At 41.4% G+C, this 115,343-nt stretch carries 104 protein-coding genes, 1 tRNA gene and 1 pseudogene (2 of these 106 cut by a window edge); 42 read left to right on the top strand and 64 right to left on the bottom strand.

Going from position 1 to position 115,343, the window contains the following annotated elements:
- The 3 genes from pelF to OIZ54_RS06350 all read left to right on the top strand — a co-directional run.
- Positions 1-1,256, top strand: partial view of a GT4 family glycosyltransferase PelF gene (gene pelF, locus OIZ54_RS06340; protein ID WP_264390001.1) — the 3' portion only. Its footprint begins 262 nt before the window's first position; 1,256 of the gene's 1,518 nt are visible here — the last part of the coding sequence; its start codon lies beyond the left edge, outside the window; it ends in the stop codon at positions 1,254-1,256.
- Positions 1,244-2,608 carry an exopolysaccharide Pel transporter PelG gene (gene pelG, locus OIZ54_RS06345; protein WP_264390002.1) on the top strand — a complete coding sequence of 455 codons (1,365 nt, stop codon included), beginning with the start codon at positions 1,244-1,246 and terminating at the stop codon, positions 2,606-2,608. Before pelF ends, pelG begins: the two co-directional genes overlap by 13 nt.
- A 68-nt stretch (positions 2,609-2,676) precedes the next feature.
- Positions 2,677-2,994 (top strand): hypothetical protein, encoded by a 318-nt coding sequence (locus tag OIZ54_RS06350; protein WP_064385240.1) that lies wholly within the window; start codon positions 2,677-2,679, stop codon positions 2,992-2,994.
- 155 nt (positions 2,995-3,149) lie between these two features.
- Here OIZ54_RS06350 and OIZ54_RS06355 read toward each other — a convergent pair whose 3' ends face one another.
- The 3 genes from OIZ54_RS06355 to OIZ54_RS06365 all read right to left on the bottom strand — a co-directional run bounded on the left by OIZ54_RS06355 (position 3,150) and on the right by OIZ54_RS06365 (position 6,672).
- Positions 3,150-4,151, bottom strand: a complete 1,002-nt coding sequence (locus OIZ54_RS06355; RefSeq protein ID WP_096739208.1) for a D-Ala-D-Ala carboxypeptidase family metallohydrolase — start codon at positions 4,149-4,151, stop codon at positions 3,150-3,152.
- A 15-nt stretch (positions 4,152-4,166) separates the two neighbouring features.
- The gene (locus OIZ54_RS06360) at positions 4,167-5,483 is read right to left on the bottom strand and encodes a L,D-transpeptidase family protein (protein ID WP_096739207.1); all 1,317 of its coding nucleotides are present in this window, start codon (positions 5,481-5,483) and stop codon (positions 4,167-4,169) included.
- Between the two features lie 211 nt (positions 5,484-5,694).
- Positions 5,695-6,672 (bottom strand): DNA topoisomerase IB, encoded by a 978-nt coding sequence (locus OIZ54_RS06365; protein ID WP_264390003.1) that lies wholly within the window; start codon positions 6,670-6,672, stop codon positions 5,695-5,697.
- A gap of 343 nt (positions 6,673-7,015) precedes the next feature.
- Between OIZ54_RS06365 and OIZ54_RS06370 the strand changes: the two genes are divergently transcribed.
- Positions 7,016-8,902: a hypothetical protein gene (locus OIZ54_RS06370; protein WP_264390004.1), complete on the top strand. Its 1,887-nt coding sequence runs from the start codon at positions 7,016-7,018 to the stop codon at positions 8,900-8,902.
- A gap of 297 nt (positions 8,903-9,199) precedes the next feature.
- Positions 9,200-10,030, top strand: coding sequence for a formyltetrahydrofolate deformylase (gene purU / locus OIZ54_RS06375; RefSeq protein WP_264390005.1), 831 nt, complete (start codon positions 9,200-9,202; stop codon positions 10,028-10,030).
- 308 nt (positions 10,031-10,338) lie between these two features.
- On the opposite strand, the gene OIZ54_RS06380 is transcribed toward purU, so the two are convergent.
- The 3 genes from OIZ54_RS06380 to acs all read right to left on the bottom strand — a co-directional run bounded on the left by OIZ54_RS06380 (position 10,339) and on the right by acs (position 14,904).
- Positions 10,339-11,934, bottom strand: a complete 1,596-nt coding sequence (locus OIZ54_RS06380; protein WP_264390006.1) for an AbgT family transporter — start codon at positions 11,932-11,934, stop codon at positions 10,339-10,341.
- Between the two features lie 274 nt (positions 11,935-12,208).
- Positions 12,209-12,859: a response regulator transcription factor gene (locus OIZ54_RS06385; protein ID WP_264390007.1), complete on the bottom strand. Its 651-nt coding sequence runs from the start codon at positions 12,857-12,859 to the stop codon at positions 12,209-12,211.
- A 104-nt stretch (positions 12,860-12,963) separates the two neighbouring features.
- The gene (acs, locus tag OIZ54_RS06390) at positions 12,964-14,904 is read right to left on the bottom strand and encodes an acetate--CoA ligase (RefSeq protein WP_264390008.1); all 1,941 of its coding nucleotides are present in this window, start codon (positions 14,902-14,904) and stop codon (positions 12,964-12,966) included.
- A 420-nt stretch (positions 14,905-15,324) separates the two neighbouring features.
- Between acs and OIZ54_RS06395 the strand changes: the two genes are divergently transcribed.
- Together OIZ54_RS06395 and OIZ54_RS06400 are read left to right on the top strand one after the other, a co-directional pair.
- Positions 15,325-16,494, top strand: a complete 1,170-nt coding sequence (locus OIZ54_RS06395) for a DcaP family trimeric outer membrane transporter (protein WP_004586195.1) — start codon at positions 15,325-15,327, stop codon at positions 16,492-16,494.
- A 405-nt stretch (positions 16,495-16,899) separates the two neighbouring features.
- Positions 16,900-19,026 carry a TonB-dependent siderophore receptor gene (locus tag OIZ54_RS06400; protein WP_264390009.1) on the top strand — a complete coding sequence of 709 codons (2,127 nt, stop codon included), beginning with the start codon at positions 16,900-16,902 and terminating at the stop codon, positions 19,024-19,026.
- A gap of 334 nt (positions 19,027-19,360) precedes the next feature.
- On the opposite strand, the gene recA is transcribed toward OIZ54_RS06400, so the two are convergent.
- Together recA and OIZ54_RS06410 are read right to left on the bottom strand one after the other, a co-directional pair.
- The gene (gene recA / locus OIZ54_RS06405; protein WP_096739200.1) at positions 19,361-20,404 is read right to left on the bottom strand and encodes a recombinase RecA; all 1,044 of its coding nucleotides are present in this window, start codon (positions 20,402-20,404) and stop codon (positions 19,361-19,363) included.
- Positions 20,405-20,469: 65 nt separating this feature from the next.
- Entirely contained in the window at positions 20,470-20,961 is a 492-nt protein-coding gene (locus OIZ54_RS06410) for a CinA family protein (RefSeq protein WP_064385255.1), read from the bottom strand.
- Positions 20,962-20,982: 21 nt separating this feature from the next.
- Between OIZ54_RS06410 and mutS the strand changes: the two genes are divergently transcribed.
- Positions 20,983-23,568 (top strand): DNA mismatch repair protein MutS, encoded by a 2,586-nt coding sequence (gene mutS / locus OIZ54_RS06415; protein ID WP_096041263.1) that lies wholly within the window; start codon positions 20,983-20,985, stop codon positions 23,566-23,568.
- Between the two features lie 132 nt (positions 23,569-23,700).
- Here the strand turns inward: mutS and rpoS are convergent, their stop codons facing one another.
- The 11 genes from rpoS to OIZ54_RS06470 form a co-directional block, all read right to left on the bottom strand.
- On the bottom strand, positions 23,701-24,675 hold the full coding sequence (gene rpoS, locus OIZ54_RS06420; RefSeq protein WP_024033114.1) for an RNA polymerase sigma factor RpoS: 975 nt from the start codon (positions 24,673-24,675) through the stop codon (positions 23,701-23,703).
- Between the two features lie 35 nt (positions 24,676-24,710).
- A complete protein-coding gene (locus tag OIZ54_RS06425) occupies positions 24,711-25,535 on the bottom strand; it encodes a peptidoglycan DD-metalloendopeptidase family protein (RefSeq protein WP_096739198.1) in 825 nt (274 codons plus the stop codon).
- 41 nt (positions 25,536-25,576) lie between these two features.
- Positions 25,577-26,155, bottom strand: coding sequence for a YqaA family protein (locus tag OIZ54_RS06430; RefSeq protein ID WP_004586188.1), 579 nt, complete (start codon positions 26,153-26,155; stop codon positions 25,577-25,579).
- Positions 26,156-26,164: 9 nt separating this feature from the next.
- On the bottom strand, positions 26,165-26,803 hold the full coding sequence (locus tag OIZ54_RS06435; protein WP_004586187.1) for a protein-L-isoaspartate(D-aspartate) O-methyltransferase: 639 nt from the start codon (positions 26,801-26,803) through the stop codon (positions 26,165-26,167).
- Positions 26,793-27,557, bottom strand: coding sequence for a 5'/3'-nucleotidase SurE (gene surE, locus OIZ54_RS06440; RefSeq protein ID WP_096739197.1), 765 nt, complete (start codon positions 27,555-27,557; stop codon positions 26,793-26,795). Before surE ends, OIZ54_RS06435 begins: the two co-directional genes overlap by 11 nt.
- On the bottom strand, positions 27,538-28,587 hold the full coding sequence (gene truD, locus OIZ54_RS06445) for a tRNA pseudouridine(13) synthase TruD (protein WP_096739196.1): 1,050 nt from the start codon (positions 28,585-28,587) through the stop codon (positions 27,538-27,540). Before truD ends, surE begins: the two co-directional genes overlap by 20 nt.
- Positions 28,584-29,081 carry a 2-C-methyl-D-erythritol 2,4-cyclodiphosphate synthase gene (gene ispF, locus OIZ54_RS06450; protein WP_264390010.1) on the bottom strand — a complete coding sequence of 166 codons (498 nt, stop codon included), beginning with the start codon at positions 29,079-29,081 and terminating at the stop codon, positions 28,584-28,586. Before ispF ends, truD begins: the two co-directional genes overlap by 4 nt.
- Positions 29,078-29,779 (bottom strand): 2-C-methyl-D-erythritol 4-phosphate cytidylyltransferase, encoded by a 702-nt coding sequence (ispD, locus tag OIZ54_RS06455; protein ID WP_248452033.1) that lies wholly within the window; start codon positions 29,777-29,779, stop codon positions 29,078-29,080. The genes ispF and ispD overlap by 4 nt, the downstream gene beginning before the upstream one ends.
- Positions 29,769-30,056 (bottom strand): cell division protein FtsB, encoded by a 288-nt coding sequence (gene ftsB / locus OIZ54_RS06460; protein ID WP_004586182.1) that lies wholly within the window; start codon positions 30,054-30,056, stop codon positions 29,769-29,771. The genes ispD and ftsB overlap by 11 nt, the downstream gene beginning before the upstream one ends.
- A 30-nt stretch (positions 30,057-30,086) precedes the next feature.
- Complete coding sequence (locus tag OIZ54_RS06465) at positions 30,087-30,716, bottom strand: hypothetical protein (RefSeq protein WP_096739193.1); 630 nt, start codon at positions 30,714-30,716, stop codon at positions 30,087-30,089.
- Positions 30,717-30,791: 75 nt separating this feature from the next.
- Complete coding sequence (locus OIZ54_RS06470; RefSeq protein ID WP_024033120.1) at positions 30,792-31,271, bottom strand: DUF2947 domain-containing protein; 480 nt, start codon at positions 31,269-31,271, stop codon at positions 30,792-30,794.
- Between the two features lie 60 nt (positions 31,272-31,331).
- On the opposite strand from OIZ54_RS06470, the gene OIZ54_RS06475 reads away from it, so the two are divergent.
- From OIZ54_RS06475 to OIZ54_RS06485, 3 genes are read left to right on the top strand one after another with little or no spacing between them, the layout of a single operon-like run.
- Positions 31,332-31,571 (top strand): DUF1653 domain-containing protein, encoded by a 240-nt coding sequence (locus OIZ54_RS06475; RefSeq protein WP_096739192.1) that lies wholly within the window; start codon positions 31,332-31,334, stop codon positions 31,569-31,571.
- A 52-nt stretch (positions 31,572-31,623) separates the two neighbouring features.
- Positions 31,624-32,472: an AAA family ATPase gene (locus OIZ54_RS06480; RefSeq protein WP_004586178.1), complete on the top strand. Its 849-nt coding sequence runs from the start codon at positions 31,624-31,626 to the stop codon at positions 32,470-32,472.
- 1 nt (position 32,473) lies between these two features.
- Positions 32,474-33,661, top strand: coding sequence for a vWA domain-containing protein (locus tag OIZ54_RS06485; RefSeq protein ID WP_096739191.1), 1,188 nt, complete (start codon positions 32,474-32,476; stop codon positions 33,659-33,661).
- Positions 33,662-33,698: 37 nt separating this feature from the next.
- On the opposite strand, the gene OIZ54_RS06490 is transcribed toward OIZ54_RS06485, so the two are convergent.
- Positions 33,699-35,894: a YfaP family protein gene (locus OIZ54_RS06490; protein ID WP_096739190.1), complete on the bottom strand. Its 2,196-nt coding sequence runs from the start codon at positions 35,892-35,894 to the stop codon at positions 33,699-33,701.
- 182 nt (positions 35,895-36,076) lie between these two features.
- Between OIZ54_RS06490 and OIZ54_RS06495 the strand changes: the two are divergent.
- Positions 36,077-36,465 (top strand): annotated as a pseudogene (locus OIZ54_RS06495) (hypothetical protein); the annotation flags it as partial.
- Positions 36,466-36,677: 212 nt separating this feature from the next.
- Here the strand turns inward: OIZ54_RS06495 and OIZ54_RS06500 are convergent.
- The 6 genes from OIZ54_RS06500 to tkt form a co-directional block, all read right to left on the bottom strand.
- A complete protein-coding gene (locus OIZ54_RS06500; protein ID WP_096739189.1) occupies positions 36,678-37,094 on the bottom strand; it encodes a GNAT family N-acetyltransferase in 417 nt (138 codons plus the stop codon).
- Between the two features lie 17 nt (positions 37,095-37,111).
- Positions 37,112-37,567, bottom strand: a complete 456-nt coding sequence (locus tag OIZ54_RS06505; protein ID WP_138578998.1) for a GNAT family N-acetyltransferase — start codon at positions 37,565-37,567, stop codon at positions 37,112-37,114.
- 70 nt (positions 37,568-37,637) lie between these two features.
- The gene (locus OIZ54_RS06510; protein ID WP_138579953.1) at positions 37,638-38,873 is read right to left on the bottom strand and encodes an NRAMP family divalent metal transporter; all 1,236 of its coding nucleotides are present in this window, start codon (positions 38,871-38,873) and stop codon (positions 37,638-37,640) included.
- Positions 38,874-39,015: 142 nt separating this feature from the next.
- Positions 39,016-39,372, bottom strand: coding sequence for a ribosome hibernation-promoting factor, HPF/YfiA family (hpf, locus tag OIZ54_RS06515; RefSeq protein ID WP_024033129.1), 357 nt, complete (start codon positions 39,370-39,372; stop codon positions 39,016-39,018).
- 178 nt (positions 39,373-39,550) lie between these two features.
- Positions 39,551-39,865 carry a pyrimidine/purine nucleoside phosphorylase gene (locus tag OIZ54_RS06520; RefSeq protein ID WP_024033130.1) on the bottom strand — a complete coding sequence of 105 codons (315 nt, stop codon included), beginning with the start codon at positions 39,863-39,865 and terminating at the stop codon, positions 39,551-39,553.
- 257 nt (positions 39,866-40,122) lie between these two features.
- Entirely contained in the window at positions 40,123-42,114 is a 1,992-nt protein-coding gene (tkt, locus tag OIZ54_RS06525) for a transketolase (RefSeq protein WP_264390011.1), read from the bottom strand.
- A 304-nt stretch (positions 42,115-42,418) separates the two neighbouring features.
- On the opposite strand from tkt, the gene metK reads away from it, so the two are divergent.
- The 5 genes from metK to serA all read left to right on the top strand — a co-directional run bounded on the left by metK (position 42,419) and on the right by serA (position 46,967).
- Positions 42,419-43,570 (top strand): methionine adenosyltransferase, encoded by a 1,152-nt coding sequence (gene metK, locus OIZ54_RS06530; RefSeq protein WP_004586168.1) that lies wholly within the window; start codon positions 42,419-42,421, stop codon positions 43,568-43,570.
- 308 nt (positions 43,571-43,878) lie between these two features.
- Positions 43,879-44,421, top strand: a complete 543-nt coding sequence (locus OIZ54_RS06535) for a hypothetical protein (protein ID WP_029774274.1) — start codon at positions 43,879-43,881, stop codon at positions 44,419-44,421.
- Between the two features lie 19 nt (positions 44,422-44,440).
- On the top strand, positions 44,441-45,037 hold the full coding sequence (locus OIZ54_RS06540; RefSeq protein ID WP_264390012.1) for a 5-formyltetrahydrofolate cyclo-ligase: 597 nt from the start codon (positions 44,441-44,443) through the stop codon (positions 45,035-45,037).
- 37 nt (positions 45,038-45,074) lie between these two features.
- Positions 45,075-45,728, top strand: coding sequence for a ribose-5-phosphate isomerase RpiA (gene rpiA / locus OIZ54_RS06545; RefSeq protein WP_264390013.1), 654 nt, complete (start codon positions 45,075-45,077; stop codon positions 45,726-45,728).
- 9 nt (positions 45,729-45,737) lie between these two features.
- On the top strand, positions 45,738-46,967 hold the full coding sequence (gene serA, locus OIZ54_RS06550; RefSeq protein ID WP_004586164.1) for a phosphoglycerate dehydrogenase: 1,230 nt from the start codon (positions 45,738-45,740) through the stop codon (positions 46,965-46,967).
- Between the two features lie 86 nt (positions 46,968-47,053).
- On the opposite strand, the gene OIZ54_RS06555 is transcribed toward serA, so the two are convergent.
- Together OIZ54_RS06555 and radA are read right to left on the bottom strand one after the other, a co-directional pair.
- Entirely contained in the window at positions 47,054-47,986 is a 933-nt protein-coding gene (locus tag OIZ54_RS06555; RefSeq protein ID WP_029774278.1) for a hypothetical protein, read from the bottom strand.
- A gap of 75 nt (positions 47,987-48,061) precedes the next feature.
- Positions 48,062-49,447 (bottom strand): DNA repair protein RadA, encoded by a 1,386-nt coding sequence (gene radA, locus OIZ54_RS06560; RefSeq protein ID WP_004586161.1) that lies wholly within the window; start codon positions 49,445-49,447, stop codon positions 48,062-48,064.
- Between the two features lie 359 nt (positions 49,448-49,806).
- On the opposite strand from radA, the gene OIZ54_RS06565 reads away from it, so the two are divergent.
- On the top strand, positions 49,807-52,284 hold the full coding sequence (locus OIZ54_RS06565) for a PilZ domain-containing protein (protein ID WP_264390014.1): 2,478 nt from the start codon (positions 49,807-49,809) through the stop codon (positions 52,282-52,284).
- 187 nt (positions 52,285-52,471) lie between these two features.
- Here OIZ54_RS06565 and serB read toward each other — a convergent pair whose 3' ends face one another.
- On the bottom strand, positions 52,472-53,488 hold the full coding sequence (serB, locus tag OIZ54_RS06570) for a phosphoserine phosphatase SerB (protein WP_264390015.1): 1,017 nt from the start codon (positions 53,486-53,488) through the stop codon (positions 52,472-52,474).
- Positions 53,489-53,639: 151 nt separating this feature from the next.
- Between serB and OIZ54_RS06575 the strand changes: the two genes are divergently transcribed.
- Positions 53,640-54,260 (top strand): AhpA/YtjB family protein, encoded by a 621-nt coding sequence (locus tag OIZ54_RS06575; RefSeq protein ID WP_004586158.1) that lies wholly within the window; start codon positions 53,640-53,642, stop codon positions 54,258-54,260.
- On the opposite strand, the gene OIZ54_RS06580 is transcribed toward OIZ54_RS06575, so the two are convergent.
- The 7 genes from OIZ54_RS06580 to OIZ54_RS06610 all read right to left on the bottom strand — a co-directional run bounded on the left by OIZ54_RS06580 (position 54,227) and on the right by OIZ54_RS06610 (position 63,820).
- On the bottom strand, positions 54,227-54,994 hold the full coding sequence (locus OIZ54_RS06580) for a TatD family hydrolase (protein WP_248530643.1): 768 nt from the start codon (positions 54,992-54,994) through the stop codon (positions 54,227-54,229). The genes OIZ54_RS06575 and OIZ54_RS06580 overlap by 34 nt on opposite strands.
- 12 nt (positions 54,995-55,006) lie before the next feature.
- Positions 55,007-55,645 (bottom strand): pyridoxamine 5'-phosphate oxidase, encoded by a 639-nt coding sequence (pdxH, locus tag OIZ54_RS06585; RefSeq protein WP_248530642.1) that lies wholly within the window; start codon positions 55,643-55,645, stop codon positions 55,007-55,009.
- A 379-nt stretch (positions 55,646-56,024) separates the two neighbouring features.
- Positions 56,025-57,767, bottom strand: a complete 1,743-nt coding sequence (gene argS / locus OIZ54_RS06590) for an arginine--tRNA ligase (RefSeq protein WP_264390016.1) — start codon at positions 57,765-57,767, stop codon at positions 56,025-56,027.
- Between the two features lie 62 nt (positions 57,768-57,829).
- Entirely contained in the window at positions 57,830-59,419 is a 1,590-nt protein-coding gene (gene prfC / locus OIZ54_RS06595) for a peptide chain release factor 3 (RefSeq protein WP_004586154.1), read from the bottom strand.
- A gap of 289 nt (positions 59,420-59,708) precedes the next feature.
- Positions 59,709-60,743, bottom strand: coding sequence for an HlyD family secretion protein (locus tag OIZ54_RS06600; protein ID WP_064385284.1), 1,035 nt, complete (start codon positions 60,741-60,743; stop codon positions 59,709-59,711).
- A 24-nt stretch (positions 60,744-60,767) separates the two neighbouring features.
- On the bottom strand, positions 60,768-62,312 hold the full coding sequence (locus tag OIZ54_RS06605) for an MFS transporter (RefSeq protein WP_264390017.1): 1,545 nt from the start codon (positions 62,310-62,312) through the stop codon (positions 60,768-60,770).
- Positions 62,312-63,820: an efflux transporter outer membrane subunit gene (locus OIZ54_RS06610; protein ID WP_264390018.1), complete on the bottom strand. Its 1,509-nt coding sequence runs from the start codon at positions 63,818-63,820 to the stop codon at positions 62,312-62,314. The genes OIZ54_RS06605 and OIZ54_RS06610 overlap by 1 nt, the downstream gene beginning before the upstream one ends.
- A gap of 239 nt (positions 63,821-64,059) precedes the next feature.
- On the opposite strand from OIZ54_RS06610, the gene OIZ54_RS06615 reads away from it, so the two are divergent.
- Both OIZ54_RS06615 and OIZ54_RS06620 read left to right on the top strand, forming a co-directional pair.
- Positions 64,060-64,728 carry a TetR/AcrR family transcriptional regulator gene (locus tag OIZ54_RS06615; protein ID WP_064385289.1) on the top strand — a complete coding sequence of 223 codons (669 nt, stop codon included), beginning with the start codon at positions 64,060-64,062 and terminating at the stop codon, positions 64,726-64,728.
- 428 nt (positions 64,729-65,156) lie between these two features.
- Positions 65,157-67,829, top strand: coding sequence for an ATP-binding protein (locus OIZ54_RS06620; protein WP_096041250.1), 2,673 nt, complete (start codon positions 65,157-65,159; stop codon positions 67,827-67,829).
- 48 nt (positions 67,830-67,877) lie between these two features.
- Here the strand turns inward: OIZ54_RS06620 and rimI are convergent, their stop codons facing one another.
- The 3 genes from rimI to OIZ54_RS06635 form a co-directional block, all read right to left on the bottom strand.
- Positions 67,878-68,345 carry a ribosomal protein S18-alanine N-acetyltransferase gene (rimI, locus tag OIZ54_RS06625; RefSeq protein WP_029772791.1) on the bottom strand — a complete coding sequence of 156 codons (468 nt, stop codon included), beginning with the start codon at positions 68,343-68,345 and terminating at the stop codon, positions 67,878-67,880.
- A complete protein-coding gene (locus tag OIZ54_RS06630; protein WP_064385293.1) occupies positions 68,332-68,637 on the bottom strand; it encodes a hypothetical protein in 306 nt (101 codons plus the stop codon). Before OIZ54_RS06630 ends, rimI begins: the two co-directional genes overlap by 14 nt.
- A 64-nt stretch (positions 68,638-68,701) precedes the next feature.
- A tRNA-Trp gene (locus tag OIZ54_RS06635) sits at positions 68,702-68,778 on the bottom strand.
- A gap of 703 nt (positions 68,779-69,481) precedes the next feature.
- Between OIZ54_RS06635 and OIZ54_RS06640 the strand changes: the two genes are divergently transcribed.
- Positions 69,482-71,080 carry a BCCT family transporter gene (locus tag OIZ54_RS06640; RefSeq protein WP_055252828.1) on the top strand — a complete coding sequence of 533 codons (1,599 nt, stop codon included), beginning with the start codon at positions 69,482-69,484 and terminating at the stop codon, positions 71,078-71,080.
- Between the two features lie 153 nt (positions 71,081-71,233).
- Here the strand turns inward: OIZ54_RS06640 and guaA are convergent, their stop codons facing one another.
- Together guaA and guaB are read right to left on the bottom strand one after the other, a co-directional pair.
- Entirely contained in the window at positions 71,234-72,811 is a 1,578-nt protein-coding gene (guaA, locus tag OIZ54_RS06645) for a glutamine-hydrolyzing GMP synthase (RefSeq protein WP_024033152.1), read from the bottom strand.
- 96 nt (positions 72,812-72,907) lie between these two features.
- On the bottom strand, positions 72,908-74,377 hold the full coding sequence (gene guaB / locus OIZ54_RS06650; RefSeq protein ID WP_004586134.1) for an IMP dehydrogenase: 1,470 nt from the start codon (positions 74,375-74,377) through the stop codon (positions 72,908-72,910).
- A gap of 146 nt (positions 74,378-74,523) precedes the next feature.
- Between guaB and xseA the strand changes: the two genes are divergently transcribed.
- Positions 74,524-75,855 carry an exodeoxyribonuclease VII large subunit gene (xseA, locus tag OIZ54_RS06655; protein ID WP_064385295.1) on the top strand — a complete coding sequence of 444 codons (1,332 nt, stop codon included), beginning with the start codon at positions 74,524-74,526 and terminating at the stop codon, positions 75,853-75,855.
- A gap of 11 nt (positions 75,856-75,866) precedes the next feature.
- On the opposite strand, the gene OIZ54_RS06660 is transcribed toward xseA, so the two are convergent.
- From OIZ54_RS06660 to OIZ54_RS06670, 3 genes are all read right to left on the bottom strand, one after another.
- Positions 75,867-76,550, bottom strand: a complete 684-nt coding sequence (locus OIZ54_RS06660; RefSeq protein ID WP_264390019.1) for a hypothetical protein — start codon at positions 76,548-76,550, stop codon at positions 75,867-75,869.
- A 42-nt stretch (positions 76,551-76,592) separates the two neighbouring features.
- A complete protein-coding gene (gene cysE, locus OIZ54_RS06665; protein WP_004586131.1) occupies positions 76,593-77,411 on the bottom strand; it encodes a serine O-acetyltransferase in 819 nt (272 codons plus the stop codon).
- A gap of 124 nt (positions 77,412-77,535) precedes the next feature.
- Positions 77,536-78,465, bottom strand: coding sequence for a diguanylate cyclase (locus tag OIZ54_RS06670; protein ID WP_264390020.1), 930 nt, complete (start codon positions 78,463-78,465; stop codon positions 77,536-77,538).
- 297 nt (positions 78,466-78,762) lie between these two features.
- On the opposite strand from OIZ54_RS06670, the gene OIZ54_RS06675 reads away from it, so the two are divergent.
- On the top strand, positions 78,763-79,170 hold the full coding sequence (locus tag OIZ54_RS06675) for a hypothetical protein (RefSeq protein WP_054982749.1): 408 nt from the start codon (positions 78,763-78,765) through the stop codon (positions 79,168-79,170).
- A 1-nt stretch (position 79,171) separates the two neighbouring features.
- Positions 79,172-79,486: a helix-turn-helix transcriptional regulator gene (locus OIZ54_RS06680; protein WP_024033157.1), complete on the top strand. Its 315-nt coding sequence runs from the start codon at positions 79,172-79,174 to the stop codon at positions 79,484-79,486.
- A gap of 87 nt (positions 79,487-79,573) precedes the next feature.
- On the opposite strand, the gene OIZ54_RS06685 is transcribed toward OIZ54_RS06680, so the two are convergent.
- Complete coding sequence (locus OIZ54_RS06685) at positions 79,574-82,453, bottom strand: M16 family metallopeptidase (RefSeq protein WP_264390021.1); 2,880 nt, start codon at positions 82,451-82,453, stop codon at positions 79,574-79,576.
- Between the two features lie 259 nt (positions 82,454-82,712).
- Here OIZ54_RS06685 and OIZ54_RS06690 point away from each other — a divergent pair, with 259 nt between their 5' ends.
- Positions 82,713-83,669 (top strand): methylenetetrahydrofolate reductase, encoded by a 957-nt coding sequence (locus OIZ54_RS06690; RefSeq protein WP_024033159.1) that lies wholly within the window; start codon positions 82,713-82,715, stop codon positions 83,667-83,669.
- Between the two features lie 77 nt (positions 83,670-83,746).
- Here OIZ54_RS06690 and OIZ54_RS06695 read toward each other — a convergent pair whose 3' ends face one another.
- The 3 genes from OIZ54_RS06695 to OIZ54_RS06705 form a co-directional block, all read right to left on the bottom strand.
- On the bottom strand, positions 83,747-84,724 hold the full coding sequence (locus OIZ54_RS06695) for a sensor domain-containing diguanylate cyclase (protein WP_024033160.1): 978 nt from the start codon (positions 84,722-84,724) through the stop codon (positions 83,747-83,749).
- A gap of 55 nt (positions 84,725-84,779) precedes the next feature.
- Positions 84,780-86,030 (bottom strand): DEAD/DEAH box helicase, encoded by a 1,251-nt coding sequence (locus OIZ54_RS06700; RefSeq protein ID WP_004586123.1) that lies wholly within the window; start codon positions 86,028-86,030, stop codon positions 84,780-84,782.
- Between the two features lie 325 nt (positions 86,031-86,355).
- A complete protein-coding gene (locus OIZ54_RS06705; protein ID WP_055252813.1) occupies positions 86,356-87,057 on the bottom strand; it encodes a DUF3581 domain-containing protein in 702 nt (233 codons plus the stop codon).
- 167 nt (positions 87,058-87,224) lie between these two features.
- Here OIZ54_RS06705 and OIZ54_RS06710 point away from each other — a divergent pair, with 167 nt between their 5' ends.
- Positions 87,225-87,617 carry a hypothetical protein gene (locus OIZ54_RS06710; protein WP_264390022.1) on the top strand — a complete coding sequence of 131 codons (393 nt, stop codon included), beginning with the start codon at positions 87,225-87,227 and terminating at the stop codon, positions 87,615-87,617.
- Between the two features lie 4 nt (positions 87,618-87,621).
- On the opposite strand, the gene OIZ54_RS06715 is transcribed toward OIZ54_RS06710, so the two are convergent.
- The 5 genes from OIZ54_RS06715 to proB form a co-directional block, all read right to left on the bottom strand.
- Positions 87,622-87,921 carry a hypothetical protein gene (locus OIZ54_RS06715; protein ID WP_024033163.1) on the bottom strand — a complete coding sequence of 100 codons (300 nt, stop codon included), beginning with the start codon at positions 87,919-87,921 and terminating at the stop codon, positions 87,622-87,624.
- A 161-nt stretch (positions 87,922-88,082) separates the two neighbouring features.
- A complete protein-coding gene (gltX, locus tag OIZ54_RS06720) occupies positions 88,083-89,567 on the bottom strand; it encodes a glutamate--tRNA ligase (RefSeq protein WP_024033164.1) in 1,485 nt (494 codons plus the stop codon).
- A 45-nt stretch (positions 89,568-89,612) separates the two neighbouring features.
- On the bottom strand, positions 89,613-89,972 hold the full coding sequence (locus OIZ54_RS06725; protein WP_264390023.1) for a glutathione S-transferase N-terminal domain-containing protein: 360 nt from the start codon (positions 89,970-89,972) through the stop codon (positions 89,613-89,615).
- A 55-nt stretch (positions 89,973-90,027) separates the two neighbouring features.
- Positions 90,028-91,002, bottom strand: a complete 975-nt coding sequence (locus tag OIZ54_RS06730; RefSeq protein WP_264390024.1) for a GGDEF domain-containing protein — start codon at positions 91,000-91,002, stop codon at positions 90,028-90,030.
- Positions 91,003-91,357: 355 nt separating this feature from the next.
- Positions 91,358-92,461, bottom strand: coding sequence for a glutamate 5-kinase (gene proB / locus OIZ54_RS06735; RefSeq protein ID WP_024033166.1), 1,104 nt, complete (start codon positions 92,459-92,461; stop codon positions 91,358-91,360).
- 116 nt (positions 92,462-92,577) lie between these two features.
- Between proB and OIZ54_RS06740 the strand changes: the two genes are divergently transcribed.
- Positions 92,578-93,543, top strand: a complete 966-nt coding sequence (locus tag OIZ54_RS06740) for a DMT family transporter (protein ID WP_264390025.1) — start codon at positions 92,578-92,580, stop codon at positions 93,541-93,543.
- Here OIZ54_RS06740 and OIZ54_RS06745 read toward each other — a convergent pair.
- From OIZ54_RS06745 to pdsO, 3 genes are read right to left on the bottom strand one after another with little or no spacing between them, the layout of a single operon-like run.
- Entirely contained in the window at positions 93,432-94,031 is a 600-nt protein-coding gene (locus OIZ54_RS06745; protein ID WP_264390026.1) for a class GN sortase, read from the bottom strand. The genes OIZ54_RS06740 and OIZ54_RS06745 overlap by 112 nt on opposite strands.
- A complete protein-coding gene (locus OIZ54_RS06750) occupies positions 94,028-96,010 on the bottom strand; it encodes a marine proteobacterial sortase target protein (protein WP_264390027.1) in 1,983 nt (660 codons plus the stop codon). The genes OIZ54_RS06745 and OIZ54_RS06750 overlap by 4 nt, the downstream gene beginning before the upstream one ends.
- Before the next feature lie 46 nt (positions 96,011-96,056).
- Positions 96,057-96,788: a sortase-associated OmpA-like protein PdsO gene (pdsO, locus tag OIZ54_RS06755; protein WP_264390028.1), complete on the bottom strand. Its 732-nt coding sequence runs from the start codon at positions 96,786-96,788 to the stop codon at positions 96,057-96,059.
- A gap of 200 nt (positions 96,789-96,988) precedes the next feature.
- Here pdsO and pdsR point away from each other — a divergent pair, with 200 nt between their 5' ends.
- The 3 genes from pdsR (at position 96,989) to OIZ54_RS06770 (ending at position 100,119) form a co-directional block, all read left to right on the top strand.
- On the top strand, positions 96,989-97,678 hold the full coding sequence (gene pdsR, locus OIZ54_RS06760; RefSeq protein ID WP_054982760.1) for a proteobacterial dedicated sortase system response regulator: 690 nt from the start codon (positions 96,989-96,991) through the stop codon (positions 97,676-97,678).
- Positions 97,678-99,813, top strand: coding sequence for a proteobacterial dedicated sortase system histidine kinase (gene pdsS, locus OIZ54_RS06765; RefSeq protein ID WP_138611217.1), 2,136 nt, complete (start codon positions 97,678-97,680; stop codon positions 99,811-99,813). The genes pdsR and pdsS overlap by 1 nt, the downstream gene beginning before the upstream one ends.
- 141 nt (positions 99,814-99,954) lie before the next feature.
- Positions 99,955-100,119, top strand: coding sequence for a hypothetical protein (locus OIZ54_RS06770; protein WP_024033174.1), 165 nt, complete (start codon positions 99,955-99,957; stop codon positions 100,117-100,119).
- 8 nt (positions 100,120-100,127) lie between these two features.
- Here the strand turns inward: OIZ54_RS06770 and OIZ54_RS06775 are convergent, their stop codons facing one another.
- Positions 100,128-101,378: a multifunctional CCA addition/repair protein gene (locus OIZ54_RS06775; RefSeq protein WP_256845418.1), complete on the bottom strand. Its 1,251-nt coding sequence runs from the start codon at positions 101,376-101,378 to the stop codon at positions 100,128-100,130.
- Positions 101,379-101,503: 125 nt separating this feature from the next.
- On the opposite strand from OIZ54_RS06775, the gene OIZ54_RS06780 reads away from it, so the two are divergent.
- Positions 101,504-101,731, top strand: coding sequence for a hypothetical protein (locus OIZ54_RS06780; protein ID WP_004586108.1), 228 nt, complete (start codon positions 101,504-101,506; stop codon positions 101,729-101,731).
- 8 nt (positions 101,732-101,739) lie between these two features.
- Here OIZ54_RS06780 and OIZ54_RS06785 read toward each other — a convergent pair whose 3' ends face one another.
- Genes OIZ54_RS06785 through OIZ54_RS06800 form a run of 4 tightly spaced genes read right to left on the bottom strand, consistent with a single transcriptional unit; the run spans position 101,740 to position 105,590 of the window.
- Positions 101,740-102,240 (bottom strand): DUF1543 domain-containing protein, encoded by a 501-nt coding sequence (locus tag OIZ54_RS06785; RefSeq protein WP_264390029.1) that lies wholly within the window; start codon positions 102,238-102,240, stop codon positions 101,740-101,742.
- 20 nt (positions 102,241-102,260) lie between these two features.
- Positions 102,261-103,610: a sigma 54-interacting transcriptional regulator gene (locus OIZ54_RS06790; protein ID WP_064385318.1), complete on the bottom strand. Its 1,350-nt coding sequence runs from the start codon at positions 103,608-103,610 to the stop codon at positions 102,261-102,263.
- A 2-nt stretch (positions 103,611-103,612) separates the two neighbouring features.
- Positions 103,613-104,134: a hypothetical protein gene (locus OIZ54_RS06795; RefSeq protein ID WP_264390030.1), complete on the bottom strand. Its 522-nt coding sequence runs from the start codon at positions 104,132-104,134 to the stop codon at positions 103,613-103,615.
- A 4-nt stretch (positions 104,135-104,138) separates the two neighbouring features.
- Positions 104,139-105,590: a sensor histidine kinase gene (locus tag OIZ54_RS06800; RefSeq protein WP_138684485.1), complete on the bottom strand. Its 1,452-nt coding sequence runs from the start codon at positions 105,588-105,590 to the stop codon at positions 104,139-104,141.
- A 301-nt stretch (positions 105,591-105,891) separates the two neighbouring features.
- Between OIZ54_RS06800 and OIZ54_RS06805 the strand changes: the two genes are divergently transcribed.
- The 6 genes from OIZ54_RS06805 (at position 105,892) to OIZ54_RS06830 (ending at position 109,733) form a co-directional block, all read left to right on the top strand.
- The gene (locus tag OIZ54_RS06805; RefSeq protein WP_004586103.1) at positions 105,892-106,125 is read left to right on the top strand and encodes a calcium dependent protein; all 234 of its coding nucleotides are present in this window, start codon (positions 105,892-105,894) and stop codon (positions 106,123-106,125) included.
- A 25-nt stretch (positions 106,126-106,150) separates the two neighbouring features.
- Positions 106,151-106,378 (top strand): hypothetical protein, encoded by a 228-nt coding sequence (locus OIZ54_RS06810; protein WP_004586102.1) that lies wholly within the window; start codon positions 106,151-106,153, stop codon positions 106,376-106,378.
- A gap of 288 nt (positions 106,379-106,666) precedes the next feature.
- Positions 106,667-106,903, top strand: a complete 237-nt coding sequence (locus tag OIZ54_RS06815) for a calcium dependent protein (RefSeq protein ID WP_024033183.1) — start codon at positions 106,667-106,669, stop codon at positions 106,901-106,903.
- Between the two features lie 8 nt (positions 106,904-106,911).
- Positions 106,912-107,148 carry an EF-hand domain-containing protein gene (locus OIZ54_RS06820; RefSeq protein ID WP_264390031.1) on the top strand — a complete coding sequence of 79 codons (237 nt, stop codon included), beginning with the start codon at positions 106,912-106,914 and terminating at the stop codon, positions 107,146-107,148.
- A gap of 131 nt (positions 107,149-107,279) precedes the next feature.
- Positions 107,280-108,935, top strand: a complete 1,656-nt coding sequence (locus OIZ54_RS06825) for an amidohydrolase (RefSeq protein ID WP_264390032.1) — start codon at positions 107,280-107,282, stop codon at positions 108,933-108,935.
- 120 nt (positions 108,936-109,055) lie between these two features.
- On the top strand, positions 109,056-109,733 hold the full coding sequence (locus OIZ54_RS06830; protein ID WP_264390033.1) for a FlgO family outer membrane protein: 678 nt from the start codon (positions 109,056-109,058) through the stop codon (positions 109,731-109,733).
- A 50-nt stretch (positions 109,734-109,783) separates the two neighbouring features.
- Here OIZ54_RS06830 and OIZ54_RS06835 read toward each other — a convergent pair whose 3' ends face one another.
- Positions 109,784-110,014, bottom strand: a complete 231-nt coding sequence (locus OIZ54_RS06835) for a YgjV family protein (RefSeq protein ID WP_004586097.1) — start codon at positions 110,012-110,014, stop codon at positions 109,784-109,786.
- A 486-nt stretch (positions 110,015-110,500) separates the two neighbouring features.
- Between OIZ54_RS06835 and OIZ54_RS06840 the strand changes: the two genes are divergently transcribed.
- A complete protein-coding gene (locus tag OIZ54_RS06840; RefSeq protein ID WP_004586096.1) occupies positions 110,501-111,157 on the top strand; it encodes a Crp/Fnr family transcriptional regulator in 657 nt (218 codons plus the stop codon).
- Between the two features lie 142 nt (positions 111,158-111,299).
- On the opposite strand, the gene OIZ54_RS06845 is transcribed toward OIZ54_RS06840, so the two are convergent.
- Entirely contained in the window at positions 111,300-111,866 is a 567-nt protein-coding gene (locus tag OIZ54_RS06845) for a phosphoribosyltransferase (RefSeq protein WP_004586095.1), read from the bottom strand.
- Positions 111,867-112,048: 182 nt separating this feature from the next.
- Complete coding sequence (pepB, locus tag OIZ54_RS06850) at positions 112,049-113,344, bottom strand: aminopeptidase PepB (protein WP_054982768.1); 1,296 nt, start codon at positions 113,342-113,344, stop codon at positions 112,049-112,051.
- Positions 113,345-113,464: 120 nt separating this feature from the next.
- Here pepB and sfsA point away from each other — a divergent pair, with 120 nt between their 5' ends.
- The 3 genes from sfsA to gluQRS all read left to right on the top strand — a co-directional run.
- Complete coding sequence (gene sfsA / locus OIZ54_RS06855; protein ID WP_256851166.1) at positions 113,465-114,181, top strand: DNA/RNA nuclease SfsA; 717 nt, start codon at positions 113,465-113,467, stop codon at positions 114,179-114,181.
- 225 nt (positions 114,182-114,406) lie between these two features.
- The gene (dksA, locus tag OIZ54_RS06860; RefSeq protein ID WP_004586092.1) at positions 114,407-114,850 is read left to right on the top strand and encodes an RNA polymerase-binding protein DksA; all 444 of its coding nucleotides are present in this window, start codon (positions 114,407-114,409) and stop codon (positions 114,848-114,850) included.
- A 16-nt stretch (positions 114,851-114,866) separates the two neighbouring features.
- Positions 114,867-115,343, top strand: the 5' portion of a protein-coding gene (gene gluQRS / locus OIZ54_RS06865) for a tRNA glutamyl-Q(34) synthetase GluQRS (RefSeq protein WP_264390034.1). It continues 468 nt past the right edge of the window; 477 of the gene's 945 nt are visible here — the first part of the coding sequence; the start codon lies at positions 114,867-114,869; its stop codon lies off the right edge, out of view.

Raw genomic sequence — 115,343 nt, forward strand, 5'->3', positions numbered from 1 at the left:
AAGAACTGTTTGATTTTTGGCAGCAATTGCAAGGGTATTTCCGTGACTGTAAAGACCCAATACCGACGGAGTTGGTAAAGTTTGCCTTTGAAAATCTAGCTAGAAAAGACGGTATCAACGAAGCCGATTTTTTATACAGCGAGTCGTCGTGGCAGGTGCTGGCAAACTATTATTTAACTTATTGCGATGAATCGTCATTTATCGACTTTTTTTGGTCGTACAGAAATTTGTATAAGCCACTGTTTCAAATAGCCGAAATAGCCCGTTCACTCCCCGATGTTAAACTTATTCATTCGATTTCGACAGGCTATGCTGGCATATTGGGCGCAGGTGCAAGCGTTATACACAACACGCCATTTTTGCTTACCGAGCACGGTATTTACACTAAAGAGCGTAAAATAGATTTAATACAGGCAAGTTGGATAAAAGAGTCTGAACAAAGCCTAGGTAAAAACCTAAATACTGAAATGGGCTTTATTCGCCGAATGTGGATCAGCTTTTTTGAGCAAATTGGCCGTACTACTTATCATCAAGCCGACAAAATCATCTCGCTTTATGAAGGGAATAGACAAAGGCAAATTAAAGATGGTGCCAGCGAAAGTAAAGCCTCGGTAGTGCCTAATGGTATAAAAACAAAACGCTTTGCTGATGCGCTTGACGCGAGACCTAAACCGGTCCCTATGGTGGTTGGGTTAATTGGCCGTGTAGTGCCAATTAAAGATATTAAAACCTTTATTCGTGCCATTAAAGAGGTCCAAGCCGAACTGCCAGACATCGAAGGCTGGATCATAGGCCCTTTTGAGGAAGACCCACAGTATTATAAAGAGTGCCAGCTACTAGTAAGCAGCCTAGATTTAGACAAAAACATTACGTTTACCGGCATGAAAAGCATCGTCGAAATACTCCCAAAGCTAGGTATTGTTGCGTTGACTTCAATTTCTGAAGCTCAACCATTAGTGCTGCTTGAAGCAATGGCAGCAGGCGTACCTGTACTTGCAAGTGACGTGGGCTCGTGCCGAGAAATAATAGAAGGGGCAAGCGAGGAAGATAGGGCCCTTGGTAAAGCTGGCGAAGTAGTTTCTATTGCCTCACCCAGCGAGACCGCACAGCAAATAATCACCCTATTGGAAAATGAGAAAACATGGTATCAGTACCAACAAAACGGCCTCAACCGTGTTAAAACATACTACGACGAGAGCCATATGTTTGCCCGCTACGATAAACTTTACAAGGATACAATCGCATGGCCGGAATAGGTTTTGAGATACGTAAAATTCTCAAAAAAAACACCCTACTCTCTGTTTTTGAAGCATACGGTTATGCGGGATTAATAGGCTCAGGCCCTTGGCTGCTTTCTATCATTGCGCTCATGCTAATTGGTATTTTAAGCCTAGGTGTCGTGCTGCCAAAAGTATTAATTATTCAGTTTTTAACGCTTATTACGTATATGATGGCAGCGTCCCTTATATTAACCGGCGGTCTGCAGCTATTATTAACGCGTTTTGTTGCCGATCTGTTTTTTCAAAAAAAGGACGAGCAGGTACTGCCTAATTTACTTGGCGCGCAGCTTGTTACCACCCTTGCCGCATTACTGATTGGCTTAGCTGTATGGCCAATACTACCGCTATCTGTTGTGACTAAAATAATAATATTAGGGGCGTTTGTAAGCTTATGTAACCAATGGCTTGGCGCTATATTTTTGTCGGGAATGAAGGAGTACCGGCTTATTTTAGTAACCATGTTAAGCGGTTACAGCTTTATGGTGTTACTGGCATTTTTACTGCGCGACTGGCAAATAGACGGGTTGTTTTTTGCTTTTTTTGCCGGTGAAGCGCTGCTCTTTTTTAGCTTTTTGTTTATGATTATTCGTCGCTACCCTGGCGGTAAACTCATTAGTTTTGATTTTTTAAACAACAAAAAAGTGTATTACAGCCTATTTTTTTGTGGGCTTTTTTACAACATAGGCGTGTGGGCCGATAAAATTATTTTTTGGTACTCCCCCGCTACCTCTATTCAAATTATAGGCACATTAAGAGCAAGCCCTATTTACGACTTGCCTATATTTTTAGCCTATTTAACCATTATTCCTGGAATGGCGGTATTTTTAGTCAGAATGGAAACCGACTTTGTAGAACAATACGACCGTTTTTATACCGCCATTAGAGGTGGCTCATCGCTTGAAGAAATTTTTTACCTAAAAGATAAAATGGTGCAAACAGCGCAAGGCGGCCTTTACGATATATTTAAAATCCAAGGTATAACCGTTGCGTGCTTATTACTGTGGGGTGAGCAAATACTGACCTTTATAGGCATAGACCCTAACTATAAAACACTGCTGTTTATTGATGTGGTGGGTGTAGGTGTACAGGTTATATTTTTGTCTATCTTAAATATTTTATTTTACTTAGATAAGCGTGCCACCGTATTATTTTTATCTGGTCTGTTTTTGTTTATCAATATCGTATTTACGATTGCCTCAATTGCATTAGGGCCACAGTTTTATGGTTACGGTTTTGCGCTCTCGACCATAATTACATCTGTAATTGGTCTTTATTGGCTATCAAAACAATTTGAAGAGCTTGAGTACGAAACTTTTATGCTGCAGTAGAACCGCCGTACCATTAATGGTAACTTACAAAAGTAAAGCTAACTTTAATTAAAAAGGACTTATCTTTAATGAAAAAAGGAATTACCACGCGCTTTAATATCTTTGCAACCATAGCTTTGTGGGCTATTAGCTTGTTGTATACGTTAATGACGTTTGATGTAGGGAATACATATCAAAGGAATAGCCTTATTGATATTTATATACAAACATTCACAGTAAAAATGGTGCTACTGCTAGCAATGTGGATTATAAGCGCCTGTATTTTGTCGGCACTATTTAAAGAAGTTTGGAACCGTTTAATTTCAGACATCTTCAACCTTCGCTTAATTGGTTTGAACGAGTCTTATACCTTATGTGTTTTAATAACATGGCTGTTATTGAGTTAAATCTTTGCACTTAAATTTTGAGTAAAAGGTAAAAGGTAAAAGGTAAAAGGTAAAAGGTAAAAGGTAATCAATATTTAACAATGACCTGCTTAGTATTGGCAAAAAAATTGCCAATACTTTTTATGCTAACGTGATTACTAACCATGAAACATATATTACTTACTCACCCAGCGCGCTTTAAAACCACGCGTATCAACATGTATAAATGCACCGCGATGTGATTTTGGCCCGTAAACACCTAAACCGCCAAGTAAGCCTTTAAATGACTCTCGCTTAGCGAGCGACTCCACTATACCAGCCATAGCTTGTGCATCGCCAATAGAGTGCTTGCCGTCGTTGTTTATATCATCCATACGGTAGTCGCCATCGTTATCTATAAATATATCGGCAGCGTCGCCAAACACATGGCGGCTAAGCTTTACGTTACCAATGGCTTTGTTGTAATAAGGGGTGCGGTAACCGCTCATTACCACCATATTTTTAACCGGTATGTTTTCTAAAATCAGCTCTTTGCGTATTTTTTCAAGTTTAAGTAACAACTTGTTTTGTAAGAATAAGTATTTAGGGTGCTTACTTCGTTGCTTACTCACAAATTCTTTAAGAGAAAAATGCGGTGATATTTTTATATTTTCGTTCTCTGGGGTCACCTTTACAAAACCATCGGGCACTATGTAATGCTTACTATCTTTAATTTGTGAGGGCGTTGGGTAATGGCCAATGTGGTAATATTTAAGCTTTCCACCTTGTACTTCATCTGCAGGTACTTTAACAAACACATTAATTGTCATACGTTGCTTTTTGTCGGGGGATTCAATAATTACCCGTGTTAAGCCAGGCTTTTTAGGCGCCTGCCACTGCCAGCGGTTTGTATCAGTTAAGGTGGCGTTGCTATGGTTATTAAGTAATGAATAGGGTCGTTTTGATTGTGCGTAAAGCACTTCAAACTCAACTGCCTCATTAGGCATCACAAATACAGAAAACACCGAATACGGCATTACTATGTCGTTAATTTTTAGGCTAAACTCTGCATCTTCAAAATTTGCTTTATTTTGAATATCAACGCTTGGGTGTGCTTTTTTCACGGGCTCGGCGGCATAACTACCTACGCTTACGCAAAGCGCTAATATGCAGCCTAAAATACGTGGTATAAACGGCATAAATCCTCTCATAGTCTATTTTATCAATGCAGCAATGACTGACTGATCTTCGTTTTTAAGTAATGCTTTTGCGTCATGTTGATAAATATCGTCTCTAAAATTAACGAGCATGTCTTCATCAACCCACGCCGTCCAATACACCAAATGAATAGGTAAGGGCTCATTTAAATAAAAAGTTTGAGTGGTATCGGTATCTCTGGCTTTATCCACTTGCTTAAGAGTGCGCTCTTCACCTTGGTGCTTAATTATTTCACGCGCCAATGAAAATGGCTCTTCAACCCTTATACAGCCATGTGATAGCGCACGCTGCGCTTGGTTAAAACGCTGCTTTGCTGGAGTATCGTGAACATAAATGGCTTCAGGATTTGGAAACAGATATTTCACTTCGCCAAGTGGGTTTTTATCCCCTGCACGCTTAACTAAAAAGTGATCAAACTGATAGGGCTTAATAGACTGCCAATCAATATTACTGGGGTTAACTGTTTTAGAATCTAGGTAGCTGTTTTTTCTAATTTCGATATTATTTTTAGCAAGGTACTGAGGATCTTTTGCCACCTTTGGTGCTATTTCTTTGGTTGCAATAGAGGTTGGTATACGCCACTCAGGGTTTACTACAAATTTTTCGATTTCGTCACTAAAGGCAGGTGTTTCCCAGCTCGGCTTACCCACAATAACGTTATTTTGTAGTTTTACTTCGCCTGCTTTTACATAGCGCAATGTGTACTCAGGTATGTTTACGTACACATACTGCGAATCACTTGAGCCTGCGAAGTTAGTTATGCGGTAAAAATTAAGCTTTAATTTAGCCAATTTTTTCTTAGCGGGTACATTAAGCTTAGCTAAGGTGCGCTTTCCTACTCGCCCATCAACCTTTAAACCGTGGCGACGCTGAAACTGTTGCACAGCCTGCTCAATGGTTTTATCAAATGTGCACATTGCGGTGTCACATACATTGCTGGTTAAGTCACGCTCTTGATACAAACGCAGCGCCAACTGACTCACCGCTTTACTAGTGCTGCCAAGTTCAAGCAACTCATTAGTGTATAAAGGGGTAAACCCGCCACTGTTAACTATTTCTGTGTACCAGTTAATTGCTTTTTCGGTGCGCGCGATTAACTGTGCTGCATTTTGATCAAAATAATAATCGCCATTTTGCAATTGTTGTTGCGAGTTGTAAGTGGTTAATGAAGAGTTGGCAAGTGCCACACTTTCAAGATCTGCACTGCCTAGCGCTTGCCCTGTTAGCATGGCGCTAACGCAGCCTGCAAGCGTAGCGTGTAACGTAATGTGCTTTACCTTTGTAGACAATGCCTTTGAAAATAACCCCTTCACTTTGTACCTCCTCGCTAAATATCATTGATAAATGCTTTTGTACTTACTGCTTAACAGTAATTTGAAGGTGCAATGCAGGTGCCAAAATAAAATAAAAATACAACACACTGAAATTTAATAACTTTTTAAAATTTTACATGGTAATTAAAAAACACTTCAACTACGCAATTATGTAATTTGGTTGCTGTAGTGTGTAAAGTTGCTATAGCAATTAGTCTTTTAAAAAGGCCAAAAAGCCACGCTCATAACGACTCAAGTATTTTGTTTTTCGCGGTAAAGAAAGCGACTCTCGCCACGCTGTTTGGGTTTGTTCATCCTCTTTACACAAGGCAATTAAATCCGGGTGAACATACGATTTACGGGCAATAGCGGGCGTATTACCTAGCTGCTCAGACACGCTCTCGAGCATACTTTTTAAACTAAGTGCGCCTTTTGCTTTTACAAGTTGCTTAAAGGCAATAACACTGGCTCGCCAGGTTCTAAAGTGCTTAGCGCTAAAGTCCTCACCCATTATTTGTTGAATATAATGGTTAATTTCACTAGAGGTTACGTTTGTGCGCTCTCCATCGCTTATATATTGAAACAAATGCTGACCGGGTAAATCTTGTAGGTCTTTAATTACATGGCTAAGCACTCTGTCGGTTATGTTTACCTCGCGCTCTTTGCCCGATTTAGCCCGATACCGTAGCTGTATATTTTTACCCGTAAGCTTAGCATGGCGATTGCGCAGGGTTGTGGCGCCAAAACTTTTGTTTTGCTTTACATTTCGCTCGTTACCTACCCGCAATGCACCTAAGTCCATAAGCCTAACTACCGCAGCTAATGTGCGCTCTACGCTGAGCTCATTCCCTTGTAAATCGTTTTCTAAACGGGCACGCAGTAATGGCAGCTTATTGCCAAACACCCCACAGGCTTGGTATTTTTTCGCCTCTTGTTGAGCTCTAAAATCTTCATGGTAACGGTATTGCTTACGGCCTTTACTATCTATCCCGGTTACTAAAATATGGCCATTTTCTTCAGGGCAAAACCAAGCATTTTTGTAGGCGGGCGGAAACGCTAACGCATTTAAACGATCAATCACTTTTTGATCGGTGATTTGCTTTCCTATTGGGTCAAAGTACAGCCACGTTTTGTTTTTACGCTTACGGGTTATACCGGGTAAATTATCATCGACGTAGATTAGTTTCATTTATGCTCCTAGCAACTTAAACCATCATCAATAAAGGTATCACTGTAAAATAACCTTAAACTGAACAACGTTATTGATATATAATCAAAAATTGAACAATAATATAAAAATCCGTTTAGTTTAATTACCTGCTTAAGTATATAAACTGCACCTTTTGGTACCGTTTAGCTATGCTCATTTTGGCCAAAATATACACGGATAATAATACCAACTCGCTTAATTAATTAGTCTATTTGAGCCCGGAAAAACATAGCTAACACTAGGTTTGCCCTCGCAAATGATTAAGTATTATTGCAAAACTGGTAACCCCCTTAAATAATGTGCTGTTTACAAGGAGCATACAATGGCATTTGATTATGGTTCTATTGATCTTGGGTTAAAAAACCCCTTTAAGTTGGAAGGTAAAGTAACCGCGCTAAGAGGTATTATTGAGTCGGTAGCAGGCGTAAGTTTACTTGTTATAGCTGCAAGCTCGGTGAAAGAAAGTACCACCGCAGGCTGGATTTTAATGTTATTTGGCATGTTTATTTTAGCGCTTGGTATTCGCTCTTTATCGTCAGGTATTTATGCCACCTTAAAATACTTTGTAGGCAGAAACCACCCTACATCGCTTGCGTATAATTTTAGTAAGTCTGAGAGCTCTACCGCGCAAGAAGAAAAAAAAGAAGTAGCCTATAACGCCCAATCACTCGAAGAAATGCTGGTTGGTCGTAAAAACAGTACCTTTAAAGAGCCTAACGGGTTTTTATCTCGTTTGTTACACAGCTTAATTCCCAAACTGTTATTTTTACCTTACCCAATTCGAAATGTTGCGCAGCGATTATTTGGCTCATGGGTGAGCACGCTTGTTGCTTTAGTTGCTTATGGGCTAGTTGCGTTTGTTTCGCTGTCGGGCTTTACTGGGGAAGCCGGCGAATTAGCCTTTCCGGTTTACAGTGCTATTTTAATGTTTTATGTGCTTTTTTCTTGGCGCTCAAGTAGCAAACCTATCTCTCGCAATGCTGAAAGAAACATTGAAGCACTGGGAGGCGGTACATTAGCTAAAATTATTTCGTTGTCGTTTATTTTGCCGATTGTTATTGGCCTTTCTATGTCGTGGCTAATGCAAGAGCAACATATCAGCAAACAAGAAATAGACGCGTGGCTGGCACAACTGCCAAACTTGCATGCTGGCATCTACCTCATTGCCATTATTATATTAGCAACGTTAAGCTGCGCATTAGTATTTACAATGATCAAAGCACGCTTAAACGCAGTGACCCCTACCGCCGAAGTGTCAGAATTACGTGAAAACTGGCAAGAGTCTGTTCACCCTGATGAAGTATTTATAAACCTTGATAATCTTGTCATGGCAAATAGACGCTACAAAGAAGTGCCTAATAGAGTTTACCGCGAGCTAGACCCAAAACTGCAAGAGCAAATAGAAGGTAAAGGCGGTTTTAAAGGCGAAATGATTCAAGAGGTTCAGCCTAAACTACATGCTATGGAGCTAGGTAAAAACTTTACCCTAGCCAGATTAATTGCGCTAATCAGTGCTAATTTACTTTATATTGTGGCATTAGTATTAACGGTGTTGTTAGCCTATTCATTAATAGATATTTATTACTACATAGATAGCGCTAATATTAATAATTTACAGCAAGCGTTTAATAACCAAAATGTTATACAGTTTAGTAGCTTACTAATGAGCAGTGTTCATATTTTAATAATAGCAGGGATTATTAAAGCCTTTGCTCGTTTACTGGCTAACTGTGCTCATTTATTTTTTGCTGAAATGCAGTTTGAATCATTACTTGTGTACTTTAAATGTGAAGGTACATTTACCGAATCTAAAATTTCAACGGGTACAGGTATTCACGACAGCACTCGCTCAGAAAACACCTTAGTGCGCAGCAGTATCACGCCATGGGTCATTGTCTCTCGTGTTATTACGAGCACGTTTGCTGCCACCGGTATGAAAAACCTTGAACATCCTCGCCATATAATGGAAATGCACAAAGATGAAGGTCAATTACAAGCCATTAAAAATGATGTAATTGCCTTTCTAAAAGACCGCGAATCAATTGCTTCAATTACCAGTGAGCGCGATTTAGGTAATGCATCGCAAATACATCAATTAAACCAACAAACCCGTGCAATACCTACTCAGCAAGCAATAACAAAAGAGGATGAAGAGGCCGCAGGTTACCTAAGGCAAGAAGAGAACTTAACACCAGAGCCTAAAGCTTAATAATCGCTTTGCTATATTTGTAAAAGCTAAACTGCGCCGCGGTTTGTAATCTAGGCAACTAGGTTACAAACCGTGCGCGCATTAAATACTTACCACTAAACCTTTTTTAAATACCAGCTTGTTAAAATTTATGGTGTTTATCTGCCTTATTATTAACGTATTTTTAATTGTCCTTCACTTTATTGAATCATTTATACCTATTTGACCGATTAATTCTAAATTTACGCATAAACCCCTTGCTTTATGCGTTAAAAACCAAATAATGAAGCAATTATAAACTGGGTAAGAATGAGGAAAATGAGCTATATACTAACCACCCAATGTGCCGACGATGTAGGCCTAATTGCCAAAATTACAGGGCTTTGCCACGCGCACAATTTAAATATTACACGTAATAACGAATTTGTAGATAAAGACGCCAAGCGCTTTTTTATGCGCACTGAACTAACCGGCGAGCCACAAAGTGACTTTTTATCGAAATTACGCGCTTTATTACCTGAGGGTGCACAACTTGCTCTACATGATGATACAAAAACTAAAGTGGTACTGCTTGCAACAAAAGAAGCACATTGCTTAGGATCTGTATTACTTAAACAGTTTGAGCAAGCGTTAAATATTGAAGTATTAGCTGTGATTGCCAACTACCCAGATTTAGAGCCGTTAGCAAAAGGCTTTGATGTGCCTTTTCATGTTGTTTCGCACGTAGGCCTAAGTCGCGCCGAGCATGATGAAAAAGTAGGTGATTTAATTGCCTCTTATAACCCTGACATTATTGGCTTAGCAAAATACATGCGCATACTAAGCCCTGAGTTTGTGGGTCGCTTTGAGAACAAAATTATTAATATTCACCACTCGTTTTTACCGGCCTTTATTGGCGCTAAACCGTATCATCAAGCATTTGAGCGCGGCGTAAAAATTATTGGTGCTACGGCTCACTTTGTAAATAATGAGCTAGATGAAGGCCCTATTATTTTACAAGACGTCACCAGCGTAACACACGCTAATACCGCTGAAATGATGGCTAAAATGGGTAAAGACGTAGAAAAAACCGTGTTTAGTAAAGCCTTACAACTAGCTTCTGAACACAAACTATTTATTAACGGTAATAAAACCGTGGTATTTAGCTAATACCATTTCGCATAATTAAGTGATCTATTTTGAGAATGGATAAACGTGTTGATAGCAAGGCAAAAAATTCGCTATTTAGTTGCTCTAAATGAGAATTTTTTAACGCAGATAGCGACACGTTTAGCCCCTGAAAATGATTAAGTATTATTGCGGATTGGTATAAGACCCCTTTTTACATACTATAAAGCCAGCAACAGGGTTTCCCCTTTTGCTGGCTTTTTTATGCCTAACAGCTTAATTAGAGTCAGATATTAGCTGTAGCTGTGTTTTATCCGACACCATAATTAATTCTAAATTGGCATCCACCATTAAGGTGTGTAATAAATAGGTGACTCAGGCCCTACTGGCAAGCCTAAAGCAAACACCCATACGTAAAATAAAATGACCCAACCGATAAAAAACACAATACTGTATGGCAGCATAGTGGCCACTAACGTTCCTATACCCATGTCTTTTTTATATTTAACTGCCACCGCTAAAATTAAGCCAAAATAGCTCATCATTGGGGTGATTAAGTTAGTCACAGAGTCACCAATACGATACGCCGCTTGGATGGTTTCTGGCGCGTAACCAATAAGCATAAGCATAGGCACAAAAATAGGGGCTGTAATCGCCCACTGCGCCGATGACGAGCCTAAACTCAAGTTAACCATTGCACACATTAATATAAACAATACAAATACTTCTGGGCCGGTAAGGTTTAACGCTTGTAATAGTGCTGCACCATTAATTGCCAAAATAGTGCCTAAATTAGTCCATTTAAAAAAGGCCACAAACTGGGCAGCAAAAAATACTAATACTATATATAAACCCATTGAACTCATGCTTTTGCTCATTGCGTTAATAATGTCTTTATCGTTTTTCATGCTGCCAACAACACGCCCGTAAACAAACCCTGGCACACTAAAAGTTACAAATATAATTGCGACTATTCCTTTTAAAAAAGGTGAGCCTGCCACTTGGCCTGTTTCTGGGTGGCGTAAAATGCCATCGGCAGGAATAATCGTCCAAGCAAATAACGACAGCACCACTAATAGAGCAACACCCGCCCATTTTAGACCGGTTTTTTCTAACGTGGTAAGTGTATCAATATTGTTTTGTGACAAGTCGATACTGGCTTCATCGGGGTTATATTTACCTAAACGCGGCTCTACTATTTTTTCGGTTACGAGTGTACCCAGTGCGGCAATAAGTAATACTGATATCATCATGAAATACCAGTTAGCCTCGGCGCCAACCTCGTACGTTGGGTCAATCATTTGTGCTGCAGGCGTAGTTATACCTGCTAATAATGGGTCTATTGTGCCAAGTAATAAATTAGCGCTATAGCCGCCAGAAACACCGGCAAATGCAGCCGCCAAGCCAGCTAAAGGGTGGCGCCCCAAACTATGAAATATCATGGCTGCAAGCGGAATTAACACCACATAGCCAAGCTCAGAAGCTGTGTTAGACATTATGGCAGCAAACACCACCATAAAGGTAACTAAACGCTTTGACGCGCCCATAACCATGCCACGCATAGCAGCAGAGAGTAGCCCTGAATGCTCTGCAACACTGACCCCAAGTAGTGCCACTAATACAGTGCCTAAAGGCGCAAAACCGGTAAAGTTAGTAACCAGGCCAGCCATAATACGCTGTAGCCCCTCAGCACTGAGTAAGCTAACAACTTCAATTACTCCATCAGGCGCACGCCCTGCTGCCCCAATCGGTCGAGGGTCAATTGCGCTTAGCCCAAACCAATCAGCAATACCACTAATTAGCACAATTGAAACCGCAAATATCGCAAATAAAGTAATGGGATGAGGAAGCATATTTCCTAAAAACTCAACGGTTGCTAAAAAGCGATTAAATAAGCCGTTATTGTCTTTAGCTTGATTATTAGGTGAATGTGTGGAGTCTGTCATACTTGGCTCTATAAATTACAAAATTGCGCTAACCTAGCATTGTTTGCAAAAGAGATCATGTATAAAAGGTAAATAACGTGTAGGTTTTAAGTTTAAAAAGCGCTGCTTGAGTGTATTGGCTTTTGTGGATTGAAGTTTATTCAGTCTTGCCATATCACCCAGAGCAGCGCATATCTGGTATTTGTAAGCGCTTATCACCTATTAACAGGCAATAAGCTCATTAGCTAGGCACGGCTTTGCCTAACGATAAACAGATTTTAGCGCTTTTAATATTTTAAGCTTGCTCTATTGGTTCTAGTTGTAGTTTAGCGGCAATAAGAACGGCTTGGGTACGGTTATAAACGCCAAGTTTTCTAAAAATTGCGGTAATGTGTGCTTTGACTGTTGCCTCAGAAATATGTAGTTCGTACGCTATTTGTTTGTTTAGTAACCCTTCATGAAGGTATTGCAATACACGATATTGCTGCGGCGTTAACGATGCAACCTGCACGGCAATTTCTCTGTCTTCCCCTTCTATTTCGGCTACTTTATTCTTTAACTCTTTTGGAAGCCACGTATCGCCTTCTAGTATTTGGTTTATAGCATTAGCAATATCATCTGAAGATGATGACTTAGGAATAAAGCCCATTGCGCCATAACCCATTACCTTAGACACTATGTTGATGTCTTCACTTCCTGAGACAACCGCTATGGGTAAGCTTGGGTAGTCTTCGCGAATGCGGATCAGGCCATATAAATCACCATTACCTGGCATGTGTAAATCTAGCAGTAATATATCAAGATCTTCTTGTTCGCTAAGTACTTGCAGTGTGCTGTCAAAATCTGATGATTCAAATACCTCTAAATCGTCAAACTTAGCACTTAATGCTCCTTTTAGTGCCTCGCGAAATAACGGATGATCATCCGCTATTAAAAACTGACTCATGGTTCGCTCCTAATAAATTCGGCTGCCAATAAGGTATAAAGTACTTACTGACAGCCGATATACTACGTTTAGAATCAACTTGTAATCAAGTTTTTAACGCGCATTTAACGATTTAATCGGTTTTCTATGAGCTCATCTACCACGGTTGGGTCTGCAAGTGTTGATGTATCCCCTAGCTGTTGATGTTCATTTGCGGCTATTTTACGTAAAATTCGACGCATAATCTTACCTGAACGCGTTTTTGGTAGGCCTGGCGACCATTGAATCATATCAGGGGAAGCTATTGGGCTTAGCTCTTTACGTACCCAATTACGGACTTGAGTTGTCAGCTCATCACTTACAGTAACGCCTTCATTTGGCGTAATGTAAACATAAATACCTTGGCCTTTAATATCATGCGGATAACCTACTACGGCGGCCTCTGCTACAGCTTCGTGAGCAACCAGCGCGCTTTCTATTTCAGCGGTGCCTAAGCGATGCCCTGATACATTAAGCACGTCATCAACACGCCCTGTGATCCAGTAATAGCCATCTTCATCACGACGACAGCCGTCACCTGTAAAGTAAACACCGGGGTAAGCACTAAAATAGGTTTGTTCAAAACGTTCGTGGTCGCCATAAACAGTACGCGCTTGTGAAGGCCAGCTATCTAATATCACTAAATTACCGTCAACGGCACCTTCTAGTGTATTACCCTCTGCATCAAATAGAGCCGGCGCAATACCAAAAAACGGATGCGTTGCTGAACCTGGCTTAGTTTGGGTGGCACCAGGCAGTGGGGTGATCATAATGCCGCCCGTTTCGGTTTGCCACCACGTATCTACGATTGGGCAATTAGCATTACCAATATTTTCGTAATACCACGTCCATGCTTCAGGGTTGATGGGTTCACCCACCGAGCCTAAAATGCGTAAACTTTGACGATTAGATGATGCGGTTGGCTCATCGCCTTTAGCCATTAACGCTCGAATAGCGGTTGGTGCAGTGTATAAAATGGTTACGCCGTGCTTATCAATCACCTCCCCCATGCGCCCTGCGGTTGGGTAGGTCGGCACGCCTTCAAATACCACTTGCGTACAGCCATTAACCAGTGGGCCATAAGCAATATAGCTGTGGCCGGTGATCCAACCTACATCGGCGCTACACCAATATACGTCGTCTTCTTGTAAATCAAATACGTATTCGTGGGTCATTGATGAGTAAACTAAGTAACCCCCTGTAGTATGCACAACCCCTTTTGGTTGGCCGGTAGAGCCCGAAGTATATAAAATAAAGAGTGGATCTTCTGCATTCATTGGCTCCGGTTCGCACTGCGCCGGTTGGTCGGCAACAAGCTCATGCCACCAAATATCGTGCTCGTTCCAATCAACTTCGCCACCGGTTAGCTGATGTACAATAACGTGTTCAATGCTTGTCACCGACTCTTGTGCTACGGCTTCATCAACATTCGCTTTTAAAGGAACACAATTACCAGCTCGGCGGCCTTCATCGGATGTGATCACCACTTTAGCGCCTGAATCTTTAATTCGATCTGCAATGGCAGAGGGAGAAAAACCACCAAATACAACCGAGTGAATAGCACCAATACGTGCACAGGCCTGCATGGCGTAAATGGCTTGCGGCGTCATCGGCATATAAATAGCAACTCGGTCACCTTTTTGTACGCCCAGTTTTTTTAAACCATTAGCAAAGCGCGCCACTTCATCATGTAATTGTTGGTAGGTAATATTTTCACTTTGGTTTGGGTTGTCTCCTTCCCAAATAAGCGCAACTTTATCGGCTTTGGTTTTTAAATGGCGGTCAATACAGTTATAAGAGGCATTTAAAACGCCATCTTCGTACCATTTTATATCGATATGGCCTTTATCAAATGAGGTGTTTTTTACTTTAGTATACGGAGTAAACCAATCTAAGCGCTGGCCATGTTCACGCCAAAACCCTTGTGCGTCATCAATCGACTGTTTGTAGAGTGTATTATATTTTTCGTTATCAACTAACGTCGTTTTTTCAATATGTGCAGGAACAGGATAGATACTTTGTGACATCTCAGTCTCCATTTTAATAACTTGCCATGATTAAAGGATTACTCAGCAGTACTTTATTAAGTATTAGACCTTAGTTGTACAACCCTTCTAATTAACATTTTGTGGTTTATAATCTCGCCGCTCATGACTTTTTTACATAGAAATACAGTATGTTAAATATAAGTAAGTGGCCATTGAATTACTCTTAAACCTTTGTCTTATAGACCAATAGGTAATTGAGTAAATTTTGCACATATTTAAAAGTGGTTTTCGGACATTAAAAAATAATGATGCAGCCATGCAAGTTAAACACTTATTTAACGAACTCATAGCGTGATGCAAGATAAATAAATTTTTATTCGTAAGTAATACCTGTAGCAAGTAATACATTTGAACGTTTAAAAAGCAACAAACAACAAGTAGCCTTTAAAGGACACCACAATGAAATTTACCCCATTAAAAACTCTTGCAGCGAGTGCTGTATTATGTGCTTTAACAAGCACAGCTTATGCGGCAACTGCAGCTAAAGTAGGTAACACCGAATTTACTTACGGCGGATACATTAAGCTAGATACAATGTGGAGTGATTACTCTGCAGGCGCTCCTGATGGCTCAAATGTAGGGCGTGATTTTTACGTACCAAGCACACTGCCAGTAGGCGATGACGATGATTCGGATGCCGTATTTGATATGCATGCACGTGAGTCACGTTTTAACTTTGGTACGTCAACGTTAATGGATAACGGTAAAACAGTTAAAACTAAAATTGAGTTAGACTTTTTAGCATCGGCCCCTGGCGGTAACGAGCGCGTATCAAACTCTTATGCACCACGTATTCGCCATGCATTTGTAACTTACGATGGCTGGTTATTTGGTCAAACATGGTCAAACTTTCAAAACGTGGGTGCACTTGCAGAAACACTTGATTTTGTAGGCCCTGCTGAAGGCACTGTTTTTGTTCGCCAAACGCAAATTAAGTACACAACCGGTGCTTGGTCGTTCTCACTAGAAAACCCAGAAAGCACAATTACCACACAAGGTGGCGCTCGTGTAGAAACAGATGATGCGTCACTTCCTGATTTTACTGCGCGCTACACACACAATGCCGATTGGGGTAACTTTGTAGTTGCAGCTCTTGCTCGCCAACTTACTTATAAAGTAGGCGATGTTGACGCTGATGAAACCTCGTTTGGTATTAGCGCTTCAGGCCGTGTAAATTTTGGCGAAGATTACCTTAAATTTATGCTTACTCAAGGTAAAGGCCTTGGTCGTTACGTGGGCTTAAATGTTGCCCATGGTGCAGTGCTTAATGGCGATGAGCTTGATGCAATAGACTCAACATCTGGTTTTGTTGCTTATCAACATAAATGGACAAGCCAGTGGCGCTCAACCTTTTTATATTCTTTCTTTAGTGCTGACAACAACACCGATCTATTAACAATATCAGGCGACCCTGTTGAATCAAGCCAAAGCTTTAGTGCAAACATTTTATACTCACCGGTTAAGCGTTTAACATTTGGTGCAGAGTTTAAACATGCCGAGCGCGAAACAGAAAGTGGTATTGACGGTGATTTAGAGCGCTTACAATTTTCTGTAAAATACAATTTTTAATTAAACATAGTGATCACAATAAAGCGGCTTAGGCCGCTTTTTTTAGCTATACAACTTGAACTCTGTTTAAAAGGTTTAATAGTACTGTGGTAGTAATGGTATTTAAGGGTGCTTTTTTGTCTGAGATTTTCAGTAAATTAAACACGGTTAGCACTTAAACAAGCTTAAATAGCAGCATTTGGAAGAGCTCAGATAAAAGTTTGTACAGAAATAGCACCCTCTTTGCGATTAAGGAGTATTACCTTAGCGCTAAACTAAGCGGCTATTTAGTTGCTAAAATCCACTAAATTCCCACAATTTCGGATAACTACTAATTATTTTGCACAAACAACAAACATGTTATTGAAAATCACTCTCATTTAGATTATGTTATGCACTTCTTTTTTGAACCTATTGGAAAAACACATGTCGTCCCAACAAATTTTGCGTTTATCTAAGCTAAGCCTTATTACTTCACTTGTTTTATCTGGTCATGCATTTGCACAAGAAACTACAACAAATACAGATGACTCATTAGAAAAAATAGCAGTATATGGCCAGCATCATAAAAACTACATCACAGAAGATGCGCAATCTGCTACAAAATTAGGCCTAACAATCAAAGAAACCCCACAAAGTATTTCTGTTGTTTCTCGCGCTTTAATGGATGATTTTTCACTAGATGATATTAACTCAGTGCTAGAGAGCACCCCCGGTGTAACTGTAGAACAAATAGAAACTGACCGTACTTATTTTAAAGCCCGTGGCTTTGAAATAACAAACTTTCAGGTTGATGGTTTAGGTATCCCTCAAAGCTCAGGCTCTATTCAGGGCACTTTAGATACGTCTATTTACGACCGTGTAGAAATTGTACGTGGTGCAAACGGCCTTATGACTGGCGCAGGTAACCCATCTGCAACCGTAAATATGGTATTAAAAAAACCAACTTACATAACTCAAGCGCATGCATCTGCATCGTATGGTTCATGGAACAACAAGCGTTTAGAAGTAGATGTTTCAACGCCAATTAACGACGACCACGCTGTGCGCGCCGTATTTACCAAGCAAAAAGCGGAGTCATACCTAGATCGTTACGAAACAGATAAAACAATTGCTTATCTTGCTTACGAAGGCAAGCTAACCGACGACACGACATTAAGCATCAACTATGTTAACCAACAAAAAGATGCCGATAGCCCACTTTGGGGCGCACTCCCTCTTTATTACACCGATGGCACAGCAACAAACTACGACGCCTCTACAAGTACGGCATCTGATTGGTCTTACTGGGATAACAGCGCAAAGCAAGTATATGTAACACTTGAGCAAAACCTATCGGCTACGTGGGTTGCAACAGCGCGTTACGCACACATAGAAAACGAGCAAGACTCGGAACTATTTTACGTATATGGCACACCAGATAGCGAAACTGGCCTTGGTTTAACCGGTTACGCAAGCCGTTACGACTACGAAGATAAGCACGATTTATTTGATTTATACGCCAGCGGTAAATTTGATTTATTTGGCCAAGAGCACGACCTGTCATTTGGTGTTAGCCAAGCAAAAATGGATTACAACGAACAGTCGCTTTACGATTACACCACGGGCAACGGCTTCCCAGCAATGCCTTCGCTTGATACATGGGATGGCGTAGTACCTGAAGCAACCCTTGCTGATGGCTTAAATGGCAGTGACATAGAAAACAAACAGCAATCAGCTTATATGTCTACTCGCATTAAATTAAGCGCTCCGCTAAGTGTGTTAGCAGGTGTACGTTACACTGATTGGGAAACATCCGGCACTGCTTATGGTGTAGAACAAACACGTAACGACAGCGAAGTTATCCCGTATGTGGGGGCTGTGTATGACTTTAATGAATCGCTTTCAGCCTACGCAAGTTACACAGAGACCTTTGTGCCACAAAAAGAGCTTGATATTAATGCTGAGCAATTGGCGCCAATTACAGGTAAAAGTAGCGAAATTGGTTTAAAAGCACAGCTTTTAGACGACCAAGTATTTGTAACCTTTGCTTACTTTGATGCAAAACAAGAAAACCTAGCTGTTGCATTACCTGATTCATTACCAAGCGATACTCGTTATTATGGTGCTGATGGTATCACCAGCGACGGTTTTGAAATTGAATTAAGTGGTAAAGTGACCGAGGATTTAAGTGCAAGCATCAGCTTTAGTAATTTAAGTATTGATGGTGATGATTTAGTTGAAGATTACACGCCAGAGAACCAGCTAAAACTGGCTGCAACTTACCAAGTACCATTTGTTGAAGGCTTAACTTTTGGTGCAAATTATCGTTGGCAAGACTCGGTTAGCCGCGTACAAGTTGAAGATGCAACCGGCGCTGCACTTGTAACCACGAACCAAGATGCTTACGGTATTCTTGATTTAATGGCTAACTACAAAATTACAGAAAACGTTGGGGTTACTTTTAACGTTAATAACACCACAGATGAAAAATACCTACACAGCTTATACTGGGCTCAAGGTTATTACGGTGCGCCACGTAACTACGCGCTATCTGTAAACTGGCAGCTATAAGTCGCTTTTTAAAGTACGGCTTTTAAATTTAAACGGCACTTTTTAGTGCCGTTTTTGCTTTAAGCCCCCTTAAGTTAAAGCGCTTATCCCCCTCCTTGCGCTATCTATTTTATGCAAAGTCCTAGCAATACCATGCTTTTATTACGCGCCTCAATTAAAAAGCGTACTTGTTAGCCAGCCTCGCTGTAAATATGGCTAAGTGCTATTTAAACTGCATCTATTAAAACCTGTAAGGTTATCGTTTTAACGTGCTTTAAACACAAAAAGGCGCTAACCATTGCTGGTTAGCGCCTTTTAAAGCTCGGGTCAAATCAAGCTTAGAGAACGTTTACACTTAAAGGTCAGGCTCAGCGCCTAATACGTCTTCGCCATCTTCTGGCTCAACCGTTGCTTTTAATAGCAACATATCACGTAACTTACCTTCAATTTCATCTGCAATTTCTACGTTTTCTTTCAAAAACTTAATAGAGTTTGATTTACCTTGGCCTACTTTATTGCCGTTGTAGCTGTACCAAGCACCTGCTTTTTCAACAATTTTGTGCTTAACACCTAAATCTATTAACTCACCTTGTTTAGAAATACCTTCACCATACATAATGATGAACTCAGCTTGTTTAAACGGTGGTGCAACTTTGTTTTTAACTACTTTAACGCGGGTTTCGTTACCGACTACCTCATCGCCTTCTTTAACAGAGCCGATACGACGAATATCAATACGCACTGATGCGTAAAACTTAAGTGCATTACCACCAGTTGTTGTTTCAGGGTTACCAAACATTACACCAATTTTCATACGAATTTGGTTAATGAAAATACATAGCGTATTTGAGCGTTTAATATTACCTGTAAGCTTACGTAGTGCTTGCGACATTAAACGTGCTTGTAAGCCCATGTGCGAGTCGCCCATGTCGCCTTCAATTTCAGCTTTTGGTGTAAGCGCTGCAACAGAATCGACAATAACAACATCTACAGCACTTGAACGTACTAACATGTCACAAATTTCTAGTGCTTGCTCACCGGTATCTGGCTGAGACACTAACAGCTCATCAATGTTAACACCTAACTTTTGTGCGTATACCGGATCAAGAGCATGCTCAGCATCAACAAAGGCACATGTTTTGCCTTCTTTTTGAGCCTGCGCGATAACTTGCAAAGTAAGCGTTGTTTTACCTGAAGACTCAGGGCCATACACTTCAACAATACGCCCCATAGGCAAACCGCCTATGCCTAAAGCAATATCAATCCCAAGTGAGCCTGTAGATACAGCATCAATATTTAGGGCTTTGTTATCGCCCAGTTTCATAATTGATCCTTTACCAAATTGACGCTCAATTTGTGATAGAGCAGCGTCCAGCGCTTTTTGTTTATTATCGTTCATTCTGTTCTCCAAATCCGGCTAATGCGAACAAGTATACTGTATGAAATCACAGTATCAAGTGAAATTTATAATTTTATCTTCTCGATAGTTTTTTTCAATGCAAATTCAATAGCTTGCATTCTAACTTGCGCTCTATCGCCGTTAAATATTTGTTTAAACGTAAATTGTTCATTGGCAATTTGTATGCAAAACCACACAAAGCCAACTGGTTTATCGGACGTAGCGCCACCTGGCCCAGCAATGCCCGAAATTGCCACGGCAACATCAGCTTTGGCAACGCTTGCGGCACCAAAAGCCATCTCTTTTACTGTTTGCTCACTCACCGCACCAAATTGCTCTAGCGTAGTATTGGCCACATTAAGCAGTTCATGCTTAGCTTCATTACTATAAGTAACAAATGCGCGGCCCAAATAACCTGAGCTACCTGGCGTATCTGTAAGCGCATAACTCACTCCGCCACCAGTACATGATTCAGCGGTAGTGATCCATAAGCGTTTATCCGTTAAAATAACGCCCAATTGCGCAGCAAGTGTTTTAATCTCTTGATGTAATTCCATATTCAGCCTTTGGGTAAATACATGTCGTTTGATCTTTATGCACCGCACACTATAAAACAACAAACCCCTATGATGCAGCAGTATCTAAAAATAAAATCAGAGCATCGCGATATTTTATTGTTTTATCGTATGGGGGATTTTTATGAACTCTTTTTTGACGACGCTAAACGCGCGGCCCAACTACTCGATATTTCGCAAACGCATCGCGGTAAAGCCGGCGGCGATCCTATCCCTATGGCGGGTGTCCCTTATCATGCAGTAGAAAACTATTTAGCTCGTTTAGTGCAAATGGGCGAATCGGTTGCTATATGTGAGCAAGTTGGCGATCCTGCAACCAGTAAAGGGCCAGTAGAGCGCAAAGTCGTACGCATCGTTACACCGGGTACTATTTCAGATGAAGCGCTATTGCAAGAACGCCAAGATAACTTACTCACTAGCGTATGGCAAAATAAAAAAGGGCTATACGGTATTGCCTACCTTGATATAAATTCAGGGCGTTTCAACGTAGTTGAAGTTAACACCGACGAAGCATTTACTTCAACCCTACAGCGCTTAGCACCCGCTGAGCTTTTATACTGTGAAAGCTTTGAAAACACACACTTAATTGAGCATATAAAAGGGGCACGGCGACGCCCTGAGTGGGAGTTTGACCTAGACACCGCGCAACACTTACTGTGCGAGCAGTTTGGCACCAAAGATTTAGTTGGTTTTGGTGTAGATAAAGCGCACGCTGCTTTGGTCGCTGCGGGTTGTTTAATGCAATACGTAAAAGATACACAACGTATTGCGCTACCCCACATTCGCGCTATTACGCTTGAGCATAACGAGCACGCAGTTATATTAGATGCGGCCACGCGCAAAAATTTAGAACTAACCGTTAATTTATCGGGCGGCTTTGAAAACACCTTAGCGCAGGTACTTGATAAAACCGCCACGGCCATGGGGTCGCGTTTACTTAAACGCCGCATTCATACACCTGTGCGTAATAAAAATGAGCTTAACTCACGTTTAAATGCCATTAGCGCTATTTTAGATGTGCAGTTATATGGCGAGTTACACGATTCATTAAAAGAAATTGGTGACATAGAACGCGTAATAGCACGACTTGCTTTATGCACCGCACGCCCGCGCGATTTGACCCGACTGCGCAGTGCCCTACAAGCACTCGCACCACTGCATGCTTTATTAAACGATGCTAATGATGAGCGTATCGCTAGCATTGTTCGCCATTCTCCAGAGCTGCCTGAACTACAAGCTTTACTTGAGCGTGCTGTTATTGATAACCCACCGGTACTAATTCGCGATGGGGGCGTTATTGCACCAGGCTACAACAGCGAACTCGATGAATGGCGAAACTTGAGTAAAGGCGCTACCGATATACTTGAGCAACTAGAGCTTAGAGAGCGCGAGCGCACCGGGATCAGCACATTAAAAATTGGCTATAACAAGGTGCATGGCTTTTTTATCGAGGTAAGTCGTGCAAATTCACACTTAGTACCTGCTGATTATATTCGCCGCCAAACGCTTAAAAATAATGAACGCTACATAATACCTGAACTAAAAGAGCACGAAGATAAAGTGCTTGGCAGCCAATCAAAAGCTCTTGCGCTTGAAAAACAATTATATGAAGAGCTATTTGAGTTTATAGCCCCGCATATTGAACAGCTTCAAATGATGGCTGGCGCATTAGCTGATTTAGATGTATTGAATAATTTAGCAGAGCGAGCACAAACGCTTAACTATGCTAAACCACAGCTATGCGATGATGACAATATAAGCATTAAACAAGGTCGTCACCCCGTGGTAGAGCAAGTAATGAAAGAACCTTTTATTGCCAACCCTGTGGAGCTAAATAGCCAGCGTAAAATGTTGATTATTACCGGTCCAAACATGGGTGGTAAATCAACCTATATGCGCCAAACAGCACTTATCGTATTGATGGCGCATATTGGCTGTTATGTCCCTGCTGATAGTGCAAAAATTGGTAATATTGACCGTATATTTACTCGCATTGGTGCAAGCGACGATTTAGCCTCTGGTCGCTCTACTTTCATGGTAGAAATGACAGAAACCGCCACAATATTAAATAATGCAACTGCGCAATCTTTGGTATTAATGGATGAAATTGGCAGAGGCACCAGTACCTACGATGGTTTGTCACTTGCTTATGCAACGGCTGATCATCTGGCACAAAAAATATCTGCTAAAACATTATTTGCTACGCACTACTTTGAATTAACGGAACTTGCTGAGCAAAAAACTGGGCTGGTGAATGTGCACTTAGATGCCATAGAGCACAACGACACCATTGCATTTATGCATACTGTGCTTGATGGTGCAGCAAGTAAAAGCTTTGGCTTACAGGTCGCAGCGCTTGCCGGCGTGCCTAAAGCCGTGATAGCCCAAGCAAAACAAAAGCTTAAACTGCTCGAAAACCACCAAAGTGTAACAGCGCCTAATGCTGAGCAGCAGGCGTTTTCATTTGCTAATGAGTTACCTGCGCCTGAGCCTTCAGAGGTTGAGGAGCAGCTCAGTGCCATTGACCCTGATAACCTATCGCCGCGTCAAGCACACGAACTTCTTTATAAATTAAAAGCACTACTTTAAATATAGGTAACTTGAGCGGTGGTTAAGAGGCTGATAACACTGTAAATAGTATTTCTTGGGGGTCGTAAGATATAAAAAAAGCTGAAGGTTTTATCCTTCAGCTTTTAAACACATAGACAGTATAAAAGGGAGTTACGAGAACTGGTCAAACAAACTTTCTGTGCTTAACCCTTCTTGTTGTAAAATATCTTTTAAACGACGTAATGCTTCTACCTGAATTTGTCTTACGCGCTCTCGGGTTAAACCAATTTCACGGCCAACATCTTCAAGTGTTGATGGCTCATAGCCAAGTAAACCAAAGCGACGCGCTAATACTTCACGTTGTTTAGGGTTTAACTCACCTAACCAATCAACAATATGTTTGTTAATATCGTTGTTTTGAACTTCGCCCTCAGGGCCTGCGCTTTTTTCATCGGCAATAATGTCTAACAGTGCGCTGTCGTTCTCACCGCCAATAGGCATATCAACTGAGGCAATTTTTTCGTTTAAGCGTAGCATTTTAGTTACGTCTTCTACGGGTCTACCTAGGCTTTCAGCAATTTCTTCAGCAGTTGGCTCATGGTCTAGCTTTTGTGTCAGCTCGCGTGCTGTACGCAAGTAAACATTTAATTCTTTAACTACATGTATTGGCAGGCGAATTGTGCGCGTTTGATTCATAATGGCGCGTTCAATTGTTTGGCGTATCCACCACGTTGCATAAGTCGAAAATCTAAAACCGCGCTCTGGGTCAAACTTTTCAACAGCGCGAATTAAACCTAGGTTACCTTCTTCAATTAAATCTAGAAGTGCTAATCCTCGGTTGTTATAACGGCGGGCAATTTTTACAACTAAACGTAGGTTACTTTCAATCATACGCTTGCGAGATGCTTCACATCCACGTAGCGATTTGCGGGCAAAAAAGACTTCTTCTTCAGCGCTAAGTAGGGGAGAAAAACCAATTTCTCCTAAATAAAGTTGGGTTGCATCAAGGTTTTTAGTTACTTCCTCTTTTGCAAATATCTCTTCTTCGTTATCAACCTCTTCAAGTAATGCTGCAGTTTCTTCTACTGCGGTGTCATCAAATTTTTCGTCGGTGGTGTTTTTGTCAAGTTTTGCTGCGTTAGCCATAAGCCTTCTCCCGAGCAATTATCAATACCTAAAAATTAGGGAAGGTATTTAGCAGGATTGACAGCTTGCCCACGGTAGCGAATTTCAAAACGAAGCGCAGTGACCGAAGATTCTGACTTGCCCATTTCTGCTATTTTTTGTCCTGCCTTAACTTTCTGCTTTTCTCTAACAAGTAGTTTCGAGTTATGTGCATAAGCACTTAGGTAATCATCATTATGTTTCAAAATGATTAAATTACCGTACCCTCGAAGCGCATTACCCGCATACACCACCGTTCCTTGTGCTGCGGCTAAAACTGAAGCCCCTGTACGGTTAGTAATCTGTAAACCCTTGTAACCGTTTTCCTTATTAGAAAAGCGTTTAGTCACTTTGCCCTTTGCAGGCCAAAACCACTTTACTTTACTGCTCGACGAAGGTTTAGCATTACTAACTATTTCATTGGCTTGTTTTTGAACATACTCTCGTTGTTTCGGCTGATCAAGATTTTTCTTTAATTTTTTGTTAGTTTTTTGTTTTATTTTAGTGGGTGTTATTTTTTGTTTAACGGGTGAATTGCTAGCAAGCGCATGGCCACTGGAGGCTACAAGCGAAATAACTTGCCCAGGATAAATAACATAAGGTGATGGAATTGAATTGTTTTTTGCAAGTATTTTAAAATCTTTGCCTGCACTAAAGGCAATGGAATATAATGTATCACCCTTTTGTACTGTGTATTTATTGCCATTAATGTTAATGCCTTTTTGAAAGTCATTAACATTAGTGTTGAGGCTGCTAACAGGAGCAGGAATATGGCGAGATGAACACCCCGGAAGCAAAACAGCAATAAATACAACTACATATAATACGTACTGACTATTCAAGGTGTTTTGCTCCGAAATTTAAAAAGTACTACTTTTGCTAATTAGCGTAATAAAAAGTAAGCAACCGCTATTAATATAACTAAACCCCAGCCAAGTACTTCAACATATTGACGTAATTTTTGCTCCATTTTAACCCCGCCCCACTTCATTAAAGCAGAAACTAAAAAGAAACGCGCACCACGGCCAACGGCAGACGCTATTAAAAATGGTAAAAATGCCATTTGTAATACCCCTGCACCAATAGTAAATACCTTATAAGGGATAGGTGAAAAGCCCGCTAAAAATACCACCCACACGCCATACTCTTTAAACCATGTAAGCGCTGTTTCAAACTTTTCTTGCCAGTGCATCTGCTCAATAAAGGGCTGTACAACAGGCTCAAATAACCAGTAACCTAAAAAGTAACCTACAATCCCCCCAAGTACTGAAGCAACTGTTGCAAAGCTTGCAAAGCGCCACGCTTTACTTGGCTGAGCAAGCGACATAGGGGCAAGCATTACATCCGGTGGTACCGGAAAAAAAACGGACTCAGCAAAGCTCATGGCTGCTAAATAGCGCTCAGCAAAGCGGTGTTTTGCCCACACTAGGGCCATATCGTATAACTTAGTAAACAATTTCAACGTGAATTCCTATTCAATATCACCAGGGACGAGAGGGACAAACCGAACTGGTGCAATAACATGCTCTGTGAAGCTATCGCCTTGGCGAATAACCATGGTTAATTTTTGTTCTTGCTCTCCAATGGGAGCAAGGAGTACACCGCCATCAGCTAGTTGTGCAAGTAAGTCTTGAGGCACTTTTGATGCGGCCGCGGTAACTATAATACCATTAAACGGGGCCTGCGATTGCCAGCCTTGCCAGCCATCTGCGTGTTTCATGGTTACATTGTATAAATCAAGTTGATGTAAACGGCGTTTAGCCTGCCATTGCAGTGCTTTTATACGCTCGACCGAATACACCTTATTAAAACACTTGGCTAACACTGCGGTTTGATAACCAGAGCCTGTGCCTATTTCTAACACTTTGTCGCGTACGCCAGCCAAATGAAGCAGCTCGGTCATACGCGCCACAATATAAGGCTGCGAAATAGTTTGCCCTTGCCCTATTGGCAACGCCGTGTTTTCGTACGCCTTGTGTTTTAGTACATCATCAATAAAGGCATGACGTGGTATATCTGCAATGGCTTTTAATACCTGTTTGTCTTCTACCCCTTCTTGCTCTAATAGCTTAGAAAGCGCAATAGCACTGCGCGAGTAATTAGCCAGCACGGTTTATCTCCATTTCAGCTAACCACTCCCCAACCGCTTCAATACTTTCTTTTGCTGTCATATCAACGCTTAACGGTGTAACTGAAGCATAGCCATTATTAACAGCGTAAAAATCAGTGCCCTCTCCGGCATCGCTTTCAATACCAAGCGAGCCATACCAAAAAATATCACGCCCCCATGGGTCCGTTTGTTTGGTCATGGTTTCGGCTTTATGTCGAGCACCTAAACGCGTAACTTGCACCCCTTTTAGCTCAGTTAGAGGAATATCGGGTACATTTACGTTGATAATTTGATCTTTAGGTAGTGGGTGCGATGCCAGCCCTTTAATTATGTTAACGGTCACAGCTGCTGCGGTTTCAAAGTGCTCACCATGGTGCGAGCAAAGCGACACGGCAATAGCAGGCAAGCCTAAATGGCGCCCTTCGGTCGCCGCAGCCACAGTGCCTGAATACAATGTATCATCGCCCAAATTAGCGCCGTGGTTAATACCTGCTACGACTAAATCAGGCGTTTCATCTACTAACTGATTAACCCCTAAATGAACACAATCAGTAGGCGTGCCATTAACCGATATAAAGCCGTTTTCAAGCGTGGTAGAGCGCAGTGGGTTTATTAACGTTAACGAGTTACTGGCACCACTACAGTTACGATCAGGGGCTACAAGGGTTACATCGGCAATTTGCGTAAGAGCCTGGTATAAAACAGCAATCCCTTTAGCGCTTACACCGTCGTCGTTACTTAGCAGTATCTTCATTTTGACTGTCCTTTTCTTTTCGCTCATTAGGGCTTGCATCGGTGTAATCCACCAGCTCACGTAAAAGTGCGGTAGCAAAACACCCTTTAGGCAATCCAAAGCTTAATTTTAAAGTCGTTTCGTCTAGTGTTTCTATGGTTAAATCTTGCGGAATGAGGCGCAGCATACGGCGCTCATTTTTAAGGCCTAATTCGCCTAAGCCCTCACACCATGCTTGGTATGGTTTTAGCCATAATTTTTCTTGATCAGTTAAGCCCTTTTCGCTTTTACCAACCATAGGAGCCGACATCATAATATCGCCAGAGGCTAAACGCGCTATGTTTTCATCGCTTATTGCATCTTCAAAAAATGCGTTACTACCGCTTAGCATAAATACTTCACGGTGCATGGTTTTAGCTAACCCATGCTCTTTAACACGTAAGCTCACTATTTGATTAAATACATGTGAACGGGCAGCGGAGATAATAATACCGCGTAGTTTTTTATCGCGAATGCGCTCGCCGGCAAACATTTTTTCGGCCATAACTAAATTATGCCCGTCGCGGCCAAAGCGCTGCTCGCCAAAGTAGTTAGGCACACCCGCACGTACGGCATTAATGCGGCATAAAATATCAAGCGGCTGGGTTACATTACGAAGCGTAATAGTGAATCGGTTTCCTTTGTGGCAACCGGTGCGTAATTTACGTTCGTGGCGCTGTTGCGAAACTACAAAAATGCCGTCGCTATTGAGTTCACTAAAATCAATGTGCTTTTTAATGGGTACTTTTACGCTAAACCATTGGCTACACACGCCGTGGCGGTCTTTCATGCCGGCATAGCTTACTTCGCGCGGTGACACTCCAGCCTTTTGTGCAATTAACTTGGCCACGTACTGCGTGTTTTCACCTTTTTTAACGACCTGTAAGCATACATGCTCACCACTGCCGGTAAATTCTATGCCGAGGTCTTCATCAACCATAAAATCTTCAGCAACGGTTTTAAAGTCTGCTTTTGAAAGCGGTGCACCGTATAGGTAATTTAAATCGCTCATGCGCTTGCTGTACTCTCAGGCGCTTTGCTCATAATAACCACCGCATGGCTAGAAATACCTTCTTTACGCCCTTCAAAGCCGAGCTTTTCGGTGGTGGTCGCTTTAACATTGATTTGTGAAAGCTCGCAATTTAAATCGCTGGCTAAATTAGTGCGCATAGCTTGGATGTGTGGCAACATTTTAGGAGCCTGCGCCACAATAGTGACATCGCCATTGCCCACTACATAACCTTGCTCTTTGGCAAGGTCTACAACATGGCGAAGTAAAATACGGCTATCTATATTTTCATACTCGCTCGCCGTATCCGGAAAATGCTTACCAATATCGCCCATTGCCAAAGCGCCTAAAATAGCATCGCATAATGCATGAATAGCAACATCGCCATCTGAGTGTGCTAAAAAGCCCTGCGGGTAATCTATTTTTTCGCCGCAAATTGTTATTGGGCCTTCGCCACCAAATTTGTGTACGTCAAAACCATGGCCAATTCGAATCATAATGCTTGCTCGTTTTGTTGTTTGTTTAATAAAAACCCCGCTAGGTCTAAATCCTCCGGCGTGGTTATTTTAATATTGTCGCTGCGCCCTGTAATTAGCTTAACGGGTTTATTTGCCCACTCAATGGCACTGGCTTCATCGGTAATAGTTACGCCCTCACAAAGCGCACGTTGCAACGCATTTTTAAGCTCGTCATATTTAAAAAACTGCGGTGTAAGCGCTTGCCATAAATCATCACGAGGCACGGTTTGCTCGCTATGCGTGTTACCGCGCTTTATGGTGTCTTTTACTTTGCTTGCTAAAATACCGCCTTCGTCGTCGGCTATACAATGCGCTATTAAGGTTTCAATATCGTTAATAGTAACTAAGGGGCGGGCTGCGTCGTGCACCAGCACCCATTCAGGAGGGTTATTTTCTAAAAATAATAGGCTATTAAGCACTGAGTCTGCTCGCTCTTGCCCGCCGCTGGCGCGTAAAATTCGCGAGTCTATGTGCGCAAGCGAGTCAAAATAAGGGTCGGTTTGACTAACGGCTACAACTATTTGGCTTAAGCTTTGTAATTGCGAAAGCTTACAGAGCGTGTGCTCTAAAATAGTTTTTCCTGCCAATTTAATATACTGCTTAGGTGCACTGTGCTGCATTCTGCTGCCTACACCGGCAGCGGGTACAATGGCAGCTATTGAATTATTATTTTTCATGTTGTTTGCCCGGTAAAACACGTATAAATGTTTCATCAGGTTTAATCATTCCTAATTCGTTACGAGCGCGCTCTTCTATGCCTTCTTGACCAAGCTTTAAATCTTCTATGTCGGCGGTAAGTACTTTATTGCGCTTAATTAATTTTTCATTAGTTTGTTGATGAGAAGCCACGGCTGCTTTTAAACGCGTATAGTCTTGCACCCCGTTATGACCAAACCAAAGTCGGTATTGTATAAACAGTGCTAAGCACAACAGGCCAAGCTGAAAAAACCGCATTTAACACTCCCTATTCGTTTTTAAATAAAATTAGGCTCGTGGGCGTTTTATATTACGCCAATTAATATTACCCGCTAATAGCATTTCTCTAAGTGAAAGCAATCTAGGTGCGCAGCGTTTTGAAAATTGCCACTGATGCCCGCAACACGCCGCTGTTAAACTCATTTTACTGGGTTTTACCAACTGCGTATTTGCTTGCTCTAGGCCCTTGCCAAAAAAATCAAACCAGCCTAGTTCATTACAGTGCAGTTTATTGTCGCTTACTTGATCTATGCTGTCTATTCTTAGCCTCACTTGGTCATGGCTATTTATTAACACCGGCACTATTAGCCCCACTTGGGCATATTTTTTATAAAAAAGTTCATTTGCCTGAGCGTTAACCTCTGGCGGTGTTGGCTTTTGTTTTTCAAGCCAAGAGCCATTTTGTGAGTCGAGCGTAAACGGCGAACTCCCATTGGCAACCAAAGTGGCCGCCCGTTCTATATAATACGGTAAGCTTTTTAATTGGCGGCGTAGTTTATCGGCATTAGGCTCAGCAACTAAGCGCTGTACCTCTCGCTGATAAAACGCATTGCACAATTGTGCATACAGCACTTTTTGCGCATCACTTTGCCATATTTCTTGCTGCTGAGCTGCAAGTGGCTGACTCTTCGCTACCAATAGTTATACTCAAAAAACAATTAGGTAGCTGTTTTATAGCACAATAGCGGCTATTTTTTAAGCGTACTAGGCAATTTAAGCGCTTGGCTTTTCACCTAATTTAGCAATGCCGCTTTCTAAAAATTGCACCACGGTATTACGCTTTTTACCAATTAATAAACTGCCATCAGCTAAAAACATAAAGTTTTGCCAATTACGTTTAAATACATCAAAGGTGGTTTCTATAACGTTATCGCGTGCCATACAAAAATAAACAGTGGTATTAGCCTGCCAATCTAAATGATCCAAAATAGCTTGCGGTAAGCTTTCGTCGCCATTTTCCCACGCATCTTCCCAATTTACTTCATCGCTAAAGCTTTCTTCTTTACCGCACCAATCGGTTTTATCAAAAAAATCGGGGTGGTCGAACTCGCGGCTCACCATAGTGCTCCAAAGCACCGCAGCACGTTCGCTGGTCATTGGCTTAATACGCGCAGCGTCTTCTTCAGATACAGGGAGGTCTTTATGACGAAAAACCCAGGCTTTTTTGTGATCATCGAGCGAAATATAATTCATAGTGTTGGTGTATTCTTTGGCATAATAAAAAGCAAACGCAATTATACAAGAGATCAAAACATGACTACAGCAATAAAACCGCTTTCCCTCAAACCAGGCATATATCAACACTACAAAGGCCCACAATACAAAGTATTTTACGTAGCAACACACAGTGAAACCGACGAGCAACTAGTTATATACCAAGCCCTGTATGGCGACTACGGCATGTGGGCACGCCCACTAAGTATGTTTTTAGAAACCGTTGAAAAAGATGGACGCACTATTCCACGCTTTGCCTACCTTGGAGCTGCAGATTAACTATGGCATTATAATCACATACAACACTGATCAGACCAGGCAAGGGGAACCCGTGCAATTTAATTCTACCGACAACTACATCGCTAGCAGCTCGCTTAAACAGGCTGTAAATGCCGCTATTATGCTTGAAAAACCCTTATTAATTAAAGGTGAGCCAGGTACAGGTAAAACCATGCTTGCGGAAGAGCTTGCTAAAAGCTTAGATACCGAGCTTATTCAGTGGCACATTAAATCAACCACCAAAGCACAACAGGGCTTGTACGAATACGACGCGGTATCGCGCCTACGCGACAGCCAATTAGGCGATGAGCGCGTACATAACATTGGCAACTACATTGTTAAAGGTAAACTGTGGCAAGCGTTTAACTACGCTGAACTTAACGGCAAACGGCCAGTGCTTTTAATCGACGAAATAGACAAAGCCGACATCGAGTTCCCGAACGACTTACTACTAGAGCTTGATAAAATGGAGTTTCATGTTTACGAAACTAACGAGCGCATTGTAGCGAAAGAACGCCCTATTGTGATCATCACGTCAAACAACGAAAAAGAACTACCAGATGCCTTTTTACGCCGCTGCTTTTTTCACTATATTGATTTTCCAAGCAGCGAAGAAATGCAGCAAATCGTTGATGTGCACTACCCTAACGTTAAACAAGATTTAGTTCGCCAAGCACTCGAAGTATTTTTTAACTTACGTGAAGCCAACGGTCTTAAAAAGAAACCTTCCACCAGCGAATTACTGGATTGGTTAAAGCTTTTAATGGCCGAAGATATAGACGCTAAAACGCTGCACGATAAAGCCCAAAAAGGCGGCTTAATGCCGATGTTTGGCGCACTGCTTAAAAACGAGCAAGACATAAGCCTCATCGAAAAACTTGCGTTTATGAGTCGTCGCTAACATGTTAGTACAGTTTTTTTTCACGCTGCGCAAATACCGCTTACCGGTAAGCCTGCGCGAGCTACTCGATTTAATAAACGCCTTAAAAAAAGGCGTTATATTTGCCGATGTAGATGGCTTTTACCATTTAGCGCGCACCATAATGGTAAAAGACGAAACCCATTTTGACAGGTTCGACAAAGCGTTCAGCGACTACTTTAGCGGTATTGCCGACCTTGATTTGCTTGAAAGTTTAAAGCAACAGCACAACTTACCTAAAGACTGGTTGCGCAAAGAGTTTGAAAAACACCTAAGCGATGAAGAAAAAGCCCAGCTAAAAGCCATGGGTGGGCTCGACGAGCTAATGAAAACCCTAAAAGAGCGTTTACAAGAACAGCAAAAACGCCACGCAGGCGGCAATAAATGGGTAGGCACCGGCGGTACATCACCTTTTGGTGCATACGGCTATAACCCAGAAGGCGTGCGTATAGGGCAAGAGGGTAACCGTAATCGCCAAGCGGTAAAAGTGTGGGATAAACGCGAATACCGCAATTTAGACTCTGATCGCGAAATAGGCTCACGTACTATTAAACTCGCCCTTAAAAAATTACGTAAATTTGCCCGCACTGGCGCAAGTGACACCCTTGATTTAAACGAGACCATTCGCGCTACTGCCAAACAAGGCGGCATGCTGGATGTAAAAATGGCGCCCGAGCGCCACAATGCCGTTAAAGTATTAATGCTGTTTGATATTGGCGGCTCAATGGATGACTACATTCATACTTGCGAAGAGCTATTTAGCGCAGCCTACAGCGAGTTTAAACATTTAGAGTTTTACTACTTTCATAACTGTTTGTACGAACACGTGTGGCAAGATAACGCACGCCGCCATTCAAACATCATCGATACCATGACGCTGATTAATAAATTTACCAGCGACTACAAAGTAATTTTTGTGGGCGATGCTACTATGGGCCCATACGAAATAGCGTACCCCGGTGGCTCAGTAGAGCACTACAATGAAGAGCCCGGCAGTGCATGGTTGCAACGTATAACAAACCACTTTGATAAAGTCGCCTGGCTCAACCCACAACCGGTTGAACACTGGCCGTACTATCAATCAATTGATTTTATAAAGCAGCTGATGGATAACAGAATGTACCCGCTGAGTTTAGATGGAATAAGTAACGCGATAAAAGAGCTGAGTTAAAAAAATAAGCCTCCAAATATGGAGGCTTATTTGTAGATTAATAGGAGTAATATTTTCCTTTAACCAAGTCTTTATATATTAGCTCATAAGATTGAGCTTTTGATGACAAATTAACTCTAGGAATACTATAACTTGAAGGATTAACGTTACTTGAAAAACGATAATCCGGCTCAAATGTATTCACTTCATTAATGTCTACATTTCCAGACTCGCTCACGACTAAATCAAATACGTACCACATATCATCAACTCCATCACTTGGTGGAGTAAATATATAACGCCTATCGTTAACGATGAGCTCAACTTTAGCTGTATCAGTATCTATATCAGGAGTTTGAGAATAATTATGTACTTTATAAGTATAAGTGCCAGGTAAAGCAAATTCTGGAATTGAAATGACCTCAGGACCATAGCTTGTCACATCGTCGACATCCAAAAACATAACGACATCGTTTACAACAATTTCTCTATTTATATAATAAATGTGAAACTGCCCACCATCACTATTTGATGGGCCCCATAAATGAGAGTCCAAATCTGAAGGAGTTAAACCCCAATTTAACTTTATTCTTGTAAGCGCTTCATTTAAAACGATGCACTCGCCTAAGTTTAAATCTACATCTGTTGTTTCTATAGAAGAAGTTCGACTTTGAGCACCAACTGTAGATGAAATTAAAACAGTACTATTCATTTTAGTAGGTATCGAAAACATACCATTTTCGTCTGTTACTGCCGAAGACGAGCCTATATAGTCACGCCCCTCTGAGTTTACCTGCGCTCCTGCAATACGGTTTTGCTCTTCATCTTCAATACAGCCATTTATAAATACTGTATCGTAGATTCTATCTGCATTCCACGTTGTAAAATGAGACACCATACCCGTATAGAAGTTACCTTGAGAGTTTGATATTAATTCAGCTTCACCTTCTTCAGCCCAAAACCCAGTATTCTCATTAAAGTAATATAATGGGATTGTCGGCTCAAGTTGCCCTACAGCTGGGATATTAATTTTAGCTTGTGCATTTTCTATTAAATTAAGATCCAATCCATCAGTATCTTTAAACGTAACTGTAATTGCACCAAATGATTCTATTGGTTTGATCTCTCCGTTTTCACTTTTAGTAATCATATCGCCTGGCATAAGATTAATATCTATCGCTGGATTTATGATAGTTAACTCGGCATTCACAATCCCTGTGACCAATGTACCATCTGGTCTTACCAAACTATTAGCTGGTAATTCAACTAAAACAGTATCCTCTACCGAAAGCTGCGTCTCTACTGTTGGGTCAAATGACAGTTCTGCATGAACAGGTTGCAGTAATATATTGTTGGCTAAGTTTATTTGGTTTTCGTTTAAACCAATACCCATCTCAGCAAAGCCTTCAGCATCACTGATAACAGACATACGGGATGTCATATCTATATCTTGTACAGAAAATGAAACGATACCATCTTGATTAGATACTGCCTCGTCAACGATTTCATCTCCATTTGTTAAATAAGCTGTCGCATTTTCAATCACATCTTCAGTGTAATAGTTTTTAATCACCGCTGAAATATTTAAAAAGTATTGCTCGTCAAGTGTAAACGATGTTGTCGAAGGGACAGAACCATCTTCTCCACCATCGCTTACACTAACTGTCACTACGTAGGAAGACGTTTCAGAAGCGCTAGCTGCATATGTCAATAAGCCTGTTTGATCAATATTCATACCTTCAGGCGCTGAGGTTAGAGTAAAGTTTAGATCACCGTACTCAGCATTATCATCAGGGTCGGTTACATTAATTTGAAAAGTAAAATTATCTCCGCTTTTAACCACCTGATTTGCTACTTCAGTTAGTACCGGTGAATCATTTACAGGGGTAACTTCAATCTCAAAAGACTGCAATACGCTATCATTTACACCATCATTTACTGCTGCAACTACATTTCCTGAGCTTACTACTCCTTCAGTGGGTACCCACTGAATAGAACCATCACTAGAAATAGTCATACCCTCAGGGGCAGAATTCAATGAATAAGTTAAATTACTGTCATCATCTTGTACTACTAAGTCATAGGTATATTGTGTATCTTCTGTTGCCGTAATAACAGCCTGAGAGGTGATAACTGGTACGCTATTTACACCTACAACCGCCGTTTCACTGTCAGAATCTGATGAGCCACATGCAGTTAATACACTTATAAGAGGTAGAACAAGGAGAGGTTTAAGTTTAAATTGATTTTCCATTATATTTCCCTATATTTATCAACGGTTAGAATAATAAGTATAAAGCACTAAAAACACAACAAAAATATAACATTTGTAACTAGGTATCTAATCTTTATAATTTTTAAATCTAACACTAACCATGGATTCATGTTTAATTTAGACTAATAAATAGAAAGATTAAAATCAGCTATTAGAAAGATAAGAATTTAAATTTTTACTATTTTCATAACTGTTTATACGAGCACGTATGGCAAGACAATGCGCGGCGCCACTCAAATTCACCGACACCATGACGCTGATTAATAAATTTACCAGCGACTACAAAGTAATTTTTGTGGACGATGCTACTATGGGCCCATACGAAATAGCCTACCCCGGCGGCTCGGTAGAGCACTACAATGAAGAGCCCGGCAGTGCATGGTTACAACGAATTACCAATCACTTCGATAAAGTAGCCTGGCTCAACCCACAACCGGTTGAACACTGGCCGTACTATCAATCAATTGATTTTATAAAGCAGCTGATGGACAACAGAATGTACCCGCTGAGTTTAGATGGAATAAGTAACGCGATAAAAGAGCTGAGTTAGAAATTAATTTACCTCAGCTCAGCGCTAGCGGCGGGGCTTCAGGCGTGAACCTATAGCGTTGTTGGGTGACGCCTTTGGCTTAACCAACCTACCTTTGACGTAGGTCGGATAAGTGGCGAAGCCACGCCATCCGACAAAAATGATGAATTAACTAGAAACAACCCGACTTACAGAGTTAATGGAAAATATAAAAAATTCAGCAATATTTATTATTACTTGTTAATAAACTTACACATTCCAAACCCTAAACTATCGCCATCGCGTTTTACATAACCATATTGTGTATAAAATCTTTCTTTACCGTGAGCACTTAATAAAGCGATTGTAGCGCCATTAGGGCTGGTGCTGCTTAGGTAGTTTTCAATGTGGGTCATTACTAAATGACCAATGCCTTGTTTTTGATAGCTTGGCGCAACAATTATATCTTGAATATAAAAATACATTGCGCCATCACCAACCACTCTGCCAGTGCCTATCAACTTACCCGTGTCGTATACAGTGACCCAAAACAATGAGTTTTCGATGCTTGCTTTTAATGTTTTATCGTCAGGGTTTTGCCACTTTACTTGTGTACGTAAATTAGCAAATTCATCCTGTGCTGGAGCTTTCAGTTCAACGTTATAAACCATAATATCCCCTACTCACTTTAAAGCACTTTACTCATAAACAAGCTATACGGATCTTGCTCATAATTCCCAAATGGTTCGCATTTTTTAAAACCAAACTGAGTGTAAAGCTTTTGCGCGGGTAAAAACGCCTTTGCAGTGCCTGTTTCTAAACTTAACTTTTTATACCCTAGCAGTGTTGCTTGCTCAATAATATGCGTGAGTAACTTAGCGGCTATGCCTTGGCGTAAATAGTTGCTTGAGGTGCGCATTGATTTAATTTCGCCATGCGTTGTATTTAGTGCTTTTAAAGCACCAACACCCGCTAAATTATTATCAATCCATAAGCTATAAAAAGTTATATCAGGCTTTGTGAGTTTAGTTACATCCAGCGCATGTACGCTTTCAACAGGTGAGTGTTTTAGCATATCGTTATGATGCGCTTGTAGTAACTTTATAATGTGTGGGTTTGAAAGCGCGTCTGTTCTAATATCCATTTACACCCCATTTAATCCTTGAATTTAATGCTTAGGGCTTTAATTAAAGCCCTAAAGCAAATAGCTATATTTAGGCTGCTAGCTTCCACACCACAAACGCAACAGCAAAACCAACCAAGTACACTAAGCCTAACCATGTTAAGCTGCGCAATAGTACGCTGTGTTTAATGGCCGGCTCTGAGCGCACTAAACTAAAGTTAAGCCATGCAAAAACGGGGGTGGTGACAAAAGCAAGTGTCATGGCAAAGGTAAGCATGGGGCCAAGGGCCGATTTAAAAAATAAAATCACTGCCATACCGGCAAATGCCTGCAGTACTAACCAAATATTTAAACTGTATTTAGATTGCTTAAAGCCAAGTAGTTTATGTGACTCGTTAAGTGTACGGGCGTAGCCATCAAGCACGGTGAGTGTAGTGCCAAACATACATAAAAAAGCAATGGCTGATACAAGCGGCCTTGCCCACTCGCCAATAGTCAGTGCATACATATCAATAAGCTGTTTAGCAAAGGCAACACCGCCAAGCTCAATACTGCTGCTTTGCCCGTATTGCACCAGCACACCTAAGCTAAAAAATACCAATGCTAAACAGGCTGTTAGCCAATAGCCTACGTTAAAATCGAATAAGCCTTGGCTTTTAGTAACCGTTTGCTGAGTTTGTTTTTCTTTAAGCCAAAGCGAACTAAGCGCTGATATTTCTATGGGTGCTGGCATCCAGCCCATTAACGCGACCATAAAACTCAGCATAGCCAGCTCGTACGGAGACGGGCCAACATAATCAGCTGGTGCCATTGGGCCGTTACTAAACGCGATAAGCAGCGCAATAACAGTAGCAAGCGTTAATAGCCCCATAATGCCTTTAGCAACGCTGTCGAGCGCTTTAAAGTGCCCAAGTAATAAAATAGCTAAACTCACACCGAGTAATATCCAACACAGTAGCGTGACTTCTATCACTATTGGCAGTGCATAATGCAGCAAGCTTGCAGTCAGTAATAACACCCCTGCGGTATTAACTATGGCGGCCAGTATATTTAAGCCAATAAAACTATAAAAATAGACAGGCCCTTTATTTTTATAGCCTTCTACCAAACTGTTTTTGGTTGCTAAGGTGTATTCCATACCAAAGCGAAAAAATGGGTACTTTAATACGTTAACAACGAGAATTAGCCAAAACAGTTGCCAGCCAAATAGCGCGCCAGCTTGAGTAGATGCAACTAAGTGAGAGCCGCCAATTGCTGCGGTTGCCATTAAGATACCAGGGCCTAGTGCGCCCAATCGAGATTTCCAAGAGGTGTGTGTTTGCTGCATTAATTTCTCAAATTATGTGTGTCATTCGCTCTGGTTATTAATTTTCATAATTAATAACACCGAAGGCTGCATAACTTACCTAAATTAAAGGCAATAAAAAAGAGCCGTAAGGCTCTTTTTTATAGTACTTTGGGACTAAATCTTATTTTAGTTCCATCTCTTGGATGATTTCGTGCGCTATTTCTGGCGTTGTGCTTACAGGCTTTTCGTGTAAATTTGCTTTTATTTGCCCTTTTCGATGTTTTAGTGCTGCATCGAGTTTTTTAGCTGCGCTTGCAATCGCCGGGTACATAACTTCGTTTTCCCCTTTTACCGATATACGCGCACCTTCGTAATTTGTGCTAATTTCTGCTTGGATTTTGTGATGCTCTTTAGACAATATAATGTCGAGTGCGATAAGTGATGGAAAGTGGCTCTCGATTTTTGAAAACTTTTCGTTGATATGCTCTCTAATAGAGTTAGTAACGTCTACATGGTGACCAGAAAGATTAATTTTCATAGGGTATCCTTTTATTTGTTACCTCATAAATAGTATTGGGGGCTATTTAGATTAACACAAGGAAAAAGCACTGATTTTTGAAATTAATTTGTTACTTAAACTGATTTAAATTATAAGTTGTGCAAGGTTTATGCAAAGCCCATAAAATATGGGCTTTCAGACGTCTAGCCTTTAGCGTTTAGTCTGTGTACGAACAGCAATAGTCAGCAAAATCACTCACTTTTACTTTAAAGCTCACATTGGCATCAACGTTAAATGATTCGCCCGCGATAAATGTTTTCCACTGCGTTTCGCCCGGTAATAAAATGTCCCATTGGCCGCCTAACAGCTCCATGAGTTCTTTTTTGCTTGTATCAAATACAAATTCGCCTGGTTGCATAAAACCTAGCGTTTTGGTTGTGCCATCGTTAAATACCACGGTACGGCTTGATACTTTACCGTCAAAATACACGTTCGCTTTTTTAATTACGCTTACATTTTCAAACTGAGACATCCTCACTCCTGTTGTATTATTTTATTTAATCGGCCACCACCTTGCCTGATAGGTCATAGCCTTGCAAGAAAAGCGCTGTGAAAATTACTCATCTGAAATTAAAGCTCAAAAGGCTTTAAGCTAAAAAAGTACTACGTATTACAAGCAGTGTGATTCAAGTATCTTAAGGCTACTACGCCACTTTATAACTCAGTTAGCAAACAAAAAAGCCCGCCCTGTTTTAGACAGGGCGGGCTTTTAAATATTAAAGTTAACGGTTAAAACAACGCGTTTGCTTTATTTACAATGTTCTCTACTGTAAAGCCAAAGTACTCAAACAGCTCACCAGCAGGTGCCGACTCACCAAAGGTAGTCATACCTACTACTGCACCGTTTAGGCCAACGTACTTGTACCAGTAATCAGCAATACCAGCTTCTACTGCTACGCGGCGTGTAACGGCTGCCGGTAGTACGCTTTCTTTGTACTGTGCGCTTTGCTCTTCAAATACATCAGTACATGGCATAGATACAACACGTACCTTTTTACCTTGGCTGCGTAGCTCTGTTGCAGAGTCTTGTGCTAGCTGCACCTCAGAACCTGTAGCAATAATAATTAGCTCTGGCTCGCCGTCACAGCTAAGGATGTAACCACCCTTTTTAACATCTGCTAATTGCTGAGCGTCACGCGCTTGTTGCTCAAGGCCTTGGCGAGTAAAGATAAGTGATGTAGGACCGTCTTTACGCTCAATAGCTTGTTGCCATGCAATTGCCGACTCAACTTGGTCACACGGGCGCCAGTTGTATAAGTTTGGCGTTAAACGCATGCTAGCAATTTGCTCTACCGGTTGGTGAGTTGGACCGTCTTCACCTAGGCCGATTGAATCGTGCGTGTATACAAAAATGCTTGGTTGCTTCATTAGCGCAGCCATACGTACCGCATTTTTTGCGTATTCAACAAACATTAAGAACGTTGCACCGTAAGGAATAAAGCCTTTATGAAGGGCAATACCATTCATAATTGCCGACATACCAAACTCACGTACACCGTAGTAAACGTAGTTACCGCTTGCATCGTCTGCAGTTAGCCCTTTAGAGCCATCCCAAATTGTTAAGTTTGATCCAGCTAAATCGGCTGAGCCACCCATGAATTCTGGTAATAACGGACCAAATGCATTTAATGCATTTTGTGACGCTTTACGAGATGCAGGGTTTGCAGGGTTTGCTTGTAGTTGCTCTATGTACGCTTGAGATTTTTCAGCCCAATCGCCTGGAAGTTCGTTATTAATACGGCGCTTATATTCAGCTGCAAGCTCTGGGAATGCCTTTGCGTATGCTGCAAATTTTTCGTCCCAGCTAGATTCAAGCTGTTGACCTTTTTCTTTGCTATCCCACTGTGCGTAAATATCATCAGGGATTTCAAATGCACCGCCAGACCAGCCTAAAAATTCGCGAGACGCTGTAATTTCGTCATCACCTAATGGCGCGCCGTGACAATCGTGGCTACCAGATTTATTAGGTGAACCGTAACCAATCACTGTTTTACAACAAATTAGTGATGGTTTGTCGGTAACACTTTGAGCCTCTGCTATTGCAGCACTAACAGCATCGCTGTCGTGGCCATCAACGTCACTTATTACATGCCAGCCGTACGCTTTAAAGCGTGCTGGTGTATCGTCGCTAAACCAACCTTCAACTTCACCATCGATTGAAATACCGTTGTCATCCCAAAAAGCCACTAACTTGCCAAGGCCTAATGTGCCAGCAAGTGAACATGCTTCATGAGAAATACCTTCCATTAAACAACCATCACCCATAAATGCATACGTGTAGTGATCAACAATGTCGTGGCCTTCACGGTTAAATTGTGCAGCAAGCGCTTTTTCAGCAATCGCCATACCTACCGCGTTTGTGATCCCCTGACCTAGTGGACCCGTAGTAGTTTCAATTCCCGGTGCATAACCGTACTCAGGGTGGCCTGGCGTTTTAGAATGCATTTGACGGAAGTTTTTAATTTCATCAAGTGGTAAGTCGTAACCAGTTAGGTGCAATAGAGAATAGATAAGCATTGAACCGTGGCCATTTGAAAGAATAAATCTGTCACGGTCAGCCCACTCTGGATTAGTTGGATTATGCTTTAGATAATCGCGCCATAATACTTCTGCGATATCGGCCATGCCCATAGGGGCTCCAGGGTGGCCAGATTTGGCCTTTTGTACTGCGTCCATTGACAAGACGCGAATAGCATTTGCAAGTTCTTTGCGAGATGGCATGAATTCTCCTACCTTTATGTGTATTTGCGCGGGTACTTATGTGTTCGTTAATACCCTTAAGTAACTTAAGAGCTGTTATAGCAACCATTCTTACTTAATGTGGGTGCAGTGTGCAATTAAAAACCCCATAAAAATGGGCTATTATGAATATTTTTTAAGACCAAAAAGTTATTACTCATTTTATTTAGACGTCTAGGCGTAAAAACACTATGCAAGGTGTTTTGTTTTAGATAAAATACGCCCCTTAATTTTTTAGCGCTAATACCGACGTTTGTGAAGCGCAATATTTGTGAGCAGAAATACAATGGCAAAACATTTATTTACTTCTGAATCTGTTTCTGAAGGTCATCCGGATAAAATCGCCGATCAAATCTCTGATGCGGTACTTGATGCTATCCTAGAGCAAGACTCTCATGCCCGTGTTGCGTGCGAAACTTACGTAAAAACCGGTATGGTTATGGTTGGTGGTGAAATTACCACTAGCGCATGGGTTGATATTGAAGAAATTACACGTAAAACAGTACGTGAAATTGGCTACACGCATTCAGACATGGGTTTCGATGCAGACTCGTGTGCAATTTTAAACACAATTGGTAAGCAGTCTCCTGATATTAACCAAGGTGTTGACCGTACTAGCCCAGAAGAACAAGGTGCTGGCGACCAAGGCTTAATGTTTGGTTATGCATGTAACGAAACAGAAGTACTGATGCCTGCGCCAATTACTTACTCACACCGTTTAGTACAGCGCCAAGCGCAAGTACGTAAAAGCGGCGAGCTTAACTGGTTACGCCCAGATGCAAAATCTCAAGTAACTTTTGCATACGAAAACGGCAAGCCAGTAGGTATTGATGCAGTTGTGCTTTCTACTCAGCACGCTGAAGAAATTTCGCAAAATGACTTAGTAGAAGCCGTGATGGAAACCATCATTAAGCCGGTACTTCCTGCAGAGCTTATTACTAGCGCGACTAAATTTTTCATTAACCCAACGGGTCGCTTTGTAATTGGCGGACCTATGGGCGACTGTGGTTTAACAGGTCGTAAAATCATCGTAGATACATACGGTGGTATGGCACGTCACGGTGGTGGTGCTTTCTCAGGTAAAGATCCATCAAAAGTTGACCGCTCAGCTGCATACGCTGCACGTTACGTTGCTAAAAACGTAGTTGCGGCTGGCCTTGCTGATAAATGTGAATTACAAGTATCTTACGCAATTGGTGTAGCCGAGCCTACCTCTATCAGCGTTGAAACCTTTGGTACAAGCAAGCTTGAAGAAGGTCGTTTAATTGAGCTTATTCGTGAGCACTTTGACCTACGCCCTTACGGCTTAATTCAAATGCTTGATTTAGAGCGCCCAATTTACCAACCAACAGCGGCATACGGTCACTTTGGTCGTGACGAATTCCCATGGGAACGTACAGATAAAGCAGACGCACTTCGCGCAGCTGCTGGCCTATAAGCCAAAATGCATTAAATAATAAACGGCCCTTTTAAGGGCCGTTTTTATATCTAAAGCAAAGGCTAATTATGCGCTTTATATCAATTGCATTAATTTAGTTGTTTATCGTAGCACCCAAAAAATAGTGCAATAACAAAGGAATTTACGGCGTACAGTTATTTTATATAAATAATTTTAACGCAGTCAGTGCGCTCTTTAATACGCTAAACTAATCGTGTTTTGAATTAAATTGGTATTAGCTAGCCCTCGAATTTCGTACGGTTTTAGGTATATACTCTTTGCATAATAAAAGCTTAAGGGATAAGTAAATGGCCAATAATTTTCGCGTTATGTTTGTAGGGCTCGCCGAGGGCACTGAGGCTAAAACGGCCTGCGTTAATTTAGCAAGTAAACTAAAAACGTCTGAAGATAAAGTAACTCAGTTTTTTAATGGCAAAGCACTCTTTGCACCTAGCAATAAAGACAAAGCCTTAAAGCAGGCCAAATTACTGGCAAGCCTAGGCATTAAAAGTAAGTTACAAGCCACAGGTGAGCTACCCACTCAAAGCCCTAGCGCAGCTAGTCAGCGTGATGAACGGATTTTTGATGCCCTTGATTACATAACGAGCAGCCTGATCCGCCTAGAAGAAAAACTAGAAGAGCTAGAACAAAGGCTTCCAACCAATGAGCTAAAAAGCCCTACAGACGAAAGCGATGAGTGGCAAGAAGATGATCTAATGCTTGACGAGCAGCTCGATGAACCTGTTAAAACGCGTAGCAATACTTTGCTATATTCACTGATTGCCACCGCCGTTTTACTACTTATTGTGCTTGCTGTTTACTTAGCTTTTCCTGATTTAGTGTCTATTTAATCAAAGGTGCGTAATTACAATGAGCAATAAACGTACACACATACGCCAATCTATTCGCCAATTACGCAATAATCTATCAAAAAAGCAGCAAGAAAAAGCCGCTGCACAGCTAAAGTTGAATTTTACTCAACAGCTAAACAGCGATAAAACAGCCTCAAAAAAACATATAGCCATTTACTTTAGCAACGATGGAGAATTAGATACATCATTGTTAATTAATGAGTTATGGCAACGAGACCATACCCTTTACTTACCCGTTATACACCCATTTAATGGGGCTACTTTGCTGTTTCAACGCTATGAAAAAAACTCACCCATGAGGGCAAATCGCTATGGTATCTTGGAGCCTAAGCTGAACTGCTCTCAAATATGCCCATTAACTGATTTAGATTACTTACTGATGCCACTTGTAGCATTTGATAATCAAGGTAACAGATTAGGAATGGGGGGTGGATTTTACGATAAAACACTGGCGCAATTACACGCTTACAATTGGCAAAAACCGCAACTTATAGGCTTAGCACACAGCTGCCAAAAAGTAGATGCACTGCCAATTGAATCGTGGGATGTTCCACTTAAAACCATTATTACTCCCGATAAAATTTATCACTGGTAATAAACACCCACTACACATTTGAAATATGAGCATAACAATGACGCAAGACGAATTAAAAAAAGCAGCTGCGTGGGCTGCACTCGAGTTTGTAAAAGAAAACACCATTGTTGGTGTGGGGACAGGCTCTACCGTAAATCATTTTATTGATGCCCTAGGCACAGTAAAAGACACCATGACGGGTGCGGTATCTAGCTCTGAGGCTTCAACAGCGCGTTTACACGCGTTAGGTATTGAAGTGTTTGAGCTAAACGATGTAGATGCTCTTGATGTATACGTAGACGGCGCAGATGAGATTAATGCCCAAAACGAAATGATCAAAGGCGGCGGCGCAGCACTTACCCGCGAAAAAATAGTCGCAGCCGTTGCAAAACAATTTGTTTGTATTGTTGATGACACAAAATTAGTAGATACATTGGGCGATTTTCCGCTTCCGGTAGAAGTTATACCCATGGCACGCAGCTACGTAGCGCGTGAATTATTAAAACTTGGTGGCGACCCTGTGTACCGCCAAGGCGTAGTAACCGATAACGGTAACGTTATTTTAGATGTACACAATTTAAGTATTAGTAATGCCAAACAACTTGAAACACAAATTAATTCAATTGTTGGCGTAGTTACCAACGGCCTATTTGCGATGCGCGGCGCTGATAAAGTGATTATCGGCACTAAAAATGGGCCACAAATTAAATAGGATGAGGTTATGAGTAAGGTATCGTTAGCAAAAGACAAAATTAAAATTCTCTTGCTTGAAGGTGTTCACCAAAGCGCAGTAGAAACGCTTAAACGTAATGGTTACAGCAACATCGACTACGTAAAAACATCGCTACCTGAGGACGAACTTAAAGAGCGTATTAAAGATGTACACTTTGTAGGGCTTCGTTCTCGTACTCATATTAACCAAGCAGTTTTAGACTCAGCTGAAAAGCTAGTAGCCATTGGTTGTTTTTGTATTGGTACTAACCAAGTTGACTTAAACTCAGCTCGCGAGCGCGGTATTGCGGTATTTAATGCACCGTTTTCAAACACTCGTTCAGTGGCTGAACTTGTACTTGGCGAAATACTATTACTATTACGTGGTATTCCAGAGCGTAATGCAGCAGCGCACCGTGGCGGCTGGTTAAAAACAGCAACCGGCTCGTTTGAAGCGCGTGGTAAAACGCTCGGGATTATTGGTTACGGCCACATAGGTACACAGCTTGGTATTATGGCTGAAAACATAGGTATGAACGTAGAGTATTACGACATTGAAGATAAGCTCTCTTTAGGTAATGCAACACAAATTCATAACCTAACACAGCTTTTACAGCGCGCTGATATTATTAGTTTACACGTACCAGAAACACCGCAAACTAAAAACCTAATTGGCACAGCAGAACTTGCCGTAATGAAGCAAGGATCAATACTAATTAACGCTTCACGCGGTACTGTAGTGGATATTGATGCACTTGCCGAAGCACTTAGCGAGAAAAAGCTAAGCGGCGCAGCTATTGATGTATTCCCTGTTGAGCCAAAATCTAACGAAGAAGAATTTGTATCGCCACTGCGTGAATTCGACAACGTTATTTTAACGCCGCACATTGGTGGTTCAACCCAAGAAGCGCAAGAAAACATTGGTATTGAAGTCGCTGGTAAATTAGCTAAATACTCAGATAATGGTTCAACTATTACAGCGGTTAACTTCCCTGAGGTTTCGCTACCAGAGCTTGCTAACCGTAGCCGCTTATTGCACGTACACCACAACCGCCCTGGCGTACTTACGCAAATTAACCAAGCGTTTGCCCAGCACGGTATTAACATTGCCGCTCAATACTTACAAACTGATGAATCAATTGGTTATGTAGTTATTGACGTAGATACCGATCAGTCAGAAGTTGCACTTAAAGAGCTAAGCGCAGTAGAAGGTACAATTAGAGCGCGTATTCTTCACTAAGCTATCAGCTAAAATAATAAAAGCCGTACTTGATTAATCAAGTACGGCTTTTTTGTATTAAACTGGCTACTAAGAGCTGTTCGCAATTACTCGCCTTTAACTTCTAAATTAACAAATTTAACTAGCTCTTCTGGCTGGCCAGCTAGCATCATTATTTGCTGGTTTACTTCCATCATGGTTTTACCTTCAGGCAATTTTGCCGATATGCTTAATGAGTTTAAACCTTTGGCAAAATCAGTCAGCGCCTGTGCAATTTCTTCAGTTACGGGAGCTTGCTGTAACTGTTGCTGTAGCGTCATTTGCATTTGCTCAAGCGTCATACCTTGTTTTTCAAGCTCGCTCACAAATAGCTCTTTTAATTTCCCTTGGTTGTTAAGTACTAAATTAATATTTCGTGGCTCAAGCTTACTCATAGCTTGCATAACTAAGGTCTGCTGTTGTAACTCTTGCTCGTACGTAAGCGGCGTGTCACCTGCTTCTTGCTGTGCTTTGCTTATCGCAAGGGATGCGTCCATTAATGCTTTAGAATTGGCAAGGCCTACATCCATATTAAAACTAGCAATATCTTTTGCATCTAGTTTTAAAACTACGTCACTGTCGCCAGATTGTTCATCGTAATCGAGCGATGAGCTTAAGTCGTAACTTGCAGAGGCAAGCATTTCGTTTGTATCAGCAGGTAGTTTTGCTACAAAGTCTTTATCGAACTGAAAGCTTTTTACTGTAAACGATGTATGTGGCGATATTTTATCGGTTTCATAACCGGTTACTTCAATACTTTGAATATGCGCTACGTTATCACCTTCAGGGCTAATTACTTCCATGTTAGTAATTTCAACACTTTGAGAAATAACACTTGCCGATAAACCCGCGTATTTAAATGTTGCACCGGTTTGATCGCTCACTAAAGCAAGCTGCTTGTCTACTTCGGTACGTACTTCTTGAGTTGCTACATAGTTTGCGTAGCTAACACCGCCTACGCCAGCTGCAACAATGGCTATGGCTATTACGAGTTTTTTCATGCTATTTCCTTATTCTGATCTGTATATAAATTGTGTTTGCTCAAGAGTAACATTGCACAGCAGCCGCTGTAAGCGTTAATTAATTAAACTCAGTAACTCGTGCACGGTTTTTACTGGCGTAATTTTAGCCCCTAGTCCTTCCATCGATTTATGGTAATTACGAAACGGAATAAATATTTCAGTAAACCCATGCTGAGCCGCTTCTTTAACCCGTGGTACACCGCTGTCGATTGGGCGCACATCGCCGTTTAAACTAAGCTCACCCATAATGCAGGTTGTACGCGGTACAACAAACTCGTTTAAGCTGCTTAAAAGCGCGGTTACTAACGCTAAATCAATACAGGTTTCGGTTTCATCGATTCGTAAGCCGCCCACAATATTAAAAAACGTATCGTGAAATATTTTAGTTTTGGTGTGTTTGCGTAAAATACCAGTGAGCATTTTTATTCGGTTCATGTTTAAACCCACGCACACACGCTGCGGAAATTCGGCTTCGGTTTCGGTGGTTAAACATTGAATTTCGAGCAATAAATTACGGTTACCTTTTCGGATACACGTAATAGTAGAGCCTGGTGATTCAGTACTTGATCCCGATAAAAAAATCTCGCTGGGGTTATCAACACTTAGCATGCCGCGTTCGCACATTTTAAAAATGCCTACGGTATCAATATCACCAAAACGGTTTTTATTAGCTCTAAGCGTACGTACTTGTCCATCATTCGTGTCAATATGCAATAAGGCATCCACTATATGCACTAATGTTTGCGGCCCTGCAATTTCGTTGTTTTTATTAACATGGGCAATAATAAACATAGTGACATCGTTTTGCTTACAATACTGAGTAAGCGCTTGCGCGGCACTTTTTACTTGCGAAGGCGAACCAGGGCTGCCATTTGCAGTGTCGGTTACAACAGCTTGAATAGAGTCGATAACAGCAAACTTAATTTTATTTTTATCAAGCTCTTCAATAATGGTTTCTACGCTAGTTTCAGAAAGTAAATAAAGCTCATCGGCGTTATAGTTAAGCTTTAAGCGGTTTACACGGTTTTTAAACTGCGACAACGACTCCTCAGCAGTGCAGTAAAGTGATGGCATACGCTGCGACATTCTGGCTACTAAATCAGATAACAGCGTTGTTTTACCTGCCCCTGGGTCGCCCGATATAATATTAACCGAGCCCGTGGTTACACCGCCGCTTAGTACACGGTCAAGCTCGCCTATTTCTGTTAGCTGCTTTTCGGCCTCGGTGGTGGCTACATCATCAATTTTTTTAGAGCCACCACCAATACCACCTGCATAACCACCAACGGTTGCTCGCGCAGCGGCTTTTTTACTTTGCCCTGCAGAGGGTTTAAATTCTGCCAACGTGTTCCACGCACCACAGCGACACTGACCTTGCCAACGTTGGTAGTTCATACCACACTCTGTACAAACAAATTCTACTTTTGCCGCCTTAGCCATTTATAACCTTACCTACTATTCTTTAATTTAAAATGCATACATTTAGTTGTTTATTTTATCATGGGGAGAACGACATAGCAGCGCTACATTGCTAAAGCCAATCAAGGATCTATATTAGAAACAAACACATGTAATTTTCTCTTTTACTTTAAGTTAGGGCATACTTATTGCTTTTAAATACTTTAAAGTAACTTGCCAACAAATTGGCATTTAACACATAATAACAAGAGTTAAACTGTACTTACACGAAAAATCGTACCTATATTAATAACATAGCACGATGTTACGTTTATTGAATTTTTCAAATAAATGGACTTTACAGTATACCTACTTTTCAATTAGACGGTGACGATTTATAAATGGCTGAAGACATACTGCTCAAACACGAAGACCTCGTAAATGAGCTAAAAACCTATTTAGGTAACGCAAAGTTCGACCTAATTTTCAAATCTAAAACGGCAGATTTAACAAAGCCTGAGCAGTTTTTAATGAAAATGGAAATGTCGCGCCTATCTCAGCCAGTTGCCCGTTTTGTTGACCTGCGAGGCTTAGTAACAGGCCAAGTTCGCCCGTATGAGCACAATGGTAAACAACACTTTATGGATGACACCGCCATAGAAGTATTTGAGGCAGCCTTAAAACAACACGGCGGCTATACTTTAGCGGTATACGAAGCGGTAATGAATACCGAAAACAACCATCGCGTACTACAAAAACAGGCACAAGAGCAAAGTGATACACAAGTTGAAAACGACACTCTGACTACCAGCGTAATAAAATTTGCCTCTTATGAAAGCCGCTCTGAGGAGCGAATGAACTACTCGATTAAAGTTAAAATTGAGTACAACGATAAGAAAAACATTGCCGCGAGTACCTCAGATATCTCTTTGAGTGGGTGTAAAATTAAGCTTCCTACCCGCCAAATTATAAAAAAAGGGCAGCTAATTGCCATGCGGCTAGTAGGGCTTGAGCAAGATTTTGAGCTAGGCCTTAAAAATGGCATTCAATATGAAGTAGTTGCAGTTGAAAACATATCTCGTGAATATAACCACATTCGTTTAAAGCGTACTTTTATAGAAAAAAATGAAGCATTCGATAATTTTTTAGATAGCTTTATAAACGGTAATAAACGCCGCTATAAAGTGAACTTAGATAACACCCTAGATGCTGTTGTTTCAAAGGGTTATGAGCAATATTATATTCCGCGCGTTACCTCTTTATACGTATTTTTAAGTAAAAAAGGCGAAAAAATTGTTCCTAGTTTAAGCCTAACCACTGAAAATAATATTTTTATTCAGCGCTATTTTACTGATGAACGAAAAGTGCCCTGCTTATATAGCATTTTAAATAATCAACGTATTAGCCAAATGCTTACCCAAGTAAACGCAGTAAAAGAAGATTACTTATATACGTTTACTCATGTTTCTGCAGGAAAAATTTATTACTACTCAGCCACGCGTACAGAGCTTAATAACAACCCTAAATTAAGAAACCTGTTTTTAGGGTTTGGTAGCCAAAAAGACAGCTGGCAATGCTTTAAGTTACAAGTTATGCCAAGCCACCCTGATGATTCGTTTATTCCATTATCGTTGCCTAATTCGGCGGGTAAAAACATAGAAAAGCTTAATAAGCCACCTTCTCCAAGAGTGGCTGGCCTTATAAAAGATGTAAAATATATTGCGGTTTTAACCGCCATTGGCAACAGTGAAGAACAAGCGCATTATAAGAAGCAGCCCTACGATAAGGCGTTAGTTAACCAGCTTAAACATTTTGGCCACGCTAAGCATAATAAGCCTCCTTATTTAGATATTGTGCCACTAGAGTATGTAAACTTACGCTCTCACAAACGATACTTATATAAAACACCTGCCGAGCTTTCGTTTGAGGATAAGCAGTATCAGGCTCATACTCGGGATTTTTCGGTTATGGGTTTGCAATTAGAGTCAGCCTCGCCGGTTAGCTTTAAAAAAGGCGATATTGTTTTACTGTCTTTCCCCGATTTACAAAAAATAACTAAAAAGCATAATTTAAGTGAGCTTAAATACGAAGTGATGGCAATTAGTAAGTCGTTAACGACCATTAATTTAAAAGCCAACAGAGTTGCTGACTTACCACATGCAGGGGTTAACTTTTTTACCCAATTAATTCAAAGTAATAAAGATAAATTAAAAGTGTCTGAAGAAGCCCCTAAAATAGAAGGCCTTTCTACCGCACTGAGAAATATGGTGACCAAAAGTGTGTGCCAATTCCCGCTTTATTTACATAAAGAAGCAAACCACTTTATTCCAGGAGCCATAGGTTTTGGTTTATATGCCAGCCCAATTCACGTGATTTTACAAAATTTTGGCTTATTAAATAATAAAACTGACCTAAGCCATATTTTAACGCAGCAACAAATTATTGATGTGATCACTCCAAGCATTAAAGATCGTAGCCGACAAGACCCGCCTTTGCCGTTTACACTCGCAATTAATTTTGACCCTAAACAAGATAACATTGAAAAAGCTGTGACGAGCCAATGCGTACTAGGCGAAAACTATTCAAGCTTTAGTGAGCAAATTAGCGCAGGCGTTAAATCTGAGCTGGTATTTGTTATGCGCTTGTACTTATCGCGAACGGGTCGCCCGGATACAGACTACCTATCAAACGAACTTAAATATGTAAGCCAATATGCAATGCACAAAGCAAAAGACATAGAAGAAGCGCTGTGGGCAGTATCTGGGGTGGGTGATATTGTAGATATAACCGACGAAGCGCTTAGCCATTTAGAGTTAGATCAAAAGCAGGTCGCTCAAATGGGCCGCAGAAAGCTGTTATGGTTAAACCGCTTGCGCTAAGCGGCTTAATACCAATCGACTTAAAAGTTTATAGCGTGCTAAATAAAGCGTTAGCGGCGTTATAAACTTCTCAAATAGAACAACTACATGTCGAATTAATGCCTTGTTATCACGCTATTTATCTGTCGCTATAAATATCTAATAACTTAACCCGATTGGTATAACTTATTTTGTGGATATTCTCAGGTTACTTATTTAAGGGAATAGCCAACATATACAGCAATTGCAGTAACGAGCCCTGACATATAGCCGCTTGCGCTTGCTCCACCACTTTTGGTTTACCATGTACGGCAACGCCTAATCCTGCTTTTTCCATCATGAGCAAATCGTTTGCGCCATCGCCAATGGCTACCGTTTGCGTATTTGCTAAGCCCAGCTTTTGCTGCAGTGTTTCTAAAACAACCGCTTTTTGCTGCGCATCAACAATGGCACCAGAGACTTTTCCTGTGAGTTTATTGTTTGCAAATTCAAGCACATTAGCATGTACTTCATCTAAATTAATCAGCTGCTGCACACGCTCGGCAAAGGGCACAAACCCGCCTGATGCTATAGCAAGATACCAATTATGCTGCTTTAATATTTGGCATAACGCTTTAATACCTGGCATTAATGGTAAGGTGTTTTTTAAATCTTCAATTAAGCTTTGCTCTATGCCGGCTAACTTTGCTACACGCTGATTTAAACTTTCGCTAAAATCTAGTTTGCCCGCCATTGCAAGCGCGGTCACAGAAGCCACATCGTCATATACATCTGCTAAACGTGCAATTTCATCAATACACTCTATGGTGATGGCGGTAGAGTCCATATCCATAACCAGCAGCCCTGGCTCATATAGGTTGGGTGGCGTTGTAACTTGCACTAGCTGAAAATCAAGCGTGTTTGCAAACTCTCTTAGCGCAAGCGGGTTAATTTTTTGCTCCGCCTCTGGGCTATAAAAACACAGAGCTGGGGCTAACCCTAAGTCGGGCTGATATTGACATACAGCGGTTACTTTAAGCGCGTGCGTTTTTAGAAAGTCGATAATGCTCGTTACATGCTTTAGTTCGAAATCGCCCGCAAACGCAATACTAAATAACCCAACGGTTTTATCTGGTATTGTTTGAGCAGGAGTAAAACTCCCTTCTTTGTAATCAAACCATGTGTTTAGCGTTAAAGAATGTAATGCTTGCTCAGCAGCTGGCTGTGCCATGTTCATTTGCGACATGGGTTCTCCGTGTTTGTTATTTATTTTTCTAATTTGGCGTATCAATTAGGGTATTCATAACGCTAAATTCGCCATCGGGGTAGATTTAAGGTTATAGTTAGCGTAGTTGTAACATCAAATCAAAATGCTGTCAGTAGCATATACGGTGACTATGAAAAATAACCATATAAAAAGCCCTTTGTCTGCATCACAAAGAAAGCGAATCGTTCGCTTGTTATTGGCTGCGGGCTGTTTTGTATTACTGAGTTTTGTAGGTGTTAACAGTAGCTTTGAAAGCCACCAACTACTTTATAATAGTGCCGATAATACTGCCAAAAGCTTAACCTCATTTATGGCACTTAATGCTAAAGAGCCATTGCTTGCTAAAAATAAGCCACAGCTTAGAGCTTTGTGTAATGATATAAGCAAAGACGAGTTTGTACTTTCAGCCACAATTTACGATCAGCAAGGCGTACTTATAGCCAGCAGCGATCACTGGCAATCGCACCACATATTTGGCCAATTGCCAGAGTCTACCCCAGGGATTAGTAAACTAAAAACCCCATTTGTTGAGCCTGTTGTAAGCGACATAGATAAGCCTTTAGGCTTTGTATCTATTACTTATTTAACCCGCGCGGCAATATCTGACAGCCACAATCATTTTCATGATTTAGGCAGGCAAGTTTTATTAATGCTAGTAATAGCCTGTATTTTTACATGGCAGCTAGGGCGAGGCCTAAAACGTTGGCAGGTAAATCGCTATATGCAAAAAACCTCAGAGCAAGAATCGTAAAGCTGCTGAGCAAGTTCGGCTTTATTACTATTTGGCTTTAAGCTGCATAAAACTTCAAATACAGTAGGAATATGCGCAGGGGTGTTAATTTCTCCCTGATGGCCACTTAATGGCATTGAGGGTGCGTCCGTCTCAAGCACTAAATGCTGCGGTTCTATTTGAGCAATTACATCACGGGTTTTAGCTGCTCGTTCATAAGTAATAACGCCACCTACACCTAATTTAAAGCCCTGTTTAATATAATACTGTGCTTGTTGCATGGAGCCTGAGTATGCATGTATCACCCCGCCATATTTTGGCTTGCAGCGCTTAAACGCATGCGCAATTAAATCATGGCTTTGCCTGTGATGCACAATAAGCGGCAGCTTGAGCTCGTTAGCAAGGGTAATATGTTGCTCAAATAGGCTGGTTTGTTTTTCAAGGTCATCAATACTTCTATCAAGCCCGCACTCCCCTATTGCCACCAGCTGTTTTTTATTGGTTTTTGCAAAATCGAATAACTGCGCTAAGTGAGCATCTTTATGCTCATTTAAAAAGTAAGGGTGAAGCCCTGCGGCAATATGTACTTGTGGGTATTTAGCTTTAAATTCAATTAGCTGCTGAGATTGCGCCAAGCTAATACCTGGCACAACAAAGCGCTCAACACCTTTAGCCATACACTCTTTTATGAGTGCTTCGCGGTTTGCGTCAAACTCAGTAAAATCGAGGTGGCAGTGGGAGTCTATAAACTTCACAGCGTAAACCGGTTAAGGGTTTAAACGCGTTATTTGCCAGCTATTATCGGTTTGGCGCTGATAGATAAAGCGGTCGTGTAAACGATGTGCGCCACCTTGCCAAAACTCAATTTTAGAAGGGATTACGCAGTAACCGCCCCAAAAGTCAGGAAGTGGAATTTCACCATTAGCAAATTTACTCTTCATATTAGCAAAGGTTTCCATAAGCACTTTGCGCGATGAGACCGGCCTGCTTTGCGCTGAGGCCCATGCTGCTAATTGGCTTTCTTTAGGGCGCGATAAAAAATATTTAGCGACTGCAGCCGTCGGTAATGGTTTTGCCTCGCCGTATACAATCACTTGGCGCTCCATATGATGCCACGGAAAATGCAGCGATATTTTGTTATTGCCTTTTAGCTCTTGCGCTTTACGTGAGCCGGTATTAGTAAAAAATACAAACCCGTTATCATCTAAATGTTTTAGCAATACAATACGCTGTGAAGGTTGCCCGGTTTCATCAACCGTTGCCACAACCATGGCCGTTGGGTCTGGGATATTACTGCCCACAGCATGCTCAAGCCACGTTTCAAATTGTTTGAATGGATCATCTTGCAAGTTATCTTCGCTTAGCGCGTCTTGCAGGTATTCACGGCGGATGTCTTCGAGTTTCATAAACAAATCCTTCTCTGTTTATTAAAGCGTATGTGGGTAAGTAAGGTCAGGCAATTAATAGTAATCAGTAATAAGAACAATTTTATATTTTGGGTTAGTGCTTGGTTAATGTTGGGTTTCGTTTCACTCAACCCAACCTACGGTGCTGACAAGGCGAAGTGCTTTTTTATGCCAAGGAGCATACGGTTTGTATGTGACTTAGGCTAAAAAAGCACGACAACGCAGTCAAAGCGAACTACACGCAGCAGAAGGTTCACCTATGTAGTTTAGCCTAAGACAAGGCATCCACCTCCTACTTATCCCTATGAGCATACGATTTGTATGTGATTAGGGTAAGTTGGGGTGGATAACGCAGTATTAGGTTAAAATACGACGGTGATTACATTTGCTCCATGACTTCAATGCCTAACAAATCCAATCCTGTTTTTAGTGTATCTGCCACTAAATTACATAACACTAAACGGCTGTCACGTACGTTTGGCTCTACGCCTTCTTTTAGTACTGGGCAGGCTTCATAGAATGTCATGTATAGGCTAGCTAGCTCGTATAAGTAGCTACATAGTACGTGCGGAGTAGCCTCAGAGATCATTAAATCAAGGACTTCTTCAAGCTGTAGCAGTTTAAGTGCGAGTGCTTTTTCTTGCGGCTCGGCTATGGCTACATCTGCATTTAGCGTAGCGGCGTCGACACCTGATTTACGGAAAATACTGCGCACACGGGTATAAGCATATTGTAAGTAAGGTGCTGTTGCGCCTTCAAAGCTTAACATGGTGTCCCAGTTGAATATGTAATCACTGGTACGATGCTTAGAAAGATCAGCGTATTTAACAGCGCCAATACCTACTTTACGCGCAATTTCGCTGCGATCATGATCTGATAAATCAGACTCACGCTCAGCAAGTTTTGTTGCTGCACGACTAATCGACTCTTCAAGTAAATCAGCAAGTTTTACTGTACCACCTGTACGGGTTTTAAATGGTTTACCATCGGCGCCCATCATGGTGCCAAACGGGCAAAACTCGTAGCTTGTTTCATCGCGTAAAAGGCCTGCTTTACGTGCGGTAAGCTCCACCTGATTAAAGTGAAGGCTTTGGCGTGCATCAACAAATATTAAAATACGCTCAGCACCTAAGGTGTTTGAGCGGTAGTTACACGCGGCTAAATCGGTGGTTGCATATAAAAAGCCGCCGCCAGATTTTTGCACGATAAACGCCGATGGCTCACCATCTTTATTGGCAAGTTCATCTAAAAACACAACTTGTGCGCCTTGCGACTCTACCGCTATGTTTTTATCTTTTAATAGGCTAATAATATCGTTAAGCTCACTGTTGTAAGCACTTTCAGCCATAATATCGTCTTGGGTAAGCGTTACGTTTAGACGTTTGTAAACTTCTTCAGAGTGCTTAACAGAGGTCGCTATAAATAGCTTCCATAGCTTTTCACAGTGCGCGTCGCCGCCTTGTAGTTTAACTACATAGTCACGGGCTTTATCGGCAAAGCCTTCTTCATCGTCAAAACGCTTTTTAGCATCGCGGTAAAACGTTTCTAAATCAGCAAGCGCTACCGACTCTAAGTCTACGCCTTGGCTAATTTGATCTTCTAAATGCGCAATTAGCATACCAAATTGTGTGCCCCAATCGCCCATGTGGTTTTGACGAATGACTTTGTCGCCTCTAAATTCAAGCGCACGTACAATGGCATCGCCAATAATGGTTGAACGCAAATGGCCTACGTGCATTTCTTTTGCAAGGTTAGGTGATGAGTAATCTACCACGACAGTTTGCGGGTTTGCGTGCTCGTTTACAGCCAGTTTTGCATCGTTGTTTGCTGCTTTTACACTATTGGCTAAAAACTCAGGCTTTAAATGAATATTAATAAAACCTGGACCGGCAATTTCTGTTTTTTCAGCGATGTCGGTTACATCTAGGTTATCAATAATTTTTTGCGCAAGCTCACGTGGGTTGCTTTTCATTTTTTTAGCGGCGCCCATTGCACCATTAATTTGGTAATCACCAAACTGTGGGCGTGTGCTTTGTGTAACAGCTGGGTTTGTGTCTTCTGGTAGGCCTGCTGCGGTCATGGCGGCAATGGCTTTTTCTACTAAAATAGTACGAATGTTCATTATATTATTTACCTTTGTAAGCCCGCCATAGCAGGCTTTCAGTTAACTTTAGTCAGTCGATTCTAGTTTTCGCGCGTATGGTTAAAGGTTACCTCTGGGTAACGCTCTACCGATAAATTAAGGTTTACACGGCTCGGTGCTATGTAAGTTAAGTTATCGCCACCATCGAGTGCTAAGTTGCTTTCGCACTTACGTTTAAACTCTTCAAACTTTTTAACATCGTCGCTGCTTACCCAACGTGCCGTATTTACATTTACGCCTTCGTAAATTGCATCTACGTTGTACTCAGCTTTTAAGCGCGCTACAACCACATCAAACTGTAGTACACCCACCGCGCCTACAATTAAATCGTTGTTAGTAAGCGGTCTAAATACCTGTACAGCACCTTCTTCAGAAAGTTGTACTAAGCCTTTTAATAATTGCTTTTGTTTGAGCGGATCGCGCAAACGAATACGACGAAACAGCTCAGGCGCAAAGTTAGGAATACCGCTAAATTTAAGCTTTTCGCCTTGCGTAAAGGTATCACCAATTTGAATGGTACCGTGGTTATGCAAACCAATAATATCGCCCGCATATGCATCTGCTGCGCGCTCACGATCGCCCGCCATAAAGGTTACCGCATCAGAAATACTAATTTGCTTACCAAGGCGTACGTGGTTCATTTTCATGCCTTGGCTGTATTTGCCCGACACAATACGCATAAAGGCAATGCGGTCACGGTGTTTAGGGTCCATGTTGGCCTGAATTTTAAACACAAAACCGGTAAAGTTTTCTTCTGTTGCGATTACTTGGCGGTCATCTGTTTCGCGCGGTAATGGTGTTGGTGCCCATTGCGTTAAACCATCAAGTACATGGTCTACACCAAAGTTACCAAGGGCTGTACCAAAGTACACCGGCGAAAGCTCACCCGCTAAAAACAATTCAAGATCAAACTCATTTGAGGCACCAATTACCAGCTCTAGCTCTTCACGTAATTGCTCAGCGAGTTCTTCACCAATGGCGGTATCAAGCTCTGGGTTATCTAGGCCTTTTACAGTGCGAACTTCTTGAATAGTATGACCTTGGCCTGTTTTGTATAAAACCGCTTCGTCGTTATGAATGTGATAAACACCTTTAAACTCTTTACCACAACCAATTGGCCAAGTAATAGGCGCACAGGCAATATTTAGCTCTGTTTCTACTTCATCAAGTAGTTCCATTGGGTCACGAATATCACGGTCACACTTATTCATAAAGGTAACAATAGGCGTGGTACGTAGGCGCGTAACTTCCATTAGCTTACGGGTACGTTCTTCTACACCTTTTGCGGCATCAATAACCATTAAACACGAATCTACTGCGGTCAATGTACGGTAAGTATCTTCTGAGAAGTCTTCGTGTCCAGGGGTATCAAGTAAATTAACCAGCGCATTGTTATACGGAAACTGCATTACAGAGGTAGTAACCGATATACCACGCTCTTTTTCCATTTCCATCCAGTCAGACTTTGCATGCTGATTAGAGCCACGGCCTTTTACAGTACCGGCTTTTTGAATCGCTTGTCCGAACAAAAGTACTTTTTCGGTGATGGTGGTTTTACCAGCATCCGGGTGCGATATGATTGCAAAAGTCCTTCGCTTGCTAATTTCGTTGATAATATTCTGGTCTGCCATTAATAAGTTCTTTTAGTTTGATGCCAAGTTACATGCATAACATTGAGTGTATGCAAGGCAACCCGTTAAGTTGATCGTTATTAACTGGGCTTTGAGCAATTTAGTGTGAATAAATTGACAACAATTAACGCCATATAGCTAATTTTTTAATAGTGGCAATTGTAACAGGAGTCGGTATAAAAGTGTGCTATCTAACTCAAAAATATCTTGGCTTTGTATGCAAAAGGAAGGAGTAACTAATTTTAAGGGCCAGCAACATGGTTACTGGCCCTGTAATTAACGCAATGTGCTACTGCGTTATTGAAATACTGGGTACCACCGACATACCTACTCGTAGCTGCTTAAGCGCCGGCTGGTTTGCATCTAAGCTAATTTTAACCGGTAAACGCTGCACAATTTTGGTGAAGTTTCCCGTGGCGTTATGAGCACCAATGGCTGAGTAGCTCACGCCACTGGCAGGGCTTAGGCTATCAACATGGCCGCGTAAAATTTGCCCTGGTAGTGCATCTACTTTTATTTCAACTTCTTGGCCTACTTTTACATTAGCTAGTTGAGTTTCACGGTAGTTTGCACTAACAAACACTTTATCAAGGGGTACAACAACCAATAGCGGGCTGCCTGGGTTTACATACGCCCCTACACGCACCGATTTTTGGCCAACTATGCCATCAATAGGCGCAGTAATTTGGGTATACGATAACTTAAGCTCGGCATCTACTACACGAGCTTTAGCTTGTACAAGCACGGCTTTGGCTTTTTCAATATCGGCACGTAAAATTTCAATCTGCTGCTTTGCTGCTGCAAGGCCTGCTTGGTTTTTATGCAAGTTTGCTTTTTGAATAGCCAGCTTTGCTTGTGCTTCTTCTCGTGCTTGCACAGTGCCTGAGCCATCGGTTGCTAAGTTGGTATAACGCTTTAAATTTAACTGCGCTAATTTAAGTGATGCAGTATCGGCCTCTACCGCAGCTTGCGCTTGTTGTACCAGCGAATCTTGATAAGTTAGCTTAGCTTGCAAGCTAGCTACACTTGCTTTAGCACTATTAGCTTGGGCTTTAGCAGAATCTAGGGCCACTACAAAATCGCGATTATCTATGGTGGCAATTAAATCGCCTTTTTGTACTCGCTGGTTATCTTTAATGAGTACTTGATCTACCGTGCCAGATACCTGAGGCGCCACAAAGGTAAAGTCGGCTTGCACGTAGGCATCGTCAGTTGTTTGAGTTGCACTTTGCGACTCCGGTTTATTAAGATAAATAATACTGCCTGCAACAACGGCAAGTATAGTTGCTACAACGGTTAATTTAACTACTTTTGGTAAGGCCATAATATATTACTCAACAATTAAAATTTAAGATTTACTAAGATTCGGGGCTGGTACAAAGTTCATACATAGCGCCAGCGGAATTAATACAAGTGCTAACACACCTAGCACCAAGTAGGCATCACCTACCGACATCACTAACGATTGCTGGGCAATAACGCCACCTAATTGCTCATTAGGTATGGTGTTTGCCAATGAGTTACCGACCAGAGAGGCGCGATCTAATAGCATTTCGTTATGAAAATGACTGCGCACCGTCAATAGCTGCCCCACAACAGCCCCGCCAATAAGCGAGCCAAACACACGTAATGTGTTTATGGTTCCCGAAAAAAACGGCCCTTCGCTTGGGTCTAGTACACTGGTCATTAAAAATAAAATAGAGACCACTGCCATGGGCTGGCCAAATGCTTGCAACAGCTGCGCTGTGATAAATTGATCGCGATGCCATAAAGGCGTAATTTGTGCGCCGCTAAAACAGGCCAGCGCAATTAAAAATAATCCAATTGACATCACAATGCGGGCGTCTACCCATTTTTTGTATAAAAGCAGTGCCACTACCGAGCCAAGTACAAGTTGTGGTAGCGCAATTAATAACCCTACTGGCGCTAGCTGTAGTGCTCTATAGCTATGCAAATTGGCTAAATGGGTTGAGGGCAACATTGAGCCCGACATCAACACCACTAACAACATGGTAAGTAGTACAGAGCCAATACCTAAATTGCGACGGCCTAATAACTGCGGTCTCATAAATGGCGCTTTGTGATGCCACTCGGTTAATACGTAACAGCCAAATAAAATTAGCCCACCAAAAAAACACACACTAATAAGCGATGAATTAAACCAATCTAAACGCACACCTTGATCAAGCGCGATGGCAATTAACGTCAAAGACGATACGCCGCATACTAGGCCTAACCAGTTTCCTTCTTTAAAGCGCGCATATTTAACGCCCTCTTTTGGGAGCCCCCACGCAGTTAGTGAGCCTGCAATAATACAAAGCGGAATAACTTGCCAGTAAATCCAGCGCCAGTCCGATAACACATCAGCCCACTGCCCGCTTAGCCAAATAGCTAAATTTGGAGCGAATGTAGCGGTCATGGCGTAAAGCGCTAAACCGTGTAAACGTATGTTAGGGGGTAAAAATTTAAGTGCAGCCATCATTAATATAGGTATGAGTGCGCCACTACTTATCCCTTGCACAAAACGCAGTGCAATTAATAAGTTTAAATCATTAATAAAAGGCAAAATAGCCGCAATAACACCACATATAGTCACCATAGAAATATGAAAGCGTCTAACCGATAACGTAATGGCGAACCAAGAAGCAAAAGGCATAGCGATTAGCTCCCCAACGGTATAGGCGCTTGAAAGCCAAGAGGCATCGTCTAAACTAGCCCCTATTACGCCCCTCACATCTGCTAATCCAAGTGCCCCTACTCGGTTATTTAAACCCGCCATCATAGCGGCAATAAAAATGCCTAATAACCCAGCCAGTGCTTGTTTTGATGGCCCTGCGGGCTTAGCAACAGGTGCTGCATTTTGTACAGGCACATTAATCGTGACTGCATTCATTACTCGCCCTCCGCCTTGGCTGACATTGGCGCAAGCGCACTTTCAGGTAGCGCGTCTGGGTTCCAGCCACCGCCGAGAGATTTATACAAATTTACAACCGCAATCGAGGCATTGGTTGCACTGTTATTTAACTTAGTTTGGCTTGCTAATAAATTACGTTGCGCCGTTAAAACACTAAGGTAGTCGGCTGCACCTTGCTGGTAGGCTCTTTCAACGGTTTGTAAAGCCTGCTTATTAAAGTCGTGGGCAATTTCAACTTTGTGATGGTGATTTTGCTGCGCAGCCCATCCATCTACTGCGTTATCAACTTCGTGCCACGCTTTTAGTACAGTTTGACGATACGTTAATGCCGCGTTTTTCTCGCGCTCTTTAGTAAGCTTAAGCTGTGACTTTAAGCGCCCACCCTGAAAAATAGGCAAATAAACATTTGGCCCAACTGAAAAAACACGTGAATCCCAGGTTGATAAATCACTTTGCGCATACCCTTCAACTCCTAATGAGCCCGTTAAAGTAATGCGTGGGTAAAAATTCGCTTCGGCCGCGCCAATAGCGGCAACAGCGCTGTGTAAGTTTGCTTGCGCTTGTAAAATATCTGGGCGGCGTTTCACAAACTCTGATGGAATAGCCGAAGGGATTTCGCTTGGCATAACAGGCGCAGCAATACGCTCGGCTAACAAAGTATTTAAGGCACGTGGTTTTTCACCTACTAGCAACGCAAGCGCGTTCATTAACACATTACGGCGCTGCGTTTGCTCTGGTAGCGCAGCATTAATTGTTGCCAGCTCTGCTTTTGCACTAATTGTTTCAAAACGTGTACTTACACCGTTTTTTTCGCGGCTTTGTGCAAGCTTTAACACACGCTCTGCAATGGTTTTGTTTTCGTGTGTTATGTTGAGCTGCGTTTGCGCACTGCGCAGTAAAAAATACGTTTTAGCCACCTCGCCAGCTAAGCTAACACGCGCGGCTTCACGCGCATACAAAGAGGCCTGCAGCATAGCGACGGCCCCTTCTTCAACACGTTTATTACGGCCCCATAAATCAAGTTCCCAGCTGGCATCAAAACCAAGCTGCCAAAAGTTATCAGGGTCTGAGGGCGCACCGAGTGCAACAAACTTACCATTTTCGCTCAGCCCTTCGCGCTTGTAGTCAAACCCAGCAGATACACTGGGTAAGCGGTCTGCCGATGCAATACCCAATGCCGCGCGGCTTTGGGCAATTCGGCTTGATGCTAGCTGTAAGTCAAGATTACCTAGCTGTGCTTTGCGCTCTAGCTCCGTTAAAATAGGATCGTTTAAAATTGTCCACCAATTCCACGCCAATTCAGCATTACCGCTTTGTAGCTGAGTAAATTCGGGAGTTGGCTTTATAGCATCGTTGTTTATATTTGTATTAGGCTCTTCAAAGTTAGGACCCACTACACAACCCGACAAAGCCGCAGCTAATGTAAGCGCAATAGCTGAATGCCGCGAATAATTAAAAAGTCTTTTATTAAGACACTGATTAGCCATTTTTAAATCCTAAATTAATAACGCAATTATTTATGTACTGTACCGCTCGGTTCGAGTGATAAGCAAAAAAAAGCTAAGCACGCTAATTGCTGCCTAGTCACACCTTAAATACATTTAAACAGGGTAATACCGATAGTTAACAGCTGCTAAAAACACCCTTAACTTAAAGCTCAAATTGAACTGTACCGCTCGGTTTGATATGCTAGGCGTAATTTAACATTATGTCAAGGTGAAATGTAATGACAAAAACGCTTACTGATGCCCAAAACACTCTGCCTCCAAGTGAATTAGAGCTTGGCGCAAAAGCACGAACGGTATTACACGCTGCACGTAAAATATTTTTAATTCATGGTTTTAACGGTGCAACCACCGACATGATCCAACGTGAGGCAGGCGTATCAAAATCGACGGTTTACGCTCACTTTGCAAATAAAGAAATTTTATTTTTAGCGGTCATTAAAAGTGAATGCGAAATATTTACAGCATCAATCGATAATATAACGTTTAAGCCAGGCAACTTAACAGAAAACTTACGCCGCCTTGGGCATGCTTATTTACAAATCGCTCTATCAGAGTCGGCCATGGCTTTATACCGAATTGTTGTTGCTGAAGCCCCCCGCTTACCCGCCCTAGGTCATATGTTTTATAACTCTGGCCCGCGGGTGGTAAAAGACAAGGTCTCTAATTATTTAAAAGCGGCAGTGGAATCTAAAGAGCTTGATTTTGAAGAATTAAACATTGAAGAAGCCACTAACCTATTTGTTGCCTTAATGCGCAGTGAGCTACATTTAATGTACTTAACTCACCCCGATCAGCCAGTGCTTAAAAAAGATATAGACCGCTGGGTAGAAGTAGCAATAAACTTTTTAGTGCGCTCTTACGGTACGGCTCACACTCAAAAGAACTAATCTTTAAATGTGTAATACTTTAAATAAATAGCATTTTAAAGCCACGCATTAATTTTAATCGTGGCTAAATTACCCTTAATGCCAATGCCCTAACAACGCATATTTTAATGCATTGTGCTAACCACTAATAAATATAAAAATAGCGCTACGGGTTTACCCCTTGCGCTCAATTTATGACAGGCATTGATACTGCACTGTTAGCTATATAATTAAAAAACCAAGCAGCGCAGCCGCTAACTTATTTAAAACAAAGCTAAATATAGCGCCTTAAAATATAATCTCGCTTTCGGTGCTCACTAGCCGTATTTAAACCAATTATATACACACTTTTTTTACGCTAAATTAACCCAAATCAGCTTACGCTTCTTGTGTAATAAAGTCGTAACGCATATCATTGCTAGATTGCACGGAGGATAAGTAGTTTGGTCATGAAAACCAGTAAGTTAAGTATTCGATTATTATGGTATATAACCCCGCTTGTTATACTACCCTTGTTGTTTTTAGGTGGTTTTACATTAACTAACGTAACCAACTCAACACAAAAGCAGGCTGATCTTATAATGAGTCGCTTTGTTGAGCAGCAACAGCAAAAGGTTTTCAACTACATAGACTCGTTTCATTCAACTGCAAAACTACTGTCTACCTCGCCTGTTTTAAACGATTTTTTATCAAACGACATTCATGCTGATGGCAGCTATACCCGCCGCTTAGGGGCGCTAATGGATGTTTTTGCCAGTTATAGCGAAGCCTACCCAGATATAATTAGTATTAACTTAGTCTCGGCCAGTGGTAAAAGTGACGCGTATTATTCTAATAATTTAACAACCGCACCGCAGTCATACCCATTTTTTAAACAAGTACTGCAAAGTAATTTACGCCAACAACAATTTATGGTGCAAAACAACGACGGCACCACCAACTTATTTTTTGTACAGCGCGTACAAAGTGTTGATTACTATTTAAAACGCCCACAACAACTTGGCTTTATAGTATTACAAGTTGAACCCTCTATATTAAACACCAGTATTTTAGAAGCGCCTTATAACAACACCCTTAATTTACTGCTAACCAACGACGGGCAAATTTTATTTAGCTCAGACTACAGCTTACGCGGGCAATATATTACCGAGCACGAGCTTGAGCAGGTTCACGATTTAGCCGATGTAGGCACCCTTTCGACGATTGAGCTTTCGAGCATAGATAAAATAGAAAGAATGATATTTGCTGTACAAATGAGCGGCGGTTATTACTTTGTATCAACCATTCCAAAAGGCGTGCTTTATCAATCGGGTAAGGCAATTAGCTTAATCACAGGCTTAATTGTGATAATTTCGGTGATCACCCTGCCTATCCTTATTTTTGTGGTTGTGCGCAATTTACTGCTAAACCCAATTGAGCTTTTAGGGGCCGCCAGCCACCGTGTAGGTGATGGTGATTTATCGGTAAATTTACCTGCTCATACAAATGATGAAGTCGGCGTGTTGTTTAACGATTTTAATCACATGATTAACCAAATTAGACACTACCAAGAGCAGCTAGAAGAATATAAGCACCACCTAGAAGACAAAGTAGAAAGCCGTACTAAAGCGCTCGAAGCGATGAACAGCCAGCTTGAACTTGCCATAGCTCAAGCAGAGCAAGCTAACCAGCTTAAAAGCCGTTTTTTAGCAAATATGAGTCACGAGATTCGCACCCCACTTACGGCCATTATGGGCTTTACCGAGCAGCTATTAATTAACGATAAAGTGGTTAACGACAAACAGCATTTAAATACCATTTTACGAAACTCTAAACACTTATTAGAGCTAATAAACAACATACTCGATTTATCTAAAATAGAAGCAGAAAAGCTCGCTGTAGAGCAAGCACCCCTTAATGTAGTGCAGCTGGTTCACGATATAGAATCAATTATTGAACCGCTAGCGCACGAAAAACAACTGGCGTTTAGCATTCATTACGAGCTGCCATTACCGCGCACTATTTATAGTGATATGACGCGTTTAAAACAAATTTTGATAAACATAGCCAGCAATGCCGTAAAGTTTACCGAGCAAGGCAAAGTATCAATTTGTGTGCATTATTTGCAAAGTAAGCAGCAGCTTGAATTTGTGGTTAAAGACACCGGTATTGGTATGTCTGAGCACCAAATAGAGCGTATATTTAAACCTTTTGAACAAGCTGATGCCACCACCACGCGCCGCTTTGGAGGCACAGGATTAGGTTTATGTATTTCTAAAAACTTAGCGCAATTATTGGGTGGCGATGTTACTTTAAAAAGCGAAATTGGCATAGGCAGTCGCTTTGCTATTACCGTTGATTGCCATATTAACGAGCCTAAACAGTCACTTGAGCTTTTAACTGAGCAAGCACAGCTTATTCCAGAAAAAGACCCTTTCTTGTCGTTTGCCACTTCTAGTTTTGATGCCAACATATTAGTTGCCGAAGATAACCCCGATAACCAGCTACTTATAAAACTGCTTTTACAAACCTGGGGCCTAGAGCCAGATATGGCTAACAATGGTGCACAAGCAGTAGAAATGGCGTTAGTAAACGACTACCAGCTAATTATTATGGATATGCAAATGCCTGTAATGGGCGGCCTTGAGGCAACTAAAATGCTACGTCATGCAGCCTACGATGGGCCCATTATCGCGCTTACTGCCAATGTAATGAACCATGATATAGACACATACATTGAGGCAGGTTGCGATAAAGCGCTGGCAAAACCCATTGATAAAGACGCGCTTGAAAACGTGCTAGTTAGTTACTTAAATCTTGAAAAAGATAATCAGAACAAGTGGGATAGTTTACTAAAAAGTGAAAAGTTTCAACAAATTAACGATAACTATGTGGCTAACCTGCCAAGTTACTTACAAAAGGTAAACAGCTTAAAAGCCAGTAACGATGCAGAAGCACTTCGAAGCGTAGCTCATAGCTTAAAAGGCAGTGCTGGTTGTTTTAATTTTGACGATATTTACCACAGTGCAGCGCTACTAGAAGAAAACCTGCTTAGTAATGACCAAGCGCAGCGCCCCACATTAATTGTAAATTTAATTAATGCTATTGAGCAAACCATAGCTAAAAGTAAAGAAACCGCCTAAAAGCGCGTATTTTACTTTAAACGTTTATTTAGCGCTTAATTTAACCCTTTAACTAAACCCTAAGTTAAGCGCCATACCCATTAGTATGGCGTCTTCATAGCCATTTTTAGAGGGCTCATCGCTTGGGTAATAGTTTTTACGTACCGACATTTGCGTAAAGCCAGCATGTTCGTAAAGCGTTATTGCACGCGCGTTTGATTCGCGTACTTCTAAAAAAAGATTTTCAGCATTTTGCTGCTCGCCATATTCAATAAACTGGCTAAGTAACTGCCTTGCAATGCCTTTACCTTGCTCACTGGGCGTTACACATATATCCATAAGGGTAAAATCAGGCCCTGCCTTTTCACCTATATAAAAACCTACTAGGGTGTTTTCATCAAACGCCGCTAAATTAAAGTAACGGCCGCCCATGCAAGAGCTCATTGTTTTAAGAGACCAAGGGTGAGAGTGGCAGGCAGTTTCAATAGCCATTAATTGTGCTATTGCGCTTTCGTTTACAGGTTTAAAGTTTATCAAGGTGTGTGCTCATTAAAGCCCATAAAGCGCGCTTATCAGAAGCACTGAGCTGTGAGGTTGGTAGTGTAAGTTTATCGTCGGTTAACTGTATGTCTGGCCCTTTTAAAACATGATTAATTGTTAAAGAAGGTGCACTTAAACGTATATCACTTAATAACTGTTTGCTCAGCGCTAAAGGCTCAGCTGGAGTGCTTTGTGAAACGGCTGAAGTAGTCTCAGTATTTTTAGGACGATAATGCTGATTTAGTTCAAGGTTTTCTATACCAAAAATAGCTGCGTAACGTGGATGCATAACAACTCAGTAGATTAAACACTAGAACAATATATGAAGTAATAAAAACGATGTAAAGAAGAAATGGCAGGGGCGGAGAGATTCGAACTCCCAACCGTCGGTTTTGGAGACCGCTGTTCTACCAATTGGAACTACGCCCCTGCAATGTCGACGAATTATAGAGACCTTTTAGAAAAGGTAAAGTAAAAAATTAACTTTTTAGTTTAACTGCCTTTTAATTATACAAAACGCTGAATTAGCAAGCTAAATAGCGCTGTAAAGCCACTTTAGCTTTAACAGCACTTACCTTTAAAAAATAAATGCTGCTCAGCTTAGCGTAATTAAAACTGCAGTGTGTGCTTTAAAACCGTGCGAGCTTAATAACCGCGGTACTGTTTTTACCTACGCTTAGCCCAAACGCTATGCTGTAAATTCCTTCTTAAGTGTTAAATACTTTAGCTAGCATGATGTATTTACACTTGCTGTTAGTTATTTTTATAGCGGTTTAGCTTGGTGGGGTTGCTGTATACATAAACAAGTCAATAACATTGGCAGCATTTATGATACAATTTAGCGTCTAGGGGATCCGCGTTATACCAATCGTGTTAAGTTATTAGTCGCTTATAGCGACAGATAAATAGAGCGGTTACAAGGCATTAATTTTTACATGTAGTTGCTCTACCTGAGAAATTTATAACGCTGTTAGCGCTTTATTTAGCTCGCTAAAAAGACTAAGTATTTAAGTCGATTGGTATTACCACCTAATTGCATATTTCATCATGTATCTTACTTACGCGGGTCATTCACAATGCAAATATGGAGGAGCTTTACTATTGGCAGTTGCTGGTAGTTCACGCCGTGTTATATGAAGTTTAAATCAAAAAAATACAGTATCGATTCAACCGATTACCAAGTAGGACAAGATAACGTTAGCAAATGGGGCATGGATATTCATACTAATGTATTTTCTGTTTCTATTGGCCTATCTCTACTTTTTATAATTACTCTACTTGCACTCTCGCCTAACGAAGCTAAAGAGGCGATTAACTCAATAAAAAATGCCGCACTAACTAATTTTGACTACGTATTTATGTGGGGCGCCAATATATTACTGCTGTTTGCAGTAGGTATTGCCGCTTCACCGCTGGGTAAAATTCGCCTTGGCGGCGATAAAGCAACTACAGACTATTCAACCTTATCGTGGGTATCTATGCTCTTTGCTGCAGGCATGGGTATAGGCCTTATTTTTTGGGGTGTGGCAGAGCCCACCGCCTTTTACACCGACTGGTTTGGCACGCCTCTCAATGCAGAAGCCTTTACCGAGCAAGGCCGAGAAATGGCTTTAGGGGCAACTGTATTCCATTGGGGTCTGCACGCGTGGGCAATTTACGGTATGACCGCTTTATGCCTAGCCTATTTTGTTTATAACAAAGGCTTACCGCTTTCTATGCGCTCAATATTTTATCCGCTTTTAGGAGATAGAGTATGGGGCAAGTTAGGTGATGTTATCGATGTAATGGCGGTATTAGTAACCCTTTTTGGTCTTGCTACGTCGTTAGGCTTAGGCGGGGCACAAGCTGCCAGTGGTATTAGCCACGTGCTCGGCTTTAAAAGCTCTTTATTATTACAACAAGGCATTATTTTATTAATTATGAGCTTGGCTATCCTCTCTATTGTGCGCGGTATGGATGGTGGCGTTAAACTCCTAAGCAATATAAATATGGGCATAGCCTTTGTGTTTCTGGGTTTAGTGTTTATTTTAAACTTTACCACGGTACTTGATTCTGCCTACACAGCAGTAATAGGTTATGTTAAAAATATCATTCCTCTAAGCTACAGCACAGGCCGAGAAGATACGCAGTGGTTACATGGCTGGACTGTGTTTTATTGGGCGTGGTGGGTTGCATACGCACCTTGCTTTGGTATGTTTGTGGCGCGTATTTCAAAAGGGCGCACCATACGCGAATTTTTAGTGTATGTATTACTCATTCCTACTCTTGTAACTACTGCTTGGATGTCGGTTTTTGGTGGTGTTGCGATTGATCAAATTATAAATGAAGTTGGTGTACTTGGCGCAAACCAAGGTATTACAGATGTAACGCTTAGCTTGTTTTATATGCTAGATGCTTATGCATTTGGTACGCTGCTTTCTCTTTTAGCTGTGGCGTTAATAATTATCTTTTTTGTTACCACCCTCGACTCCGGCTCTATTGTAATAGATAGCCTTACATCAGGCGGAAAACTAGAAGTACCTATAAAGCAAAAGCTAGTATGGGCCGTTATTGCCAGTATTATTGCTATGTTAATGCTGTGGATTGGTGGCACCGATTCAATCCAAGCATTGCAATACATTACTATTATTGCCGCCCTGCCCTTTACTATTATTTTAATTTTAGGCTGTATTAGCCTAGTTAAAGGGCTACTTACAGAAACCGAGCAACCTACGCCCGTTCCTGCAAAATAAACCCGCTTAGCCCACTTCACTTAATGAGTTTAGTGGGCAAGAGCTAACGGTTTTTAGGCATAAAAAAAGTCCGTGTAAGCGGACTTTTTATTATCTAGATAACAAAACTATGTTTGCTATCTAAAAGGCATTAACCATTAGTAAAAACGGGTGTTATTCCCACTCAATAGTGGCCGGTGGTTTACCAGAAATATCGTAAACAACACGTGAGATACCGTCAATTTCGTTAATGATACGGTTAGAAACCACACCTAAAAACTCATACGGTAAATGTGACCAACGCGCCGTCATAAAGTCGATAGTTTCTACACAACGTAGTGATACAACCCAATCATATTTACGAGCATCGCCCATAACCCCTACCGACTTAACAGGTAAGAATACAGTAAACGCTTGGCTTACTTTATGATAAAGCTCAGCTTTGTGTAGCTCTTCAATAAAGATAGCATCAGCACGACGTAGTAAATCACAGTACTCTTTTTTAATTTCGCCAAGTACACGTACACCTAAACCTGGCCCTGGGAACGGGTGGCGGTAAAGCATGTCGTACGGTAAACCAAGCTCTAAGCCAATTTTACGTACTTCATCTTTAAATAATTCACGTAATGGCTCAACTAAGCCCATTTTCATGTCATCTGGTAAGCCGCCCACGTTGTGGTGAGATTTAATTACGTGTGCTTTACCTGTGGCTGAAGCGGCTGATTCTATTACGTCTGGGTAAATAGTCCCTTGACCTAACCACTTCGCATTTTTAAGCTTTTTAGCTTGCTCATCAAATACATTAATAAACGTATGGCCAATGGCTTTACGTTTTTCTTCTGGATCTGATTTGCCTGCAAGGTCAGCTAAAAACTGCTCCTCAGCGTCTACTTTAACAATGTTTAAGCCAAATTTATTGCCAAACATGTCCATAACTTGCTGGCCTTCGTTTAAACGAAGTAAGCCATTATCAACAAATACACATGTTAGGTTTTCGCCAATTGCACGGTGAATAAGCATTGCTACAACAGATGAATCAACACCTCCTGATAAGCCTAAAATAACTTCGTCATCGCCAACGGTTTCTTTAATGCGCTCAATAGCATCATCAATAATTTTGGCAGGTGTCCATAGCTTTTCACAACCACAAATATCAATTGCAAAACGCTCTAATAAACGTTGTCCTTGATGAGTGTGCGTTACTTCTGGGTGAAATTGTACGCCGTAAAAACGTTTTTCTTCGTTAGACATAGCAGCATGCGGACACGTTGGTGTTTTAGCTGTGGTGCTAAAGCTTGCCGGCACTTCCATTACTTTGTCGCCGTGGCTCATCCACACGTCTAAAACGCCGTTGCCGCCATCGGTAATATGATCTTCAATTGCATCGAATAATGCACAGTTACCCACTTTTTCTACTTGTGCATAACCAAACTCTTTTTTATCTGAGCTGTGTACACTGCCGCCAAGTTGAGCTGCCATGGTTTGCATGCCGTAACAAATACCCAGCACTGGCACGCCAGCGTTAAACACGTATTCAGGTGCACGCGGGCTGTTCTCTAGTGTGGTTGACTCAGGGCCACCAGATAAAATAATACCTTGTGGATTAAATTCGCGAATTTGCTCTTCGGTTACATCCCATGCCCACAGCTCACAGTAAACGCCAATTTCGCGGATACGACGCGCGATTAATTGAGTGTATTGCGAACCAAAATCTAAAATTAGAATTCGTGAATCGTGAATATCTTTGCTCATGAAGGATCTCGTAAAGTAGATGCTAGATTCCACTAATTTGCTTAGTGGCTATAAAAGAGGGCTGGTAATTCCAGCCCCGTAATTTAAACGTGTTGTTTAACCTAAGCGGTAGTTAGGCGCTTCTTTGGTAATTTGCACATCGTGGACGTGCGACTCACCCATACCTGCAGATGTAACACGTACAAACTGCGGTTTAGTATTTAGCTCTTCAATGGTGGCACAACCCGTTAATCCCATTGCGCTACGAAGGCCACCCACTTGCTGATGAATAATCGTTGCAATTGGACCTTTATAAGCGACGCGACCTTCAATACCTTCAGGTACTAATTTGTCAGCTTGGTTAGATTTTTGGAAGTAACGATCTGACGAACCTTCTTTTTGATCCATCGCACCTAATGAGCCCATACCACGGTAAGATTTGTAGTAACGGCCTTGGTAAAGTTCAACTTCGCCTGGCGCTTCTTCTGTACCAGCAAGCATTGAGCCCACCATTACACACGATGCACCCGCAACCAATGCTTTAACAATATCGCCAGAAAAACGAATACCGCCATCAGCAATAACTGGAATGTCACGCCCTTGTAAGCCATCTACCGCATCAGAAATAGCCGTAATTTGTGGTACACCACAACCTGTAACAATACGCGTAGTACAAATAGAACCTGGGCCAATACCTACTTTAACCGCATCCACACCTGCATCAGCAAGGGCAATTGCGCCTTCGGCTGTAGCAACGTTACCGGCAATAATTTGTAAATCTGGGTAAGTTTCACGAGTTTGAGAAACACGGTCAATAACACCTTGTGAGTGGCCGTGTGAAGTATCGATAAGTAAAACATCAACACCCGCCTCTACTAATGCAGCAATTCGCTCATCAGTACCTGCGCCAACACCAACTGCAGCACCTACACGTAAACGACCTAGCTCGTCTTTACATGCATGTGGTTTGTCTTGCGCTTTTTGGTAATCTTTTACGGTGATCATGCCTTTTAGTTTAAACGCATCATCAACCACTAAGATTTTTTCAATGCGGTGTTCGTGCATTAAACCTAAGATTTCTTCGCGCGATGCGCCTTCTTGAACCGTTACCAGTTTGTCTTTTTTAGTCATAACGCTAGAAACAGGCTGTTCAAGCTTCGTTTCAAAACGCATATCACGACCAGTAACAATACCTAGTAGGTTATTTTCGCTATCAGTAACCGGGAATCCCGAGAACCCTTTTTCTTGCGAAAGAAGCGTCGCATCTGCAATGGTTAAATCGGCAGACACAGTAACAGGGAATGACACAATACCTGCTTCGTAGGTTTTAACTTTACGTACGTTTCTCGCTTGTTCTTCAATGGTCATGTTTTTATGGATAAAACCAAGACCACCTTCCTGCGCGAGGGCAATAGCTAAACGAGCTTCTGTAACAGTATCCATAGATGCTGAAATAAGCGGCAAGTTAAGTTTGATACCACGCGTTAAGCGAGTTGAAATATTTGCCGTGTGTGGCAAAACAGTAGAATGACCAGGTACTAAAAGTACGTCATCAAAGGTAAGAGCTTCTTTAGCGATTCTAAGCATTTTGGCAACTTCTCACATGTGGATCTAAGATAAGGAATTGCGGCCAAATTTTAACAGCGTTGTGGGCATTCGTAAATAATATTTCGCAAATATTTATGATAAACTTGCCTTATAACTTGCCTCATAATAGTTTTAGGTTGTTTTTTATGTTTTCGAAGCCTTCGCAAACGGTTTACACCGTATCACGCCTTAACAGAGAGATTCGTACAGTTCTTGAGCAGGGCTTTGCATCGCTAATTTTAACAGGCGAAATTTCTAACTTTATTACCCCTGCTTCTGGGCACTGGTACTTTTCGTTAAAAGATGAAAAAGCACAAATTAAAGCGGCTATGTGGCGCGGCAATAACCGCTCTCAAAGTTACCGCCCTGAAAACGGCGCACAAGTAACAGTAAGAGCCCGTGTTTCACTTTACGAACCACGCGGTGATTATCAGCTTATTGTTGAGCATATGGAACCTGCCGGTGAAGGCCAGCTTAAGCAAGAGTTTGATGCATTAAAAATGCGCCTAGCCGCTGAGGGCTTGTTTAGTTCAGCCTATAAAAAACCACTGCCGCAAAATATAAACCGTGTAGGTGTAATAACCTCAGCAACGGGCGCTGCTATAAAAGATATATTAACCGTACTTAAACGCCGCGCACCGCAATTAGAAGTCATTATTTACCCAGCCATGGTGCAAGGCAAAGAAGCCCATGTGCACTTAATTAACCAAATACAGTTAGCCAATGCACGCAATGAGGTCGACGTACTTATTGTAGGGCGAGGCGGTGGCTCGTTAGAAGATTTATGGTGCTTTAACCATGAGCAGCTTGCGCGTGCTATTTATCAAAGTGAATTACCCATAGTCAGTGCGGTAGGCCACGAAATAGACACAACCATCAGTGACTACGTAGCCGATGTACGCGCAGCAACGCCTTCAGCAGCCGCTGAGCTTGTCAGCCCTAACACGCAAGAGCTACATAGTAAGGTTATTGAGCTCATTAACCGGTTAAATAATGCCTTTAAACACGATATGGCCGATAAGCGCGCACTAGCAACACAGTTACAGCATCGGCTTAACTTGTGTCATCCGCGCAATCAACTTAATCAAAAAGCGCAGCGATTAGATGAGCTAACTATTGCCTTACAACAAGGCATGCGCAATCGCCTTTACCAACAAGAGCGCACGCTTAATAATTTAACCCCGCGTTTAATGCGTCAATCGCCTGATAAAAAGTTATCGCAGGCCAGCCATCAGCTTATGCAGATACAAACTCGGCTTGAACAAGCAATGCAGCACAAGTTGCAACACGCGCAAAATAGCTTAGCGCTGCAAGCGAGTAGGCTTGACTCGGTAAGCCCACTTAATGTTTTAGCGCGCGGTTACAGCATAACCAAAACCCAACAAGGCAAAGTGGTTAAATCGGTAGATCACATTAAAACGGGTGATGTGCTAATTACAGAGCTGGCCGATGGCGCTATAAAATCAACGGTGTTGTAAAGCTCTTTCAGTTAAAGCTCTGTGGCCATTAGTAAGGTTAGTTCGGTGTCGCTTGACGTTGAGGTTGTTCTTTTAAATTGCAACCAAAACTCTTGCTTCATTAACTTATCGTTTAGCTCTCGCCATTGGGTATGATCAAACGAGTCGTTATCAGTAGGTGCAGCAAGTTCAAATTTACATACGGTGGTTTTACACGCTGCACTAACAATCTCTGGGATAGAGCTTAGATCAGAGGTAAGTAAAAAATCTTGTAAAGCTACTTCTGTTTGATAAGCCCACTCTTCATTACGTATTTGCTCCTCAAATTGCGCTTGCAAAACGGCTTGTGCATCAGAGGGGTCACGTAGCTGCTGCGCCGCGTTTTTCATCAAGGCTTTTTGCGCTGCTAATTGCTGTTTAAGCTGCGATACTTGCTCTTCTAAAGGAAGCTCATCTAGCGGTTGTGGATCTGGTCTAGAGGGATTATCTTTTTGCTCTATACGAGCGCTTTGCTCAGGGGCAGCTGGTACAACACGCTTTGCTGTTGCCTCACTGCTTTTAACTGGCTGAACAAAAGATGCCTGCTGCTTTGTTGTCTCAGCATGTTGTAACTTTGCGGGGTTTGCGTCACTTGAAGATAAATTAAAGTAGCTCCACGTTAAACCTACACCCGCAATAAATCCTATCCCTAGTGTTAATAAGCTATTTTTGTTCATTTTAATTCCTTTTAAAATTATTTTTATTTATACAGGCTGCTATTACAGCATGGCGCTGGTGTGTGATTCGTTTTCAGGCTCTGGTGTGGTTAAAAAGTTTTGGTTCATACTTTGCGCCGGACACGGACAATCCGGTCTGCCAATAATTTTAGCCGGTACGCCTACAGCGGTGGTATGTGGCGGTACCGCAGTTAAAACAACTGAACCTGCGCCAATACGTGCGCCCTCGCCTACTTCAATATTACCCAGCACTTTAGCGCCTGCACCAATAAGCACACCGGCTCTAATTTTAGGATGACGGTCGCCCTGCTCGTTACCCGTACCACCAAGCGTGACCGATTGCAGTATTGATACGTTATCTTCAATTACCGCCGTTTCACCAATAACAATACCGGTGGCGTGGTCAAACATTATCCCTTTACCAACCTGACACGCGGGGTGAATATCAACCCCAAACACTTCTGAGGTTCGGCTTTGAATAAAACGAGCAAGCTCTTTACGGTTTTGCTGCCACAAGCAGTTAGCTAAACGATGCGCTTGAATAGCATGAAACCCTTTTAAGTTTAAAATAACCGTAAGGTAGGTTTCGGCTGCCGGGTCTCTGTCTTTAACGGCTTTAATATCTTCGGCCACATAAGTAAGCATGCGGTCGCACTTTACAAACGCTTGGTCGAACAACTCACGTATTGTAAAAGCCGATACAACAGCATCTGCCAACTTATTAGCAACAATAAAGCTTAACGCCGAACCTAAACACTCATGATTTAAAATGCATGAATACACATGACTTGCTAAAAGTGGTTCGCGAGTTACAACTTCATTCGCTTCACTGCGAAGCTGTTGCCAAATTTCATGACGCATAATACTACACTGCCTTAAATTGATATAAAAAGAGCCTTTTCCTAAGTTTAACGGATTTAAAGCCTAAGGTGTTAACGCCTTAGTTATTTGTTCTGGTTATTAGGTATAACTAAGAGTAAAAAAATTATATGAGTGCTAAATCACTCACACATAAAGCATCTTTTCCTTTATCTTTCGCTTTATAAAGTAAATCGTCTGCTTCTTTGATTAAATACGCACAGGTAAAGTCACTACTGGGTGTAATAGTAGTGAGGCCTACACTCACTGTAAGGGTTCTGCTTGGTAATGAATGTTTATTTTCAATGTTTAACTGTTTTAATTTTTCTAAAATATCGTTCAATACTAACAAAGCCTGATCTGAGTTTGTATTTCCATACACTAAAACAAATTCTTCACCACCAAAACGGGCACATAAATCACCTGGGCGTTTAGTAAATTCATTGAGTACTTTAGCCACCCTTTTTAAGCATGTATCGCCTTGTTGGTGGCCGTAAGTATCATTGAGTAATTTAAAATCATCTATATCAATAATAGCCAACGAAAGCGGCATACCTAAACGCTGACACCGATTCCATTCTTGCTCTAAAAAGGTATCAAAAAAGCCTCGGTTAGCAATATCAGTTAAGCCATCAATAGCGGCAAGTTTTTGTACTTGCTCTTCAGCTAGTTTACGCTCGGTAATATTTTGATGGCTAATAGCGTAATACGCTTTATCGGTATGGCTAAACGACACTACTCGCATCATAAACCAACGTTTTTCATCTTCACTATGACATGGATATTCTAAATAAAAGTCGTCATTAGCCCCCGAAATAACTGATTTAATGCCGTTAAATGCCTTTAAACCAAAGCTATCTCCTTTTTGCGCAGCTTTTTCACACTCTGCTAAGTAATTTTGCTGCTCCCACATATCACAGCAGGCACAATCGTTTTGCTCACCAAAGCTTTGCCAACTTCGGTTTATATAGACTATGTCGCCGTTAGAATTAATAACCACTACTTGGTCGGGCGTGGTATCTAGTACCAACTTAAAAAACGCTTTATCGTCAATCACGAGCTTTCCATTTTAGCTTTGTTGTTAATCAGTATAATCAATAACAATTTTTTAACACAATATTGTTACTTTACTTCACGTTAGTTGCATAATTTATCAATGTGAAGTAATACTCCGTATGACAGCTAAGTAGTCTATAAAAAATATAAAAAATTTTACTTTTACATTAAAAATCAGATACTAAAGTAGCATGACAGGGTTACTGTCATATGCCAAACTAGCTACTGGCATACTACTGACGGCGTAAAAAATAAAAACAAACGCTAAATTAGCATCATCAACTCAACAAGGATAACGATGATGAAAAACGATATATTGAATACAAAAAAGCTTGGTTATAAATTTTACTTTCAAGATGGCGACAATCAAATAGCCTGTTTTGGAAGCTACTTTACGGGTAAAGAAGAAGTGTTTGTAAACGATGACCTATTCAGTAAAAAACGAAATATCTACTGTGCAAGCACACACTCTTTTGCTTTTGAGGGCTCACAGTACCAAGTAAAATTTGACATGCTTAATATACTTACGGGGCGTCTGGAGTGCACTCTTTATAAAAATAGCAGTGTGATAGCCAAACAAGTTCAAAGTAGTCTTTCAGACGATCCTAAAAAGGCAGCATTTTTTCTTGCTGGCTGTACATTAGGTGGGGCGGTGTTTGGCTATACAACGGCAACTATTGTTGAACTATTTGTAGGGAAGCTTTAACGTGCAATTAAATCCTACAACAGTTAAATCGCTTAGAAATAAGTTAGATTGGACGCAGCAACAGCTCGCAGATGCCTGCGATGTAAGTTTGCGGACCATTCAACGGGTCGAAAAAGAAGGCGCCGCTTCTAAAGAAACCACTATGGCGCTTTGCGCGGTACTTGAAGTACGCCAAGGCGAGCTAATTAAACTTGATGAGCCTATAAATAATGACGTTAAAAGTACGCCAACTAAAAGCTTTTTAGCGGGAGTGGTTATTAGTTCCTTAATAAGCTTTGCTCTAGGCGCAGGCTCAGTGCTTTTAGCGACTAACTAATATTACGCTTTAATAGCATTAATTAAATAAAAATGCCCCAGGCTATAAGCACTGGGGCATTTTTTATATGTTATAAAAAGAGATTAATTACTGAAACACTTTTTCAACAGCCATTACTTCAATGTTGTTAGCTGGAATAGCTAATTTATAATCGGCAATGACTTTATCCTCAGCAACAAGCGCTGCTGGTTTTTCTGTGTTGTAAACCATAGGCGATGTTTGCTCTGACACTAAACGTTTTTTCATGTCTTCGCCGCCACCGGTAATAAACACGTACTGTACGTTATCTGTTTGCAGATTATCTTTAATCACGCGATTAACATCAGCAAGCGTTAGCTTTTCAAGTTTACTTGTCACGTATTTTACAAACGACTCTGTGTTATAAAATTCGCTATCAAGTGCATAACCTAATTGGCGGTTTTGACTTGCGACAAGCTGCGGTACGTAGTTAATTAAAAAGTTACGTGTTGCTTCAAAGTCTTTTTCGGTTAAGCCATTTTTAATAAGCTTATCCAGCTCAAACAACGCGGTACGTGTTGCAAAGTGTGCATCGTTATTAGAGCGCAGCGGGCGTAACCAAATTTGGAATATTTGCTCAGAACGTCCTAAGTTTGCATCAGGCTTAGTTTGAAACATGCCACGTGGGAAGTACTCAATGTAAGCGTAATCGCCGTAGTTCATACCACGTGTTTGACGAATTCGCTCATACAGGTATGAGTTAGAACTACGGTGCTCACCAAAGTACGAACGCACCAGCCAAAGGGCTGTCCAATCTTCACTACTGCGAATAGTATCAATTGGGAAACCAAACGATACCGCAGTAGATTGCGCCGACTTTTCTACAATCGTGGCATGGTGGCCTTTAAGCTCTGGTGCATCAGGAATACTTAAACGGCTTTGCTCGCCTTTAGGTAAGGTTGCTAAGTCGCTCATGATTTCTGCTTTAAGCGCTTTTGGCACAGCGCCAATTAAGCCCAGTGTTAGTTTAGATTGGGTAAGCTCTGTGTTGTAAAAGGCTTTTACATCATCAAGCGTTAGTGCTTCTAAATCCGAAATATCACCGTAATTGTAGCTTTCGTATGGGTGGCCTTTGTAAAGTGCGCTGTAAAGCACTTCTTTACCTAGCTCTTCATCGTTAGAGGCTTTTAAGCCCGATTTAATACCGTCGATCATTTCTTTTTTAAGGCGCTTAAAGTCATCGTCTCTAAAGCCTGGGTTAAGTAACTGATCGCTTACAAGCGCATACCATGTGGCAGCGTTATCTTTATGAATACGCCCTTGGAATGACAGCATTTCTTTATCTATTTGATAACCAAAGCTGCCAGCAAGCGGATAAAGCGCTTTTTGTATGTCTTTGTAACTCGTACTTTGCGAGCCGCCTTGAGCAAGCATAGCGGCTGTGAGCGCAGCAACCCCTTTTTTACCTTGCGGGTCTGCAGCAGCCCCTGTATTGAATAAAAAGTTTACATCAATCAGCGGCGAGCTATTCGTTTTATCAAGCACTTTAAATACGGGTGCCTCTGGCGCTTTATCACGCTTAGCGACTAATGCGTTTAAGCTTGTTTCTTGTTCAAAGCCTGGCGCTTTATCAAGTGCCGACATAGTTACAGTAGTACGCGCGTCATCTACAAAATACTTATTAGCCACGGCTTTAATATCTTGTGCTGTGATGTTGTCGGCCGATTTATAAAGCTGGTTGATAACCTCTGGGTCGCGCTCAAAATGCATATAACTTGCAAGGGTTGATGCAATCGCTTGTGATGAATCTAAGCCGTTAATAAAGCTGTATTTAAGGTTAGACTTTAAATCACTTAGTTTTTGCTCATCAACAAGTTCGGTACGTGCTTTTGCATAAGTGCGGTTAATTGCATCACGTGCTTTTGCTAAATCATCTTCGTTTTCTACTTTTACAAATACATGCAGTAAGCCAGGATCTTTTGTCTCTGGATTGTAGGTAAACATTTGACTCGCTATTTGTTTATCAACAACTAGCTCTTGGTATAAATCGGAGTTATTAGAAAAATAAAGCTGTGAGATTAAATCAAGTGCGGCTCTGTCCTTTTTAGCAGGCTCCCATGCAGCCCCTTTGTAAGATACAAGCAACCAATGACCAGGCAAACCTTCGTTTTTCTCATGTACATATTTAGGCACTTGTTGTGCAGGCTCGGCTTTTATATCAGCAACGTAATCGCCTTTTTTCCAGCCACCCCAATGTTTTTTAACCATAGCCATTGTAGCTTGTGGGTCAACATCGCCCACAATCACTAGCGATACATATTCAGGCTTATAAAACTTATCAAAAAATTCTTTACCGTAAGCCATTTGATCTGGCATGGCTTCTATATCTTCAAAAAAGCCCATGGTGGTATGTTTATAAGTGTGCGTATCAAACGCTTCTTCGCGTACTGCGCTCAATAACTTACGAATTGGGCTGGCGTTATTTTTTAAATATTCCCCTTTAACCGTTAGCGCTTCGGTTCTAAATTGCTCTTCGGTGTAGGTTAAGTTTTGAAAAATATCGGCTTCAATTTCAAGTACTTTATCAAGGTGCTGCTTTGAAAAGTTTAAATGGTAGTTTGTGTAATCGTTAGTGGTGTAAGCACGGTTATCGACCCCTGCATTTTTAAATATGGCAGTGTATTCGTCTTGCGGAAATTTTTTAGAGCCTTTAAACATCATGTGCTCAAAAAAGTGAGCAAAACCGGTTTTACCTGCTTTTACTTCATTACGTGAGCCAACCGATACCGGAATTTGCAGCGAGACGACATCGGGGTAATCGGTTTTAACAACCATTACACGTAAGCCGTTATCAAGCTCTTCGATTAAGTACTCTTGCGAAAATACACGTTCGTCAGCTTTTGTTGTTTGCTGTTGTTGTGCCGTTTGGGTGTTTTCGCTTTGCTGTGTTGCGCAGCCTGTTAGTGCCAGCGATACCGCTAAGCTTGTTGCTAGTAATTTAAATTTCATTGTTGTCCCTTTTTAAATTGAGCAAATTTGTTATTAGGTTTAATGCTAACTCGCTTAGATTATGCCCCAAAGCCACTAAATATAAGAGCCCATCGGCTATTTATAATGTAAACAACTGTGTCAATTCCCTATTTTAAAAACATTTAAGTATGAAAAAAACTCAAGTTGATTGAAAAACTTTCATTAAATAAATCTATCTAGACGTCTAAATGGCTGTTATATTGAATTACATACATTGGACTAAGCTGGAATGAGGATTATGGCTTTATCACTACAAGAAAAAATAGAAGACACCAATCAAGGTGTTTATCTTATTGGTACTACTCCACCTAAAATTGGTACTGATAAAGCACAGCTAAAAATCATTGCAGAAAAACTACTTGCTCGCTTACACGAAATTGAATACGACGGCGTGATAATTTACGACATTCAAGATGAAAGTAGCCGTACAGATAAAGCACGCCCATTTCCGTTTAAACAAACTGTAGACCCACGTGAATACAGCCACTTACTACGTAATTTATCTGCTCCAGATGTCATTACTTACAAAAGTGTGGCACAACGTGGTGTAGAGGAGTTTAAAGGCTGGTTGGATGAAACTAAAAACGACTACGATTTAAAAAATGTCGTTTTAGTGGGTAGCCCCTCATCGGTAGGTGATATAAAACTAAGCTTGCCCGATGCCTATAAAACGCTTGCAGAGCAAAGTGATGACTTCTTTTTAGGGGGCGTTACCATTGCTGAGCGACATTCAAGTAAGCGAAATGAGCACGAGCGCCTTATAGAAAAAACAGCACAAGGTTGTCAGTTTTTTATATCGCAAGCGGTTTACGACGCGCAAGCAACTATAGAGCTAATCACAAGTTACGCGCGTACCTGTAAAGCACAAGGTATTACACCAAAACGGATTATTTTAACGTTTACTCCATGCGGTGGCGATAAAACCTTAGAGTTTATGCAATGGTTGGGTATCTCAGTGCCAGAGGCCACTAAATGGCGCATGCTTGATGCAGACAATACCTTAAGTGAATCTGTACGTATTTGCCGAGAAAATCTCGACCTAATACTCAAAAGTTGTGCGCACCTAGATGTGCCACTGGGCTTAAATATTGAAAGCTTAACAAACCGTAAAGAAGAAATTGACGCATCAATAAACTTATACCGTTTATTAAAAGCCATTATGGAATTAAACCTAGCCGAAAAACAAATCGCTTAAAGCCTAATTATCCCCGTTTATAGCAAGCCTAATGGCTTGCTTTTTTGTTGCTATGTTTAAGTGTATTACTTTTATTATTATGCTTTTTTAGCCAATTTGTACGCTTGTTTATTTTTATACATTTGGTGATCGGCCAAATTTAATAACGTATCAAAAGGTTGCTTTTGTTTATTAGTAAAACTTTCGCCTATGCTAAGTGTCAGCGCGCATACGTTGTTTTCTAATAGTGCGTTTGTATACTCAATTTTTATTTTATCAATAATATGGCTAAGCTTACTTCTATCACTAATTTGCATCACTGCTACAAATTCATCGCCACCTAAACGCCCTACTATATCAGCCTCTCTTAAATGTGTTTTTAAGGTATTTGCTAAGAGGATTAACGCTTGATCGCCTATTTCATGGCCATAAGTGTCGTTTAGTTTTTTAAAGTCGTTTATATCAATAAACAAGCAACACACATCAAAACCTAAACGCAGCGCTAAATTAAGTTTGTGTTGGGCAAGTAAGCTAAGTGCACGGCGATTATAAATATTGGTAAGCGGGTCGAGCATGGCTATTTCGCGCATTTGCTCAAAGCTATAAATAAGGGCTAAATCGTCTTCAATTAAATCACGAAGCTGCTCTATTAGCTCAAAATATTCATCGGTATAACTGGTTTTTTTTGAATCTTTTAAACACAAGGTGCCAAATACTTCACCTTCAGGCCAGTGAATTGGCAAGCCAAGGTAGGATTCAACGCCATCTTCAATAACCTCGGGCATGGTATTCCACTGCGTATCGCTGCGGGTATCGCTAACATACAAAGTGTTGTTGTTTTCGGCTACATATTTACAAAATAAGGGAGTTTCGGGAGGGAGTATAGGGTTGGTTTCAAAGTGTGAGCCACCTTCATTAGCTCTAATAACTACACGATAACCTTTACTAGTAGCTTGCACTATATAACCAGAGGGGGCCGAAAAAAGCCCCGTAATAAGATCAATGGTTTTTTGCCATTTATGTAATGATATTTGGCCATCGACACCAGAAAACGCCCATTGATCTGTTTCAAACATAACTATACCTCAGCTATTTAGTGGCCTTAGTATAGCCAAATAAATATGTTTAAGGCTACTTTCTGCGGCGTTTACTTGGTGCTCTTTGCCCGGTAATGCGCTTTTTATCGCGATCTTTACGCGCTTTGTTGGTGTTTTTACGGTTATCTTTAGGGGGCTTGTTTAAATCTGGCTCGTAACCTTCTAGCCATTGTGGTGCTAAACGGGTATCCAGTAGTACTTCAATTTCTTCCAGTAACCACTGCTCGTCAATACTTACCAGCGACATGGCAAGGCCTTGCTCGCCAGCGCGCCCCGTACGGCCAATTCGGTGTACGTAATCTTCTGCTATGTAAGGTAGCTCAAAGTTTATTACGTATTTAAGCGCTGGAATATCTAAACCGCGGGCAGCTACATCGGTAGCAACTAAAACCCGCGTTGTGCCTTCTTTAAAGTTTTGTAATGCACGGTCGCGTGCACCTTGAGATTTATCGCCATGGATAGACTCAGTTTTTAAGCCGTCTTTACACATTTCTTTGGCAAGTTTATCGGCCATTTGTTTTGTGCGTGTAAATATAAGTACTTGGCGCCAATTTTTCATGCCAATCATGTGTGATACAAGCTCACGCTTTCGCTCTTCATCGACTGCGTAAATAACTTGTTCAACCTCTACAGCAGCAGAGTTGCGTTTATCAACTTCAATTAGCTCGGGATTTTTAAGTAATTTTTTACTCAGCTCAAACACGCTGTCATCGAATGTGGCTGAGAACAATAAGGTTTGGCGATCGCCTGGAATGTGGCGCAAAATACGTTTTATTTCATCAATAAAGCCCATATCCAGCATACGGTCGGCTTCATCAAATACTAACGAATCAACACTTGAAAGCACCACACTGCCTTTAACGATATGATCAAGTAAACGCCCAGGCGTTGCGACTATCACTTGCGCCGTTTTAAGCGCTTTAATTTGCGGGCCAATACTTGCACCGCCATACGCTAAAGCGCCTTGAATATTTGTGCCTTGGGCGTATTTTTCAAAGCTTGCAAACACTTGCTGAGCAAGCTCACGCGTGGGCGTTAAAATAACCACTCGGGCTATGCCTGGCTCATCTTTTTTTGGTGTATTTAAAAGCTTATGTAGTAGTGGTAATACAAAGGCGGCTGTTTTACCTGTGCCTGTTTGCGCGCTGCCCATTACATCGCTGCCCGCTAATATGTGCGGAATAGTTTTAACCTGAATTGCGGTAGGCGTGGTGTAATTATTTTGCTCAATTGCGGTTAGTAATAACGAATCGAGTTTAAGAGATGAGAACGATGTGGCAGACATAGGCTTAGCTTTAAAATAACAAAGAGCGCTATTGTACGCATATTACGGTACTGCGTAAATTAACCAGCTCAGAAAAGTATTGAGCCTAGTTGTATTTCCTACACCAATAAAAAAGGCGCTAAATAACAATGTATTTAGCGCCTTTTTTATACCAATCCGCTTAATTAAGTGAGCTATTTTGAGGACAGATAAACGTGTTGATAGCTAGGCAAAAAATTCGCTATTTAGTTGTTCTAAATGAGAATTTTTTAATGCAGGTAGCAACACTTTTAGCCCCTAAAAATGATTAAGTATTATTGCGAATTGGTATTATAATTTAATGACGTTAAACCGGTTTTAAGGTGGCTTTGCGCTCATTATAAAATGCGATTAAGTCATCGACCGTTGCTTGGCAGTATTCACGAATACCCGACACCACCATGTGCTTTTCACCAAAACCCACTTTTTCGCCGTTTTCTAGTAAATTAAAGCGCAAGGTAATTTTGCCGCGCTTACCCGTGTACTCAAAACTTGGCTCAGCAAACTCAAGGGTTGGTGCTTGAATATTAATGTTATCAAGGTTAATGATCATCGACTCGTAAATAACCATAGGGCGCGCTGGGTTAATCATTACATCTTGCTTACCCATTAGCGGAATAATTACGTGCGGAAATGCAGCACCAGAAAACTCAACATAATTTTTTATTAAGCTATTAGTAAGTGTTGGGCATTTGCTGGTTTTACCTTCGCGTTTTACCTTTAAAATTACTTTGTCGCCGTTGGTTACATCAAACTCATCATCCCCTTCTGGGAAATTAAGTTTGGTGTTTTCATCAACCATACCGGCAAAGGTAAATTCCATTCGCTCACTTATACCGTAGCGGTCTAACACTAAAGAAAAAAGTAAGTCTCCTGGCGCGCAAAACTTTTTGGCATCTTTGTCATGAAGTGGGTTGTAATCATCGGCAACGCACTTTGCGAAACGACACCCTTGCTCACGAGAGATAGAAACATAATCAGCATGCTGCTGAAAGTAAGGACTTAACATAGATTGTTCACTGCTTAAACTGCTTATAACCTGCCCATACTACCAGAAAAAATTTAAAGAGAGGTCGAATCACTTACAAATTCATACAATTAACTTAAGAGTAAATGTTGCACACACCTGTTTTAGTTAGTAATTTAGGTACCAAACTAAATAAGGGACTAATTATTATGTTACGTGTTTTTGCAGTAATAAGCGTACTCACTACTTTGGCTGGATGTTCTAGCGTGACTTTTCATACCGATATAGATAACGATGTTTTATCTGAGGAAATTGGTACGTACGTTAAAAAACGAGATTTACAACAGTTTTATAGCGACCAAGAAGCACACGAAAGTGGCGCCACACTTTTAGGCCGAATAGAAGGCGAAAGCTGCAATGGCGACGGTAGAGGCGACAATAATATAAGCTACAATCGCTTAAAATCAAATGCTATAGATTTACTTAAAGCAGATGCAATGCGCAGAGGCGGTAACGCCTTTACTATAAATTCTTGTAGCGAAATCGCTGTATCGTATTGTGACCTGTCTGTTTTATGCAGCGGACAGGCCTACGACTATTAATAAATTATATATTAAGCGCAAAGCTAAGTAGTACGCGCTTTCCCGACTCAATTTTAGAAACGCTATGCTCGTATTTGTCGGGTCTAAATAAATACACCCGGTTAAACCAATTAATAATGCATTTTGAGCATTTAAAAACCCCACCAGCTTTAGGTTTTACTAGTACAAAATTAAGTTTGTAGTAGCGCCCTTGCTGTACTGGATCTATATGGTTCATCACACTGTGATGTGTAGGGTAAGTAACTAGGTTTATTGAAAAGGCATTACTGCTAAATAAAGCTTTGTTTTTTACAGGTGCAATCATGCTGCCTCCTTTTAATTTACATGCAGCATTGTAGCATTTGCTAAAGCGCCACTGCTTGCGCTAAACAATATCAAAACGCGATGACATATAGCCAAACGGCCTGAAACAAAAAAGCCGAGCTTAATTAATAAGCTCGGCTTTTTATAAAGTACGACTAAAGATTATGCACTTGGGTATGTGCGGTACGCACGCTCAATATTTTTAGCCTGCTTTTTAGAAATGCCTAAATGAGCAAGCGCTACACGTAAACGCGCACGTGATAAGTCTGAGCCTAAAATTTCCATTGCATCAAGTACTGAGGTAGATGATGTTTTACCAGTGATTGCTACAAATATTGGCTCTAAAAAGTCTTTAATTTTAAGCTCGTGGAATGTAGCAACTTCTTTTGCAATGGCAAAAATAGCTGGCTTATCAAAACTACGTAAACCTTCAAGCTGCCATACAAAAAACTGTAGCGCTTGGCGTATTACGTTTTCGTCAGCTTTGCCCGCCGTTAACAGTGCTGGGTCGTAAGTTGGAATGCCGCCTACAAAATGCCCTGCTAAATCAACCATGTCCGAAAGCGTATTAATGCGCGTTTTAGCTTCTGGTAATACTTTAGCTAGCATTTCGCCATTAAACTTCCAATCAACAAAGCGCTGCACAAGCTCTTCGTCTGTTAGGTTTTCGCGGATCCACATGCCGTTTAACCAGCTAAGCTTATCAACATCAAATACTGGGCCACCAAGTGATACACGCTTCATATCGAAGTGTTCAATCATCTCGTTAAGAGTGAATTTTTCACGCTCATCTGGCATTGACCAACCCATACGGCCTAAGTAGTTAAGCACGGCCTCTGGTAGGTAACCCATTTCTTTATAGTAATTAATAGAAGTTGGGTTTTTACGCTTAGAAAGCTTTGATTTATCTGGATTACGCAGTAGTGGTAAGTGCCCTAGCACTGGAGCTTCCCAACCTAAATCTTCGTAAAGTTTTAATAGTTTAGGTGCTGAGTTAATCCACTCTTCGCCACGGAAAATATGGCTTATTTGCATGTGGTGGTCATCCACTACGTTTGCTAAAAAGTACGTAGGGAAACCATCGGCTTTTAATAGCACTTGCATGTCTACGTTTTCCCACGGGATCTCAATTTCGTCGCGTAGGTAGTCGTTAAATTTAAAAGTGCCTTCGCTTGGTATTTTCATACGAATAACGTAAGGCTTACCTGCGGCTAGGTTTGCTTTAATTTCATCTTCGGTGAGGTTTAAGCCACGGCCGTCGTATTTAGGGCGCAGACCTTCTGCCATTTGCTCTTCACGCATTTGGTCAAGCTCTTCGCTGGTTGCAAAACAGTAAAATGCTTTACCTTGCTCAACTAATTGGTGTGCGTATTTTTTGTATAAATCGCTGCGCTCTGATTGACGGTAAGGGCCAAATTCACCACCTACGTCAGGGCCATGATCCCACTCAAGACCTAACCAACGTAAGCTATCCATAATCGCTTGTTCTGACTCTGGCGTGCTACGAACTTGGTCTGTATCTTCAATACGAAGCACAAACTCGCCGCCTTGTTGTTTAGCAAAACAGTAGTTAAATAAAGCAATATAAGCGGTGCCAAGATGCGGGTCACCTGTTGGAGATGGGGCAACACGAGTACGGATTGTCATGATAATGTCTCTTTTAATAAGTGAGATAAAAATTAAGGGGGTCGTTTAAGCCGCTACTTTGTCTAAGTAAGCAATAATATCGTTAGATTCGTATAGCCACTCTACTTGGCCATTTTTTTCTATACGAAGGCATGGCACTTTAATTTTGCCGCCTTGCTCTAACAGCTCTTGACGAAATTGTTGATTATTTTTTGCATCACGCGTTTCTATTTTTAAGCCTTCGCGCTTAATTGCACGGCGTACTTTTACGCAAAACGGGCATGCTTTAAATTGATAAAGTTTAAATTGTGAGGTTTGCTGATCAAGCTGCGCTTGCACATTGCTTGCACGCTTTTTACTGCGAGGAGTAAATACAAAATTAAAGAATAAAATTATACAACCTAAAAACCAACGAACGAATTTCATGTTTTGTGCCTGCCTACAACAATTTAAGGAGCCAGATTTTAGCACAAATTTACAATCAAAAAAGCTCAATACTATTATCGGTGGTCACTTCTTCATTTACCTCAAGCTCGCTATAAGCGGTCACTTTATTACGGCCGCTATTTTTAGAATGATACAGCGCCATATCTGCTTGGTTTACGATACTAGATACAGTATCAATACTTGCCAGCTCTAAAAAGCCAATACTTATTGTAAGCTGCCCAACTTGCGGAAAAGGATACTCAGCAATATTTGAGCGTAAACGGTTAAGTGCTATATGTGCTTGTGCCTCGGTTTTGGTTTGAAATAACACCGCAAACTCTTCGCCACCATACCTAAATACGTAGTCTTCTAGCCTAAAGTTATTTTTTAACAGCCGCGCCACAAGTAAAATAACTTCATCGCCTATTACATGGCCGTAGCTGTCGTTTACACGTTTAAAGTGATCGATATCTGCAATGGCTAAATACCATCGTCGCTTTTCGTTGGTATCATCACGGGGTAATAAAAAGCCTTTGCCTGAGACAATTTCGATCACTTTTTTATCAAAGGTTTGTCTATTTAAAAGCTCGGTTAAAGGGTCTAATCGCGATTTATGTAATAGCCCTAGCTGGTTGGCATAAATATTTAAAATATGCACGGCGAGCATTATGGTGGTTTGCGCTAACTCTTTTGTGGTTTCTATTAGTAATATGCCAATTACTTTACCAAAGTAATACACTGGCACATACGTAGTTACTACACCTAAGGCACGGCTTACTCTTATTTTGTTTTGGGTTACTTTATTAAGCAGCGCTAAGGCTTCGTTAGACTCTAATACTTCAAGGCGGGTGTGGGTGTTTATTAGCGTAGGCGGTAATTGCGCACTAAAGTGCTTATTAATATAAATAGCAAAATTTTCAACTTCGAGTAGGTCGCCAATAATCTGCACTAATGATGCATCTAAATCACTTTCTTCTTCTTGCTGAGTTAGACTGATTATCCATTCGTGCCCGCAATTGTTTGCCTTCATTAGTTTGCCTAAACTGTTTTAACTTCAATCAGTTTAGACAAAATCATCAACTTTGCTAATTAATTAACCAATACTTTTTAATTAGGTCGCATTGAGCTATGTGGATTAAAGTTTGTTTTAGCTAAGCGCTATTAAATCGTAGCGCGAGCTTAGTAACTTAGTGAGCTCAATAACTACTGCGGTATTATTTAATAACTTACATACAGCAGAGCCTAAAACAGCCTATGTTTGGTATTTATGCTTTGTATTTATGTTTTTGTACAACCAGTTATTCTAAACACAACATAGGCCCTGCCTTGCTTAAATACCGAATATACGGCCGCAACACGCGCTATTTAAAAAAGCTAAAATAAAACTAAAGCAAAACTAAGTCGTCTCTGTGTAGCACCACAGCGCCACTATCAAAGTCGAGTAGTTCGCCTATTTGCTCTGAGTGAGCACCTTTAATTTTATTTACTTCAACTTGATTAAAACGTGTTAACCCTCGTGCAATAACTTGGTTGTTGGCGTCTATTAAATCTATTAAGTCGCCCCGCTCAAAACGGCCAAATGCATTGGTTATGCCTTTGGCCAGCAGGCTTGCCCCTTTGTTTTGTAGCGCCGAAATAGCCCCTTTATCAATCATAATTTGGCCGGTACTTTTAGGCCCTGCCATTAGCCATTTTTTACGGCCATCTTTTGGCGCAGTAAGTTTTAAAAACCGCGTACCGGGTAATTGCTCACTCATGCATTTTAAAATAACGTTGTTGCCAGCGCCTTTTGCAATAATAACCTCTACCCCTGCGCGCCTTGCTACGTCGGCGGCTTGTAGTTTTGTGGCCATACCGCCGGTGCCTAAACTTGTACCGCTACCACCAGCCAGTTGGCGTAACTCATCGTTTATATGAGTGACTTCGTCAATCAGCTTTGCGTCGGTATTTGTACGCGGATCGCTGGTAAATAAACCTTCTTGATCGGTAAGCAGTAATAGCTTATTGGCATTAGCTAAAATAGCCACCAGCGCCGATAAATTATCGTTATCGCCTACTTTTATTTCGGCGGTTGCTACTGCGTCGTTTTCATTAATAATAGGCACCACATCGTGGCTTAATAACGCATTTAAGGTATCGCGCGCATTTAAATAGCGTTCGCGGTCATCTACGTCTGCACGGGTAAGCAGCATTTGCCCTACGTTTATGCCATACAAGGCAAATAAGCTTTGCCAAATATGTATAAGCTGGCCTTGCCCTACGGCTGCCAACATTTGTTTATCTATTAGGCCGCGGCCACAGGGTTTAATAAGTTGTTCGCGACCCGCAGCAACCGCGCCACTTGATACTAATATAACTTGGTGGCCTTGCTTTTTAAGTTCGCTACATTGGCGAACCAGCTCAACCATATGGGCTTTATCTAACTTATCGGTGCCGCCGGTCAGTACACTTGTACCAAGCTTAACAACAATTACCTGTTCCCTACGCATTATTATTTACTATTAAAATGAAAGATAAATAAACTTATACCAGCTCGGTATTTTTGAACAAGTTAAAATTATTCATGCTAGGATCGGCGTTAATTTAATTTGATAGAATTTCATTTATGCCAGCCAGTTTATGCCTAATTATTGCTACCTTTTTATGGGGCAGCTCCTTTATTGCGCTTAAGTATGCTATTGCCGTTTACGACCCTGCATTAGTTATATTCTTACGCATGTTAACCACCTTAGTTTTATCGCTGAGTTTATGGCGCTATGTAATTCGGTTTGAGTATTTAAAAGGCGATTGGAAGTACTTATTAGGTATGTCGCTGGCTGAGCCTTGCTTGTACTTTTTGTTTGAAGGCCATGCAATGGAATACACCTCGGCTTCTCAGGCGGGAGTTATTGTTTCGTGCTTGCCTATTATTGTGGCATTGATGGCGTTTTTTATGCTTAAAGAGTATATCAGTAAAGCCATTGTGATTGGGTTTACCTTATGTATTGGCGGCAGTATTTTACTTACTTTGCTTTCACCACATACCGATCAGGCCCCTAATCCATTATTGGGTAACTTTTTAGAACTTATGGCCATGGTATGCGCGGCGTTTTACACTATTAGCATTAAGCACTTGGCCAATCGTTACTCGCCGTTAACGCTAATTGCTTTACAAGGCATAAGCGGCAGTGTGTTTTTTGCACCATTTTTATTTTTTATCGACTTACCAAGCGAAAACCAGCATGACCTAACCGCCCTTATGAGCATTTTGTATTTAGGCTCGTTTGTCACCTTAGGTGGCTATGGTATGTATAACTATGCAATTGGCAAAGTATCGGTATTAACGGCTGCAGCTTATTCAAATTTAATTCCTATTTTTACGCTTATTTTATCGGCCATTATTTTGGGTGAGGTACTCGATTTTTGGCAATGGGTGAGTATATTTGTTGTTTTTGCAGGGGTGATGATAAGCCAACGACATCAAGAGCTGGTGGTAGACATACCGCTTAATGACGCTGGCGATGACCCTATCAACTCAGCCGATACAAGCCATCTTAAATCAGTACCTGATGCCAGCGAGTCAAAAGGGTAACAGGTTAATAAATAAAGCCCTGGGGTTTGTAAAAACGCCTGCTGGGATTGATGAATAATCTCAATCCCCTTCACTTTATAATGCTGTATTTCGCCGCTTTGCAGCTGCAGCGTAAACGTTTCACCCACTTTGGTGTGTTGTAAAAATGCAAAGTGAGTGTCGTTGTGACCCGCTATTAACGCACCGCCTTGTGCATCGCCAAGCTTTGCCCCCGGCAAAAAGTGGCTTGGTGCAAATGCTAAATTACGACCACTTGCCCCAGCTAAAACGCTAAGCGTTTTACTGTACTTAGGCCAGCTAAGCTGCGCGGTTACAAAGCTGTCGGCGTAAAACCACGGTTTAACGCGAGCGTTTGGAGTAATAAGGGCCTCTTGCCAGGCCTGCTCTATTAATACTTGTGCAAGCCATGCCTTAGCTTGCATATAAGCACCATGAGAAAACAACCCCAGCCCGGCGATTAATAAGCCTGCACTTAGCCACTTATTCATTTAAATGCCCGAGTTAATTTTACCGCGCCAAACCCGGCTAACAAAATACAGCCCAGCAGGATGTAAAGTCGGCTTTGTCCATCGGTTTGCGGTAATCGCATAGCTAGCCCTTGTGGCACTGCGTTTTTAGCTAGTGCAGTTTGCTTTGCAGGCTCGTTAATTTGAGTGTGTTCAATAGCTATAAAGGCCGTAAATGGGCTAAGTAATTGATGCGTGAGCGCAAGCCCTTGCACCTCATTTTTAACTGTCTGCCGGTCATTATACAAAAGCAACGATTTAATTTTTTGGCGCGCCCACAGCTTATCAATCCCTTTTGCGTTTGCGCTATTTTGTGCGCTTAGTTTTATATTTAAGGGGCCTTGAGCAGTTTGCCCATTAAGCGTAATTCGACTCGTATCGTTTAGCTTTATAGCCACCATTATTGGCTCACCAAAATATAAGTCGGGCAAGGGGGAAGGCCAAAAATCTAAACTATTTCCACTTTCATCGCTCAGTGCTAAATTAGTGATAGCTGGATGAGCAAGCTTATCAAATAACTGCTGCATTTTAGGCTGCACTTCATGTGTGCTACCGATAAACGTAAACGACCCTTTGCCTATATCTGCAGCGCGGCGCATAAAAAAGCTATTAGGTGCACTACCAATACCGACAGTAAATAAACGGCTATCGCCCAATTTACGCTGAATATTTTTAAATAAGGCGTCTTCATTGCTTACACTGCCATCCGTTAAAAATACCACTTGGCGTACAAAGCCTTCAAAACGGCTACCATCAAGTACCGCATCAAGGGCACCTTGTATTTCGGTGCCGCCATCCGCCTCTAAGCTATAAATAAAGCGCTCAGCACGGCGCAAATTAAAATCGCTGGCAATGAGGGGTTTATCGCTCATGGGGGTAACCATGTTATCAAAGCCAATAATGTTAAAGCTGTCGTCGCTATCAAGCAAAGACAGCGCATAAAACAGAGCCTTTTTAGCTTGCTCCATAGATTGTCCGTGCATAGAGCCTGAGGTATCTACAACAAACACCATTTCGCGAGGTAGGCGCTGCGTTTGTGTAAAGTGATCTGCTGGCGGCATTAGCATAGCAAGCCCGTACCGGTCGCCGTTTTCAAACTGCTGGGTAAAAAATGCTGCTTGTGCGCTTTCTTTTTGCAGCGGTTTAAATTCAAGTACAAAGTCGCGATTAGCCCCCGTTTGCTCATTTAAAGCAACCGTATATTGCCCAAAGGCCGGGTTTTGTACTTCTACACGATGAAATTTAGACGTTATATCTACAAGCTCTAAGCCTACATCTATATCAATATTTAAACTAAATTGGCTGCTTGGCGCTTCGCTGTGCTGCGTTTTGCTATATACAGGGCTTAACCATCCTTGTGGTGCATGGGTTAGGCTAGTTTGCTCAGCTTCAATATTTGCGCTTATTGTGTGATAGCGCGGCGTAATAGTACTTGGGAAGCGAATAGCAAATGTGCCATTGCTGTAATCAATGATCTCTTGGTATTCAAGCTCTATCACAATTTGCTCGCCAGGGCCTATATTTGCCACGTTAGTAATAAACATATTAGCGCGCTGCTGGCGTACAAGTGCGGCTTGCTTGCCTGCATTTTTAGCTGCCTGATACTTTTTTTCGGCCTCTACTTTTTTATCTATTTGGCCTTTTATGATTCGCTCACCTATGCGCATCGTCATCGCATGTACGGCGCTTTCATCAGGTAACGGAAACACATAACGCGCATTTACCGCAAACGGATTATCGTTTTGATAAGTTTGCTTAACGACCACGTGATTTATCAGCCCGGTTAGGGTCATGTTAGCATCGCTTTTTAATATAATTGCCGGCGCGACAGATGCGCCGCTGCTGTCAAAAAGTTCAAGCTTGGGCGACTGTGCACGGCTATTAAAACTAACCAGAAGCACAACCACTAAGAAAATAAAAATGCTTACTTTAGCAAGCATTTTGGTTGGGTTACTCAACATAAAATCACTCCATCGAACGCTTAACTTTACTCAAATAAAAGTGGCTTTAGTTACTTGCCGTTTGGCCATTTACTGGGTTTATTGAGCGGGTAGTAAGTGTTACGCGTCGATCAAAAAAGTTATCTTCTACGGTATTGCTGGGCGCTAATGTTTGTTGCTCGCCAAAAGCGTGCGCACTTAAACGTGTATGGTTAATACCGTGCTTTATAAGGTAACTTTGCACTGCGTTTACACGTTTTTTAGACAATAAAAGATTCGCTTGCTCATCACCGCGCTGATCGGCAAAGCCACTTAAATCTAATGCTAGTTGCGGCTGATTTTTTAACAGCACCACAAGCTGGTCTAACTGCGTAGCAAAGTGCGGGGCAATAGCACTTGAGCCGGTTTTAAATTGTACTGTCATGGCAAGTAAGTTATTTATTTGCGATTGTGTTAACTGCTCATTTTGGTTAGTCAGTACATCTAACTGCTGCTCTAGCCTATTGTTTTGATTAAGCACCTGTTGGTAGTCGCTGGTTTTTTGCTGCATCACTGTTATTGCCCTCTGCTGCTGGGCAATTTTGTCATCCGCTACTTTTGAATCACCAATTAAGCCCCCGGCAAATGCGCCAATAAAAGCACCAATTGGCCCACCAACGACACCACCAATAATGGCGCCAGTACCTAAGCCGATGGCAGTTTCTTTATGTGCTTCTTTAGAAGGGGTGTTAGCGGCTGCGGCAAATGCAGGTGTACACACTGTGGCTACTAGCGTTAATGCGATTAATGTCTTCTTCATAATGTAATCCTTAAACTTGTTTTAATTTGTGATGTTTTGTTTTGATGGTTGTATTAAAACAGCTGCAAGTGGCAACAAAGAGGAGCAAAAATGGCAAACCGCTGAGCAATTGTGGCAAAAAAATGGCAATTGCCTTTTTAACCGTACATAACTGAAAAACTTCGATATAGTGCGTTTTAAAATAAATAAGGATGAGTAGAATGAAAAAAATAGCCATCATTGAAGATGAAACCGCCATCCGCGAAAACTATATTGAAATGCTTAGCGCCCAAGGTTACCAGGTAAGTGGTTTTGCTGATCGCGTCAGCGCAGAGATTGCATTTAAAGACGCCCTACCCGATTTAGCCATTGTTGATATTGGTTTAGGCCACGAAATAGACGGCGGTTTTTTGCTTTGCCAAACCTTGCGTACGCTTTCTAAAACACTGCCTATTATTTTTTTAACCGCCCGCGATAGCGAAATAGATACCGTGTGTGGCCTGCGTATGGGCGCCGATGACTACCTAACAAAAGATATTAGCTTAGCCCACTTGGCTGCCAGAATAGGCGCGCTATTTAGACGCATGGAAGCGCTTGAGCAACCCGCCGATGCCAATGCATTAATTACACGCGGCCAGTTAACGCTCGACACCCAGCGCATGCAAGTATTTTGGCAGCAGCAATTGGTTGATTTAACCGTGACCGAATTTTGGATGTTGCACTCACTTGCGCAGCGCCCAGGCCATGTAAAAAGCCGTAACGATTTAATGAGCGATGCAAAAATTTACGTAGACGACAGCACTATCACCTCGCATGTAAAACGCATTCGTAAAAAGTTTATCGCCCTTGATAACAACTTTGACTGCATAGATACGGTGTACGGCATGGGCTACAGGTGGGAACAACGCTAATGTTACGATTTGGCCTGCGCAGTAAATTTATATTACTGTCGTGTTTTTTGTTTTTACTGCCTTGGCTTGGCTACGAGTACGTGTGGGAAATGGAAAAATTTTTACGCCAAGGCCAAGAAAAAACCCTCGTAGGCACCACACGGGCGCTCGCCACCGCCCTGCATGAACGCCCAGCCCTTTTTGATGAGCAAACCAACTTTTTAGACCAGGTAGTAAAAGGGCGCGACTTATATGCGTACAATCTTAAAAATGCCATTCAACTCGATGGCAAACTGAGCGACTGGCAAAGCTATCAACCACTCTTTTGGCATTACGATAAACGCTATTTACAAAAAGCAGACAAGGAGCATAAAGCTGAGGATTTATCGTTTGATCATATGGTTGGCAAGTTTGATAACTATTTATATGCCGTGTTTAAAGTAACTGACGATCACCTTGTATATCGTGCTAAAAATAGTTTAAGCATTACTAATAACGACCATTTAATAATTGGCCTAAAAAGCCCAGACGGAGATTTTAATACGTACATTATTGCCCCACGCCAAGATGGCTGGGTAAATGCGTTTGATGCTAATACCAAAACACCGTTTACAAAAATTCAGGGCTATTTTATACGCACTGAATCGGGATATAACGTAGAGCTGCGCTTTCCTATAAATATGCTTGGTAACAAGCTAGGCTTTGCCGTGGTCGATATTGACACAAAAAAAGCGCCGCTCGATTTTAAAACAATGTCGACCTCTAATTTAAATAACCCAAGCGATTTAGGCTCGGTATTGGTGCCCTCACCAGAAATTAACCGAATTTTAAAAGGTATGGGTCACAGTGGTAGCCGTATTTGGGTGGTTGATAATCATCATCGTGTATTAGCGCAGTCGGGCACAATTCAAAATGCCGATGGCGTATGGGCCGACGGCCTTAAAAACCAGCCGCCTAAAAATGCCTGGCAACGCTTTGAGCAAACGTATTTGCACCCGCTTTATTATAAAATTTTAACTCGCCCAGAGAACGAATTTTTAGATACCCTGCACGATGTTGCCTCAATGCAGGGCACGCATTTAGCTAAGGCACTGAAGGGGCAACCAGCGTCGTCTTGGCGGTTAACGCCCGACAGTAAAGCCGTTATTTTATCGGCGGCTTACCCTATTTGGATAGAAGATAAAGTGATTGGCGCAGTAATCGCCGAGGAAACCACTAACGGTGTACGCACCCTGCGTAATAAATCGCTGGAAAAGCTTTTTAACGTTATTTTAGCGGTGATGCTAATTGGCACCGTTACGTTGTTCTTTTTTGCCTCGCGTATTTCGAGCCGCATTAGGCGACTGCGCGACACCGCAGAGCAAGCCATTGATGCCCAAGGGCGCATTACCGGCAGTATTAATTACAGCGACTCAAACGATGAAATTGGCGACCTTTCACGAAGTTTTGCCAATATTGTTGGCCGCTTAGGCGGGTACACTAATTATTTAGAAAATATGTCATCGCGGTTATCTCATGAGCTACGTACACCGGTGGCTGTGGTTCGCTCTTCTTTAGAAAACCTACAAAGCTTGGAGCAAAATGAGCTTAGCCAAAAATACCTAGAGCGAGCAAGTGAAGGGGTTGAGCGCTTAGGTAAAATAATAACCACCATGAGCGAAGCCACGCGCCTTGAACAAAGCATTCAAAGCAACGAGAGCGAGCCGTTTGATTTACAAAAAGTAATTAATGGCTGTATGCAAGGCTACCAGCTCACTTACCCTGAGCAGTTATTTGAGCTTGATGTATGCCAAAGCCCTTTACCTATGCAAGGAGCTCCCGAATTTATAGCTCAGCTACTTGATAAGCTTATTAATAATGCGCTGGAATTTAGTGAAGCAAATACAGCTATTAATGTAGGTCTTAAGCAGAGCGAAAATAAAGCAATATTAACAGTGAGTAATACAGGCCCCGCCCTGCCTGAAGGGCTAACTGAGCATATTTTTGATTCTATGGTGTCGGTACGTAGCCAGCAGATGCAGCAACAACCGCACTTAGGTTTAGGGCTTTATATTGTAAGGCTGGTGTGTGACTACCATAAAGGCAGTGTCACTGCACAAAACAACGAGCGCGGTAATGGCGTGGTGTTTAAAGTAACCCTGCCTTTACAAAGCTAGGCTGTGCATAAAGTGGCGCCCTACTGAGCCGCCCTTATTTTTTGCACATCGATTACAATTTACTACAACTTAAAATGTAACTATTCACTTTTAATTCAGTCAAACGGCCATACCCTGAACGCTAATTAAGGAGAATAGATCATGAACAACCCACTTGAGCGTGAAGAGATCGAATTTATTTTTGATCTATACAGGCCCCAAGAGCAAGCACCTAGCTTGCCTTCAGAGCCTGCCACCTCTACATATAAAAACTTACGACAGCCAGAACAAGTTAAAAACGAAGGCGTGTCTGAATACCTCAGCTAGGGTATTGCCTATTGCGTTGCTTGCTCGTTTTGTAAAAATGCTTTGATGCAGTTTATTTCTGCCAGTTTTACCTCTTCGCCTATTTCTGGGCCTTTTTTGCCATTTTTAAGTGCTGTTTGCACTACCTGTTTTTTATCCATTTTTTGTAATTCATTAAAAATTGCACGCAGCTTAGCCCCTTGCGGATAGGGCTTATTTACGAGCGTTTCTCCACGCCCTTGCGCATCACACTGGCATGCTTGGGTAAACGCAATAAATCGCTCTGGGTGCACTAAAGCATTTAAATTAGTGACGATTAATTTATGAATCGTTTGTGGCCTTAATTGCTCAAGCGTATGGCATAAGGTGTGATTATCGCTGGTGAGTACGCCAATATCGCGAAAACGATTAGGCACTTTTAAACGCTCACAAAACTTTTCTACTACGGCTACCCCTTCGCGTTCATGGCCGCGCAAATTACCGCGTTTTTTAAAGCTCGGGGCCTTACCAAAATCATGGGTTAATGCCGCAAACCGTGTTTCTAAATTAAAGTTTAAATCGGCAGCACGCCTAAGTACCAACATAGTATGAACAAATACATCACCTTCGGGGTGGTGGTTTGCAGGTTGCGGCACCCCTTGCATACTCTCTATTTCTGGGAAAATACCTAAGCCATGTAGTGCTTGGAAATACAGTTCAGGGTGTTTTTCACCCAGCGCTTTTTCGGTTTCAAGCCATACACGTTCGGGCACTAAATGATTAAGCTCACCTTTGTTTTTAAGCTCACGCATTAATGCATAAGTACTTGGGTGAATACGCCATTCACTTCCGTAGCGTGCTAAAAAACGCGCTATGCGTAATACCCTTACCGGGTCTTCTACAAAGGCTTCTGTGGTGTGGCGCAGTATTTTATTGTGTAAATCGCTTTGGCCATTAAAAGGGTCAATAACGGTGCCGTTTTCATCAAGTGCCATTGAGTTTATGGTTAAATCGCGCCGTGCTAAATCTTCTTCAAGGGTGACATTAGGGCTGGCATCTACCACAAAGCCGGTATAGCCTTTACCGCTTTTTCGCTCGGTGCGACCCAAGGCGTATTCTTCTTTTGTTTTTGGGTGTAAATAAACCGGAAAATCACTTCCTATAGGCACAAAACCAAGCGACTCCATAGTTTGGGGTGTTTCGCCTATAACAACATAGTCGTTATCTTTTGATGCTATATTAAGTAGCTGGTCGCGTACCGCGCCACCAACAAGGTAAACTTGCTTAAGGTTGTGTTTCACTGTTTATCCTAATCACACTGGGTGGTTATTTGATGTCGATCATACCATTAAAATAGCCATAGTTTGCCAAGCTTAAGTAAGCTCATTACAATAGCGCTTTATTTTAAGCCATAGCCTTATACTCAATGAAAAATCATTCATCAAAAAAAGAACTTATGCTACTGCCTATATTACTTGTGGTTATTGTAATGTGCGTGGCGGGTCACTTTTTACTACAGGCTAACTTTCAAGATAGCAACATGGTTGAATACATGTTGGCAGCGCTGCCCTTTGCGATGTTTGGCCTAGTTATTGTGGCATTTAAAATGGCAGCTAAAAGCGAAGCCAATGAGCAAAGCGAGCAAGACTCTTAATTTTACTGTTAAAGAATATAATACCCAAACCAATCTGATTTTATTGGTTGAGCATGCCCACTTGGCGTAAGCTTAATATTTAGTTGGCTGTCGAGCAGGTCTATAGCAAAGCAGTCATCTACATCATGTAAATCATCTTTATGAATATGGCTAAGGCCTGCAAGCAAATCGCTTTTAGCGCGCTCCTTGGCCTCTGCAGCACTACTGGCAACATACAATGCAAAGTCGTGTTGCTCTGCCATAGAGTCGCTTCTGTAAGCGCCTAAATTAACAAAATACAGCTGCTTATTTTGCTCAACGTAGGTATCAACAACTTCTACTTTATAACCGTCGATATGGTTAATTGCCATGTAGCTGTCCATATGCACATTGTTTTTATCGCCCACCCATTGGCTTTTTAGCTTTGAATAAGTTTGCTCAATGCTTTGCCCTACGACAAAGCGAATATCGTGCATTTCTATGTGGCAGCCTTGAATTCGCCCGCCCAGATACACCATAAATAACTGCATTTAATAACCTTACTCTTAAATTACACTAAATTATCGACATCAATATTGTGTTTTTTTATTAACTTATAAAAATCCGAACGATTACGTTTGGCAAGCTTTGCGCCTTCGGCTACGTTACCGCCGGCCATTTTGAGGGTGTTTATTACATAATCGCGCTCAAACTCTTTTTTGGCATCATTTAGAGAAAGCGGCTCTGCACTGGCCTCGTTTGAGTTAAGTGCGTTTAACACTAAGTGCGCAGAAATTACCTCGCTGGCGCTCAATGCGACCACTTGCTCTACAACATTTTGTAACTGGCGTATATTCCCAGGCCAGTCGTAACGTACTAGTGCATGCATGGCATCGTTTGCAAAGCGCTTTTCTTTTTGGTTCATACGTTTAGCAATACTTGCGCTAAAGTGCTGAGCAAGCAGGCTTATGTCTTCTCGGCGCTCACACAGCGGTGGTAATTTTAAATTAACAACATTTAGTCGGTAGTATAAATCTTCCCTAAATTGTTGATTGCTAATCGCATCGGGTAAATTTTTGTGAGTGGCCGATACAATGCGCACATCAATAGGAATCTCTTCTTGAAAGCCCACCGGGCGTATGGTTTTTTCTTGCAGTACACGCAGTAACTTAACTTGTAAATTAAGCGGCATATCGCCAATTTCATCTAAAAATAAGGTGCCGCCTTGAGCTTGCTGAAATAAACCTTGGTGATCTTTCACCGCCCCTGTAAAGGCGCCTTTTTTATGGCCAAATAATTCTGACTCTAAAAGCTCCCCAGGCACTGCGCCACAGTTAATGGCCACAAAAGGTCCTTCGCTTACATGGCTGTGTTGATGAATCGCCTGAGCCAGCAGCTCCTTACCGGTACCGCTGGCGCCAGAAATAAGTACATTTACTTGGGTTGGCCCCAGTAATTTTACTTGCTCAAGGAGGTGTAACATAGCGCCACTGCGCGTTACTATATTGCTTTTTTGGGGCGATTCTTCTGCGTTTACGCCATGTATTTCAATGGCTTTGGCTAGGCTGTCAAACAGCTCGTCTTTATCTACCGGTTTTGTAATAAACGCAAAAATGCCTTGTTTTGTCGCCTCCACCGCATCGGGTATAGAGCCATGCGCTGTCATCATTATAACCGGCAGTGCTGGGTAGCGGCTTTGTAATTGGCGATGTAAGGCCATGCCGTCCATTTCGTCCATACGCAGGTCTGTTATAACTGCATCAAACACTTGGTTTTTAAGAATTTGTAATGCAAGTATGCCGCTTTCGCAGGTTGTTACTTCATACCCTTTAGACTCGATTCTTAGTGCGAGTAATTTAAGTAAACTTGCATCGTCATCAACGAGTAATACTTTTGCACCTTGTGGTGTGTGTGTTGCCATAATTACTGCTCCTTAGTGTCTTCGCGTAGTAACAGCTGCTGCTCTATGGTGGCTAAAGACGATAACGTTTGCTGCATTTTGTCATTTAACGCCTGCTGCTCTTTTAGAGCATTTATTTGCCGAGTAACATGCTGCTTTTGAAGCCATAAATATTGTTTTATTGGCTCAGGCCAAAAGTAGGCTAAATCGAGTTTTTGTAATCGTGTCATTACCTCCTCTGGTGCACTTGAGGTGTTAACACACATGAATTTAAAAAAACGTTTTAGCTCTTTTTCACCTAAATAAGTATGTAGGCTTGGCTTTACTTTAAAACCGCCACATTGATTAGCATGCCATGCAACAACACGTTCTGCGCTGGGGTAAACGGGGTCACTTTTAGGGCGCTTTTTAGGATTTGGCACCGCATTTTTTGCAGGCTCAACCTCCTGCGACACTGATGCTGTTTGTGTGTTATTTGTTTCACACCCAGCTAAAACAACCGCACTACTGAGCACACATAAAATAGCTATTAAACGCGTACGCATGCTATTAAACTCCTTGATTAATTAAAGGTATTTTTATTGTAAATAAGCAGCCTTGGGGCTGGTTATGCTCAACACTAAGCTGGCCTTGTAACTGCTCAACCGACTCTTTTACTATGGTTAAACCTAAGCCACTGCCTTGCAGCGTAACATCTTTATTATGCTTGCCTTGGTAAAATGCGCTGAATATCTGGGTTTTTTCTTGCTCTTTAATACCACAGCCTTCGTCGCGCACTTGTATTGTTAGTAGCTTTTGCTCAAGTGCTAAGGTTACATCAACACTTTGCCCTGTATTTGAAAATTTTAACGCATTAGATATAAGCTGAATGAGGGTCATTTCTATCAGCTCTGCGGGTAATGCAAGTGGCTGTTTTGTTATGCTGTTGTGCCAATTTAAGCGTTGCTGCTTAGCCGTTAAGCGGTGCTCAAAATGGCTGTTTATTTTATTTATTAAATTGCCAAATTCGACTTCGCTAACGCTGTCTTTACTGGTTCTGATAGCGTTATAACTAAGTAGGCTGTCAATCATAGTGCGCAAACGCACCATAGATTGGCTAATAAGCTCAAGTACGGCTTGCTGCTCTTTTGTAATGGGGCCGACTATTTCATCGCTAAGTAAATCGGTGCCCTCGACCATTGAAGCCAACGGCGTTTTAAGCTCGTGGGTTACATGGCGTAAAAAGGTATCTTTTTGTTGCTCAAGCATATGTAGCTGCTCTTGCACCCACTGTAGTTTTTCGCCTAATTCCACCAGCTCACTTGAGCCTTGCACTGCAATTTTTTGCTGCCAGTGGCCTTGTCCTAGTTTATCTATTACCGACGTAAGCCCTTTTAAGCGCTTACTTATGCGCCATAAAAACCCCCCGCCCACTAGTAAAGTAAGCGGAATAAGCGCCACTAACCAGTTAATAAACGAGCTTTGTAAAGTACTTAATTCACTTTGGTTGTTTTGAATTTGTGCTGCATTCGTATCGCGCAACCACACCGTAAGCTCAGCCACTAAATCGCTAATAGGCACAAACAATGCAGCATCTTGTTGGTTGTTTTCAATTAAAGCTTGATGAGTACTACGCAATGTTGTTGCTAAGCGACGCCACTGCATAGTGTATTGCTGTGTGGCACTGGCTTGGCTGAGCGTGTCGATTGTTTGTAAGGAGGATTGCCATTTTTCGTTTATTAACGTGTCGAGCGACTCGCTTTTTAACACCCAGTTTTGTCGCGTTGCCCGCTCTAAGCTATTAAGCTCTTGCTTTAAAAAATTAAACGACTTAGTAACTTGGTAATTATTACTGACGATAAGCTGGGTAACAGCGAGCTGTTTGTTTAACGCATTTAAAAAAACAATAACCACTAAACTAAGCGGCAGTAACGACAGCAACATACTAATTATAAACTGACCTATTAAGTTAGGCCGCCAATTAAGCATTGCACGATACTTTTTAGCCAACGTTACAGGCATTATCATTTCCTTTTATTATTTTAAGCGCCCTATTTTAGTTACTTACCTTATACTCTCGCTGAATCAACTTCTATATTTAACCCAATATATCCACCTGTTGCCATTTAGCAACACACTAAGCTATTGATAACTATATCAACTACTAATAGTACGTACCGCCTGTTGCAAAAATAACACACATTTAAGTAAAAAATTCCGACCAGTGCCCCTCAAACAACATAAACCATTGATTTTAAACACCTATTTAAATTGGCACTATTTTTGTAATAGTGAGAGCAACTTTAATCAATAAGGAAATTAAATGAACAACCGCTTTTTAGTAATTTTACCCATGCTGGCTTTTGGGTTTATGGGCACAGATGCAATAGCTATGGACGTTCAAGCTACATTTAATGAGCTAGATAAAGACAGTAACGGCACACTTAGCGAATCAGAAGCGGGTGAAGATGCCGTACTACACGAAAACTTTTCACAAATAGACACTAACCAAGATGGCCAGTTGTCGCTAAGTGAATTCAAAAAGTTTATTCAGTAAATTCATTTAATTAGGGAACATGATTATGAAACAACTTATCGCAGCATTTGCATTAATGTTTTTAGCCATTAGCGCCACGGCTTTAGCCTCTTCTGTCAACATTCGCTTTGCTCATTTAGACAAAGATATGGATGGAGCAGTATCGCTTGCAGAAGCCAAACAAGATAAAGAAGTAATGAGGCAATTTGCCGATTTAGACGAAAACCAAGACAAGAAAATTTCTAAAGAAGAGTTTCAAAATTTTAAACCTTAATTTTGATTAAGCGCTTTAATAACAAACTCAATAGTAACGATATTCAAATCTTTTTCTCTGGCTAGAATTTTAAGCAGTTAACGCTAAAACGAGCTGCTTAAAATAGATTTATTATCCACAGCTGAAGTTAATTAAGTTTTACTTAAGCTTTTACCTAGTAAGGTAGGTTTCAAAAGCATTTGCCATAATCCCTGAGGGAATGTGTAAACGGATTTAATGTTGGGAAGTTAAATTATGGCAAGTGCTTTTTTTATTAATCTACAAACACTGTATGTTGGAAGGAAAACCATGAAGTGTGTTTTTTTTAGTGTTATCGCTATTACCATGATCAGCTTTAATGCTGTTGCGTTAGATGTTAAACAACGTTTTGATCACCTTGATGCCAATAAAAGCGGCTTCTTAACAGAAGACGAATTAGAGCCACAGCCTCAGCTACTCAGCACCTTTACTCGCTGGGATAAAAACCAAGACAAACAAATCTCGCTTCTTGAGTTTAAAGACTATTTAACCAATAACCTTTACTGAGTATAAGTATGAAGACTGTAAGCTATTTAGCGCTTGTTGCGCTGGGCCTTTTTAGCGATGTAAGCCTTGGCCAAAGTACAGAAGTTGCCGATAAATTTGAAAAGTTTGACCGTAACCACGATGGCCTTTTAACCCGTTCAGAAACCGCCATTGACCCCGCCCTTTGGTCGCGTTTTTCAAGTTATGATAAAGATAAAGACGGCAGACTTACCCTTTCGGAATATGGCATATACGCCAGTAAGTAACTCTTTTTTATAAGCGTAAGCGCTAAATTTTTAACAGCCCTTACGCTTTTAAGCTATCTACCTCAACATATTGGTATTCTAAAAGTGAGTTTGCTAGTGTTATTTTACTAACAATAAAAAATAACCAACTTATGCAACTCAAAAAACTATTTAACCCACTACTGCTTGCCGGCTTATTTGTAAGCAGCACTGCGATTGCGCAAACGCAGGTCATTTACAACGCTAATGGTTACACTCCCTTATACCAAGGTGGTATTCAAACGTTTTCTACTTTAGTGATTAAAAACGGTAAAGTTGTTAAAACTGGAGATGATACGCTTAAAAACACTTTTCCTGATGCCACACTTATTGATGCCAAAGGTAATACGTTACTGCCAGGGTTGATTGACGCTCACGGGCATGTAATTGGCCTTGGCGATAACTTATCGCAACTTGATGTACGCGGCGCTAAATCGGTCGATGAAATAACCACAAAGCTAGAACAATTTGCGAAAAATAAACAAGGCTGGATACTAGGGCGAGGCTGGAACCAAGAGCTGTGGAGCGACACGCGCTTTCCTACCGCCAAAGACTTAGACAAAGTAGTCAATGACCGTCCAGTGGTACTTTCGCGCGTTGACAGCCATGCAATTTGGGTTAACAGCAAAGCCTTAGAGCTGGCCGGTATTACCGCAGCAACTCAAGCCCCTGACGGCGGCGAAATTATTAAAGATGAATTTGGTAATCCAACCGGTGTTTTTGTTGATAAGGCCGAGTCGTTAATTACCCAGCATATGAGCGCTCCTTCAAAACAAGCTATAAGCGACTCGTTAGATGCCGCAGGCGCGCACTTATTAAGCTTAGGCATTACCTCTACTCACGATGCCGGTATTGATAAAACCACCTGGGAAGTTTACAAAGAGCGCAGCGAGCAAGGTAATTTGCCACTAAGAATAGTCGCCATGCTAAGTGCTGCTAGCCCCGATTTAAAGCACATGCTTAAGGCAGGGCGCTATCAAGATGCAGCATCGTTTATGTCTATCCGTAGTGTAAAAGTATATGCCGATGGCGCATTAGGCTCGCGCGGGGCTGCGCTAATTGATGACTACGCTGATAGAAAAAACCACCACGGCCTAATGCTAGAAACCCAAGCCAAGCTTGAGGAATTATTTACTTTAAGCTTCAAAAATGGCTTTAGCGCCAACACCCATGCAATTGGTGATAAGGCAAATAAAGTGGTACTTGATGCGTATCAAAACGTGTTTAAGCAAACGGGCGGTATGTTACTGCGTAACCGTATTGAACACGCGCAAATAGTCACCCCTGATGACATTCCGCGCTTTAAAGCTCTTAAAATCATTCCATCTATGCAGCCTGTGCATGCCACCTCAGATATGCATATGGCTCAGCAGCGCTTAACCGATAACCAATTACAAGGTGCATATGCATGGCAAACATTTTTAAAGCAAGGCTCTGTAATTGCAGCAGGCTCTGACTACCCAGTAGAGCTGGCAAACCCTTTTGATGGCTTGTATTCAGCCATTACCCGTATGGATCATAATATGCTGCCTGAGAACGGCTGGCGCGCAAGCGAAGTGCTAAGCCGCGAACAAGCCCTAAGAGCGTTTACACTTGGCGGCGCGTATGCAGCGCACCAAGAGTTTAAAATAGGCAGCTTAGAAAACGGAAAATGGGCAGACTTTATTTTAATAGACAAAGACTACTTTAAAGCCCCTGTCGATGAGATTTATAAAACACAGGTTTTACAGACTTGGGTAGCTGGAGAATTACGCTATAAAAAAGAATAGCTTATAAAACAGGCAAATTTAAAAATAAACAAAGTAATTACGAATATTTACTAAAGTAATCAAAAAGAGTGTCGATAAGTGAGGGAATTTAAAAAATCTCTTATGTTTCAGGAAGAAAACATGTTTTCAAAAAAACTATCGCTTACTTTATCGGCTCTTTTTACTTTATCACTTAGTGCATGCTCTACTCACCCGGTTTATAATGGTCACGCTTCGCATAATAATATTGGCCATCACAATAACCATAATCGTTACACAGACGTTCATCAGCCACGCGTAAATAACTGGCAGTTCCCAGAAAATAACTACCGCCCTATTAACAGCAGTAAATTATTAAGTAACTATACAGAACAATTAGCAATGAAGCTGATTGAGAATATGAACTACATCAACAGTGGAACGCCTGTTGCAATTACTTCGTTTGTGAATTTAGATGACAATTTACAAACCACGAATATATTTGGTAATCACTTGGCTGAAAGCTTTATTACTGAAATGCAGGAGTTTGGCTTATCGGTAGTTGATTACAAACACACGGGCGCTGTGCATGTAACCCCGTTAGGTGATTTCTCGTTTAGTCGTAATGGTAAAGAAATTAAAGGTTACCCACATATTGAATACACTTTATCAGGCACTCTAACTTACACGAATCGTGGTGTAATAGTTAACGCTCGTATTATTGGGGCAAAGTCTAAAGTAGTGGTCTCATCGGCTAAAGGATTTATCCCAAGCTTTGTTGTTGAGTCACTTTATCCAACTCGTAGAACTGATGGCATTGTTTTAGACGCGGTGCTTTAAAACAAAAAAGGGTTAACTTAAATGTTAACCCTTTTTTTGAATTTTTAGCTTCACGCTTCTTTGACTTTAGGCTGTCGGTAGAGCTTTATAATATGGTACATATTTACCAGCGCTAATAAGCCATTAGTAAACGCAACAGGCACTGCACCAATAGCCACACCGTAAATAGTAAATACAATACAACCAAACATATTATACCAACGCAGTTTTACTACATCGGTCATTGTTAACGATGCAACCAAGAAAGCTGATGCAATATAACCTAAATATTCCCAACTCAATTGTTCTCTCCTACCCTTTAGGTTAGCATTACGCCAATGCTAACGTGTGGCACTTGTCAGTGTTACAACGTTAAATACCAATGCGCAATAATACTCAATCATTTTGTGGGGCTAAACGTGTCGCTACCTGCGTTAAAAAATGCTCATTTACGACTGTATGGATGCAGAAGGTAGAGCAATGCAGGAGCAATTGCCGAGAACGACTAAATAGCGATTTTTTGCCTAGCTATCAACAGGTTTTCCTAGCCTTAAAATTGATCACTAAATTAGGCTGATTGGTATAAAATAAAAAAACTAACTTGCTTAAAAAACCTTAAAAAGTATATTGGTTGTAGCCAATAGCTTCCTAAATCATTACACGGGAAATGAAGGTATTACGTACTTAGCAAGGCTAAATACAGTAGCAAGTTAGCGTAAATTCTTAGAGCCTTAATAATATCGTCATTAAGGTGTAATAAATAGGACAATTGTCCGAAGAGCATATTGATGTTTCAATACCATTTTTCTAGTTACCTTGTTGAACAATTACTCACTTTTGCAGGGAGTAGCTATCAACAATCAAAAAAAGAAGTGCTGATCCACCAAGATCAACCACTTAGTAAACTTGTGCTGGTGCGCAGCGGTACTATTTCATTTAGTTATGATGTAGGTAACGGACGCCGCCTATTATTAGGCCAATTAGATTGCAACAACACCCTAATTGGTGAAATAGAAGCATTAAACAATAACCCATGTATTTATACGGTCACCTGTTTTAGCGATGTAACCTATAATTTAATAGAGCTTCGCCACTGGCGAGCATTACTACTCGAAAAGCCAGAGCTGAGCTTATATACCGCGCAAACCATTGCGGCTAAGTTTCAAGAAAACCAAAAAATTAATTTAGATAAGTTACTGCTGCCTTTAAGCTACAACATAGCTAAAGACTGCTTACTACGCGCCGAGAACAATAACCCAACGCTACTGCGCGCATACCCAACCGTTAACGCCGAAGCAGAGCGCTTTGCAACCACTGAGCGAGCTTATCGCCGCGTAGTTACCGAGCTTGTTGAAAAAGGCTTAGTGCAGCGCAGCTCCCATGGGCTAAAAGCGGTCGATACACAAAGTTTAAGTGACTATGTAGACAGTTTTGCGCAGCTGTAAAAAACAGACACAAAAAAAGGCCGTAATGGCCTTTTTTAGTTTTTATGGTATTTATTAGCACTGCGCTATAGCAGTAATTTATTTAAAACGAGTACACAAACACGCCCCCGCGCAAATAAACTCCTACTTAACGCTTTGGCAATTACTTATCTAATAAAATATCTTGGATATTTACTAAATCAGATTTACCTTCAATTATTTCATCTGGCGTTAAACCCGATAACTCATGCGGGAACACTAACCACTCTTCTGACTCATGAATAAAGTAATCTGGCACCATCTCTACTTTTGAGTTTTTAGGCTTATAGTACGGACATGCCACACGAATATCGCGTGGTAAGTTTAAGCGCATAAGCTCAGAAAGCTTTTCTTTTAGTGCAAATATACTGCGGCCAGAATCAAACACATCATCAACAATAAGCAGTGAGTCACCAGCATTAGCGTTTTCTACAATGTAGTGTAGGCCGTGTACTTTTATTTCTTTAGATTGCTTGCCAATACCGTAATAAGACGACGTACGCACCGCAATGTGATCAGTCTCAATGCCTTTGTAATCGTAGTATTCTTGCACAGCAATACCAATAGGTGCACCACCTCGCCAAATACCAATTATAAAGTCTGGACGAAAGCCATCTTTATAAACTTGTGCCGCTACGCGGAATGAATCTTCAAGTAGCTGTTGAGCTGTGATGTAGCACTTATCTGACATAGTTTAGAACCCCAGTGGTGAGTATAACATTTGAGTGTAGGCACTTTAGCCAATAATTAAACACCCAAACAGGTATTGGCGAAGGATTTTACCGTAAATAAAAATAAATTGCTTGCCTGCAAATAGCAAAATAGGCACCAATTGGTGCCTATTTTATGTATTAAACGCCTAGTTACGTACTATTAAGCTTTTTCTAACAATGTACGTGCCACTGTGCGCATACCTTGCGTAGTTGCACCTGCAGCCCATTGGCTAGTGCTACCCATATTAAATGCTGCAGCTAAATCAATGTGTACCCAACCTTTACCATCGTTTGGTACAAAGCGAGATAAAAAGCCTGCTGCATTTGATGCGCCGCCGTAACCGCCACCTTTTTGAGCGCGGCTATTTGCCGTATCAGCATATGGAGATGGGCAGTTTTGCTGGTGCCATTTTTCAAGCGGAAGAGGCCATGCAGCTTCCATTTCTTGCGATGCAAAGTCTTCTACTTCGCGAACCAGCTCTTTATCAAGTGCAAATAATGCGTTGTACTCTTGCCCTACAGCTACGAGTGCAGCACCGGTTAGTGTTGCCGCATCTATAATTAACTCTGCGCCAGTTTCGCCTGCAGCCATTAGACCATCAGCAAGCACTAAACGCCCTTCAGCATCGGTGTTTACAATTTCAACGGTTGTGCCATTTTTGTAGGTTAAAATATCACCTAGTTTGTAAGCGTGGCCCGAAATTAAGTTCTCTGCACAGCATAAAAATAGCTTAATGCGTTTTTCTATACCGCGATTAATAGCCAATGCTAAACCCGCTGTTACCGTTGCCGCGCCACCCATGTCGCACTTCATTCCTAGCATACCTTCGCTAGATTTAATTGAGTAACCACCAGAGTCAAACGTAATACCTTTACCTACAAGCGCAGCGCTTACCGGTGCGTTTTCATCGCCTGTTGGGTTGTAATCAAGCTCAAGTAAAACAGGTGGACGCTCAGAGCCACGGCCCACAGCATGAATACCAATCCACTGTTGCTCTAATAACGCATCGCCTTTAATAATTTGGTAGCTTACGTGTTCAGGCGCTAACGATTGAATAAATTCGGCGGCTTTTTCAGCAAGGCTTTCAGGGTAAATGTCATCCGCTGTGCCGTTTACCATTTCTCGTGCCCACGTAGCTGAGGCTTTTAAATGCGCCAGCTCGTTTAGATCTGATTGTGCGTTATCAACAAATTCAACACCATGTAATGATTTAGGTGTTACAAAACCTTGGTAAAAAGCCCATTGGCTTTCTGTGCACCATGTATCGCCCGCAAGCTCAACCTGTTTAACACCTTGGCTTGCAATTGTTCGCGCCGCTTTTTGAACATTTTTTAATGTTTCTTGCTCAGATAAATGAACCGTTGCGCCTTGCTCGTTAAAAGACAACGCCGCGTTTTCGCCCCAATGGCTTGGTGCTGCTTGCTCGCTTAGTTGAACAACAAATTTTTCACTCATGTTAGAATACCCTTACACTTAAATGTGCCACCGAGTTTACTATAGTGAGTACAAGTTCCCAACAGCTTGAGATAAATAACATAAACCAACGCATCTGCAGCGTTTAGCATTGGAATTTAAATGAAATACACCCCAGCTTTACAGCCCGCCACGTTATTAAAACGCTATAAACGCTTTTTAGCCGATCTCCAACTTAACGATGGAACTGAATTTACCGCCCACTGCGCCAACACCGGTAAAATGACAGGTTGCGCAGAGCCTGGCTTTAGCGCTTTTTATTCAACCAGCGATAACAGTAAACGAAAATACCCTCAGTCGTTAGAGCTCACTCAAAACTCCCTCTCGCAGTTAATATGTGTTAATACCGCCGTGGCGAATAAAGTGGTCGAAGAGGCTATCAACAACCAGGTTATTACAGAGCTTAACGGCTATGAGCAGCTTCAAAGTGAAGTAAAATACGGCAGCGAAAACAGCCGTATCGACTTTTTACTCACCGGCGACAATAAACCCGCTTGCTATGTAGAGGTAAAGTCAGTCACCTTGTTAAGCGAAACCGCACCACAAAGTGGGCAAGGCTACTTTCCGGATGCGCAAACCGTGCGTGGGCAAAAACACATTCGCGAATTAATAGAAATGATCGAACAAGGCCACCGCGCAGTATTACTGTTCGCTGTTTTACACCAAGGTATTAATACGGTGAGTGCAGCAAGCCACATAGATAAAAAATACAGCGACTTATTAAACCACGCGATTAAAAAAGGCGTGGAGGTATACGCTTATAAGGCATCTATTTCGCCAAGTGAAGTAACCCTTAGTGAGAAAGTGGCCTTTAAATAAAAAATTTAACTTGCTTTTAAACTTTATGCCCATATAACTAGGCAAGTTTAAATACCGAAATAACGATTAATAAAGCATCAAAATCAAATATGAGCCTTTTTAGTCAACACACTGGTTGAAGCTAATTCGATTAATTAAAAAATAAATTTGCCTAGGGTATAAGATTCTGCTATTTATACCGCCGGCTAATGCTGAGGCATTAAATTAAGGATTTAGGAGAGAGTTATGCCAGACCAACAAAGACATGGTTTATTGGCTCAAGCCGGTTTAGAACCATACCAAGAAAAGCCGGGCGAAGAGTATATGAATGAAGCACAACGTGCTCATTTTAAAGCGATTTTAGAAGCGTGGCGTAACGACTTACGTAATGAAGTTGACCGCACGAAATCGCATATGCAAGACGAAGCTGCCAACTTTCCTGATCCAGTTGACCGCGCTGCGCAAGAAGAAGAGTTCTCTTTAGAACTTCGTACTCGCGACCGCGAACGTAAACTGATCAAAAAAATTGAAAAAACAATTATCTTAATTAAAGAAGATGATTTTGGCTTTTGTGAGTCATGCGGAATCGAAATTGGTATTCGTCGTTTAGAGGCGCGTCCAACTGCAGATTTATGCGTAGACTGTAAAACCCTTGCAGAAATTAAAGAAAAACAAGCTGGGCGCGGTTAATTAAAATTAGTTAACTATGTCTCCTACAGCCGTTACCACGCCAAAGCGTGACTATCGCGGTCGATTTGCACCGTCTCCTTCTGGGCCACTTCACTTTGGCTCACTTGTGGCGGCTGTGGGCAGCTACCTTGATGCTAAAGTAAATCAGGGTAAATGGTTAGTGCGCATTGAAGATATAGACACCACCCGCGTGGTGAAAAATGCCGACACCCATATTCTAAATACCTTACAAGCCTACGGCCTTTACTGGGACGAATCCGTTGTTTATCAAACTCAGCGCCTACCTCTTTATCAAGAGGTAATAAATAAGCTGATCCACCAACAATGTGTATATGGTTGTCGCTGTTCTCGCAAACAAATAAAAGCCATGGGTGGCATTTACCAAGGTAACTGCAAAACGCTTAACTTATCAACAGAGCAAGGCGCACTTCGTCTTAGCCAGCAGCACCCAACATGCCATTTTAACGATTTGATTCAAGGCGATATTACTGTA

This window comes from Pseudoalteromonas sp. A3, from assembly GCF_025942345.1.
Classification (GTDB): domain Bacteria; phylum Pseudomonadota; class Gammaproteobacteria; order Enterobacterales; family Alteromonadaceae; genus Pseudoalteromonas; species Pseudoalteromonas atlantica.

Coding starts and splice junctions, on each gene's coding strand:
- pelG (WP_264390002.1), top strand. CDS start 1,244: ATGGCCGGAATAGGTTTTGAGATACGTAAAATTCTCAAAAAAAACACC.
- OIZ54_RS06350 (WP_064385240.1), top strand. CDS start 2,677: ATGAAAAAAGGAATTACCACGCGCTTTAATATCTTTGCAACCATAGCT.
- OIZ54_RS06355 (WP_096739208.1), bottom strand. CDS start 4,151: ATGCCGTTTATACCACGTATTTTAGGCTGCATATTAGCGCTTTGCGTA.
- OIZ54_RS06365 (WP_264390003.1), bottom strand. CDS start 6,672: ATGAAACTAATCTACGTCGATGATAATTTACCCGGTATAACCCGTAAG.
- OIZ54_RS06370 (WP_264390004.1), top strand. CDS start 7,016: ATGGCATTTGATTATGGTTCTATTGATCTTGGGTTAAAAAACCCCTTT.
- purU (WP_264390005.1), top strand. CDS start 9,200: ATGAGCTATATACTAACCACCCAATGTGCCGACGATGTAGGCCTAATT.
- OIZ54_RS06380 (WP_264390006.1), bottom strand. CDS start 11,934: ATGACAGACTCCACACATTCACCTAATAATCAAGCTAAAGACAATAAC.
- OIZ54_RS06385 (WP_264390007.1), bottom strand. CDS start 12,859: ATGAGTCAGTTTTTAATAGCGGATGATCATCCGTTATTTCGCGAGGCA.
- acs (WP_264390008.1), bottom strand. CDS start 14,904: ATGTCACAAAGTATCTATCCTGTTCCTGCACATATTGAAAAAACGACG.
- OIZ54_RS06395 (WP_004586195.1), top strand. CDS start 15,325: ATGAAATTTACCCCATTAAAAACTCTTGCAGCGAGTGCTGTATTATGT.
- OIZ54_RS06400 (WP_264390009.1), top strand. CDS start 16,900: ATGTCGTCCCAACAAATTTTGCGTTTATCTAAGCTAAGCCTTATTACT.
- recA (WP_096739200.1), bottom strand. CDS start 20,404: ATGAACGATAATAAACAAAAAGCGCTGGACGCTGCTCTATCACAAATT.
- OIZ54_RS06410 (WP_064385255.1), bottom strand. CDS start 20,961: ATGGAATTACATCAAGAGATTAAAACACTTGCTGCGCAATTGGGCGTT.
- mutS (WP_096041263.1), top strand. CDS start 20,983: ATGTCGTTTGATCTTTATGCACCGCACACTATAAAACAACAAACCCCT.
- rpoS (WP_024033114.1), bottom strand. CDS start 24,675: ATGGCTAACGCAGCAAAACTTGACAAAAACACCACCGACGAAAAATTT.
- surE (WP_096739197.1), bottom strand. CDS start 27,557: ATGAAGATACTGCTAAGTAACGACGACGGTGTAAGCGCTAAAGGGATT.
- truD (WP_096739196.1), bottom strand. CDS start 28,587: ATGAGCGATTTAAATTACCTATACGGTGCACCGCTTTCAAAAGCAGAC.
- ispF (WP_264390010.1), bottom strand. CDS start 29,081: ATGATTCGAATTGGCCATGGTTTTGACGTACACAAATTTGGTGGCGAA.
- ispD (WP_248452033.1), bottom strand. CDS start 29,779: ATGAAAAATAATAATTCAATAGCTGCCATTGTACCCGCTGCCGGTGTA.
- ftsB (WP_004586182.1), bottom strand. CDS start 30,056: ATGCGGTTTTTTCAGCTTGGCCTGTTGTGCTTAGCACTGTTTATACAA.
- OIZ54_RS06470 (WP_024033120.1), bottom strand. CDS start 31,271: ATGAATTATATTTCGCTCGATGATCACAAAAAAGCCTGGGTTTTTCGT.
- OIZ54_RS06475 (WP_096739192.1), top strand. CDS start 31,332: ATGACTACAGCAATAAAACCGCTTTCCCTCAAACCAGGCATATATCAA.
- OIZ54_RS06485 (WP_096739191.1), top strand. CDS start 32,474: ATGTTAGTACAGTTTTTTTTCACGCTGCGCAAATACCGCTTACCGGTA.
- OIZ54_RS06490 (WP_096739190.1), bottom strand. CDS start 35,894: ATGGAAAATCAATTTAAACTTAAACCTCTCCTTGTTCTACCTCTTATA.
- OIZ54_RS06500 (WP_096739189.1), bottom strand. CDS start 37,094: ATGGTTTATAACGTTGAACTGAAAGCTCCAGCACAGGATGAATTTGCT.
- OIZ54_RS06505 (WP_138578998.1), bottom strand. CDS start 37,567: ATGGATATTAGAACAGACGCGCTTTCAAACCCACACATTATAAAGTTA.
- OIZ54_RS06510 (WP_138579953.1), bottom strand. CDS start 38,873: ATGCAGCAAACACACACCTCTTGGAAATCTCGATTGGGCGCACTAGGC.
- hpf (WP_024033129.1), bottom strand. CDS start 39,372: ATGAAAATTAATCTTTCTGGTCACCATGTAGACGTTACTAACTCTATT.
- OIZ54_RS06520 (WP_024033130.1), bottom strand. CDS start 39,865: ATGTCTCAGTTTGAAAATGTAAGCGTAATTAAAAAAGCGAACGTGTAT.
- tkt (WP_264390011.1), bottom strand. CDS start 42,114: ATGCCATCTCGCAAAGAACTTGCAAATGCTATTCGCGTCTTGTCAATG.
- metK (WP_004586168.1), top strand. CDS start 42,419: ATGGCAAAACATTTATTTACTTCTGAATCTGTTTCTGAAGGTCATCCG.
- OIZ54_RS06535 (WP_029774274.1), top strand. CDS start 43,879: ATGGCCAATAATTTTCGCGTTATGTTTGTAGGGCTCGCCGAGGGCACT.
- OIZ54_RS06540 (WP_264390012.1), top strand. CDS start 44,441: ATGAGCAATAAACGTACACACATACGCCAATCTATTCGCCAATTACGC.
- rpiA (WP_264390013.1), top strand. CDS start 45,075: ATGACGCAAGACGAATTAAAAAAAGCAGCTGCGTGGGCTGCACTCGAG.
- serA (WP_004586164.1), top strand. CDS start 45,738: ATGAGTAAGGTATCGTTAGCAAAAGACAAAATTAAAATTCTCTTGCTT.
- OIZ54_RS06555 (WP_029774278.1), bottom strand. CDS start 47,986: ATGAAAAAACTCGTAATAGCCATAGCCATTGTTGCAGCTGGCGTAGGC.
- radA (WP_004586161.1), bottom strand. CDS start 49,447: ATGGCTAAGGCGGCAAAAGTAGAATTTGTTTGTACAGAGTGTGGTATG.
- OIZ54_RS06565 (WP_264390014.1), top strand. CDS start 49,807: ATGGCTGAAGACATACTGCTCAAACACGAAGACCTCGTAAATGAGCTA.
- serB (WP_264390015.1), bottom strand. CDS start 53,488: ATGTCGCAAATGAACATGGCACAGCCAGCTGCTGAGCAAGCATTACAT.
- OIZ54_RS06575 (WP_004586158.1), top strand. CDS start 53,640: ATGAAAAATAACCATATAAAAAGCCCTTTGTCTGCATCACAAAGAAAG.
- pdxH (WP_248530642.1), bottom strand. CDS start 55,645: ATGAAACTCGAAGACATCCGCCGTGAATACCTGCAAGACGCGCTAAGC.
- argS (WP_264390016.1), bottom strand. CDS start 57,767: ATGAACATTCGTACTATTTTAGTAGAAAAAGCCATTGCCGCCATGACC.
- prfC (WP_004586154.1), bottom strand. CDS start 59,419: ATGGCAGACCAGAATATTATCAACGAAATTAGCAAGCGAAGGACTTTT.
- OIZ54_RS06600 (WP_064385284.1), bottom strand. CDS start 60,743: ATGGCCTTACCAAAAGTAGTTAAATTAACCGTTGTAGCAACTATACTT.
- OIZ54_RS06605 (WP_264390017.1), bottom strand. CDS start 62,312: ATGAATGCAGTCACGATTAATGTGCCTGTACAAAATGCAGCACCTGTT.
- OIZ54_RS06610 (WP_264390018.1), bottom strand. CDS start 63,820: ATGGCTAATCAGTGTCTTAATAAAAGACTTTTTAATTATTCGCGGCAT.
- OIZ54_RS06615 (WP_064385289.1), top strand. CDS start 64,060: ATGACAAAAACGCTTACTGATGCCCAAAACACTCTGCCTCCAAGTGAA.
- OIZ54_RS06620 (WP_096041250.1), top strand. CDS start 65,157: ATGAAAACCAGTAAGTTAAGTATTCGATTATTATGGTATATAACCCCG.
- OIZ54_RS06630 (WP_064385293.1), bottom strand. CDS start 68,637: ATGCATCCACGTTACGCAGCTATTTTTGGTATAGAAAACCTTGAACTA.
- OIZ54_RS06640 (WP_055252828.1), top strand. CDS start 69,482: ATGAAGTTTAAATCAAAAAAATACAGTATCGATTCAACCGATTACCAA.
- guaA (WP_024033152.1), bottom strand. CDS start 72,811: ATGAGCAAAGATATTCACGATTCACGAATTCTAATTTTAGATTTTGGT.
- guaB (WP_004586134.1), bottom strand. CDS start 74,377: ATGCTTAGAATCGCTAAAGAAGCTCTTACCTTTGATGACGTACTTTTA.
- xseA (WP_064385295.1), top strand. CDS start 74,524: ATGTTTTCGAAGCCTTCGCAAACGGTTTACACCGTATCACGCCTTAAC.
- OIZ54_RS06660 (WP_264390019.1), bottom strand. CDS start 76,550: ATGAACAAAAATAGCTTATTAACACTAGGGATAGGATTTATTGCGGGT.
- cysE (WP_004586131.1), bottom strand. CDS start 77,411: ATGCGTCATGAAATTTGGCAACAGCTTCGCAGTGAAGCGAATGAAGTT.
- OIZ54_RS06675 (WP_054982749.1), top strand. CDS start 78,763: ATGATGAAAAACGATATATTGAATACAAAAAAGCTTGGTTATAAATTT.
- OIZ54_RS06685 (WP_264390021.1), bottom strand. CDS start 82,453: ATGAAATTTAAATTACTAGCAACAAGCTTAGCGGTATCGCTGGCACTA.
- OIZ54_RS06690 (WP_024033159.1), top strand. CDS start 82,713: ATGGCTTTATCACTACAAGAAAAAATAGAAGACACCAATCAAGGTGTT.
- OIZ54_RS06695 (WP_024033160.1), bottom strand. CDS start 84,724: ATGTTTGAAACAGATCAATGGGCGTTTTCTGGTGTCGATGGCCAAATA.
- OIZ54_RS06700 (WP_004586123.1), bottom strand. CDS start 86,030: ATGTCTGCCACATCGTTCTCATCTCTTAAACTCGATTCGTTATTACTA.
- OIZ54_RS06705 (WP_055252813.1), bottom strand. CDS start 87,057: ATGTTAAGTCCTTACTTTCAGCAGCATGCTGATTATGTTTCTATCTCT.
- OIZ54_RS06710 (WP_264390022.1), top strand. CDS start 87,225: ATGTTACGTGTTTTTGCAGTAATAAGCGTACTCACTACTTTGGCTGGA.
- OIZ54_RS06715 (WP_024033163.1), bottom strand. CDS start 87,921: ATGATTGCACCTGTAAAAAACAAAGCTTTATTTAGCAGTAATGCCTTT.
- gltX (WP_024033164.1), bottom strand. CDS start 89,567: ATGACAATCCGTACTCGTGTTGCCCCATCTCCAACAGGTGACCCGCAT.
- OIZ54_RS06725 (WP_264390023.1), bottom strand. CDS start 89,972: ATGAAATTCGTTCGTTGGTTTTTAGGTTGTATAATTTTATTCTTTAAT.
- OIZ54_RS06730 (WP_264390024.1), bottom strand. CDS start 91,002: ATGAAGGCAAACAATTGCGGGCACGAATGGATAATCAGTCTAACTCAG.
- proB (WP_024033166.1), bottom strand. CDS start 92,461: ATGCGTAGGGAACAGGTAATTGTTGTTAAGCTTGGTACAAGTGTACTG.
- OIZ54_RS06740 (WP_264390025.1), top strand. CDS start 92,578: ATGCCAGCCAGTTTATGCCTAATTATTGCTACCTTTTTATGGGGCAGC.
- OIZ54_RS06745 (WP_264390026.1), bottom strand. CDS start 94,031: ATGAATAAGTGGCTAAGTGCAGGCTTATTAATCGCCGGGCTGGGGTTG.
- OIZ54_RS06750 (WP_264390027.1), bottom strand. CDS start 96,010: ATGTTGAGTAACCCAACCAAAATGCTTGCTAAAGTAAGCATTTTTATT.
- pdsO (WP_264390028.1), bottom strand. CDS start 96,788: ATGAAGAAGACATTAATCGCATTAACGCTAGTAGCCACAGTGTGTACA.
- pdsR (WP_054982760.1), top strand. CDS start 96,989: ATGAAAAAAATAGCCATCATTGAAGATGAAACCGCCATCCGCGAAAAC.
- pdsS (WP_138611217.1), top strand. CDS start 97,678: ATGTTACGATTTGGCCTGCGCAGTAAATTTATATTACTGTCGTGTTTT.
- OIZ54_RS06770 (WP_024033174.1), top strand. CDS start 99,955: ATGAACAACCCACTTGAGCGTGAAGAGATCGAATTTATTTTTGATCTA.
- OIZ54_RS06780 (WP_004586108.1), top strand. CDS start 101,504: ATGAAAAATCATTCATCAAAAAAAGAACTTATGCTACTGCCTATATTA.
- OIZ54_RS06785 (WP_264390029.1), bottom strand. CDS start 102,240: ATGCAGTTATTTATGGTGTATCTGGGCGGGCGAATTCAAGGCTGCCAC.
- OIZ54_RS06790 (WP_064385318.1), bottom strand. CDS start 103,610: ATGGCAACACACACACCACAAGGTGCAAAAGTATTACTCGTTGATGAC.
- OIZ54_RS06795 (WP_264390030.1), bottom strand. CDS start 104,134: ATGCGTACGCGTTTAATAGCTATTTTATGTGTGCTCAGTAGTGCGGTT.
- OIZ54_RS06800 (WP_138684485.1), bottom strand. CDS start 105,590: ATGCCTGTAACGTTGGCTAAAAAGTATCGTGCAATGCTTAATTGGCGG.
- OIZ54_RS06805 (WP_004586103.1), top strand. CDS start 105,892: ATGAACAACCGCTTTTTAGTAATTTTACCCATGCTGGCTTTTGGGTTT.
- OIZ54_RS06810 (WP_004586102.1), top strand. CDS start 106,151: ATGAAACAACTTATCGCAGCATTTGCATTAATGTTTTTAGCCATTAGC.
- OIZ54_RS06815 (WP_024033183.1), top strand. CDS start 106,667: ATGAAGTGTGTTTTTTTTAGTGTTATCGCTATTACCATGATCAGCTTT.
- OIZ54_RS06820 (WP_264390031.1), top strand. CDS start 106,912: ATGAAGACTGTAAGCTATTTAGCGCTTGTTGCGCTGGGCCTTTTTAGC.
- OIZ54_RS06825 (WP_264390032.1), top strand. CDS start 107,280: ATGCAACTCAAAAAACTATTTAACCCACTACTGCTTGCCGGCTTATTT.
- OIZ54_RS06830 (WP_264390033.1), top strand. CDS start 109,056: ATGTTTTCAAAAAAACTATCGCTTACTTTATCGGCTCTTTTTACTTTA.
- OIZ54_RS06840 (WP_004586096.1), top strand. CDS start 110,501: ATGTTTCAATACCATTTTTCTAGTTACCTTGTTGAACAATTACTCACT.
- OIZ54_RS06845 (WP_004586095.1), bottom strand. CDS start 111,866: ATGTCAGATAAGTGCTACATCACAGCTCAACAGCTACTTGAAGATTCA.
- pepB (WP_054982768.1), bottom strand. CDS start 113,344: ATGAGTGAAAAATTTGTTGTTCAACTAAGCGAGCAAGCAGCACCAAGC.
- sfsA (WP_256851166.1), top strand. CDS start 113,465: ATGAAATACACCCCAGCTTTACAGCCCGCCACGTTATTAAAACGCTAT.
- dksA (WP_004586092.1), top strand. CDS start 114,407: ATGCCAGACCAACAAAGACATGGTTTATTGGCTCAAGCCGGTTTAGAA.